Origin of the sequence: Maricaulis sp. (assembly GCF_048270095.1) — a bacterium.
Lineage (GTDB): Bacteria > Pseudomonadota > Alphaproteobacteria > Caulobacterales > Maricaulaceae > Maricaulis.
This window is the reverse complement of the sequence record NZ_JBLWTL010000004.1, coordinates 57,672-167,784: the sequence shown is the minus strand read 5'-3', so window position 1 is coordinate 167,784 and position 110,113 is coordinate 57,672. Positions and strand designations below refer to the sequence as shown.

At 62.8% G+C, this 110,113-nt stretch carries 115 protein-coding genes (1 of these 115 running past the window's edge); 65 read left to right on the top strand and 50 right to left on the bottom strand.

Annotated elements, in window-relative coordinates:
- The 3 genes from ACN0YJ_RS04530 to ACN0YJ_RS04520 form a co-directional block, all read right to left on the bottom strand.
- On the bottom strand, positions 1-312 hold the beginning of the coding sequence (locus tag ACN0YJ_RS04530) for a DUF1194 domain-containing protein (RefSeq protein WP_417489018.1). It extends 450 nt beyond the left edge of the window; only the first 312 of its 762 coding nucleotides appear in the window; the start codon lies at positions 310-312; its stop codon lies beyond the left edge, outside the window.
- An 8-nt stretch (positions 313-320) separates the two neighbouring features.
- Positions 321-1,106, bottom strand: a complete 786-nt coding sequence (locus tag ACN0YJ_RS04525) for a DUF1194 domain-containing protein (protein ID WP_417495467.1) — start codon at positions 1,104-1,106, stop codon at positions 321-323.
- A 348-nt stretch (positions 1,107-1,454) separates the two neighbouring features.
- Entirely contained in the window at positions 1,455-4,478 is a 3,024-nt protein-coding gene (locus tag ACN0YJ_RS04520) for a TonB-dependent receptor (RefSeq protein WP_417478064.1), read from the bottom strand.
- Between the two features lie 201 nt (positions 4,479-4,679).
- Here ACN0YJ_RS04520 and ACN0YJ_RS04515 point away from each other — a divergent pair, with 201 nt between their 5' ends.
- Both ACN0YJ_RS04515 and ACN0YJ_RS04510 read left to right on the top strand, forming a co-directional pair.
- A complete protein-coding gene (locus ACN0YJ_RS04515; RefSeq protein ID WP_417495466.1) occupies positions 4,680-5,816 on the top strand; it encodes a sensor histidine kinase in 1,137 nt (378 codons plus the stop codon).
- Positions 5,813-6,583 (top strand): LytR/AlgR family response regulator transcription factor, encoded by a 771-nt coding sequence (locus ACN0YJ_RS04510; RefSeq protein ID WP_417478062.1) that lies wholly within the window; start codon positions 5,813-5,815, stop codon positions 6,581-6,583. The genes ACN0YJ_RS04515 and ACN0YJ_RS04510 overlap by 4 nt, the downstream gene beginning before the upstream one ends.
- A gap of 133 nt (positions 6,584-6,716) precedes the next feature.
- Here ACN0YJ_RS04510 and ACN0YJ_RS04505 read toward each other — a convergent pair whose 3' ends face one another.
- Positions 6,717-7,061, bottom strand: coding sequence for a hypothetical protein (locus ACN0YJ_RS04505; RefSeq protein WP_417478061.1), 345 nt, complete (start codon positions 7,059-7,061; stop codon positions 6,717-6,719).
- Between the two features lie 225 nt (positions 7,062-7,286).
- On the opposite strand from ACN0YJ_RS04505, the gene ykgO reads away from it, so the two are divergent.
- The 4 genes from ykgO (at position 7,287) to ACN0YJ_RS04485 (ending at position 10,457) form a co-directional block, all read left to right on the top strand.
- Complete coding sequence (gene ykgO / locus ACN0YJ_RS04500) at positions 7,287-7,412, top strand: type B 50S ribosomal protein L36 (RefSeq protein ID WP_091768343.1); 126 nt, start codon at positions 7,287-7,289, stop codon at positions 7,410-7,412.
- A gap of 13 nt (positions 7,413-7,425) precedes the next feature.
- Complete coding sequence (locus ACN0YJ_RS04495; RefSeq protein WP_417495465.1) at positions 7,426-8,031, top strand: HAD family hydrolase; 606 nt, start codon at positions 7,426-7,428, stop codon at positions 8,029-8,031.
- Between the two features lie 155 nt (positions 8,032-8,186).
- A complete protein-coding gene (locus tag ACN0YJ_RS04490; RefSeq protein ID WP_417495464.1) occupies positions 8,187-9,374 on the top strand; it encodes an acyl-CoA dehydrogenase family protein in 1,188 nt (395 codons plus the stop codon).
- Positions 9,375-9,377: 3 nt separating this feature from the next.
- Positions 9,378-10,457, top strand: a complete 1,080-nt coding sequence (locus ACN0YJ_RS04485; protein ID WP_417495463.1) for an acyl-CoA dehydrogenase family protein — start codon at positions 9,378-9,380, stop codon at positions 10,455-10,457.
- A 32-nt stretch (positions 10,458-10,489) separates the two neighbouring features.
- Here ACN0YJ_RS04485 and ACN0YJ_RS04480 read toward each other — a convergent pair whose 3' ends face one another.
- Both ACN0YJ_RS04480 and ACN0YJ_RS04475 read right to left on the bottom strand, forming a co-directional pair.
- Positions 10,490-11,593 carry a Fic family protein gene (locus ACN0YJ_RS04480; protein ID WP_417495462.1) on the bottom strand — a complete coding sequence of 368 codons (1,104 nt, stop codon included), beginning with the start codon at positions 11,591-11,593 and terminating at the stop codon, positions 10,490-10,492.
- A 174-nt stretch (positions 11,594-11,767) separates the two neighbouring features.
- Entirely contained in the window at positions 11,768-12,025 is a 258-nt protein-coding gene (locus ACN0YJ_RS04475; protein ID WP_417478344.1) for a GlsB/YeaQ/YmgE family stress response membrane protein, read from the bottom strand.
- Positions 12,026-12,325: 300 nt separating this feature from the next.
- Here ACN0YJ_RS04475 and ACN0YJ_RS04470 point away from each other — a divergent pair, with 300 nt between their 5' ends.
- The 7 genes from ACN0YJ_RS04470 (at position 12,326) to ACN0YJ_RS04440 (ending at position 16,901) form a co-directional block, all read left to right on the top strand.
- Complete coding sequence (locus ACN0YJ_RS04470; RefSeq protein WP_417495461.1) at positions 12,326-13,276, top strand: aldo/keto reductase; 951 nt, start codon at positions 12,326-12,328, stop codon at positions 13,274-13,276.
- Between the two features lie 117 nt (positions 13,277-13,393).
- Positions 13,394-13,792 (top strand): MAPEG family protein, encoded by a 399-nt coding sequence (locus tag ACN0YJ_RS04465; protein WP_417489028.1) that lies wholly within the window; start codon positions 13,394-13,396, stop codon positions 13,790-13,792.
- Between the two features lie 82 nt (positions 13,793-13,874).
- Positions 13,875-14,471 carry a hypothetical protein gene (locus tag ACN0YJ_RS04460; protein ID WP_417489029.1) on the top strand — a complete coding sequence of 199 codons (597 nt, stop codon included), beginning with the start codon at positions 13,875-13,877 and terminating at the stop codon, positions 14,469-14,471.
- 2 nt (positions 14,472-14,473) lie between these two features.
- Entirely contained in the window at positions 14,474-15,421 is a 948-nt protein-coding gene (locus ACN0YJ_RS04455) for an alpha/beta fold hydrolase (RefSeq protein ID WP_417495460.1), read from the top strand.
- 89 nt (positions 15,422-15,510) lie between these two features.
- Complete coding sequence (locus ACN0YJ_RS04450) at positions 15,511-15,795, top strand: DUF2312 domain-containing protein (RefSeq protein WP_339741918.1); 285 nt, start codon at positions 15,511-15,513, stop codon at positions 15,793-15,795.
- Positions 15,796-15,824: 29 nt separating this feature from the next.
- Positions 15,825-16,331 (top strand): hypothetical protein, encoded by a 507-nt coding sequence (locus tag ACN0YJ_RS04445; RefSeq protein WP_417489031.1) that lies wholly within the window; start codon positions 15,825-15,827, stop codon positions 16,329-16,331.
- A 99-nt stretch (positions 16,332-16,430) separates the two neighbouring features.
- Positions 16,431-16,901 carry a hypothetical protein gene (locus tag ACN0YJ_RS04440; protein ID WP_417495459.1) on the top strand — a complete coding sequence of 157 codons (471 nt, stop codon included), beginning with the start codon at positions 16,431-16,433 and terminating at the stop codon, positions 16,899-16,901.
- Between the two features lie 220 nt (positions 16,902-17,121).
- Here ACN0YJ_RS04440 and ACN0YJ_RS04435 read toward each other — a convergent pair whose 3' ends face one another.
- Positions 17,122-18,573, bottom strand: coding sequence for a sigma-54-dependent transcriptional regulator (locus ACN0YJ_RS04435; RefSeq protein WP_417478351.1), 1,452 nt, complete (start codon positions 18,571-18,573; stop codon positions 17,122-17,124).
- A gap of 180 nt (positions 18,574-18,753) precedes the next feature.
- On the opposite strand from ACN0YJ_RS04435, the gene ACN0YJ_RS04430 reads away from it, so the two are divergent.
- The gene (locus ACN0YJ_RS04430; RefSeq protein WP_417495458.1) at positions 18,754-19,590 is read left to right on the top strand and encodes a CPBP family intramembrane glutamic endopeptidase; all 837 of its coding nucleotides are present in this window, start codon (positions 18,754-18,756) and stop codon (positions 19,588-19,590) included.
- Between the two features lie 37 nt (positions 19,591-19,627).
- Complete coding sequence (locus tag ACN0YJ_RS04425) at positions 19,628-20,575, top strand: alpha/beta fold hydrolase (RefSeq protein ID WP_417495457.1); 948 nt, start codon at positions 19,628-19,630, stop codon at positions 20,573-20,575.
- A gap of 3 nt (positions 20,576-20,578) precedes the next feature.
- Here ACN0YJ_RS04425 and ACN0YJ_RS04420 read toward each other — a convergent pair whose 3' ends face one another.
- Positions 20,579-20,827 carry a hypothetical protein gene (locus ACN0YJ_RS04420; protein ID WP_417495456.1) on the bottom strand — a complete coding sequence of 83 codons (249 nt, stop codon included), beginning with the start codon at positions 20,825-20,827 and terminating at the stop codon, positions 20,579-20,581.
- 216 nt (positions 20,828-21,043) lie between these two features.
- Between ACN0YJ_RS04420 and ACN0YJ_RS04415 the strand changes: the two genes are divergently transcribed.
- The 8 genes from ACN0YJ_RS04415 to ACN0YJ_RS04380 all read left to right on the top strand — a co-directional run bounded on the left by ACN0YJ_RS04415 (position 21,044) and on the right by ACN0YJ_RS04380 (position 26,503).
- Positions 21,044-21,349 (top strand): aa3-type cytochrome c oxidase subunit IV, encoded by a 306-nt coding sequence (locus ACN0YJ_RS04415; protein WP_417478355.1) that lies wholly within the window; start codon positions 21,044-21,046, stop codon positions 21,347-21,349.
- A gap of 97 nt (positions 21,350-21,446) precedes the next feature.
- Positions 21,447-22,574 (top strand): Re/Si-specific NAD(P)(+) transhydrogenase subunit alpha, encoded by a 1,128-nt coding sequence (locus ACN0YJ_RS04410; protein ID WP_417489034.1) that lies wholly within the window; start codon positions 21,447-21,449, stop codon positions 22,572-22,574.
- Positions 22,575-22,582: 8 nt separating this feature from the next.
- Positions 22,583-23,347 carry a hypothetical protein gene (locus ACN0YJ_RS04405; RefSeq protein ID WP_417478357.1) on the top strand — a complete coding sequence of 255 codons (765 nt, stop codon included), beginning with the start codon at positions 22,583-22,585 and terminating at the stop codon, positions 23,345-23,347.
- A gap of 27 nt (positions 23,348-23,374) precedes the next feature.
- Positions 23,375-23,698, top strand: coding sequence for an NAD(P) transhydrogenase subunit alpha (locus tag ACN0YJ_RS04400; protein ID WP_417478358.1), 324 nt, complete (start codon positions 23,375-23,377; stop codon positions 23,696-23,698).
- Positions 23,695-24,267 carry a hypothetical protein gene (locus ACN0YJ_RS04395; RefSeq protein ID WP_417495455.1) on the top strand — a complete coding sequence of 191 codons (573 nt, stop codon included), beginning with the start codon at positions 23,695-23,697 and terminating at the stop codon, positions 24,265-24,267. Before ACN0YJ_RS04400 ends, ACN0YJ_RS04395 begins: the two co-directional genes overlap by 4 nt.
- A gap of 25 nt (positions 24,268-24,292) precedes the next feature.
- Positions 24,293-25,699 carry an NAD(P)(+) transhydrogenase (Re/Si-specific) subunit beta gene (locus ACN0YJ_RS04390; RefSeq protein ID WP_417489036.1) on the top strand — a complete coding sequence of 469 codons (1,407 nt, stop codon included), beginning with the start codon at positions 24,293-24,295 and terminating at the stop codon, positions 25,697-25,699.
- Between the two features lie 39 nt (positions 25,700-25,738).
- Positions 25,739-26,173: a DUF3995 domain-containing protein gene (locus tag ACN0YJ_RS04385; RefSeq protein WP_417478361.1), complete on the top strand. Its 435-nt coding sequence runs from the start codon at positions 25,739-25,741 to the stop codon at positions 26,171-26,173.
- 42 nt (positions 26,174-26,215) lie between these two features.
- On the top strand, positions 26,216-26,503 hold the full coding sequence (locus tag ACN0YJ_RS04380; protein WP_417478362.1) for a hypothetical protein: 288 nt from the start codon (positions 26,216-26,218) through the stop codon (positions 26,501-26,503).
- Here ACN0YJ_RS04380 and ACN0YJ_RS04375 read toward each other — a convergent pair.
- Complete coding sequence (locus ACN0YJ_RS04375; RefSeq protein WP_417495454.1) at positions 26,500-27,786, bottom strand: serine hydrolase domain-containing protein; 1,287 nt, start codon at positions 27,784-27,786, stop codon at positions 26,500-26,502. The genes ACN0YJ_RS04380 and ACN0YJ_RS04375 overlap by 4 nt on opposite strands.
- Before the next feature lie 250 nt (positions 27,787-28,036).
- Between ACN0YJ_RS04375 and ACN0YJ_RS04370 the strand changes: the two genes are divergently transcribed.
- Positions 28,037-28,657, top strand: coding sequence for a methyltransferase domain-containing protein (locus ACN0YJ_RS04370; protein ID WP_417495453.1), 621 nt, complete (start codon positions 28,037-28,039; stop codon positions 28,655-28,657).
- A 14-nt stretch (positions 28,658-28,671) separates the two neighbouring features.
- On the opposite strand, the gene ACN0YJ_RS04365 is transcribed toward ACN0YJ_RS04370, so the two are convergent.
- On the bottom strand, positions 28,672-29,406 hold the full coding sequence (locus tag ACN0YJ_RS04365) for a 2OG-Fe(II) oxygenase (protein WP_417495452.1): 735 nt from the start codon (positions 29,404-29,406) through the stop codon (positions 28,672-28,674).
- 83 nt (positions 29,407-29,489) lie between these two features.
- Positions 29,490-29,810, bottom strand: a complete 321-nt coding sequence (locus tag ACN0YJ_RS04360; protein WP_417478366.1) for a TraR/DksA family transcriptional regulator — start codon at positions 29,808-29,810, stop codon at positions 29,490-29,492.
- A gap of 187 nt (positions 29,811-29,997) precedes the next feature.
- On the opposite strand from ACN0YJ_RS04360, the gene ACN0YJ_RS04355 reads away from it, so the two are divergent.
- Positions 29,998-30,957, top strand: coding sequence for an ABC transporter ATP-binding protein (locus ACN0YJ_RS04355; protein ID WP_417495451.1), 960 nt, complete (start codon positions 29,998-30,000; stop codon positions 30,955-30,957).
- Positions 30,957-32,348 carry an ABC transporter permease gene (locus tag ACN0YJ_RS04350; protein ID WP_417495450.1) on the top strand — a complete coding sequence of 464 codons (1,392 nt, stop codon included), beginning with the start codon at positions 30,957-30,959 and terminating at the stop codon, positions 32,346-32,348. Before ACN0YJ_RS04355 ends, ACN0YJ_RS04350 begins: the two co-directional genes overlap by 1 nt.
- Before the next feature lie 90 nt (positions 32,349-32,438).
- On the opposite strand, the gene rpsU is transcribed toward ACN0YJ_RS04350, so the two are convergent.
- Entirely contained in the window at positions 32,439-32,675 is a 237-nt protein-coding gene (rpsU, locus tag ACN0YJ_RS04345) for a 30S ribosomal protein S21 (protein WP_091768260.1), read from the bottom strand.
- A gap of 152 nt (positions 32,676-32,827) precedes the next feature.
- On the opposite strand from rpsU, the gene ACN0YJ_RS04340 reads away from it, so the two are divergent.
- Positions 32,828-33,505: a COQ9 family protein gene (locus ACN0YJ_RS04340; protein ID WP_417478369.1), complete on the top strand. Its 678-nt coding sequence runs from the start codon at positions 32,828-32,830 to the stop codon at positions 33,503-33,505.
- 15 nt (positions 33,506-33,520) lie between these two features.
- On the opposite strand, the gene ACN0YJ_RS04335 is transcribed toward ACN0YJ_RS04340, so the two are convergent.
- From ACN0YJ_RS04335 to purE, 3 genes are read right to left on the bottom strand one after another with little or no spacing between them, the layout of a single operon-like run.
- A complete protein-coding gene (locus ACN0YJ_RS04335; protein WP_417495449.1) occupies positions 33,521-34,309 on the bottom strand; it encodes a metallophosphoesterase in 789 nt (262 codons plus the stop codon).
- Positions 34,310-34,365: 56 nt separating this feature from the next.
- A complete protein-coding gene (locus tag ACN0YJ_RS04330; RefSeq protein ID WP_417495448.1) occupies positions 34,366-35,451 on the bottom strand; it encodes a 5-(carboxyamino)imidazole ribonucleotide synthase in 1,086 nt (361 codons plus the stop codon).
- Positions 35,452-35,458: 7 nt separating this feature from the next.
- Positions 35,459-35,971: a 5-(carboxyamino)imidazole ribonucleotide mutase gene (gene purE, locus ACN0YJ_RS04325; RefSeq protein WP_417489044.1), complete on the bottom strand. Its 513-nt coding sequence runs from the start codon at positions 35,969-35,971 to the stop codon at positions 35,459-35,461.
- A gap of 131 nt (positions 35,972-36,102) precedes the next feature.
- Between purE and ACN0YJ_RS04320 the strand changes: the two genes are divergently transcribed.
- Entirely contained in the window at positions 36,103-36,876 is a 774-nt protein-coding gene (locus tag ACN0YJ_RS04320) for a GGDEF domain-containing protein (RefSeq protein ID WP_417495447.1), read from the top strand.
- A gap of 34 nt (positions 36,877-36,910) precedes the next feature.
- Here ACN0YJ_RS04320 and ACN0YJ_RS04315 read toward each other — a convergent pair whose 3' ends face one another.
- Together ACN0YJ_RS04315 and ACN0YJ_RS04310 are read right to left on the bottom strand one after the other, a co-directional pair.
- On the bottom strand, positions 36,911-37,123 hold the full coding sequence (locus ACN0YJ_RS04315; protein WP_417478374.1) for a YdcH family protein: 213 nt from the start codon (positions 37,121-37,123) through the stop codon (positions 36,911-36,913).
- Between the two features lie 157 nt (positions 37,124-37,280).
- Positions 37,281-37,868, bottom strand: a complete 588-nt coding sequence (locus tag ACN0YJ_RS04310) for a UbiX family flavin prenyltransferase (RefSeq protein ID WP_417478375.1) — start codon at positions 37,866-37,868, stop codon at positions 37,281-37,283.
- A gap of 87 nt (positions 37,869-37,955) precedes the next feature.
- Here ACN0YJ_RS04310 and ACN0YJ_RS04305 point away from each other — a divergent pair, with 87 nt between their 5' ends.
- The 3 genes from ACN0YJ_RS04305 to ACN0YJ_RS04295 all read left to right on the top strand — a co-directional run bounded on the left by ACN0YJ_RS04305 (position 37,956) and on the right by ACN0YJ_RS04295 (position 40,021).
- Entirely contained in the window at positions 37,956-38,144 is a 189-nt protein-coding gene (locus tag ACN0YJ_RS04305; protein WP_417478376.1) for a YdcH family protein, read from the top strand.
- A 104-nt stretch (positions 38,145-38,248) separates the two neighbouring features.
- The gene (locus ACN0YJ_RS04300) at positions 38,249-39,103 is read left to right on the top strand and encodes a tetratricopeptide repeat protein (RefSeq protein WP_417489046.1); all 855 of its coding nucleotides are present in this window, start codon (positions 38,249-38,251) and stop codon (positions 39,101-39,103) included.
- Positions 39,104-39,211: 108 nt separating this feature from the next.
- Positions 39,212-40,021, top strand: coding sequence for an SDR family NAD(P)-dependent oxidoreductase (locus ACN0YJ_RS04295; protein WP_091768233.1), 810 nt, complete (start codon positions 39,212-39,214; stop codon positions 40,019-40,021).
- Positions 40,022-40,086: 65 nt separating this feature from the next.
- Here the strand turns inward: ACN0YJ_RS04295 and ACN0YJ_RS04290 are convergent, their stop codons facing one another.
- Positions 40,087-40,773 carry a DUF1013 domain-containing protein gene (locus ACN0YJ_RS04290; RefSeq protein ID WP_417478378.1) on the bottom strand — a complete coding sequence of 229 codons (687 nt, stop codon included), beginning with the start codon at positions 40,771-40,773 and terminating at the stop codon, positions 40,087-40,089.
- Positions 40,774-40,924: 151 nt separating this feature from the next.
- A complete protein-coding gene (locus ACN0YJ_RS04285) occupies positions 40,925-41,911 on the bottom strand; it encodes an NAD(P)H-quinone oxidoreductase (protein ID WP_417495446.1) in 987 nt (328 codons plus the stop codon).
- Between the two features lie 71 nt (positions 41,912-41,982).
- On the opposite strand from ACN0YJ_RS04285, the gene ACN0YJ_RS04280 reads away from it, so the two are divergent.
- Together ACN0YJ_RS04280 and ACN0YJ_RS04275 are read left to right on the top strand one after the other, a co-directional pair.
- Positions 41,983-42,180 (top strand): DUF1192 domain-containing protein, encoded by a 198-nt coding sequence (locus ACN0YJ_RS04280; protein WP_143024058.1) that lies wholly within the window; start codon positions 41,983-41,985, stop codon positions 42,178-42,180.
- 79 nt (positions 42,181-42,259) lie between these two features.
- Positions 42,260-42,787, top strand: coding sequence for a DUF1465 family protein (locus tag ACN0YJ_RS04275; RefSeq protein ID WP_417478413.1), 528 nt, complete (start codon positions 42,260-42,262; stop codon positions 42,785-42,787).
- 131 nt (positions 42,788-42,918) lie between these two features.
- Here ACN0YJ_RS04275 and rpmE read toward each other — a convergent pair whose 3' ends face one another.
- Positions 42,919-43,137 (bottom strand): 50S ribosomal protein L31, encoded by a 219-nt coding sequence (rpmE, locus tag ACN0YJ_RS04270; protein WP_091768221.1) that lies wholly within the window; start codon positions 43,135-43,137, stop codon positions 42,919-42,921.
- A 213-nt stretch (positions 43,138-43,350) separates the two neighbouring features.
- Here rpmE and ACN0YJ_RS04265 point away from each other — a divergent pair, with 213 nt between their 5' ends.
- Both ACN0YJ_RS04265 and ACN0YJ_RS04260 read left to right on the top strand, forming a co-directional pair.
- The gene (locus ACN0YJ_RS04265) at positions 43,351-43,602 is read left to right on the top strand and encodes a type II toxin-antitoxin system CcdA family antitoxin (RefSeq protein ID WP_417478380.1); all 252 of its coding nucleotides are present in this window, start codon (positions 43,351-43,353) and stop codon (positions 43,600-43,602) included.
- On the top strand, positions 43,603-43,908 hold the full coding sequence (locus tag ACN0YJ_RS04260; protein WP_417495445.1) for a CcdB family protein: 306 nt from the start codon (positions 43,603-43,605) through the stop codon (positions 43,906-43,908).
- 6 nt (positions 43,909-43,914) lie between these two features.
- Here ACN0YJ_RS04260 and ACN0YJ_RS04255 read toward each other — a convergent pair whose 3' ends face one another.
- The 6 genes from ACN0YJ_RS04255 to thiE all read right to left on the bottom strand — a co-directional run bounded on the left by ACN0YJ_RS04255 (position 43,915) and on the right by thiE (position 49,346).
- Complete coding sequence (locus tag ACN0YJ_RS04255) at positions 43,915-44,904, bottom strand: peptidoglycan-binding protein (protein WP_417495444.1); 990 nt, start codon at positions 44,902-44,904, stop codon at positions 43,915-43,917.
- A 3-nt stretch (positions 44,905-44,907) separates the two neighbouring features.
- The gene (locus ACN0YJ_RS04250) at positions 44,908-45,900 is read right to left on the bottom strand and encodes a hypothetical protein (RefSeq protein ID WP_417478383.1); all 993 of its coding nucleotides are present in this window, start codon (positions 45,898-45,900) and stop codon (positions 44,908-44,910) included.
- Positions 45,901-46,010: 110 nt separating this feature from the next.
- The gene (locus ACN0YJ_RS04245) at positions 46,011-46,808 is read right to left on the bottom strand and encodes an inositol monophosphatase family protein (protein ID WP_091768209.1); all 798 of its coding nucleotides are present in this window, start codon (positions 46,806-46,808) and stop codon (positions 46,011-46,013) included.
- Positions 46,809-46,813: 5 nt separating this feature from the next.
- On the bottom strand, positions 46,814-47,380 hold the full coding sequence (efp, locus tag ACN0YJ_RS04240; protein ID WP_417478384.1) for an elongation factor P: 567 nt from the start codon (positions 47,378-47,380) through the stop codon (positions 46,814-46,816).
- A 102-nt stretch (positions 47,381-47,482) separates the two neighbouring features.
- Complete coding sequence (locus ACN0YJ_RS04235; RefSeq protein WP_417478385.1) at positions 47,483-48,643, bottom strand: tetratricopeptide repeat protein; 1,161 nt, start codon at positions 48,641-48,643, stop codon at positions 47,483-47,485.
- 82 nt (positions 48,644-48,725) lie between these two features.
- Positions 48,726-49,346 carry a thiamine phosphate synthase gene (gene thiE, locus ACN0YJ_RS04230; protein WP_417495443.1) on the bottom strand — a complete coding sequence of 207 codons (621 nt, stop codon included), beginning with the start codon at positions 49,344-49,346 and terminating at the stop codon, positions 48,726-48,728.
- A gap of 660 nt (positions 49,347-50,006) precedes the next feature.
- Between thiE and ACN0YJ_RS04225 the strand changes: the two genes are divergently transcribed.
- Positions 50,007-50,465: a peptidase S1 gene (locus ACN0YJ_RS04225; RefSeq protein WP_417478387.1), complete on the top strand. Its 459-nt coding sequence runs from the start codon at positions 50,007-50,009 to the stop codon at positions 50,463-50,465.
- 79 nt (positions 50,466-50,544) lie between these two features.
- Here ACN0YJ_RS04225 and ACN0YJ_RS04220 read toward each other — a convergent pair whose 3' ends face one another.
- From ACN0YJ_RS04220 to gap, 3 genes are all read right to left on the bottom strand, one after another.
- The gene (locus ACN0YJ_RS04220; RefSeq protein ID WP_417495469.1) at positions 50,545-51,582 is read right to left on the bottom strand and encodes a class I fructose-bisphosphate aldolase; all 1,038 of its coding nucleotides are present in this window, start codon (positions 51,580-51,582) and stop codon (positions 50,545-50,547) included.
- Positions 51,583-51,703: 121 nt separating this feature from the next.
- Positions 51,704-52,915 (bottom strand): phosphoglycerate kinase, encoded by a 1,212-nt coding sequence (locus ACN0YJ_RS04215; RefSeq protein WP_417478388.1) that lies wholly within the window; start codon positions 52,913-52,915, stop codon positions 51,704-51,706.
- Positions 52,916-52,938: 23 nt separating this feature from the next.
- A complete protein-coding gene (gap, locus tag ACN0YJ_RS04210) occupies positions 52,939-53,949 on the bottom strand; it encodes a type I glyceraldehyde-3-phosphate dehydrogenase (protein WP_417495442.1) in 1,011 nt (336 codons plus the stop codon).
- Between the two features lie 278 nt (positions 53,950-54,227).
- Here gap and ACN0YJ_RS04205 point away from each other — a divergent pair, with 278 nt between their 5' ends.
- The 3 genes from ACN0YJ_RS04205 to ACN0YJ_RS04195 all read left to right on the top strand — a co-directional run bounded on the left by ACN0YJ_RS04205 (position 54,228) and on the right by ACN0YJ_RS04195 (position 56,191).
- Entirely contained in the window at positions 54,228-55,433 is a 1,206-nt protein-coding gene (locus tag ACN0YJ_RS04205) for an NAD-dependent epimerase/dehydratase family protein (RefSeq protein WP_417478390.1), read from the top strand.
- A 246-nt stretch (positions 55,434-55,679) separates the two neighbouring features.
- Complete coding sequence (locus ACN0YJ_RS04200; RefSeq protein WP_417495441.1) at positions 55,680-55,988, top strand: GIY-YIG nuclease family protein; 309 nt, start codon at positions 55,680-55,682, stop codon at positions 55,986-55,988.
- Between the two features lie 41 nt (positions 55,989-56,029).
- Positions 56,030-56,191 carry a hypothetical protein gene (locus ACN0YJ_RS04195; protein WP_417495440.1) on the top strand — a complete coding sequence of 54 codons (162 nt, stop codon included), beginning with the start codon at positions 56,030-56,032 and terminating at the stop codon, positions 56,189-56,191.
- On the opposite strand, the gene ACN0YJ_RS04190 is transcribed toward ACN0YJ_RS04195, so the two are convergent.
- Both ACN0YJ_RS04190 and argE read right to left on the bottom strand, forming a co-directional pair.
- The gene (locus ACN0YJ_RS04190) at positions 56,188-56,436 is read right to left on the bottom strand and encodes a hypothetical protein (RefSeq protein WP_417495439.1); all 249 of its coding nucleotides are present in this window, start codon (positions 56,434-56,436) and stop codon (positions 56,188-56,190) included. The two genes, ACN0YJ_RS04195 and ACN0YJ_RS04190, sit on opposite strands and share 4 nt — an antisense overlap.
- Positions 56,437-57,609, bottom strand: a complete 1,173-nt coding sequence (gene argE, locus ACN0YJ_RS04185; RefSeq protein WP_417495438.1) for an acetylornithine deacetylase — start codon at positions 57,607-57,609, stop codon at positions 56,437-56,439.
- 120 nt (positions 57,610-57,729) lie between these two features.
- Between argE and ACN0YJ_RS04180 the strand changes: the two genes are divergently transcribed.
- The 3 genes from ACN0YJ_RS04180 to ACN0YJ_RS04170 all read left to right on the top strand — a co-directional run bounded on the left by ACN0YJ_RS04180 (position 57,730) and on the right by ACN0YJ_RS04170 (position 62,526).
- The gene (locus tag ACN0YJ_RS04180; protein ID WP_417495437.1) at positions 57,730-59,220 is read left to right on the top strand and encodes a pilus assembly protein TadG-related protein; all 1,491 of its coding nucleotides are present in this window, start codon (positions 57,730-57,732) and stop codon (positions 59,218-59,220) included.
- Between the two features lie 84 nt (positions 59,221-59,304).
- Positions 59,305-60,870, top strand: a complete 1,566-nt coding sequence (locus ACN0YJ_RS04175) for a pilus assembly protein TadG-related protein (protein ID WP_417478394.1) — start codon at positions 59,305-59,307, stop codon at positions 60,868-60,870.
- 84 nt (positions 60,871-60,954) lie between these two features.
- Positions 60,955-62,526 (top strand): pilus assembly protein TadG-related protein, encoded by a 1,572-nt coding sequence (locus ACN0YJ_RS04170; RefSeq protein ID WP_417495436.1) that lies wholly within the window; start codon positions 60,955-60,957, stop codon positions 62,524-62,526.
- A gap of 80 nt (positions 62,527-62,606) precedes the next feature.
- Here ACN0YJ_RS04170 and ACN0YJ_RS04165 read toward each other — a convergent pair whose 3' ends face one another.
- The 3 genes from ACN0YJ_RS04165 to ACN0YJ_RS04155 form a co-directional block, all read right to left on the bottom strand.
- Positions 62,607-63,266, bottom strand: a complete 660-nt coding sequence (locus ACN0YJ_RS04165) for an FKBP-type peptidyl-prolyl cis-trans isomerase (protein ID WP_417478396.1) — start codon at positions 63,264-63,266, stop codon at positions 62,607-62,609.
- A gap of 57 nt (positions 63,267-63,323) precedes the next feature.
- Entirely contained in the window at positions 63,324-66,164 is a 2,841-nt protein-coding gene (locus tag ACN0YJ_RS04160) for a M16 family metallopeptidase (protein ID WP_417495435.1), read from the bottom strand.
- 88 nt (positions 66,165-66,252) lie between these two features.
- Positions 66,253-68,112 carry a dipeptide ABC transporter ATP-binding protein gene (locus ACN0YJ_RS04155; protein ID WP_417495434.1) on the bottom strand — a complete coding sequence of 620 codons (1,860 nt, stop codon included), beginning with the start codon at positions 68,110-68,112 and terminating at the stop codon, positions 66,253-66,255.
- A 322-nt stretch (positions 68,113-68,434) separates the two neighbouring features.
- On the opposite strand from ACN0YJ_RS04155, the gene ACN0YJ_RS04150 reads away from it, so the two are divergent.
- Positions 68,435-71,851 (top strand): PAS domain-containing protein, encoded by a 3,417-nt coding sequence (locus ACN0YJ_RS04150; protein ID WP_417495433.1) that lies wholly within the window; start codon positions 68,435-68,437, stop codon positions 71,849-71,851.
- Positions 71,852-71,853: 2 nt separating this feature from the next.
- Here ACN0YJ_RS04150 and ACN0YJ_RS04145 read toward each other — a convergent pair whose 3' ends face one another.
- Genes ACN0YJ_RS04145 through ACN0YJ_RS04135 form a run of 3 tightly spaced genes read right to left on the bottom strand, consistent with a single transcriptional unit; the run spans position 71,854 to position 75,238 of the window.
- The gene (locus ACN0YJ_RS04145) at positions 71,854-73,092 is read right to left on the bottom strand and encodes an ABC transporter permease (protein WP_417489779.1); all 1,239 of its coding nucleotides are present in this window, start codon (positions 73,090-73,092) and stop codon (positions 71,854-71,856) included.
- A complete protein-coding gene (locus tag ACN0YJ_RS04140) occupies positions 73,089-73,769 on the bottom strand; it encodes an ABC transporter ATP-binding protein (RefSeq protein WP_417489778.1) in 681 nt (226 codons plus the stop codon). Before ACN0YJ_RS04140 ends, ACN0YJ_RS04145 begins: the two co-directional genes overlap by 4 nt.
- Positions 73,766-75,238, bottom strand: coding sequence for an efflux RND transporter periplasmic adaptor subunit (locus tag ACN0YJ_RS04135; protein ID WP_417495432.1), 1,473 nt, complete (start codon positions 75,236-75,238; stop codon positions 73,766-73,768). The genes ACN0YJ_RS04140 and ACN0YJ_RS04135 overlap by 4 nt, the downstream gene beginning before the upstream one ends.
- A 160-nt stretch (positions 75,239-75,398) precedes the next feature.
- Here ACN0YJ_RS04135 and ACN0YJ_RS04130 point away from each other — a divergent pair, with 160 nt between their 5' ends.
- The 3 genes from ACN0YJ_RS04130 (at position 75,399) to feoB (ending at position 77,932) form a co-directional block, all read left to right on the top strand.
- Entirely contained in the window at positions 75,399-75,719 is a 321-nt protein-coding gene (locus ACN0YJ_RS04130; RefSeq protein ID WP_417489776.1) for a hypothetical protein, read from the top strand.
- Positions 75,720-75,824: 105 nt separating this feature from the next.
- Entirely contained in the window at positions 75,825-76,091 is a 267-nt protein-coding gene (locus ACN0YJ_RS04125) for a FeoA family protein (protein WP_417478404.1), read from the top strand.
- Positions 76,088-77,932: a ferrous iron transport protein B gene (gene feoB, locus ACN0YJ_RS04120; protein ID WP_417495431.1), complete on the top strand. Its 1,845-nt coding sequence runs from the start codon at positions 76,088-76,090 to the stop codon at positions 77,930-77,932. Before ACN0YJ_RS04125 ends, feoB begins: the two co-directional genes overlap by 4 nt.
- An 18-nt stretch (positions 77,933-77,950) precedes the next feature.
- Here the strand turns inward: feoB and ACN0YJ_RS04115 are convergent, their stop codons facing one another.
- Positions 77,951-79,699 carry a pyridoxal phosphate-dependent decarboxylase family protein gene (locus ACN0YJ_RS04115; RefSeq protein ID WP_417495430.1) on the bottom strand — a complete coding sequence of 583 codons (1,749 nt, stop codon included), beginning with the start codon at positions 79,697-79,699 and terminating at the stop codon, positions 77,951-77,953.
- Positions 79,700-79,854: 155 nt separating this feature from the next.
- Here ACN0YJ_RS04115 and ACN0YJ_RS04110 point away from each other — a divergent pair, with 155 nt between their 5' ends.
- Together ACN0YJ_RS04110 and ACN0YJ_RS04105 are read left to right on the top strand one after the other, a co-directional pair.
- On the top strand, positions 79,855-80,181 hold the full coding sequence (locus ACN0YJ_RS04110; RefSeq protein WP_417495429.1) for an ArsR/SmtB family transcription factor: 327 nt from the start codon (positions 79,855-79,857) through the stop codon (positions 80,179-80,181).
- Positions 80,178-80,600, top strand: a complete 423-nt coding sequence (locus tag ACN0YJ_RS04105) for an SRPBCC family protein (RefSeq protein ID WP_417495428.1) — start codon at positions 80,178-80,180, stop codon at positions 80,598-80,600. Before ACN0YJ_RS04110 ends, ACN0YJ_RS04105 begins: the two co-directional genes overlap by 4 nt.
- 12 nt (positions 80,601-80,612) lie before the next feature.
- Here the strand turns inward: ACN0YJ_RS04105 and ACN0YJ_RS04100 are convergent, their stop codons facing one another.
- The 3 genes from ACN0YJ_RS04100 to ACN0YJ_RS04090 form a co-directional block, all read right to left on the bottom strand.
- Positions 80,613-81,122, bottom strand: coding sequence for a DUF1697 domain-containing protein (locus tag ACN0YJ_RS04100; RefSeq protein WP_417495427.1), 510 nt, complete (start codon positions 81,120-81,122; stop codon positions 80,613-80,615).
- 52 nt (positions 81,123-81,174) lie between these two features.
- Positions 81,175-81,417, bottom strand: coding sequence for a ribbon-helix-helix domain-containing protein (locus tag ACN0YJ_RS04095; protein ID WP_417478408.1), 243 nt, complete (start codon positions 81,415-81,417; stop codon positions 81,175-81,177).
- A 124-nt stretch (positions 81,418-81,541) separates the two neighbouring features.
- The gene (locus ACN0YJ_RS04090; RefSeq protein ID WP_417495426.1) at positions 81,542-82,330 is read right to left on the bottom strand and encodes an SDR family NAD(P)-dependent oxidoreductase; all 789 of its coding nucleotides are present in this window, start codon (positions 82,328-82,330) and stop codon (positions 81,542-81,544) included.
- Between the two features lie 223 nt (positions 82,331-82,553).
- Between ACN0YJ_RS04090 and ACN0YJ_RS04085 the strand changes: the two genes are divergently transcribed.
- A complete protein-coding gene (locus ACN0YJ_RS04085) occupies positions 82,554-83,390 on the top strand; it encodes a DUF3883 domain-containing protein (RefSeq protein ID WP_417478410.1) in 837 nt (278 codons plus the stop codon).
- Positions 83,391-84,675: 1,285 nt separating this feature from the next.
- Positions 84,676-85,863 carry a DUF418 domain-containing protein gene (locus ACN0YJ_RS04080; protein ID WP_417495425.1) on the top strand — a complete coding sequence of 396 codons (1,188 nt, stop codon included), beginning with the start codon at positions 84,676-84,678 and terminating at the stop codon, positions 85,861-85,863.
- Positions 85,864-85,941: 78 nt separating this feature from the next.
- Here ACN0YJ_RS04080 and typA read toward each other — a convergent pair whose 3' ends face one another.
- The 3 genes from typA to ACN0YJ_RS04065 all read right to left on the bottom strand — a co-directional run bounded on the left by typA (position 85,942) and on the right by ACN0YJ_RS04065 (position 89,658).
- Complete coding sequence (typA, locus tag ACN0YJ_RS04075) at positions 85,942-87,771, bottom strand: translational GTPase TypA (RefSeq protein WP_417489079.1); 1,830 nt, start codon at positions 87,769-87,771, stop codon at positions 85,942-85,944.
- A gap of 119 nt (positions 87,772-87,890) precedes the next feature.
- A complete protein-coding gene (locus tag ACN0YJ_RS04070; RefSeq protein WP_417478492.1) occupies positions 87,891-89,027 on the bottom strand; it encodes a hypothetical protein in 1,137 nt (378 codons plus the stop codon).
- Between the two features lie 154 nt (positions 89,028-89,181).
- Positions 89,182-89,658 carry a MarR family winged helix-turn-helix transcriptional regulator gene (locus tag ACN0YJ_RS04065; RefSeq protein WP_417478493.1) on the bottom strand — a complete coding sequence of 159 codons (477 nt, stop codon included), beginning with the start codon at positions 89,656-89,658 and terminating at the stop codon, positions 89,182-89,184.
- A 112-nt stretch (positions 89,659-89,770) separates the two neighbouring features.
- On the opposite strand from ACN0YJ_RS04065, the gene hppD reads away from it, so the two are divergent.
- The 4 genes from hppD (at position 89,771) to ACN0YJ_RS04045 (ending at position 92,983) form a co-directional block, all read left to right on the top strand.
- On the top strand, positions 89,771-90,844 hold the full coding sequence (hppD, locus tag ACN0YJ_RS04060) for a 4-hydroxyphenylpyruvate dioxygenase (RefSeq protein ID WP_417478494.1): 1,074 nt from the start codon (positions 89,771-89,773) through the stop codon (positions 90,842-90,844).
- 113 nt (positions 90,845-90,957) lie between these two features.
- Positions 90,958-91,491: a VOC family protein gene (locus tag ACN0YJ_RS04055; RefSeq protein WP_417495424.1), complete on the top strand. Its 534-nt coding sequence runs from the start codon at positions 90,958-90,960 to the stop codon at positions 91,489-91,491.
- Between the two features lie 257 nt (positions 91,492-91,748).
- Entirely contained in the window at positions 91,749-92,207 is a 459-nt protein-coding gene (locus ACN0YJ_RS04050; protein WP_417495423.1) for a hypothetical protein, read from the top strand.
- On the top strand, positions 92,204-92,983 hold the full coding sequence (locus ACN0YJ_RS04045; RefSeq protein ID WP_417478497.1) for a hypothetical protein: 780 nt from the start codon (positions 92,204-92,206) through the stop codon (positions 92,981-92,983). Before ACN0YJ_RS04050 ends, ACN0YJ_RS04045 begins: the two co-directional genes overlap by 4 nt.
- Positions 92,984-93,005: 22 nt before the next feature.
- Here ACN0YJ_RS04045 and ACN0YJ_RS04040 read toward each other — a convergent pair whose 3' ends face one another.
- Genes ACN0YJ_RS04040 through ACN0YJ_RS04030 form a run of 3 tightly spaced genes read right to left on the bottom strand, consistent with a single transcriptional unit; the run spans position 93,006 to position 94,923 of the window.
- Positions 93,006-93,440, bottom strand: coding sequence for a hypothetical protein (locus ACN0YJ_RS04040; RefSeq protein ID WP_417495422.1), 435 nt, complete (start codon positions 93,438-93,440; stop codon positions 93,006-93,008).
- The gene (locus tag ACN0YJ_RS04035) at positions 93,440-94,138 is read right to left on the bottom strand and encodes an SOS response-associated peptidase (protein WP_417495421.1); all 699 of its coding nucleotides are present in this window, start codon (positions 94,136-94,138) and stop codon (positions 93,440-93,442) included. The genes ACN0YJ_RS04040 and ACN0YJ_RS04035 overlap by 1 nt, the downstream gene beginning before the upstream one ends.
- Positions 94,139-94,191: 53 nt before the next feature.
- Positions 94,192-94,923, bottom strand: a complete 732-nt coding sequence (locus ACN0YJ_RS04030) for a hypothetical protein (RefSeq protein WP_417495420.1) — start codon at positions 94,921-94,923, stop codon at positions 94,192-94,194.
- A 188-nt stretch (positions 94,924-95,111) separates the two neighbouring features.
- Here ACN0YJ_RS04030 and ACN0YJ_RS04025 point away from each other — a divergent pair, with 188 nt between their 5' ends.
- The 6 genes from ACN0YJ_RS04025 to ACN0YJ_RS04000 all read left to right on the top strand — a co-directional run bounded on the left by ACN0YJ_RS04025 (position 95,112) and on the right by ACN0YJ_RS04000 (position 102,007).
- Positions 95,112-95,894: an ImuA family protein gene (locus ACN0YJ_RS04025; RefSeq protein ID WP_417495419.1), complete on the top strand. Its 783-nt coding sequence runs from the start codon at positions 95,112-95,114 to the stop codon at positions 95,892-95,894.
- Positions 95,818-97,389 carry a DUF6504 family protein gene (locus ACN0YJ_RS04020; protein ID WP_417495418.1) on the top strand — a complete coding sequence of 524 codons (1,572 nt, stop codon included), beginning with the start codon at positions 95,818-95,820 and terminating at the stop codon, positions 97,387-97,389. Before ACN0YJ_RS04025 ends, ACN0YJ_RS04020 begins: the two co-directional genes overlap by 77 nt.
- 5 nt (positions 97,390-97,394) lie before the next feature.
- Positions 97,395-97,793 carry an endonuclease domain-containing protein gene (locus ACN0YJ_RS04015; RefSeq protein WP_417495417.1) on the top strand — a complete coding sequence of 133 codons (399 nt, stop codon included), beginning with the start codon at positions 97,395-97,397 and terminating at the stop codon, positions 97,791-97,793.
- Entirely contained in the window at positions 97,790-101,017 is a 3,228-nt protein-coding gene (locus ACN0YJ_RS04010; RefSeq protein WP_417495416.1) for an error-prone DNA polymerase, read from the top strand. Before ACN0YJ_RS04015 ends, ACN0YJ_RS04010 begins: the two co-directional genes overlap by 4 nt.
- Positions 101,018-101,169: 152 nt before the next feature.
- Positions 101,170-101,577 (top strand): hypothetical protein, encoded by a 408-nt coding sequence (locus ACN0YJ_RS04005; protein WP_417495415.1) that lies wholly within the window; start codon positions 101,170-101,172, stop codon positions 101,575-101,577.
- Positions 101,578-101,629: 52 nt separating this feature from the next.
- A complete protein-coding gene (locus ACN0YJ_RS04000) occupies positions 101,630-102,007 on the top strand; it encodes a BlaI/MecI/CopY family transcriptional regulator (RefSeq protein WP_417489071.1) in 378 nt (125 codons plus the stop codon).
- Positions 102,008-102,013: 6 nt separating this feature from the next.
- Here the strand turns inward: ACN0YJ_RS04000 and ACN0YJ_RS03995 are convergent, their stop codons facing one another.
- From ACN0YJ_RS03995 to ACN0YJ_RS03985, 3 genes are all read right to left on the bottom strand, one after another.
- Positions 102,014-102,955 (bottom strand): alpha/beta fold hydrolase, encoded by a 942-nt coding sequence (locus tag ACN0YJ_RS03995; RefSeq protein ID WP_417495414.1) that lies wholly within the window; start codon positions 102,953-102,955, stop codon positions 102,014-102,016.
- A gap of 118 nt (positions 102,956-103,073) precedes the next feature.
- Positions 103,074-105,380 (bottom strand): TonB-dependent receptor, encoded by a 2,307-nt coding sequence (locus tag ACN0YJ_RS03990; RefSeq protein WP_417478510.1) that lies wholly within the window; start codon positions 105,378-105,380, stop codon positions 103,074-103,076.
- A complete protein-coding gene (locus ACN0YJ_RS03985; protein WP_417495413.1) occupies positions 105,377-106,228 on the bottom strand; it encodes an alpha/beta fold hydrolase in 852 nt (283 codons plus the stop codon). The genes ACN0YJ_RS03990 and ACN0YJ_RS03985 overlap by 4 nt, the downstream gene beginning before the upstream one ends.
- A gap of 144 nt (positions 106,229-106,372) precedes the next feature.
- Between ACN0YJ_RS03985 and ACN0YJ_RS03980 the strand changes: the two genes are divergently transcribed.
- The 5 genes from ACN0YJ_RS03980 to ACN0YJ_RS03960 are packed head-to-tail and all read left to right on the top strand — an operon-like array spanning position 106,373 to position 110,049.
- Positions 106,373-106,981, top strand: a complete 609-nt coding sequence (locus ACN0YJ_RS03980) for a TetR/AcrR family transcriptional regulator (RefSeq protein ID WP_417489067.1) — start codon at positions 106,373-106,375, stop codon at positions 106,979-106,981.
- Positions 106,978-107,793, top strand: a complete 816-nt coding sequence (locus ACN0YJ_RS03975; protein ID WP_417489066.1) for an enoyl-CoA hydratase/isomerase family protein — start codon at positions 106,978-106,980, stop codon at positions 107,791-107,793. Before ACN0YJ_RS03980 ends, ACN0YJ_RS03975 begins: the two co-directional genes overlap by 4 nt.
- Positions 107,790-109,292: a class I adenylate-forming enzyme family protein gene (locus ACN0YJ_RS03970; RefSeq protein ID WP_417489065.1), complete on the top strand. Its 1,503-nt coding sequence runs from the start codon at positions 107,790-107,792 to the stop codon at positions 109,290-109,292. Before ACN0YJ_RS03975 ends, ACN0YJ_RS03970 begins: the two co-directional genes overlap by 4 nt.
- Positions 109,289-109,660 carry a MaoC/PaaZ C-terminal domain-containing protein gene (locus ACN0YJ_RS03965; protein ID WP_417489064.1) on the top strand — a complete coding sequence of 124 codons (372 nt, stop codon included), beginning with the start codon at positions 109,289-109,291 and terminating at the stop codon, positions 109,658-109,660. Before ACN0YJ_RS03970 ends, ACN0YJ_RS03965 begins: the two co-directional genes overlap by 4 nt.
- Positions 109,657-110,049, top strand: coding sequence for a phosphate acetyltransferase (locus tag ACN0YJ_RS03960; RefSeq protein WP_417495412.1), 393 nt, complete (start codon positions 109,657-109,659; stop codon positions 110,047-110,049). Before ACN0YJ_RS03965 ends, ACN0YJ_RS03960 begins: the two co-directional genes overlap by 4 nt.
- The last annotated feature ends 64 nt before the right edge of the window (positions 110,050-110,113 follow it).

Sequence of the window (110,113 nt, the reverse complement as noted above, 5' to 3'; positions counted from 1 at the left end):
CGTCCAGGGCGCAACGACACGCTGGAAATCACCATCGGCCCATTCCAGATACACGACCGCGATACGGCCATAGCCACCACCCTGGATCGCCGAAATCACTTCGGGATCAGCCAACGCCGCGACATGACCTTCGCGCTGGCGCCGCGCCTCGACCTCGTCGATCGAGGAGGAGACATCCACCGCGAGCACAAGTTCGAGATCAACATATTCGCGGCCATCGGCGGTGTATTCCACCGGCCGCGGCGGATAATCGGCCGGCGCTGCACGGCCACCGATCAGCAGCGGAGCAAGCACGAGGGTGGCCAACGCCATGATCGGCTTCACGGCGCGCGCCCCAATTCACCTTGCACCGCGTCCGGCAGGGCAAGCTCGGACCGCGACGGCATGGCGCCGGCGATCTCGAGCACAAGCTTGCGCAATATGGCGACACGAAACTCGTCCTCGGCCCGGGCCGGCAATACGAAAGCTCCCGGACCCGTAATGACATTTTCGCGGAAATAGCCTTCGAGATTGACCTCGACCGGTCTGACCCAGCGCCCCTCACGGGCCGAGATGACGGGCAGACCATTGACGACGATGCCGGACTGGTCAGCGAGGGCGTGGGCGCGATCCAGTGGCAGGCCCTGATTTTGCGGACCGTCTCCGGAAATATCGATGATCAGGCGCGGGGCCGTGTAATCATTTTCGTCGATGCGGCGGACGCCATCGGCGATTGCCGAGCCGATTGCGGTATAGTGGCCACGCTCGAACGGCGCCGCGGCCACCCGGGCCGCGAATCCCAGCGCATCATCCTCATTGGCGATTACGGTCCAGTCGGCGGCGGCGCGCTGAAAGCCGGCATCGGCCCACTCGACGTAGGTGACGGCGATCCGCCCCAGCGGGCCACCCTGGATCGAGCGGATCACATCTTCATGCGCCAGGGCCGCGACATAGCCCTCACGCTGGCGATGCGCCTCTTCTTCGTCGACGGAATAGGAAATATCGACCGCGAGCACGAGTTCGACATCAACATCGACGCGATCATCCTGCGCGGCGGCATTGCCCGCCAGCCCGCTTACACAAACGGCCGCGAGGGCGGCCGAAACGCAATTACCAAAATGGATCATGCGGGCGAAACTATGGGGGCGGCCGGGCAAGGGCAACTGACGATGTTGTAAGCCGGGGAAATTGGCCGGCGCGGACGCCGGCCAATCCAGTTCGGAGGTAGTAAAGTGAGCAGGAAGTTTCGCATCGACCTGGAGCTGCAGGCACCGAGTCCATGCGACCTCGTGTATTCCAACCCGGACACAGGATATCGGGCACACCGCCGCCTCGCGACGGCTTGGCGACCAACGGCCGGAAGACTGCGACCAGTCGCGTCAAAACCGTTCAATGCATGAAAAAAAGGGGCGAACCAAACAGGCTCGCCCCTCTCATTTACTCAACTTGCAACCGGGATCCGGTTGAAGCTGCTACTAGAATGCCCAGTCGAAACCGATCCGGACCGAGCGTGGCGCCTGATAGGATGTGACAGCCTGGTAGTTCGGGTTCGCTGCGCCCGAGCTGAGATCACCGCTTTCGTTGAAATCAACACCGGCATGGCTGTCGAACAGATTGAAAACATCTGCCCGCAGAACCAGATCACCAAACTGCGAGTTTGGCACCGTGTAACGCGCCGACATGTCGAAGCGGGTTTCCCATTCAGCCTCGAACTCGGAACCACGACGCGAAGGTGTGCCTTGGCAATACCAAGACGATGCACCGTATGCCGCTGCAGATGCATCAGTCGGGTGAACACCGCGGCACCCGTATTGGCGTGGCGAGGTGATAGCCATGTTTGCACCCAACAACACATCCTGGGTCAGTTGATAGGAACCCCAGACCTTGAAGGCGTGGCGACGGTGGTTCGGCAGGAAGCCATAGGCATTATCCGCCAGACCCGGGTGATCATAAAGGATCGTCGTACCCGCATCCGTCTGACCATTATCAGACAGGACAGTGCCTTCATAATTGCCGATCGAAGTCGACCAGACATAGGAACCACGAAGCCCCCAGACACCGTCGAAAGCGCGATCGAAGGTCAGCTCCAGTGCCGCATATTCACGCTCGGCAACGGGAAGGTTCAGCTGATCGGCCGTCAGGTGGATCAGGCTGATATCAGTATCGCCAGGAAGCGGTTCACGCGTCCAGACATCGATAGCCTCGCCTGGATTCATGATCACGTACTGGTGATCACCCGTCCAGTTCGCCGCACAACCGACGATCCCGTTATCGGCACAGTAAGCGACGATGGCATCATCAATGGCGACGTCCTCGGAGACGTCATTCAGCACACGCCACGTCGCGCGTAGACCCAGGGTCCAGTCATCATTGAGCTGGTGTTCAAAGCCGAGCGCGAACTCGTCTTCGCTGGTGGCGGTGAGCTGCTGCGAAGTCTTCGAGATCGCCTGCTCCTGACTACCGTCCCCGAAAATCGAGCAGCCGAGATCGCCTGCCGCCTGGAGAACCCCGGCCGGACAGGCAGAGCCGCCGCCGATCGCCGTGATGTCGGAGTTCAGCGCGGTGATCGCGGCACCGGGAACAATCGAAGCGTTGGCGATATCAGCCGAAGCCAACTCGAAATACTCACGGACGTAGAGGTCGGCTCCACGATAGTTCATGTTCAGTGCTGGCGGAATGAAATAGCGGCCGAAGCTACCGAAAAAGCGCGTCCCGCCATCGCCAAACACGTCATAATTGAAGCCGAGACGAGGGCCCCAATTGTTTTCGAGGTCGATCGGCGTCTCACCAATGAGATTGTGCGTGACGAAGTGATCATTGCGCAGACCAATCTGCAGGTTCAGCTGATCTGTAACGTCCCAGGAATCCTGGATATAGAAGGATTCATTCTCACCCTCGACAAGACCACCAAACCGGCCGGTTTCGCTACGGGCCACTTCAGCGCCTGCTGGCAGGCCATAGATCGCCGACGTCGCTGCGCTCACCGTGAACAGGCGCCAGTAGACGCCGCCCGTGCGATTGCTGAGGTGATTCAGGGTCAGAGCCTCATTATCATAGCCGATACGCAGATGGTGCTCGCCCATGAAATCGAAGAAGAAGTCGCCATCGATCCGGTAGAACTCACGACGGGTATCGTTGAAATCATTGCTGAACGTGGTCTGTGGACCAACCCGTGTGGCCGTGCCGGAACGCACATCAATGATGTAAGGCAGGCTCGGATCGAGCGCAGTTGTGGTGCCCGAATCCTCACTGACGCCATACGCGGCGGAAATCGTGAAGTTATCCGTGATATTGCCGGTGTATTTCGCGACGTAACTGACGCCGCCATTCTCGAAGGTCGTCCCACCGATCACGCCACCGATCGTGTCCACACCGTCGAACGCAAGCGCCGTCCGGGAGGTCGTGCGCGTTGTGTCGAAATAGGTGAACTCAAGGTGATGATCGTCGGTAACATAACCATCGAGCTTGAATCCGAAGAACGGATCGTCCCGCTCGTCGATGTCAACCGATCCGCCCGAGATGGAAGCGTTCGAGTTGTAATAGTCATTGTGCTGGTAGAGGCCATAGGCGAACAGACGGTCAGGAATAAGTGCGCCGCCCGCTTCGACCGTGACATCCCAGGTCGTGTTGTCGTCAAGCGCATTGCGCGAGAGATAGGTGTCCGGGCTCTGGGCACGCAGGGACTGTGGCGTCCAATTGCCGTGAATCGCGAACATGAACTCATTGGTGCCCGACTTGGTGACACCGTTGATCACGCCGCCAGTCGCACGACCGAACTCGGCCGGATAGCCACCATTCTTGACCTCAACCGTCTGATAGAAGTCAAAAGGCACGGTTGCGCCACCGACATAGGTGTCGAAGTTCGTGATGTTCAGACCGTTGATATAGAACGCATTTTCAGCAGACGAACCGCCGCCGATGGCCGGTACATTCGATGCACCGCCGACCGCACCAAACGCGCTGTCGCCCTGAACGACCGTCGGGGCCAGCTGGACCAGCGCCTCGATCGAGCGTCCGATTGGCAGGGTGGCCATCATCTCCCCGACATCCATATTCAGGCCGGACGTGGTCTGCTGGAATTGCAGCTGCTGCACCGCAGAACCGGTCACAGTGATGACATCACTGGAGCCGGCCGGCATGGCCTGGAAGCTGTAATTGGACTGGCCGCCGACCGTGATGCGGATCGTATCGGCCATGTCGGCGAAACCCGGGGCCGTGATCGTCACGGAATAGTCGCCCTGAGGCAGCAGGGTCGCGCGGAAGACACCGTTGGAGCCGGTGGTCAATTCGCGCGTGAAACCCTGGGACTGCGACACCAGCGTAACATTGGCGCCGGCAACCGGCTCGCCGCCTGGCGTTGCCACGGTGCCCGAGATGGCGCCCGTCGTGTAATCCTGCGCGCTGGCGACCGGCGTCAGCATGGGCACTGCGACAACCCCCGTCGCGAGCGCCATTGCGTAGGCGGTCGAGCCCAGCAAGGCATGTTTGATACGTTTCATGATATTCCCCTTGGATTATGCCCTGCATCACTCGATGCGCGGCCATGAAGAAGGGGGTTTCTAGAGGCCGTCCCGGAGCCGTCACCGGGCGCTGCGACGGACGCATGATGTGCATCGACCAATGTTTGCGATTTTCGACGAAGCCGCTGTTTGGCGCATGAAAACCCACTCGCCCCGGGCGTTTTTCTGTAAGCTCACGGCATGAAGATAACGCTCGATACCTTGACCGCCCCGCTACAACGCCTCGATCCCGTGCTGCAAATCCGGTTGTGGGCAGTGGCGTTGATTCTGGCGCTCACCCTCACCGACACGCTCGGCGCCCTCAGCATGCCTCGCGCCGATGGGTTGGGCGACAAGCCACACATACTGGCGCACTTCAGCGTCTATACATTGAGCAGCCTGGCGGTTTGCCAACTGATCCTCACGCCATTCCTTCACACAGGCACACCGGTAGTCTGGCGATGGCTCGCGGTGATATTCGGTGTCCTCGCCAATCCGGCAGTGGAGGTGACGTCCTACGGGATTTTCATGGTGCCGGACATCCTGTCGTCGACGACCCGCTTCTGGAACACCTATCTCTTCAGCATGCTGGCGACCGCCGGTCCACGGGTCATTCTGTGGCTCGCCCTGATGCTGGTGCTTTTGCACCAAATTCGACGCCGCCAGGAGGAGGCCCGGGTCCGGGGTCTGGAGATTTCCTTTACCCGGGCGCGCCTCGCGCGACTGGAGACCCAGATCAACCCACATTTTCTGTTCAATGCCTTGAACACCATCTCCGCGCTCGTCACGCTGGAGCGCAAATCTGATGCCGTCGACGCGGTCGCCTCGCTGGGTGAACTATTACGGCGCAGTCTGAAGCACAGCGCCAGTCCGCTGGCCTCGATTGCCGACGAGATTGAATCAACCGAGCTCTATCTGCAGATTGAAGCCTTGCGCTTCCCGGACCGCCTGACCGTCGTCTGGAACATCCCGGACCGCTACCTCAACGTGGCGATCCCGCGCTTCACGCTCCAGCCTCTGCTGGAGAATGTCGTCAAGCATAGCGTCGCCAGATCCGTCACCCTGGTGACCGCAACGGTCGAGGTCGCCGACGCACCCGGCTCGAAATGCTGCATCAGCGTCCGCAATGATGGCTATGTGCCAGCCGGACCGGAAGCCTGCGACGAAATGGCCAGCGACGGGATCGGCATCGCCAACCTCAAGCAACGCACGGAAATCCTGTTCTCCGGGGCCGGAGAGTTGACGTGCGGCCCGCTCGGCGAAAACCAGTTTGAGTGCCAGCTCACCATCCCCGTCAGCCGGGCCGAACCCTCAGACTCTTCGGAGGATCACGCATGATAAAAGTACTGATCGTGGATGACGAACCGCTCGCGGTCGCCAATCTTGAGCATTTGCTGGCCTCGTTGGAAGGCATCACCGTGGTCGCGACAGCCAAGAATGGCCTGGCCGCACTGCACGCCTTTGATGCAAGGAAGCCCGACCTGGTACTCGTTGATATCGACATGCCGGGTATGGACGGCCTCAGCCTGGCGCGGGAATTGAGTACTCGCGGTGCGCCGCAGGTGATCTTCGTGACCGCCTTTGATCAGTTTGCGTCGCAGGCCTTCGATGTTGCGGCAACCGATTTTGTCCTCAAACCCATTCATCCGGAGCGTTTGTGCGAAGCTCTGGAGCGTGTGCGTCAGCGGCTTTTGGTGGCACCGATTCTCAACGCGGTCCGAACTGCCGCCCGCGAACTCGACCAGGCGTCACCGCCCAACGGGACAGCCGGCGCACCGGACAGGTTCTACTGGGCCAAGACAGGTAATCGATCACAGCGCATCGCGATGGCCGACGTCACGAGAATCGAAGCCTGCAAGGACTATGTCTTCATCCATACACGGCACGAGAAGGTGATGGTCCGAGCGACGATGGCGAGTCTGGAGAAGGAATTCTCAGGCACATCAATCCGGCGCGTGCACCGGTCCCATATGGTCAACCTGCAGGATATCAGCGAAGTCGTCAGCGACGGTAATTCGTGCACCGTCAATCTTGCCAACGGTGCCGAGATTCCGGTGGGCCGGCACTATCGCGCGCAGCTCGGCGCGATGCAGGAGCACAATTAGGGCGGCATCCAGGGCCTGCCCTGCAGAATACCCATCCTGCCGGCGGAACAAGATCAGGCCGGCAAAGCCATCAGATCGTATCCGGGCCTGACGCCCGGATACGATCTGGCAGTCTCAGTTCAGTCTGCCCCGATTACTGGGGTTCGTCGGTCGCTGGCTCGTCGGCTGGCGGTGTGACCGCATCTTCAACGGCCTCGGCCGCGTCCTGGATGGCATCGCCGGTTGCGTCGGCTGCATCCTGGAGCGCTTCGCCAGTTGCGTCGGCGGCGTCCTGCAGGTGATCGCCAACGGTCTCTTCTTCGACAATGCCCATGTCTTCGCCGGCCTGTTGAGCGGCGTCGCCCATAGCATCAGCGGCGTCTTCCATTTGCTCGGCTGCCGAATCCATATTGTCTTCGGCGCTCTCGCCCGTACCATCGGAACAGGAAGCGAGCAGTAGTGCTGCGGCCGAAGCCGCGATCATCAGTTCAAAACGCATGTCAGTCTCCTTGTGACCGCGCACACATAGCAGATTTTTCGGGCGGGGAATGCTGTTTTCTTAACCATATGTAATAAATTTCGCACCCGCCGCATCGCACCCGCCGCAATTGCCGACTATCCTGCCGTCCGACGCCTCGAACCGCACGTCCCCGTTGACACTGCACCGGCCCTCGGCTACTTCGCGCCCTCCTTATTCAATGCGTGTCAACACGAAGGCCTTGCCATGAAAGTCCGCAGCTCTCTAAAGTCGCTGAAAAATCGTCACCGTGATTGCAAGGTCGTGAAACGTGGCGGTCGTGTCTATGTGATCAACAAGACCGATCCTCGCTTCAAAGCCCGTGCCGGCTAGGCTTTCACAGTCGATGGCTCACAAGGCTGTCCTGTGGGATCTGGGCAAAGTCCTGCTGGACTGGTCGCCTGCCTATCTCTATCGCAAGATTTTCAGAAATGAAGACGCGGTCCAGGACTTCCTGGGCCGTGTTTGCGCGATGGACTGGCACCAGGCGCATGATCGCGGCGTGCCAATGGCCGAGAATCGCCGCGCCCTGATCGCGCAATATCCCGAGCATGAAGCGGCCATCACCGCCTGGGAAACCCGCTTCCCCGAAATGCTCAAGGGCTCCGTCCCCGGCACCGCCGAAGCGATCGAAGCCCTCGCCGCACGCGGCGTGCCGCAATACGCCCTCACCAATCTACCCGCCGAATGGGTTGAGCCCGTCAACCGGCTCTATCCGGCCATGCGCCATATGCGCGATACCATCGTCTCGGCGCATGAGGGCGTGATCAAGCCGGACCGGCGCATTTACGAGATCACCGCCGCGCGTTTGCGCCACGACCCGGCCGACGTGGTCTTCTTCGACGACCGCGAGGCCAATGTCATTGCGGCGCGCGAATTCGGCTTTGATTCCGAGCTGTTCACCGGCGAGACCAAGCTACGCGAAGACCTGGCGGCGCGCGGCCTGCTCTAGCGCCCGGCCGGTGCGGCAATTTTCCGGACCGCGAGAGTCAGCATCCCCCTATCCATCCCGCCCCGCTTGGCCTTAAATACATACCGGAAACACGAAAGCACCGGAGACCGGCATCAGACCGGCCCCGCCCATTGGTCGATATCGAGGAGCACAGCATGGATCTCAACTTCACGCCCGAGGAAGACGCCTTCCGCGCGGAAGTCCGCAGTTTTCTCAAAGATAATCTTTCGACAGAAATCGCGACCAAGGTTCGTAATGGCGAAGAGCTTGGCAAGGCCGACATCGAAAGTTGGCACGCGACCTTGCAGAGCCGCAACTGGCTCGCCGCGACCTGGCCGGTCGAATATGGCGGCCCGGGCTGGAACGCCGTGCAGCGCCATATCTTCGACGAGGAATGCTGCATGGCGAATGCGCCGCGCATCGTCCCCTTCGGTCTGGGCATGCTTGGCCCCGTCCTGATCAAATTCGGTACCGAGAAACAGAAAGCCGACATCCTGCCGCGCATCCTCGATGGAACGGATTGGTGGTGTCAGGGCTATTCCGAACCCGGTGCCGGCTCCGATCTCGCCAGTCTGAAGACCCGCGCCATCCGCGAAGGCGATGACTACATCATCAATGGCCAGAAGACCTGGACCACGCTGGGCCAGTATGCCGACAAGATCTTCTGCCTCGTGCGCACCTCCACCGAGGGCAAGCGCCAGGAAGGGATTTCCTTCGTGCTGGTCGACATCAAGACCCCTGGCATTGAAGTGCGCCCGATCAAGCTGATCGAGGGCGGCTATGAAGTGAATGAGGTCTTCTTCTCCGATGTCCGCGTGCCGGTCTCCAACCTGGTTGGCGTCGAGAATGAAGGCTGGACCATCGCCAAATTCCTCCTCACCCATGAGCGTACCGGCATTGCCGGCGTCGGCGCCTCGACCCAGGCGCTACACGAGCTCAAGGCGCTGGCCCGCAAGCTGAAGCGCCACGGCAAGCCGCTGATCGAGGACCCGCTCTTCGCGGCGCGCATTGCCGAGGCCGAGATCGATCTGGAAGCCCTGCGCATGACCAATCTGCGCGTTCTGGTCGATGCCTCTGGCGGTGCCGCCTCCAACACCATCGCGTCCATGCTGAAGATCAAGGGTACGGTCATCCGGCAAAATCTCGACGATCTCGCCCGCCGCGCCCTCGGTCCGGCAGCAGCCCCCTTCCCGCTGGATGCGCTGGCCGGCAATCTCGCCGTCGCCCCGCCGGAAGCAGCCGCCAGTGCCGCCAGCTATTTCAATAATCGCAAGCTTTCGATTTTCGGTGGGTCCAATGAGATTCAGCGCAATATCATCGCCAAAGATCTGTTCGGAGTCTGAGCCATGAATTTCAACCAAACCGACGACCGGCGCATGATCTCCGACAGCCTGCGCCGCTATCTGGCCGACCAGTATCCGGTCGAGCACCGCATCAAAATCGCCTATGACGCCCCCTTCCACGACCCCAAGAAGTGGGGCGAGCTGGCCGAGCTCGGCATTCTCGGCGCGCTTGTCTCCGAGGAACAGGGCGGTTTCGGCGGCGAAGGCTTCGACATCACCGTAGTGTTTGAGGAATTCGGCCGCACACTCTGTCCGGAGCCCATGCTCGGCAATCTGATGGGCCTGCGCCTCTATGCGGCTTTTGGCCAATCCGAGAAAGTCGACGGCATCATCGCCGGCACCGCCCGAACGGCGCTCGCCGTGTTCGAAGCAGACGCCTTCGCCGATACCAGCGAGATCGCAACCGCGGCCAGCAAGTCCGGCGACAACTGGACGCTGAGCGGCCGCAAGAGCCTGGTCTATGGCGGCCATGCGGCCGACACGCTACTCGTCGCGGCCCGCACCGCGGACGGCAAGGTCGGCCTGTTCGAGATCGACGCCTCGGCCGCCGACATCCACGCCTATGCCATGATTGATGGCGGCGGCGCGGCCGAAGTCGGGCTCGACAATACGGCCGCCAAATGCCTGTCGGAAGACGCCGGCGAGGCCATCGAAGCCGCCCTTGATGCCGGCCGCCTGGCGCTGTGCGCCGAGGCTGTCGGTGCCATGGATGTGCTGCAGAACATGACCAAGGACTATCTCATGCAGCGCCAGCAATTCGGTCGCCCGATCGCGACCTTCCAGGCCCTGCAACACCGCCTCGTCGACCTCTCGATCGAGATCGAACAGGCCCGCTCCATCACCATCCACGCCGCCGGCAATCTCGACACGGCCGAGCGTGCCCTGGCCGTGGCAAAGGCGAAAAACCTGGCGGGCCGCGCCGGCAAGCTGGTCGCCGAGGAAGCCGTGCAGATGCATGGCGGTATCGGCATGACCTGGGAATATGCCGGCTCCCACTACGCCAAACGCCTGACCATGATCGACGCCCAGCTGGGCGACAAGGAAGATCAATTGCGCCGGGTGATGGAGCTGATGTCGGCTTAGGGGATTGGGGCGCGTGCCGGTGGCGCGCGCCCTCACTCCGCCAATCCATACCCTGTACTGCGCCCGCCACCCGCCAGCTTCACCAGGACGCCGCGCGCGACCAGATCCTGGATATCGCGCAAGGCCGTATCCGCTGAGGTTTTGGTGAGCGCCGCCCATTTCGAGCTTGTCATCTTGCCTTCGAAGCCATCGAGCAGGCGATTGATCGCCTTGCTCTGACGCTCATTGAGCGGTTGGCCGGCGAGCTTTTCCCAGACCCGGGCCCGGGTCAGCACATGAGCCAAGGTGGTCTCGGCGCCGTCGAAGGCACGGTCGAGCACATCGAGGAACCAGATCAGCCAAACTGTGATGTCGAGATCGCCCTTCTGGGTGCGTTCGAGCATGGCGTAGTAATCACCGCGCTCCTGGCGGATCTGCGCCGAAAGGCTGTAGAAGCGCTGGGCGCTGTCCTCCGAGCGGGCCAACTGCATGTCGGCGAGGGCGCGGGCGATGCGTCCATTGCCGTCCTCGAAAGGGTGAAGGGTCACGAACCATAAATGCACGACCGCTGCCTTGAGCACCGGATCGAGCGCTGTCTTGCCATTGAACCAGGCCAGAAAAGCCCGCATCTCGCCCGGCAAACGGTCAGCGGCCGGGGCCTCGAAATGCACGGTCTCATGGCCGACCGCGCCGGAGACGACCTGCATCGGACCGGACGCCGCCTCGCGCCAGGCACCCGTGACGATCCGGCTCATACCGCTGCGGCCGGCCGGGAACAACGCCGCGTGCCAGGCGAAGAGGCGGTCGGCGGTCAGCTCGGTGCCGAAATTGCGGGTCGCATCGAGCATCATCTCGACGCCCCCATCGACATTGCGGTCCGACGGCACCAGCCCGGCGACATCCAGGCCCAGACGCCGTGCCACGGAAGAGCGCACCTGCGCCCGGTCGAGGCGCTCGCCCTCGATCTCGCTCGACTTCAACACGTCCTCTGTGAGCGTGACGAGCTGCGCCTCGCCGCGCAGCGCGAATCCCAGCGCCCCCATGCGGCCAAACAGCCGCCCCTGGCGGTGACGCACCGCCGCCAGCTTGTCGGCCAGCGCGGCCTCGCTCCAGGTGAAGCGAGGCCAATCGGCCAGATCATGGATATATTCCGTCATTCACCGCACCTCATGCGGCGAACATGCCGACTATTCACTGCATGAGCAAGCATATTCGCCGCATGATTTGCGGTGAATATGCTCTCTATTCACCGCGCGGCAAAGGAACGGGCACTTTCGGGACGCGTCCCACGGGGAAAGAGGTGTCTTTCCCCGGAGGTCGCGCAGCCGGTGTTAGGAGGCCCGGCGTATCAAGCTGAGCAGCAAGAGCACCACGACAGCGCCGACGGTGGCGCCGATGATCGCGCCGAGAATGCCCGGCATCAGCGTGACGCCAAACTGGCCGAACAGCCAGCCGCCGACGAAAGCGCCGACAATCCCGACGACGATATTGCCGAGCAGGCCGAAGCCATAGCCCTTGACGATCTGCCCTGCGAGCCAGCCGGCGACCCCGCCGATCAGCAGCCAGATCAGTAGTCCGGTCAATGTCATGTGTTCGCCTTTCCGCCTGCCCGGCCAATCATTCGCCGGGTCTGGTTTTCGAGTTCGGGTCACGACCCATGCGGCGCTGAAGTCTCGAAATCAACGCCTGTCGAGACCCAACGCATAGCGCGCATCGACCTGCAAGTACACGCAAATCCGTGAAATCATGAACCCTATCCGGACAATCGCGGCCCGTCTCCGCACCGGGTGCAGCCTTTGGCAGCGAGAGCGGTGTCATCGGTCGGGGCTTCCCGAGGGCGGCTGTCGGGGATAGATCTGGCTCCTCCCAACCCGCACAGGACACGCGCCATGACCCAGCTCCGCCCCCTCGGCTCCAGCGGCCTTTCCACGCCCGCCCTCGCCTTCGGCGGCAATGTGTTTGGCTGGACGCTGCAAACGCCAAAAGCTTTCGACGTGCTGGACCGGTTCGTTGAAACCGGCGGCACCATGATCGATACCGCCGATGTCTATTCGGCCTGGGTGCCCGGCCATGTTGGCGGCGAGTCGGAGACGGTGATCGGCGAGTGGCTCAACCGACGCGGCAAACGCGATGATGTCCTGATCGCGACCAAGGTCGGCATGTTGCCGATCGACGGCCCCAAACCGCTCGATCCGGAATTGATCGCGCGCCATGTCGAGGCCTCGCTCAACCGCCTCCAGACCGATTATATCGACCTCTATTACGCCCACCAGGATGACCCCGACACGCCGATGGACGAGGTGTTGCACGCGTTTTCCGAACTGGTCGACGCCGGCAAGGTCAAGGCGCTCGGAGCGTCGAATTTCTCCGCTGAACGGCTGCGGCAATCGCTGGAGATGAGTGCTGCGCGGGGCTGGGCCGCGTATTCCGTGCTGCAGCCGGAATTCAATCTGATCCGCCGCGACCGCTTTGCCGGCGCGCTGCGCGATTTGTGCATCGAGAAAAATATCGGCGTATTGAGCTATTTCGGCCTCGCCTCGGGCTTTCTGACCGGCAAATATCGCTCAAAGGCCGATCTCGGCAAGAGCTCGCGCGGCGATAGGATGACAGCCTATTTCACTGAAGCCCACATGGCCCTGCTCGGCGTGATGGATGATATCGCCACTCAGACCGGCGCCAGCCTGTCGCAGATTTCCCTGGCCTGGATCGCCGCCCAGCCCGGCATCACGGCGCCGATTGCCAGCGCCACCAGTGTGGAACAGCTCGACGAGCTGCTCGGCTCGCTGACGCTGGAGCTTTCACCGGACCAGCTCGCCCGCCTGGATGCCGCCCGTGTCTAGAGCCGCCGTTGAATTCCTGTAATTCATGATCGTGCTGGCACGTGTCCGCGACACCGGCTACATGCGAACAACTTGTTCCTTTCACGCCGTTTGCGGCCCCATTCAGTGAGACATTCCATGGCAGCCTATCCCTTCACCATGCTCGGCACGCTTGGTGCCGTTTTGATGACGATTATTTTCATGGCGCGCGTCGGCATGGCCCGTGGCAAGACCGGGATCAAGGCGCCGGCCATGTCCGGCTCCGAAGAGTTCGAGCGTGCCAATCGCGTTCACCTCAACACGGTTGAGCAAATGGTGCTCTTCCTGCCCGTGCTCTGGATTTTCGCCACTCTGGCCGGCGACCTCTATGCCGGCATTGGCGCCCTGGTCTGGCTGATCGGGCGTGTGCTGTACTCGCAAGGTTATATGGCCGATCCAGGCAAGCGCGAACTCGGCTTCATGATTGGCGGGGTCGCGCTCTTGCTGATGTTCCTCGGCTCGACCGGCTTGGTGGTCTGGGGCCTGTTCACCGGCTGATACGGGCCGACCCGACCGACCTTAAATCTTGGCAAGCTTGCGGCGGCGCCCTCTGGACGCCGCCGCAAGAGCCTCTATCCTTATGACCATGATGATCCTGCTTGCTTCCGCCCTGCTGACCTTCGCTGCCGCGCAGGATGTTACCCCGCTTCCGGCACCAGAAACGCTGCAGATCGCGCCGCAGGTCGAGTTCCAGACACCGCAGGAGCGGCTGACGGCAAGGCTTGATGCGCTGGCCACCGCCGATGAGGCTGCCGCACGGCCGTTGGTCGATGAAATTTTTGCCCTCTGGGCCCATTCAGGCAGCGACACGGTCTCGCTGCTGATGGATCGCGGCCATGTTGCCGAGGCCGCCGGCGATCATGACATCGCGGCGCGCATGTATGATCATGTCACCGCCCTGGCGCCCGATTTCGCCGAGGGCTGGCTCGCCGCCGGCCGGGTCGCGACGCAGCTGGAAGACTGGACCTATGCCTTCGAGACGCTGAACACCGCCCTGACACTCGAACCACGCCGGTTCGATGCCTATGTCACGCTCGGTCGTGTGCTCGAGAATGCCCAGGCCCTCAATGCCGCCCTCGACGCCTATGAAGAGGCGCTGGACATCCATCCCACCTATGCCCCGGCAGTCCAGGCGAAGGCCCGCATCGATGCGGCCCGGGCCGGACGCGCGCTGTAGCGGTGACGCCAGCGGGCCTCATCGCACTCATTGCCCTGGCCGGGCTCTTCCTCGGCGCACTGGGCGGCTGGCTGGTCTCGCACCGGATCGGCAAGGCGCACCCGCCCGAAGGCGAATTTCTCGAGATAGACGGCACGCGCCTGCATTACCGCCGCAGCGGCGATGCGATCCGTCCGGCCATTCTGGTCCTGCACGGCGCCGCCTCCAATCTGGAGGAACCCCGCATGGCGCTCGGCGAGGCCTTCGCCGGCGAGAACGTGATCTGGCTCGACCGCCCCGGTCTGGGCTGGAGCGAACGGCCACAATCGACGCGCTGGTCACCCGCCGATGAAGCGGCGCTGATCGTCAGCTTTCTGGACCGGCTCGATATTCGCGAGGCCGTCGTGATCGGTCATTCCTGGGGCGGTGCGATTGCGATGCGCCTCGCTATCGACCATCCCGGCCGCGTCACCGGTCTTGTGCTCGTCGCGCCGGCGCTTTCCGCCTGGATTGGCGAAGCGGCCTGGTTCAATTCCGCCAGCGGCTGGCCACTGATCGGGCCCTTGCTGACGCGCATCATCATTCCGCTGGCCGGGCATGGCCAGCTGGCGGCGGGAGCGCGTTCGGCCTTCCACCCCGAAGCTGTGCCGGAAGACTATGTCGCGGCTTCGCGCCTGCCCCTGATCCTGCGCCCGGGCAACTGGATCGCCAATGCGCGCGACATGACCCAGGTCAATCGGCATCTGGAATTGCAGGAAGAGCGCTACGAAAACATCACGGTGCCGAGCGTGTTTCTGGCCGGCAAGGCCGATACTGTGGTGTGGACGCATCGACATTCCGGCCAGGTCGCAGCGCGGATGGCCCATGCCGAGTTGCGCCTGATTTCCGGCGCCGGGCATAATCTCCACCACCACCATCCGCGCGCCGTGCTCGAGGCGATGATCGCCGTGCGCGAACGGGCACAGGACTGAGAATTCCGGTGGAAATCACTGGCCGACCGGCTTGAGGCAGACGCCTTGCCAGCCTAGTGTCGCGCTCCGCCGCAGCAAAGGTTACACAGATGGCTTTCACCGACACCGCACCGACAGGCCCGATTGACGATTCCGACGCCATGGGCGGGGTCGCGCGCGACCATCTGAAGTCTTTTGTCGCCCGCATTGAGCGCCTTGAAGAAGACAAGGCCAATGTCGCCGCCGACATCAAGGAAGTCTATGCCGAGGTCAAATCCATGGGCTTCGATCCCAAGGTCATGCGCAAGGTGATCTCCCTGCGCAAGATTGACCGCAATGAGCGCCAGGAAATGGAAGCGCTTCTTGAATTGTATCTCGGCGCCGTCGAGAGCTAGACTGCCCGCCTCCCCCAACGGAGGATCGCGTGCCCCGCAAGATCGACGAAAAGAAGACCCGCAAGGCCCTGCGCCGGCTGGAGCGCGCCAAGCGCGCCGCCGAGCAGGCCGGTACGCCGGATGCTTCGCTGTCGGAATGGGAGGGCGAGTTTCTCGGCTCACTGGAGGAGCGGCTGGAGACCTATGGCTCGGCCTTCAATGATCCCGGCAAGGGCGATACCGAAGAAGCGCTCTCGGCGCGGCAGGCCCTGAAACTGCGTGAGATCGAGAAAAAGGCCGCCGGCAAGGCGCGCAAACCCATGTCGCAGGGCAAGGGCTTCAAACGCAAAACGCCAGCCACCGGCCCGCGTTCGCGCGAGATCCATGAAGATTTCGATCCGTCTCCTCCGCCCCCAGCCAAGCCGGGGCCGGCTCGCGCGACCGGGCCCGTCCCGGTGCCTGCGCCCCCGGGCGACACCCCGGCCCCAGAGCCCGCGCCCCCCCGGGCCGGCGGTTTCAAGCCGCGCGTGATCGAGGGTGGCAAGACTCGCCTTTGAGGCAAGGTGTTAGCGCGGCGTTAAAGCTATTCCCATTCGCAAGGCGCGCCGGCCGCGCAAACGCGTATCATTGCCCTTCGATCAGAGGAGATCAGAGCAATGTTCGACACCCGGTTTGACCCGATGGATCAGATAAACCTCATGCAGGAGAATGTTCTGGACTGCCTTGGTTCGGCCGTCGAGAACACGCTCTCCTCGGTCCGGGGCGCGGCCGCCTTCCAGCGCGGCATTGATGAGCTTGACCGGCTGAGCGCCTTCAAGGCCGACAATATCTACGCCCCGCTTTCTGCCGACCCGTTGGCGCGGGAATATGTCGCCCATCTCGACGAGCAATTGCTCGATCTGATGGCCCGGATCGATGTCCTGCGCGCCCATGTCGAGCTGGGGCTGGAAGTCGGCAGCGACAATATCGAGGGCATGGCTGATTCGTTGTCGGCCCTGGTCCGGCAGTTGAAAATTTCCTTTGTCCGTGAAGCCGCCCTGATCCCCGTCTATGCCGCCTGGCAGGAGCGCGCCATGCTTCACGCCGTGCCCCACCGGGCGCTCCAGCTGGCCGGCGCCCACCTCTGACGTCCCACCCCTGACGCATCCCCCAGGCCCCGCGCTCTCCCCCCGGCGCGGTGGCCCGGATTTCGGGCCGGCTCCACAAGGAGACGGCCCGTTTTTTTTGGAGCATTGCCCTGGATTCTGGCTAGAAACGGGCTGACTCCTGACCAGGAGCCAGCCCGCTTCACAGCCCGCCGCACAACACGCGGCCGGCATCCCGTGGCTGGGAAGCTGGTTTTGAGATCTAGCCGGTGGCGCGAACGCCTTCGACATCGAGATCGTATTCGCGGACCTTGCGATACAGGGTCGAGCGACCGACACCGAGGCGGCGGGCAACTTCGCTCATCCGTCCGGCATAGGTCTCGATGGCGAATTCGATCAGGTCGCGCTCGATATCCTCGAGTGACCGCAGATTGCCGCCCTCATCCATGATCTCCACCGGAGCCGGCTCGCCAGCACCCGCGACCAGTTCGACCGCGGCCAGAGAGATCTCGCCCGCACCGGGTCGGCTCTGGATATCAGGAATAAGACCGGAGATTTGCGGGAAATCGGCCGGCGTCAGATAGTCACCATCGGCCAGGATGACGGCCCGAAAGACCGCGTTTTCCAGCTGACGGACATTACCCGGCCAGTCGAACTTGCTCAGCATGGCGTGTGTTTCCGGCGCCGCATCGACGATCGCCTTGCCCTCCTGGGCGTTGAAGCGGCCGATGAAATGGCGCACCAGGGCTGGCACGTCATCCTGGCGCGACCGCAAGGACGGCACTTCGATCGGGAAGACATTCAGGCGGTAGAACAGATCTTCGCGGAAGGCGCCGGCGGCGACACGCTCTGTGAGGTCGCGATTGGTTGCCGAAATGATGCGGGTATTGACCTTGACGGGGCGTTTGGATCCGACCGGATCAACCTCACCCTCCTGCAGGGCCCGCAGGAGTTTGACCTGCATGTCGAGCGGCAGCTCACCGACTTCATCCAGGAAAAGCGTGCCACCATCGGCCTCCTGGAATTTGCCCATATGCTTGCCGGTCGCGCCGGTGAAGGAACCCTTTTCGTGACCGAACAGGGTTGATTCCACCAGGTTTTCCGGGATCGCCCCGCAATTGACCGCCACAAAGGGACCACCGGCGCGCTTGGACGCGGCCATGATCGACTGGGCGACCAATTCCTTGCCGACACCGGATTCGCCGGTGACCAGGATCGGGATGTCCGATTGCGCGGCGCGTTCACCCAGCCGGACCACCTGCTGCATTGCTGCAGCATCGGCGATCATATCGGCAAAGCCCGACATATTGGCCGCCTTGCGGGTCAGGCGCTTGACCTCACCGCTGAGGTTCTGAACCTTGAATGCATTGCGGATCGACACCGCGATGCGTTCCGGACTGGCCGGTTTGACAAAGAAGTCCGAAGCGCCGGCCCGCATGGCCGCCACAACGGTTTCAATACCGCCACTGGCCGTCAGCACGATGACCGGGAGATCGGGCAATCGCTTCTTGACCGCCTCCAGCGTCTCCATGCCGTCCATCCCCGGCATGATCAGATCGAGCAGCATCACATCGACAGGCGATGAAGCCAAACGGTCCAGGGCCGCATCGCCGCTTTCTGCGGTCTCTACGCGGTAGCCCTGTTTTTCGATCACCGCCTGAAGAAGGCGGCGTTGCGTCGGATCGTCATCCACGATCAAAACTGATTTCACCATCACACCCACGCCTTTTCGGTCGCATTGTTTTCGCCGGGTCTTTTGACCTCGCTGCCGTTGCCGACAGGGCGTCTATGCGGACCGTTATGGGACACTCTTCTAAATTTCACGTTTAAGCGGCGGCAAGGACCGGTTAAGCATAAGCTCGCCGAGGGGGTATTCCCCCGCCTTCGAGAAGCAATGATGCGCGATCCAGCGACCCGACTTTCCAACAGCCCTGTGCGCTGGCCGTTTGCGCCGCAAGACCGGCTTTCTGAGTTGCAGGAGCATGAGCGCCTGCTGTTCATCCATTCCCTGCCCGGCATGCTGGTCTGGCCCGGCCTGCTATTCGGCCTCGCCATCGCATTCCAGATTCTCTCCCAGGGCGCCTGGGCCCTGATCGATGGCAAGACGCTGGGTCTGACGATGGAGACCGCACAATTTGCCGGTTCGGCCGTGGCCTATGCCGTCCTGGCGCTGCTGATGTGGCATCATTTCGGGATTTATGCCGCCCATCGCGCCGCCTTCTCGGTGATCCCGATGAGGCTGAATGACGTCCTCGCGGGATTGCTCGTCCTCGTCTTCATGCTGACCCTTGGCAGCCCGCTGACGCTCTGGTTCCACCAGATCGCGATGCTGGATCCGGGCCTGACCCTGGCCGGCGGGGCCGAGCTGGAAGACGTGTCCAATATCGATGATTTTGTCAGCAATGGCGCTGCGTTGTGGGCGATTATCCTTCTGACCCTGCTGGCTGCGCCGCTGGTCGAGGAAGTCCTGTTCCGCGGCTGGATGCTGCCCATGCTGATCGCCCGCGGCGTGCCCGGCCTGTTTGCCGTGCTGATTTCGGCGACCGCTTTCGGCCTCATCCATATCGGCCAGGGCCTGATGGTGATGACATCGACCGCCCTGCTCGGCATGGCGCTGGGTGTGGCGCGCCTGGCGACCGGCCGCGTAGCCGCTCCGGTGCTTGGACATATCGCCAATAATGCATGGGCGGTATTCGCCATACCCTTTCTGACCGGAATGCAGCCCGGCTGAGATTGACGCAACGCAGCATCGGCGCTAGCGCTGCATCATGACAAAGACCTCCCCCCGTCCGGCGCGCCCGCCTGCTCCACTTGTCCAGTATGAAGGCGTCAAGCCACCCGCACCGGCCTGGTTCGAGCGCGCGCTCGCCGTGCCGACCGAAACCGGCACCGTCCTCGTCGATGACGCGACCATTCACTGGAAGGCCTGGGGCGAGACCGGCCTGCCCGGCCTGATCCTCGTGCATGGCGGCGTGGCCCACAAGGACTGGTGGGATTCCATCGCGCCCTTCCTGGCCGACAGAAGACGCGTCGTCGCGCTCGATCTGTCCGGCATGGGCGATAGCGATCACCGCGACGGCTACAGCATGGACACCTATGCCCTGGAAGCCATCACTGCGGGCCGCGCCGGCGGCGCGTTCGAAGCCGGTGCGCCCTTCATGGTCGGGCATTCCTTCGGCGGATTTGTCGCGCTCGCAACGGCGGCAGAATTCGGCGCCGAGCTGGCCGGAATCGCCGTGCTGGACAGCCCTATCCGGCCCGAACGCGAGCAACGCAATTCCCCGCCGCCCAGTCGTGGCGGCAGCGTGTATGCCTCGTTCGAGACCGCGCTCCAGCGTTTCCGGCTGCTGCCCGAACAGGATTGCGCCAATGCCTTCCTGCTCGACCATATCGCGCGCCAGTCACTGAAACCGGCCAAACGGCCCGATGGCAGCGATGGCTGGACCTGGAAATTTGATCCGCACCTGTGGAGCAAGCTGACCTATGACCGCGGTTCGCCAGCCGAAATCGCTGCCAGCCTGAAATGCCGGATCGCGCTGTTCCGCGGTGCCGATTCAAGCCTGGTCTCGGATGAGGTCTGGGATTTCATGCGCGAGACTTTTGGCGCCGGGACTACAATGGTCTCGATACCGGACGCCAAACACCACCTGATCCTCGATCAGCCGATTGCCGTTGCCGCAGCCCTCGAAGTCCTGACCGGACCCGGCTGGGGCTGACACTCAGTCCTCATGCTGCCTGAGTTCACGGGCGATATCGTCTGGCAGGGCGGCCGGACGCACCATCATGGAGCGGCGCAGCGCACCAAAAATCGCGACCAGCAGGACGAGACCCAGCCAGACCGCAGCGATCAGGCGCACCATCGGCCACATCGGGTCAAACGCACCGAAATTGAGATATTCCACACCGGCCAGCCCTGCATAGACAAGCAAGGCGAGAAAGCCGGACCAGATCGCGAATGGCACACGCATCGAACATTCCCCCGTTCCGGCTCAACCCATACTGAAAGCGTTTCAGCGCCACAACCGGCGGCCCCGGGAAAAACCCCGGACCGTGGCGTCGCCGCAACATTTGTGCCGGACGCCGGCGTCCGGCTGCCTGACCTGCGGCAGTCGGGCATCTTGGCCTTGGCCCCGGTGCATGCTATCGGCAGAAGAATATCAGTGACTCAAACAGGGGCAGTCCTCATGGCAGCTGACTACACGCGCGGCGAAATGAATATCACCAGCCAGAAGAACACGTTTGACGGCTTCATCGCGGTCACCGTCTGGTCGTCGCTGGTGCTGATTGTCACCCTGCTCTATCTCACCCTGGTCTTCGCCGTCGGCGCTGACTGGATGAGTTCCTTGATCGGCGTGGCGATTGTTGGCGTCGTGCTCGGCCTGCTGACCTCTATGAAGACCAGCTGGTATGTCACCGTCGGCGGATTATTCGTTTTCGGCCTGATTTGTGGCGGCCTGTCCCAGCTGTTCAGCGCCTTCCTCGCCGGCTGATTTCAGACCCGAATGGCAGGAATCTTTCGGGCAGGTCTTCCCCTGACCCGCGAATTCGCGCATCGTAGCCGCCTGCAACATCAAGCGGCGGGACACTATGCGAATAGCCATTCTGAAAGAACGACATGCGGGCGAGACACGCGTCGCTGCAACACCCGACACGATCAAGAAATTCACCGCCGCCGGCCATGTCGTCGCGATTGAAAAGGGCGCCGGTCTCACCGCCTCGGTAACCGATGATGCCTATGCGGGCGCCGGTGCCGAAATGGGCACGCTGGCTGCGACCCTGAAGGGCGCCGACGCCCTGTTCTCCGTCCAGATGCCCGATGATGCGACACTGGCCAAACTGCCCAAGGGCATGCTGCTGGTCGCCCATCTCGACCCCTATGGCGCGCAGGCGCGGGCCAAGGCCCTGGCGAAGGCCGGGATTGATGCGCTGGCGATGGAATTCGTGCCGCGCATCAGCCGGGCCCAGGCGATGGATGCGCTCTCCAGCCAGTCCAATCTCGCCGGTTATCGTGCCATTATCGAAGCGGCCCACATCTATGGCCGCGCCTTCCCTATGATGATGACCGCAGCCGGCACAGTCGCCCCCGCCAAGGCTTTCATCATGGGTGCCGGCGTGGCCGGACTACAGGCGATTGCCACGGCACGCCGTCTCGGCGCTGTGGTGTCGGCCACCGATGTCCGCCCGGCCTCGAAGGAACAGGTCGCCTCGCTTGGCGCCAAATTCGTCGCCGTCGAGGATGAGGAATTCAAACAGGCCGAGACCGCCGGCGGCTATGCCAAGCAGATGTCGCCGGAATACCAGGCCAAGCAGGCCGAGCTTGTGGCTGGTCATATTGCCAAGCAGGACATCGTCGTCACCACGGCGCTGATCCCGGGCCGTCCGGCTCCCAAACTGATCACCAAGGCGATGGTGGAAGCGATGAAGCCCGGCTCCGTGATCATCGATCTGGCCGCGCCCAATGGTGGCAATTGCGAGCTGACCAAGGCCGACGAGATCGTCACCCACCAGGGCGTAATGATCGCCGGTTTCTCCAACCTGCCCGGCCGTCTCGCCGCCGACAGCTCGGCGCTCTACGCCAAGAACCTGGCCAATCTCCTGCCGCTTCTGGTCGGCGAGGATGGCAAGCGCGCGCCGCATTGGGATGACGAGATCATCCAGGGCATGGCCCTGACCCGCGATGGCGCGGTGGTGCATCCGAGCCTGGTGAAGGAATAGGATACCTGATGATGACGCCCCGGATTCTGCCTGTCACGGCTGCCTTGATTGCCACGCTCGCGTTCAGCGCAATGGCAAGCGCGCAACTCGTCCCCCGGGCCGAGAATGGCCGCGTCGAACTCCTCGCCTATCCGCCGCAAGGTCTGGAATCTCCGCGTGTCGTCAATCGCGGCGAGACCGTCTGGGTTGAACCCGTACGGCCGCGCTATGCGGTGCGGCTGCTCGAAGATGGCCAGCCCCGCGTCCGGCCCCAGCGTGGCGCGCTGGTACCCGCGGGAAGCCTGCTGTTTGGATTGAGGGTGACCGGTGGGTATGCCTATTGCCCACGGATTGATTACAACGCGCCGGTCACACGGGTGCAATGCTTTCGCGACTTCAATGATGACGGTGTGTTCGACGGCGGCTATCTGACGCGCCACAGTCGCACCAACACGCAATTTCTCGCCAATATCGTGCATGCACTGGATCGCGTTGTACCCATTCCATATGAAGCCGTTGAACCCTCTCAAGCGCTTGAAGCCACGTCACAGGTCGTCTTCGACCGAATGCGCAATGGCGAGCCCAGCTTCACGAAATACCTCGATGACGAGCGTCTGGAGACGCGGTTCACCTGCGAACCCTTGAGCGACCAGCCCGACCTCTGCAATTTGCTGGGCGTGACGCTCCGCATCGAGCCGGTCGGCGATGCCATTCGCATCACGCTGATCGACTCGCCCGAAATCCGCCAACTCAATGTCGTCATGACCAACACCGCCCTGCCAACGCGAAACTAGAGCCCTGAACCGGGGAGGAATAATTTTATGGAAGCCGTAGATCCCGTCATCTTTCGCCTCGCGATCTTTATTCTCGCGATCTTCATCGGCTATTACGTCGTCTGGTCGGTCACGCCCGCCCTGCACACGCCGTTGATGGCTGTCACCAATGCCATCTCCTCGGTGATCATTGTCGGCGCCCTGCTGGCCGCGACCGCGACCGGTGTGTCCGATGATGGCAGCGGCGGGGCCGGCTTCTCGCGCGGCCTCGGCACGCTCGCCATCATCCTCGCCAGCGTCAATATTTTCGGTGGCTTCATGGTCACCCAGCGCATGCTGGCGATGTACAAGAAGAAGGAGCGCAAGGCATGATGAGAGCCCTGTTACTCCTGTCCGTCCTTGCGGTCGGCATTTCGGGCGCCGAGGCGCAGAACCAGCCACAACCCCAAACGCGGACCAATTTGCCGACCTTGCGCAATCCGGCGATGCTGCAACGGCCAGACGCGGAGCAGGATGTCCAGGACGAGGACGACGCGTCGGACGCCCCCACCCTGACCCGGCGGACGCTCGACCTGTATCGTGAAGCCCAGGAAGCCGAGCAGCGCCGCGCCGCCGGTCCCCGGCCCCGTTTTTATGAGGTCGAGTGCCGCGCCGTGACCGAATTGAGCCTTGACGTCACGGATCTGCGGATCACCTGTGATCGCAATGATCCTTATGGGCAGGACTTTTACATTCTTTGGCTCGACGTGACGCCCTTCCCGGCCCACGACGGGGGCAATAACGAGGAACGCCGATGGCGCGCCGAACGCCTCGTCGAAGCGGTGACCATGACCCGCAATGATCCACGCGCGAACCTGACCTTGATGATTGGACCCCTGGAGTTGAACGGTGGCTCAACCGTCCGTGACATCAACGGCTACACGATCCGCTACTCCGACTAACCGCCCCAAACCGCAAGAGAGCGCCATGTCTGCAAATCTCGCCGCACTGCTTTACCTCCTCTCGGGCATTCTCTTCATCCTCGCCTTGCGTGGATTGTCGAGCCCGGAAACCGCCCGTCAGGGCAATTTCTTCGGCATGGCCGGTATGGCGATCGCCATCATCACCTCACTGCTTGCCGCGCGGCTCGACGGCGCCTCGATTGCCTTGATCATTGGCGGCGTGATGGTGGGCGGCGGCATTGGTGCCGTGATCGCGCGGCGCATCTCGATGACGTCCATGCCGCAGCTCGTCGCCGCCTTTCACTCGCTGGTCGGCATGGCCGCCGTGCTGGTGGCCGCTGCGGCCCTGTTTGCGCCGGAAGCCTTCGGCATCGCCGATCCGGTCAGCGGGCATTTGCACAAACTCTCCCTGTTCGAGCTGTCGATCGGCACCGCGATTGGTGCCATCACCTTCTCCGGCTCGGTGATCGCCTTTGCCAAACTCAATGGCAATATGTCCGGCGCGCCGATTCTTCTGCCCCTGCGTCACGCGATCAATATCGCGCTTGGCGTCTTCATCGCCGTCATGATCGCCTTTCTGATGGCCTCGGGCGGCGACGCCAAAATGGCCTTCTGGATGATCGCCCTGGCAGCCTTCGTGCTCGGCGTTACCCTGATCATCCCGATTGGCGGCGCCGACATGCCGGTCGTTGTCTCGATGCTCAATTCCTATTCCGGCTGGGCCGCCGCTGCTCTGGGCTTCACGCTGGAAAACACGGCACTTCTGGTCACCGGCGCCCTCGTGGGTTCGTCGGGTGCCATCCTGTCCTACATCATGTGCAAGGGCATGAATCGGTCCTTCATCTCGGTCATTCTCGGCGGTTTTGGCGATGATGGCAGCGCCGCGGCCGTCGCGGGCCCGCAAGGCAATGCCAAACAGGGGTCGGCGGAAGATGCCGCCTTCGTCCTGAAAAATGCCGGCAAGGTCATCATCGTGCCCGGCTATGGCATGGCGGTCGCCCAGGCCCAGCATGCGCTGAAGGAAATGGCCGACATCCTCAAGGAAGAAGGCGTCGAGGTTTCCTACGCGATCCATCCGGTGGCCGGCCGCATGCCGGGACATATGAATGTCCTGCTGGCTGAAGCCCAGGTGCCCTATGACGAGGTGTTTGAGCTGGAAGACATCAATTCGGCTTTCGCCAATGCCGATGTCGCCTTCGTGATCGGTGCCAATGACGTCACCAATCCCGCCGCCGAGGATGATCCGTCCTCGCCGATCTACGGCATGCCTGTGCTGCAGGTGTGGAAGGCCAAGACCGTCTTCTTCGTCAAACGCTCGCTGGCGTCCGGCTATGCCGGCGTCGAAAACCCGCTCTTCTTCCGCGACAACACCATGATGCTTCTGGGCGATGCCAAGAAAATGGCGGAAGAGATCAACAAGGCGATGGACTAGCATGACCGCGAACACTGCGCGGGTCGCCGGGGCACCGACATGATGCCCGTCCTGGGATGGTCGGTGTTTGCCGTCATGAGCGTGATTGCTGTCCTGCACGCCTATTGGGCCTTTGGCGGTCTATGGCCCGCGGCGACCGAAGCGGACCTGGTCAAGACCGTCATCGGCATCACGCGGTCGCAAACCATGCCACCGGCCCTGCACTCTCTGGCCGTGGCGGTATTGGTGTTTGCCGCGGCCGGCTTCGCCCTGGCCCGCGGGGTTTTCGGCTTCGACTCCGTGATCTTCGTGCGCATTCCACTCGGCACCGTCGCCGTCATCATGCTGGCACGCGGCATCTATGCCTATCTGCCCGGCCTGTTCAGCCGCGCGAGCGAGCCCTTCGCGAGCCTGAATGCGCTCTTCTTCTCGCCCGCTATCGTGCTGTTGGGCGTCGCCTTCGCTGTTCTGGCGCTCGGTCCGACGGCCCGCTAATGGCTTATCTTTCGTTCAGATCGGATGTGGGAGGCTCCCGCCATGTTTGCTGAACTCCTCCTTCTCCCGCTTGGCCCTGTTGCCGACGACTGCACCTGGAACGGCATCCCGCTTCATGGCGAAGTGCAGGTGGTCGAGGGCTTTCCCGATATCCGGGTCCAGATTGTCGAGAGTTTCCCCGATCTCAAGGTCAAGACGGTGACCAGCTTTCCCGATCATTGCGGCGAATGGGAGTTCGTCACCAGCTTTGCCGATTTCACGATCCAGTTCGTCGACAGCTTCCCGGACATCCGCATCAAATACGTGCAAAGCTTTCCCGGCCTGCCCTAGGCGCGGCGGCGCCCGCGCCTGATCATCACAATCAGCAGAATGACGGTCGCCAGGCCAATAACCAGCCAACCGATGACGACCCTTTCCAGCATGGAATCAAGCGCCGTCATGAAGCTGAACGAATCGAGCTGGCCGTTTTGCCAGAACACCCACTCACCGGCGAGCCGGGTCGCGAGCATCGCATCGCCGGTTTCCAGAATGACGATAGCGTCCCGCGTCGCCGGATTATACCGGACCGCTGAATTGATAGCCGGCTCATTGCTGCCATCATGGCCGGCAATGAAATCCCCGACTCCGTCGGGGGCATAAAGCACGGTCCCGAGACCCCAGATCTCGGCCCCCATCTGAAAGGCATGCGGCTGCCGCATCAATTCGATTGTGTCCGGCTGCAGAACCGGCGTCGATGACGCCTCATTGCCGGAATTGCTGGACAGGTGGAACAGGACGAAGGCGACCATATCCGCCGTCGACGCGTTCAGTGCCGTCGGGGCCAGCCCGGAAAACCGGTAGCGCACGGCAGGCTCACCCGCCGCATCATAGATCTCGGCCCGGTTCACGCCGCCATCCTCTGGATCCAGATAGCTGGAATCATGCATGGCCAGTGGCTGAAAGACGGCCCCCTGCATATAGGTCTCGAAAGACTCGCCGGTGACGTCCTCGACGATGAGTTGCAGCAGGCTGTAGCCGCCGCCGGAATACTCGAACTGCTCGCCCGGGGTCATGCCAACGCGCACCCGGCCATCGGCACCGGGTGATGCGTCGGAGGCCTGGCTGAGCGCGTCGGGCAGGCTCTGAACCGTCGTGCCCGGCCGGAAGCCGCCATATCCAAGCCCGTCCGTCAGGCCGGCTGTATGGCTCAGCAGCAGCCTGACTGTCACCTGCTCATTATCGAAACCGCTCTCGGGCAATTGCCAGCTTTGAAGATAGGTCGACACCGGCGCGTCAAGATCGATACGGCCGTCCTCGACAAGCGCCATAATCCCGACCGCAGACACCCATTTGCTCAGCGAGGCGGTCTGGAAACTGGTGTGCCGGTCAATGGGCTCGCCCGGGGATGTGTAATATTCGCCAACCAATTGCCCGTCTTCGACCAGGGCGAATGCGAAATTGCCGGGATGGACGCCCTCGACCTCGTCCACCACCGCTTGCACAAACGCCTCCGCATCCCCGACGGGCGCGATGGCGGTGCGGCCCCAGCCAGAGAACGCGGCGGCGAAGACAAGAACGGCCCAGGCAGCCAGAGCCGCTATAGCGGCAAGAGCAAGAAGACCATATCGAAGCATGAGAACCTCACTCTGCGCGACCGCGCACCAAGCCAGGCGCGCTTCGATTGGTAGACACGAACCGATTTTGCCGGTCAACCCGGGGTGGAGCGGGAATGGCGCCCTGCAAGTCCCGGTCGACTAAAGGCAGATGGCCGGGGCGCACTGTCAATGGCATCGCAATGCATGGTGATCGGCCAGTCATCGACCATTTCCCGAAAATCAAGATCAAATACGTGGAGCGTTTCCCCCGCCTGCCCTAGGCTGGGGTATGAGCTTCTATCACGAACACGTCCTGCCGCACGTCATCGGCTTCGCCTGCGGCCAGCCGCAGATCATGAAGAAACGTTCCCAGATCGTGCCCCTGGCGACAGGCCGCGTGCTGGAGGTCGGCTTCGGCGCCGGTCCCAACCTCTCCTTCTACGACCCGGCCAAAGTCTCCCACCTCTATGCGCTTGAGCCCTCGCAGGGCATGCGGCGCAAGGCCGCCGACGCGATTGCCGCCTGTCCGGTTTCGGTCGAACTGATCGATCTGCCCGGCGAGGAAGTCCCGCTTGAGGACGCGTCCGTCGACACCGTGGTTCTGACCTATACGCTGTGCACCATTCCCGATGCCGAGGCGGCACTGGCCCAGATGCGCCGCGTGCTCAAGCCCGGCGGCAAGCTCTTGTTCTCCGAGCATGGCGGCGCGCCCGATGCCGGGATCGCGAAATGGCAAAGACGCATTGAGCCGGTCTGGAAACCGCTGGCCGGCGGCTGCCACCTCACCCGCCATCCCGACACGATGATGCAGGCGGCCGGTTTCGGGATTGAAAAGCTGGAGGCAATGTATCTGCCCAAGAGCCCGAAATTCGCCTCGTTCAATTATGCCGGTATCGCCGTGAAGGCCTGATCCCGGCGACAGGCTTACATGTCGATACCCGGATCCTCGCCCGAGCGCAGCCAGCCGGTGATCGCCAGTCGCGGCGTGGTGACATAACTGGCGACCATCGAGACGGCATGCGGCTGCGGCACCTTGAACAGCGACAGCGTGTTCATGCGCGGCACGTAGGCGGCTTCGACATTGCCGTCCGGATCGTAGAATTGCAGTTGCCCGCCCCAATCACCCTGCCAGCCGGAGCTCAGACCGAGCACAAAAGCCGCGACGCGGTTCTTGCCGGCGACACCATCATCATGCCGGGTCAGAAAGTGGCCGCCGCGGTAACAGGTCAATTGCCCGTCGGCGAAACTGATTTCCGGCGCGTCGAGCACATCGCGCATCGCGCCCAGGAAAGTCTCGCCATTGAGGAAGGCAAACAGTCTGGCCAGCACCGGGGCCTCGCCCTCGAGAATGCCGGCATGGGCCTTGTCGTAGAGCGGATAGGTCTCGTAGAGATATTGAAAACCGGCCCGCGCCGCCATCGCCACCCGCTCGTCAAACTCGGCACGCTGGTCGGCCGGCAGAGCGCGCATCGCGGCGGCATCGAGATTGAGATGTTTCTCCGCCAGCCGCGTCACCAGCAGCCATTTGGAGACATCCGAGATCGCGGCTGTGAGCTGTCGCAGGGCTTTGGCCGTCAGCAGGCCGGAAATCCGCGCCCGGCCAGCATCGCGCAAACCGGTCCGGGCCGGCTCAAGGTCAAGCTTGTCGGACAATTGCATGGGCGGGTTCAACACGTCAGCGCCGGATCATAACACCCGGCGAGGCTAGGTTTCGCACATGGCCGCCGAGCCTGGCAACCGGATCAGGCGCAACCCGCGCACCGTGCCGCAGCCAGGTCAATCTCCAGCCGTTTCGGGTCAATCGCCTCGCCGCACTCGACACACCAGCCGTACTCATCTTCATCGACCCGTTTCAAGGCCGCCTCGATGCGTCGGATTTCCTGGATTCGGCGGACATCAGAGGCGCGGGCCATGGCCTGGACCTGCATCGAGTCCAGCCGCGAAAGCCGGCCAATGGATTGCTGGTCGAGCTCGACCGGTTCACGGTCTTCGGTCGATGCCTGCGACAGGGCCAGCAGCTCGGCCTTCAGGGCCAGGAGGCTCGCGCGGGGGTCTTGCGCCATAAGATCTCACTTGCCGTCATCATCGCCGGGCGGGCGATAGCGCAGAAGCGGCAATATAGCGCCTTATGGCAGGACAAGCGCGGTCTTGCGGCAGTCCTGTGGCAAACGGGGGGATAGCGACCTGCTCAATACCGGTAGCTTGGCACGACCGGTCTGCCTAGACTTGCCCCTCACTCTTGGGGGTCTCATGTCCGAAATTATTTTGTCGCTCGACGGCGTCTCGAAAACATTCAGCGGCAAGCCTGCCGTCCGCGATCTGAGCTTTTCCGTCAAGCGCGGCGAGATCACAGGCTTCCTCGGCCCGAACGGCGCCGGCAAGTCGACCAGCCTGCGTATGGCGCTCGGTATTCTCACCCCGGATGCCGGTAAGGTCAGCCTGTTTGGCGGCCGACCGCGCGCCAGCGCACTGGAGCGCGTCGGATTTTTGCCTGAAGAACGAGGTATTTACCGCAAGATGAAAGTGATCGACGTGATCATTTTCTTTGCCCGGCTGAAAGGCGTCACGCCGGTCGATGCCCGCCGCCGCGGCCTCGCCATGCTGGAAGAATTCGGCCTCGCCGATGTCGCCGACAGCAAGGTGAAGACCCTCTCCAAGGGCATGGCCCAGAAGATTCAGATCATCTCGACCCTGATCCATGATCCCGAATTCATCATTCTCGACGAACCCTTTTCCGGTCTCGACCCGGTCAACCAAAAGGCGCTGGAGCAAATCGTCCGCGCCCGCGCCGAAGCCGGCGCCACCATCCTTTTCTCAACCCATGTAATGGAACATGCCGAACGCCTGTGCGACCAGATCGTTCTTGTCGCAAAGGGCCGCAAAGTATTTAACGGCAATGTCGAGGCCGCCCTGGCCATGATCCCGCGCCGCGTTATTCTCGAGACCGTTTCAGAGCATGACCTGACACAGACTTTCGCGCCGCTCGGCGAGGTCGTGCAGGAAGCCGGTGCTGCCGATGGCGCCCGGCGCTGGGTGATTGATCTGGGCCCCGGCATCGATGCCCAGGACGTGCTCAAGGCCTGTGTCGACGGCAATATCCGCCTGCTGCGCTTCGAGCCGGCCCGCGCCCATCTACACGATGCCTTCGTCCATCTGGTTGAAACCAATAGCCAGTTCTCAAACGAAACGCTTGCCGGGGAGGCCGTCTGATGCGCGCTATCTATCTCATCGCCCGCCGCGAATATCTCTCCTATGTCGCCACCTGGGGCTTCTGGCTCTCACTCGCCTCCATGCCGATGTTCATGGCGCTGGGCTTTGGCTTGCCAATCCTGATCGAAAGCTCACAACCCACCCGCTATTACGCCCTGATCGACGAGTCGGGCGGCGCGCTTGAGGCCGCCATCGAGAGCCAGCGCTCGGCGGCGAGGGCAGCCCGGGCTGAAGCGACCCGCGAAGCCACCGCAGAGCTTCTGGGCGACAATCCTGCCATTGCAGCAGCGGTCGCCGACGCACCGGAACCGGCAGAGAAATATATCCGCGTCTATCCCGAGGCGACCGATCTCGAAACCCTGCGCCCCTATCTTCTGGGCGAACAGACCGTCGAGACCAGCGATGGGCCACATCCCCTGTTCGCCGCCATCTATCTGCGCCAGGGCGCGGGCGGGGCGATCGAGATCGAATACTGGAGTACCAATCTGACGGACGGCGAATTGCGGTCGGATATCCGCCGCACACTGCGCGAACACATGCAACTCAATCGCTTGCTCGAGAGTGGCGTTTCGCCCGACCTGGTCGCCGCAGCAGGCGAGTTGACCCCGACTGTTCGGGAACTCAATCCCGAGCGCAGCGCCGAGGCGGCTGAAGTGACTACGGCGGAACGCTTGCCGATCATCGTCTCCATCGCCGTCGCCTTCGGGCTGTGGATCGTGATCTTCTCCGTCGTCAACATGCTGCTCACCGCGATGATCGAGGAAAAGGGCAATAAAGTGCTCGAAATGATGCTCGCCTCATCGCGCCATCATGAAATCCTCACTGGCAAGCTGTTGGGCGTCGCCCTCGTCTCGACCACGCTATTGCTGGTCTGGGGTGGATTGGCGGCAACGGTCGGGCTGGGGCTGCAGCAAATGCCATTCGCAGCCGAGCTCCCCCTGGGCGAAATCATGGCCGCGGTGCTCGACCCGTCCCTGGTCTTCCCCGCCATTGGTTATTTCATCATCGGCTATTTGATGTATGGCGCGATCTTCCTGGCTATCGGCTCGCTGTGCGAGACGCTGCAGGATGCCCAGACCCTGATGAGCCCGATGATGCTGATCATGATGGTGCCGCTCTTCCTGGTGATGGTGGCGGCCGATGCACCCGATTCGCCGATCATAGTCATCGCCAGCTGGGTGCCGCTGTGGACCCCCTTCATCATGCTGGCACGCCTGCCGCAGGACCCGGCCCTGTTCGATGTCATCGGCACAACTGTGGTGATGATCGTCACCGCCGCTGCGGTGATCTGGGGTGCCGGCGTGATGTTCCGAATGGGCGCGCTCAACCAGGCCAATCAGGACACGGTGAAGGGCTGGTTCCGCCTCGGCGGCAAGCGCAAGCCGGGCTGAGGCCGCAGCGCACGGAAATCAGAACGAAAGAAAACGGCGCGTCCCTTGGGGGCGCGGCGTTTTCCGGAATTCTACAGGCTCTGGCGAACCCTAGCGACGAACGGTGCCACCACGGACGGCAACAAGGCCTTCGCGCTGTGCCCGCTTGCGGGCGAGCTTGCGCGCACGGCGAATGGCTTCAGCCTTCTGGCGAGCCTTCTTCTCCGACGGCTTCTCGTAATGATTCCGACGCTTCATTTCACGGAAGGTACCCTCCCGTTGCATTTTTTTCTTCAGCGCGCGGAGCGCTTGCTCCACATTATTATCGCGCACAACGATCTGAACGATGGCTCTCTCTCCATTTTGCTGGACGCGAGGGCCACCCCCACGTCGCTAGTTTGCCAGAGGCGCGGCTGATACCAGAGCCGCGAAGCTGAGTCTACTCTGTCAGCGCACTCGCACCAGGTGACGCCGCGAGCCCAGTCCGGTACATATGGCACATGATCGACACTGAAACCGCCCCGCGCACTCACACAGAGACCGTCCGCACTCAGTTGCTGGAAGCTGCACTGGCTCACGCCGCCTTCGATGGCTGGTCTTCCTCGACCTTCAAAAAGGCCTGTGATGAGGCAGGTTTGTCGACCGGCGATGCCCGCAATGCCTGCCCTGGTGGGGATCTCGAGCTGATCGGCTTCTGGTCACGCCAGCTGGATCGCCAGGCCGGGCGCACAATCGTCAAGGCCGAGCTGGCCAGGATGAAAATTCGCGAACGCGTGACGTTCGGCGTGTTGTGCCGGCTGGAGGCCATCGCACCGCACGAGGAAGCCGCCCGGCGAGCCCGGGCGCGGCTTCTATTGCCGGATGCAGCGGGTCAGGCCCCGCAATTATTATGGGCGACAGCCGACACGATCTGGCGCGCGATCGGCGACACTTCGACCGATGCCAATTTCTACTCCAAGCGGGCGATTCTCTCCGGCGTCTTCGGCACCACCCTGTCGAGCTGGCTCAATGAGGACAGCGCTGACAAGCCGCAGGCACGCGAATTCCTTGATCGCCGGATCCAGAATGTGATGGATTTCGAGAAGACCAAGGGCCAGGTCCTCAAATTGACGGCGGACTTGCCTGATATTGGCGGCCTGCTCGGCCGGATGCGCTACGGGCCCGGCCCGCGCAGCTAGCCCGCGTCAAAGCCGCTAGCGCGGCCGCAGGGAGGCGTAGTAGGTCTCGAGCGCCTCGACCGTCACCAATTTGCGTTCCGGCCAGCGCAGGGCCGTCAGTTGGCCGCCAAACACACATCCAGTGTCGATGCAGATCGTCCGGTTGACCCAGACGGCCTCATTGACCGCCATGTGGCCGTAAACGACATGCGCGTCGCCGGCGTAATCCTGCGCCCAGTCGAGCCGGACCGGCAGGCCGTATTCATCCTGCTCGCCCGTCGTCGCGCCGTACAGCGCGAAACCGCGCGCCTTGCCGCCGCTTTGATAGTGCATGTCTTCGACGAGCCCGGCATGGGCGACAATCAGCGCGCCATCATCGAGCACATGATGATGCGCGAGCTGGTCGAGAAATTCATGCACAGTCTCGCGAAACCCGTCCGGCTGGGTCTGGAACTGGGTGATCGTATCGCCCAGCCCATGTGAAACCTTGACGTCACGGCCGAGAAGCCAGCGCCGCAACTTGTCATCATGATTGCCGCTGACGCACAACGCCCGCCCGGCCTCGACCATCGACATCACCAGACGCAGCACGTCCGGCGAGCGGGGGCCGCGATCAACCAGATCGCCTAGGAAGACGGCACGGCGGCCCTGCGGGTGGGAGATCTCGTAGTCGCGCAAGCCTGCACGCCCCGAATGCTCAATCGAATAACCAAGCTTGCCGAGCAGGAGTTCCAGCTCACCGGCACAGCCATGCACATCGCCGACAATGTCGAACGGACCGCGATCATGGCGGCGATCAAAGTGAAGGGTATTTTGGGGCAGCATCTACGCACCAAGTAAGGTCAGCGGGGAGCGAGAGCAAGGTCCGGCGGGTGGCCAGGCTAGCCTGGCAGCGTCCCCAGCCGGTTCACATGGCCCATCTTGCGGCCCTTGCGGGCCTTGCGCTTGCCATAGAGATGCAGCCGCACGTGCGGGTCTGCCGCCATCGCTTCCCAGTCATCAACATCATGCCCGATCAGATTGGTCATCACCGCCGAGGAGTGCGGCGCCGGATCGCCGAGCGGCCAGCCTGCTACGGCACGAATATGCTGCTCAAACTGGTCGCAGCCGCAAGCGTCCATCGTCCAGTGGCCGGTATTGTGGACGCGCGGTGCGATCTCGTTGACCAGCAGCGTGCCGTCGCCCAGATCGAACAGCTCGACCGCAAACACGCCGACATGCGCCATGCCATCGCCCAGCGCCGTCGCGATCTCGAGCGCCCTTGCCTGCAGCGCCGCATCGACCCCCGGTGCCGGGGCGGTGCTCTGTTTCAATATGCCATCGCCATGCACATTTTCCGCCAGGGGCCAGGCCTTCACCACACCATCAACCGAGCGCGCCGCAACGACGGACAGTTCGCGCTCAAAGGCGGCCGCACCCTCGAGAATCGCGGGCTGTTCGCCGATGGCTTCCCAGGCCGCAGCCGCATCCTCAGGCGTGCGGATCCAGGCCTGGCCCTTGCCATCATAGCCAAAGCGGCGGGTTTTGAGCACGGCAGGCAGTCCGGTCACCGCCATCGCGGCCGGCAGGTCGGCCAGGCCATCGACGGCCGCAAAGGCTACGGTGGCGACGCCGGCTCCATTGATAAAGCGTTTTTCGGTGATGCGGTCCTGGGTCAGTTCCAGCGACCGCGCGCCGGGTTGAAGACGCGATGTGGCCGCCGCGACTGCGACGGCCGCGACAGGAATATTCTCGAATTCATAGGTGATGGCATCGCAGCGATCCGCGAAGGCTTCCACCGCACCGGCATCCGCCCAGGGCGCAGCCCAGGACCGCGCCGCAACCCGCGCGGCCGGGCAATCCGGCTCGGGATCGAAAATATGCATGTCGAAACCCAGCCGGGCCCCCGCAATCGCCAGCATGCGGCCAAGCTGGCCACCGCCGAGAATACCGATGACAGAGCCAGGCGCGAGCGGGCGTTTACTCATTGCGGGTTCAATCCTCGACCGATTCCGCGACGCTGTCCGTCTGCGCCTGTCGCCAGGTCGACAGCGCGGCCTCGATCTTCGGGTCGGAGAGCGAAAGAATGGAGGCGGCCAGCAGGCCGGCATTCTTGGCCCCGGCATCGCCGATAGCCAGCGTACCGACGGGAATGCCGCCCGGCATCTGGACGATGGAGAGCAAGCTGTCCTGGCCGTTCAGCGCCTTGGACTTGATCGGCACGCCAAGCACGGGAAGGCTTGTCATCGATGCGACCATGCCCGGCAGGTGTGCGGCCCCGCCGGCACCGGCAATGATCACCTTGATGCCCCGGCCACGCGCCGCTTTCGCAAACGCGACCATTCGGTCGGGCGTACGATGGGCCGAGACGACACGGGTTTCATAACCGACCCCCAACTCGTCCAGAATGTCGGCGGTTTTCCGCATGGTCGGCCAATCGGACCGCGACCCCATGATGATCGAGACGTCGACGGGATGAGCCGGAGAAATCGGCGAAAAATCGCTCATAATGCTTCCTGCGTGTGAAAAGGAAGCGCGGGACCATAGCTTTCAGCAGCCACAGGTCAAGATGGCCCGTCGCGCAAGCGGGTTTCTTTTCATTTTTGAGGGTTTCTTAACCACACTTGGCGAGCCTTGGCATGAAGAGAATCGCCCAGGACGCTCCCATGCGCATCGGACCCACAAATACGACGCGAAACGTCGCGCGTGCCGGCAAGACCGGCGCGGCCAAGAGCACCGGCTCGGCAAGTGCGGCCGAAGCTCCGCGCGATGCCGCCTCGATCATGGGTGTGCCGGAAGCTGAGCTGACCCCCAATGTCCAGCGTGCCCTGCTGTCACTGATGGGCGAGGTGGATCAGCTGCGCAAGGATACCGAACGCCTGCGTGGCCGGGTCCGCGAGCTGGAATCACTCGCCGACCATGATGTGCTGCTGCCCGTGCTCAACCGGCGCGCTTTCCTGCGCGAAGTCAGCCGGGCGCTCGCCTTGGCGGAACGGCATAATGCGCCATCGGCCCTGCTCTATCTCGATCTGAACGGGTTCAAGGACATCAATGACACCTACGGGCATGCCGCTGGCGATGCCGCGCTACATCATGTCGCAGCCCAGCTGACAGCCCATGTGCGCGAGACCGATGCCGTTGGCCGCCTCGGCGGCGATGAATTCGGCGTTGTTCTGACCCTGACCGGGCCGGCCGGCGCGGATACCAAAGCCCGTGAGCTCGTGGAGATCATCGAGACCATTCCCTTCGTGCATGGCGGCAAGGACTTGCATGTCGGTGTCGCCTGGGGCGCCCATCCGCTTGAGGCCGGTCACGATGCCGCCGAGGCGATGGCAGAGGCCGACGCGGTCATGTATGCCCGCAAGCAGGATCAGAAACGCCATCTCGAAGCGGCCGCACGCAAGAAGGCCTGAGACCGGTCCCGGGTCGCCGGGAATCAAGGCAGCGTCAGGCGATTATATCGGGTGTGAGCTGATCATTCAGCGCCGCGAGACTATCCTTGATCCGCAGCTTTTCCTTTTTCAGGCGCGCCAGTTTGAGCTGATCCACGACACCGTTTTCAGCCAGCGCGTCGACCTCGTTGTTCAACGCCATATGCTCATCACGCATCAATGAAATGCGTGAGCGCAATTCCTGCTGATCCAAGATTTCTCCGTCCATTTCAGTACGGTCTCATTTCTGGCCGAGACGGCCGTGCGGATCCTGCGGAGGCTGAAAGCGTCCCTCGGCACCCGTCGCGCCGATGCTGGCATGATACCGCTTTTTGTCTCGCAAAGAAATCACCAAGTCTGTGGACCGGCGACAAGCCTGCGGCCCGTCAGCGGCGCCCGCCTTCGAGATCCTCACCCCAGCGGCGCGTCGGCGTCCAGTCGAGATCGAACAGGTCCAGTGCCCGCCCGACCGATTGATCAATCAGATCATCAATGGTTTCCGGCTTCGCATAAAAAGCCGGCATGGGCGGACAGATTATGGCCCCCATCTCGGTCAGGCTTGTCATGGTCCGCAAATGGCCGAGATGCAAAGGTGTCTCGCGCAACATCAGGACCAGGCGCCGCCGCTCCTTGAGGACCACGTCAGCGGCACGCGTGAGCAAGCTCGACGTCACACCGGACGCGATCTCCGACATGGTGCGTACCGAACACGGGGCGATCAGCATGCCGCGGGTCAGGAAAGAACCCGAGGCGATGGGCGCGCCGACATCGGGCATTTTATAGACATGGTCAGCGCCGGCGCGAAAATCGGGAATCGACAGACCGGTTTCATAGCGCAGCGTCATTTCGGCGGCCTTCGAGGCGACCATGTGAGTCTCGACACCGAGTGCACGCAGGGCCTCCAGCGCGCGAATGCCATAAATGATCCCTGAGGCCCCGGAGACCCCGACAATCAGGCGGTCTGACTTCACCATCTTCTAACCCCGAAACGTTTCGTGAGTAGACATAGCGCCGGAACGTGTTTCAATCCATTCATCCACTTCACCAGAGGAGTTTAATCCATGCCAATCGCAGCCCGCATTCGTGAGCTCGACGCCCGTCACACGCGTCTGGACGCCCAAATCGACGAGGTTAGCCATCACCCGTCGGCGGATTCGCTTGAGGTCGCCCGGATGAAGAAGGAGAAGCTTCGACTCAAGGAACAAATAGAGGCCCTGCGAACGGGCGAGCTGAAAACGCTCGCCGGATAGTGAAATTCATGGGGGCGGCTTTCGGGCCGCCCCTTTTACGTTGTAGACTGAGTGCGTTTTGGACGAGGACGCAAGAGATTGCGGTCAATGAATCGGAGATCGAAATGCGTGTCCTAATCGTGACCGCTTGCGCCTTGTGGCTTGCCTGTCCGGCTTTCGCTGCAGCCCAGAAGCCTGCCGACACCTGCCTTGATGGCCGAGCGGCCATGGATGCCGGTGAAAGCGCCCAGGCTGCCAACTTGCTCCTGCAATGCCTGGCGACCAGCGAACAGGAACCGGAGGCCGAGGTTCAGACCTACGCCGCCCTTGGCGCTGCCTATCTCGCCGAGGAGGCCTTCGAGGACGCCCTGTCTGCCTATAATATGGCCTTCGCGATCGCCGATACCCAGCAGGCCGCGATCGCCAATCCGGGCCTGTGGCGCAATCGCGGCATTGCCCGGGCCGAGCTCGGGCAGCTCGATGCCGCCCTCTCCGACCTTCAACATGCGGCACTGGAAATGCCGGATGATGTGCTGACCTATCTGAATATGGGCTTCGTCTACCAGCAGATGGAGCGTCATGCCGACGCCGTGGTCTCCTATGACCGGATTGTCCAGCTCGAGCCGGAATGGATGGGTGCCTGGCTCAACAGGTCGAGCGCCCTGCTCGACGCAGGCATGACCTCGGCCGCGGTTGCCGATGCCCGCCAGGCCGTTGAGCTGGATCCCACCAATGGTTCGAGCCTGAACATGCTGTGCTGGACCCTGATCCAGGACGGGCGTGCCGACACCGCCCTGCCTCTGTGCGAGGAGGCTGTCGCGATCGAGCCGGATACCGGTGCGATCGTCCACTCCCATGCAACCGCCCTGGAAGCAGTCGGCCGTCTAGACGAGGCGCTGGCGCTCTACCGCCGCGCCCATCAACTCGATCCCGATGACCCGGAAATTGCCGCTGACTTCGAGCGCACCCGACATCCCTGAACACCGCTCCGCCCACGCTTGCCGCTGAATTGCCTAACGCATCAGCGTATGCGAGGGGAGACAATTGGAAGGCGCGCTATGCGCCGGATTTACAGGAAGGTTTTTCCCATGGCCTCTGGCGATCGCGTTGCAATCATTACCGGCGGTGCGAATGGCATCGGCAAGGCTTGTGCCCGCCGTCTGAGCGAGGATGGATGCCGTGTGGTTATCGCCGATATCGACACGGCAGCCGGAACGGCACTGGCCAGCGAACTGGGCGGCGAGCGTGGCCGGGCGCTGTTCGTACCCTGCGATGTGTCAGACCGCCTCTCGGTCAGCAATCTTCTGGCGGAAACGCGATCCGCCTTCGACCGGCTCGACATTCTGGTCAATAATGCGGGCATCGTCGCGCGCGGCGATATCCTCGAATTGTCGGAAGCCGATTTTGACCGCGTCATCGGTGTCAATCTGCGCGGCGCCTTCCTGGTCGCCCGGGCTTGCGCCAAACAGATGGTCGAGCAAATCGAGGACAGCAGCGAACGCGCCGACGATGCCCGGCGTCGCTATGCGATTATCAACATGTCCTCGGTCAACGGGATTATGGCGATCCCCGACCAGCTGGCCTATTGCACCAGCAAGGGCGCACTGAACCAGCTGACCAAGTCGATGGCGCTGGCCCTGGCCAAATACGGAATTCGCGTCAATGCAATCGGGCCCGGCAGCATCAATACCGATGTGCTCAAGGCGGTGAATGACGACAAGGCGGCGATGGACAAAATGCTGTCGCGCACGCCCATGCACCGGATCGGTGACCCGGACGAAATCGCCTCGGTCGCCTCATTCCTCGCCTCAAAGGATTCGAGCTATATCACCGGCACGACGATCTATGCCGATGGTGGCCGCCTGGCGCTCAACTACATCGTCCCGACTGACCAGTAGCGTATTCGGGACCGGTATGGGTGACGGGTGATTGACCTGCCACCGACATGCCGGTCCCGATGACGCTATTCTTCGTCTTCTTCGGTATTCTTCTTCGACGGGCTGCCGAACAGGGTTTCGAGATTGATCTCGCTATTGGCGCGCTCGTCGGCTTCGGGAACCAGCTGCTCTCTCGGCTTCAGCGTATCGGCCAGCAATTCCGGATTGTCTTCCTCGATTTTGCGGCGGCGCGACGAGGCCTTCTTGACCTGTTCGTCGAGATCAATCTGGCTGCACAGGCCGAGCGAGACCGGGTCGGTCGGCTTGATGCTGCTGGAATTCCAGTGCGTCCGGTCACGCACCGCAGCGATCGTCGTCTTGGTCGTGCCGACCAGTTTCGAGATCTGCGGGTCGGACAATTCCGGGTGATTGCGGACAAGCCAGGCAATCGCGTCAGGACGGTTCTGACGGCGCGATAGCGGCGTGTAACGCGGACCGCGGCGCTTGGCCGGCTGATGCAGGTCGGAGTATTTCGGCTGCACCGGTGTCATGCGGAATGTTGACTTGCCCTCGGCCTTGGCGATTTCCTCACGGGTCAATTGCCCGTTGGAGATCGGATCGGCACCACGCACACCAACAGCAACATCGCCATCGGCAATACCTTTGACTTCCAGTGGATGCAGGCCGCAGAAATCCGCGATCTGGTCAAAGGTCAGCGAGGTGTTGTCAACGAGCCAGACCGCCGTGGCTTTCGGCATCAGGATCTCGGTCATGTCTTGCTCCTTCGGAGAAATAAAAAAAGCCCGACGCGGTGCCGGGCTTGGGCTTCCGACGCTAGCGGTCTGAGTATCAGTCCAGCCAAGCGATTTGCCGCCTCTATATCGCAGCGCGCCCGGTCTGCAAAGCGGATATCGCTTCCTTGGATCAGGGCAACAGCAAAATCTTGCCGGAATGCGTTCCCGAATCGAGCCGCTCGTGGGCGGAACGGACATCGGCGAGGGCGAAGCGGGTATCGATTACCGGCCGCAGCGTCCCGGCTTCCAGCCACGGCCAGACGGTCTTGCGCAGTGCGGCGGCAAGCCTGGCTTTCTCCGCGACGGGCCGTGCCCGCAGTGTCGAGCCGGTGAGTGTCAGGCGTTTGAGCATGACCCGCATCATGTCCAGCTCGACCCGGCTGCCCTGGAGAAAGGCAATCGAAACCAGGCGGGCACCGGGACGGGCCAGATTGACGTTCTTCTGCACATAACTGCCGCCCACCATGTCGAGCACAAGATCAGCCCCGCCGGCCTTGGTCACGATCGCCTCGAAGTCCTCGGTGCGGTAATTGATCGCGCGATCGGCCCCGAGCTGACGGCACAAATCGCACTTTTCGTCAGTACCGGCGGTGGTGAAGACCCGGGCTCCCGCAGCCTTGGCCATCTGGATCGCCGTCGTCCCGATCCCGCTCGACCCGCCATGAATCAGGATTGTTTCACCTTGCAACAATGCGCCAATCTCGAACACATTCGCCCAGACGGTGAAAACCGTTTCGGGTAATCCCGCGGCCTCGACCAGATCAAGGCCGGCCGGGACGGGCAGAACCGAGCCGGCCGGGGCGACCACATGATCGCTATAGCCACCGCCAGCGACCAGGGCGCAGACCGGCTCGCCCAGGGCGAAACCCGACACCCCGTCACCCAAAGCCTCCACATGTCCGGAGACTTCCAGACCGAGGCCTTCAGGAGCGCCGGGCGGTGCGGGGTAGAAACCCATCCGTTCAATCTGGTCAGGCCGGTTAACGCCGCACGCGGCGGCCCGGATCAGAATATCACCGGGTCCGGCCTGCGGCATGGGCCGCGTTTCGATGCGCAAAACTTCAGGCCCGCCAGGCGGATTGGCCGTGACGATGCGATTTGTACGGGTGCCAGGCATGGGCGTTTTCCACTCTTCGGGTTATGCTGTGAAGCACGGATTGCGGTGTCAGGATTTTGATGGAGGTCAACATGTTCCATGACGATGAGACGGTCGCAAGTAGCCTCAAGCCCGAAGCCATCATCCCCGGTGCCGATTTGAGCGCACTCTCCCTCTCGGATCTCGCCGAGCGGCGGGTATTGCTGGAAACCGAAATCCAGCGAATCGACGCCATTACTGAGAAAAAGCGGGCCGGACTGAGCGCGGCAGACGCCGTCTTCAAGATTTGATCAACCAATTGGGTCACTCTGGCCCGAGCTTTGCTACGAATCGCCAGAAGCTGACGATAGACGGACAACTGGACGAATGATGACCGATAGCCAGACCCCTACCCTTTTCCCGGCCGGTTCCGCACCGGCAGCCCGGGCCATGGACTTCTGCAAATCCGAGATGTTCGGCAAGCTCTTCCGCGAGGGCATGGACCTGGTCGAAGAGACAGCGAGCTATCTCGACGGCGCTGGCCGCGATGATGCCAAATCCCTCAACCGGGCGGGTGCACTCTCCTATGCGACGGAGAGCATGAAGCTGACGACACGGCTGATGCAGGCCGCCTCCTGGCTCCTCGCGCAGCGCGCTGTCGCCGAGGGCGAGATGACGGCCGAAGACGCCACCGACGGCAAATACCGCCTCGGCAGCGACCGGCCGACCGAGCAATTATGGCCCGAAGGCGAGACCCCGCCCGCCATCCTGACCAATCTGGTCGAACGCTCACGCTCGCTGTATGCGCGTCTCAAGCGGATTGATGACAATCTCTACGCCGATGGCATGCCGGAAACTGAGAGCAATCCGGTCGCGGACCATATGGAAAGACTGCGCGGCGCCTTCAGCCAGGCCTGATCGCCAAACCGTTTCGCAAAAGGCCCTCCGAAACCATTCGGGGGGCCTTTTGCATTTCGGGGTGGCAGACAGAGAAAGGGCGCGATCCGGTGAGGATCGCGCCCGTTTCAATCAGGTCGTTACGAAAAGCCTCAAGCGAAGCCTTTGAACTTGTCCTTGAAGCGCGAGACACGGCCGGCGCGGTCAAGCAGGTGTGCATTGCCGCCGGTCCAGGCCGGGTGCGAGGTCGGATCGATATCGAGATTGATCGTGTCGCCTTCCTTGCCATAGGTGGACTTGGTCTGGAAGGTCGTCCCATTGGTCATCACGACATTGATGATGTGATACTCGGGATGGATATCTTGTTTCATCGGTCCGGCTTTCTTCTCTCGCTGTGCCACGCCAACTCGCGTGACGCACACAGCTGATATCTCTCAGGAGCGGGGCTGATACCTGAAGACGCGACGCGAGGCAAGCGAGCGAATGAGTCGGTCCGGTCAGCGTTTTGCCACCATCGGCCGGAATTCTGGACATGCGCATACTTTATACGTACGATCCTGCGCGAGCTGAAGGATGCGCATCCGATGAAATACGCCCCCCCCACCAATCGCCAACGGGTCAACCTGACTGTACGTGAGGACGTCATGTCAGAAGCCCAGGCTCTCGGAATCAACATTTCACGTGCCGCCGAAGTCGGGATCGAAGCGGCCCTGAAGGCCGAGCAATCCCGACGCTGGCTTGAAGAGAATGCCGAAGCCATCAGGGCTCATAATGAGCGGGTTGAACGCGAAGGCATGGCCCTCCCCACTCCGTGGTGGGCGGAGGAAGAAGCCTAGGTGGCCCGCTTCGACCTCTATCGGGTCAGCAGCCGTCGAATTCCGCTGATGGTGGATGTTCAGGCTGAAATTCTTGGCGATCTGGCCAGCCGTGTCGTCATCCCGCTACGTATCTTCGAGCAGGCCGACGAGTCGCCGCTCCCGAGACTGAAACCGGTCCTGATGATTGGCGACCAGAACTACCTGCTCCTGACAACCGATATGGGCGCACAACCGGTCCATTGGCTCGGCAAGCCAGTCGGAAATATCAAGGAGTATCGCGACGAGATCACTTCGGCGATGGACTTCCTGTTCCAGGGGTTCTGAGAGCCCCTAGCGCGAGGTCAGCTTCAATTCGATCCGGCGATTGGCCGCATTGTCCGCGGCCGTGCGGCCAGACACCAGCGGATGGAATTCCCCGAAGCCGGCCGCGACCAGACGTTCCGGCGGCACACCCAGCTGTTCCATCCATTGCACCACCGAAATCGCCCGCGCAGCCGACAAGTGCCAGTTGGACGGATAGGTGGTGCGGATCGGCACCGGGTCGGTATGGCCATCAATGCGGATCACCCATTCCAGATCGGCGGGGATTTCCGTGGTCAGCTGGATGATCGCATCGGCGATCGGACGCAGGCTCTCGCGGCCCTCATTCGACAGGGCGGCCGAGCCGGACGGGAAGAGCACATCGGTCTCGAATACGAAGCGGTCACCGACAATGCGCACGCCGGTACGATTGCCGAGAATGGCGCGCAGACGACCGAAGAAATCGGAGCGGTAGACGGCCAGTTCGGCGGCGCGCTCGGCGAGGGCGGCGTTGAGGCGTTCGCCCAGATTGATCACCTGGACTTCGGCCTCCTCGGCACGTTGTTCCGAAGCCTCCAGCGCGGCATTGAGGGTCGCGATCTGATCGCGCAGGACCTGCATCTGCTGGTTCAGCAGCGCCAGCGCCCGCATCGATTCCGACGACATTTCGCGTTCAGCCTCGAGCTCGGCGCTGAGCGACTCCGCCTGGCCATAGGCCATCGCCAGCGCCCCGTTCAGGGCATCGCGTTCATCGACCAGCCCGATGATGCGCACTTCCAGCTCGGCATTCTCATCGCGCGCCAGATCGAGCTCATTGGCAAGCTGGGAGAGCTGCGCATTGAGGTCAGCCAATTGCTGGTCACGCCCGGTCAGAGCGCGGCTGAGGGCAAATTGCCCGGCCACGAAGATCGACAGCAGAAACACGATGACCAGCAGCAGCGTCGCCAGCGCGTCGACGAAGCCGGGCCAGTGATCGCCATTATCAGCCTCCTGGAAACGCGAGAAACGCGGCGACGCCATGACCTATTCTCCCGCCCGGTCCCGGGCCTCGAGGGTTCGGATCAGGACGCGGATTTCATCGCGCAGGGCACGGGCCGCTTCCTGCTGACCTTCGCGGGCATCTTCGGCAAAGCGCTGCATGGTGGTGTCGAGCTGGCGCGTATGGCGTTCCAGCGTGTGCGAGAGCCGGTCGAGGGTTTCCGCCGTTTGCTCGAGCAGGGCGCCGACATAGGCCGACGAGGTCTCACCATCGCCACTGCTCGCCGGTCCGGCGGCCGAAAGGCGCGAAATGGAGGAAAGCCATTCCTCGATCTCATTGTAGAAACGGTTCTGGGCCCGGCTGGCCTGCAGGTCGAGAAAACCGATCACCAAAGAGCCGGCCAGGCCAAAGAGCGAGGACGCAAAGGCGGTGCCCATGCCCTCGATCGGATCCTGGATCGCCGCCATAAGCCGCATCACATCGGCTTCACCGCCGGTCGAGCTTTCGGTCACGGCACGTACGGCCTGGCCGACATCGGAGACCACCGCGAGCAGACCCCAGAATGTACCCAGCAGGCCGAGGAAAATCAGAAGACGGCCGAAATAGCGGGTAAAGGCGCCGGCTTCCGACATCCGCGCACCGACCGAGTCGAGCACCGTGCGGACCGAACCAGCCGAGAGGCGGACACGGCCATCGGTCTCGCCGATCATCGAGGCCATCGGGGCGATCAGGGCAGGCGGCGGCGGCAGGGTGATGCCGGCTTCGGCCGAGCGGAAGCGCTTGAGCCAATTGGCTGCAGGGCCAATCCCCAGCGCCTGGGCAAATGTGTAGAGAACGCCGATCACCAGCACGCCGAGGATGACGCCATTGATCGCCGGATTGGCCTGGAAGGCCTCGATCAGCTGTGCGTGCAGGAAAACCGCGAGGGCGAGGACAACGGCGGTGAACAGCGCCATCCAGACAATATAGCGCCAGGGCCCCGTGAAATGGACATCCGGCCGGACCGCGCTCATCCGCTCATCATGCTGTACAGGCATCACTTCCCCTCACATCGCTCGCGACGATACTCATCCCAAGGCATTGGGACGATTTGGTGGCGAGGTCAAAGCTGAAGCGGGAAAATCTTCACGCAAGACCGGGTCTGCGATCAGACTGCGGCGACTTTCAGCCGTTCGAGCAATTGTGCCAGCATGCTCTCATTGCCCGCCGCGATATTGCCGCTGGAGAGCACATCCTTGCCACCATCAATGTCGGCGATATAGCCCCCGGCTTCCCGCACCAGCAACAGGCCGGCAGCGATATCCCAGGGCTTCAGATCGCGCTCCCAGAAACCGTCGAAACGCCCCGCGGCCACCCATGCCAGATCGAGCGAGGCCGCACCCATGCGGCGGATGCCGGCGGTACGGGGCATGACCTGGTGCAATTCCTTGAGGAAGCGTGCATGGCCGGTCTTGCCGACGAACGGCATCCCGGTCGCGAACACGGCCTCATCAAGCTGATTGCGGCCGGCGACGCGCAGGCGGCGGTCGGCGAGCCAGGCCCCTCGGCCCTTTTCAGCATGGAACATTTCATCGGTCGCCGGATTATAGACAACGCCGGCCACCAGCTCGCCTTCACGCTCGAGCGCGATCGAGACGGCGAAATGCGGCATGCCGTGCAAGTAATTCGTGGTCCCGTCGAGCGGATCAACGATCCAGCGGTGCGAACGGTCAGAGCCTTCGACAATGCCGCGCTCTTCCATCAGGAAGCCATAGCCCGGACGCGCCGTCATCAGGCGGTCATAGATGATCTCTTCGGACTTGTGGTCGGCCATCGTCACGAAATCGGCCGGGCCCTTCTTGGAGTATTGCAGGTGTTCGACATCGCGAAAATCGCGGTTGAGCTTGCGCCCGGCGCGGCCGGCAACATCCACCATGACAGTCAGAAGAGGAGAGAGCGCACCCATGAGGACTACTCCGCCCGTTTCACGTAAGAACCGTCTTCCGTCGCGATCACGACGCGTTCGCCAGTCCCGACGAAAGGTGGGACGGCTGTGCGGATACCATTTTCCAGGATTGCGGGCTTGAAGGAATTGGCGGCCGTCTGCCCCTTCACCACCGGTTCGGTCTCGGTAATTTCGAGCGTCACGAATTGCGGCAGGGAAATGCTGATCGGACGTTCCTCATGGAATTCGACCACGACATTCATGCCGTCCTGAAGATAGGCCGTGCTTTCTTCGCCGACGAAATCCTTGCGCAATTCGATCTGCTCGTAGGATTCAGCGTCCATGAAGGTCAGCGTGTCGCCGCTGTCGAACAGGAAAGTCTGGTCGCGCTGCTCGAGACGGACGCGCTCGACCTTGTCGGCGGCGCGGAAGCGTTCATTGAGTTTGCGGCCGTCGAGCAGGTTTTTCAGCTCGACCTGGGCAAAGGCACCGCCCTTGCCCGGCTTGACGTGGTCGGTCTTCACCGCGACCCAGAGCGAATCCTGATGCTGCAGGACATTGCCGGGGCGAATTTCGTTGCCATTGATCTTCATGCCATCACCTATCGGAAAACCGTGTGTACTGCCCTTGGGCCGTAGAGTGGCGCTCTCCTATCAGCGGCGACAGGTATCGGCAAGCGGCGCGGCACCTGGGCGCTAGCGCAAAGCCTCGACCTGGGCCCTGATCCGCGCCTGCACATCCGGCGGCAAGGCCCGCTCCAGACCGGCCTGAAGGCGGTCACGGACAGGATCGCCGACCGGAGCACCGAGCGCGTCGACCGCGGCCATCAGTGTCCAGCCATAGGCGGTCTCAAGATCAGCCGTCACGCCATCACCGCGGGCCAGGGCGAAGGCATAGAGAAACTGGCTTTCGGCATCGCCGCCGCGAGCCCCCTGGGCGAACCAGACCGCTGCCGAGCCCGGATCGGGTTCGCCGCCGCGACCCTGATACAGCATCAGCCCGTATTGGCCGGCCGCCGGGGCGTAGCCACTCTCGGCGGAAATCCGCATCCAGCGCAGCGCGGCCGCATCATCCTGATCGCCGCCTTCGCCATTGGCCCACATCATCGCAGCCTGGAAGGCCGCTTCGGCATGGCGATTACTCGCCGCACGCTCGTACCAGCTCCGCGCGCCGGCGGAATCGGTGGCACCGCCCGCCCCGGAATCGAGCATTTGCGCCAGTTGATACATGGCTTCGGGCGAGCCCTGCTGGGCTGCCCGTTCGGCCCATTCGCGAGCAGGGATCGCGTCTTGCGGCACCGGGGAATTCTTCAACTCGATCGCCAGTCCCAGCATGGCATTGACATGACCGGCTCGCGCCGCGCGTTCAAACCAGCCGCGAGCGGATCCCAGTTCGAGCCCCGGATCGCCACGGCGCGCCAGCAGGGCGAGCTGATAGAGGGCAACGGGTGCGTCGTCCTCGGCGGCCCGGCGAAACCATTGCGCCGCGGCGGCATGGTCCGGTTCACCCGTCAGCCCGTCGCGGGCGATCATGCCGGCCAGCATCGCCGCCTCGCTATTGCCACCGGCGGCTGCGGCCTCGGCATATTGCCGGGCGAGAACCCAGTCCTGGCCGATATAGGCAATCTGGGCCCGGTAATAGGCCGCGTCCGCCGCATTGAGGCCTGTCGGGATTTCGGCCTCGGCCGCATCCATCCCGGCGATTGCCGCGTCCTGGATATCCTGCGGCAGCAGCATGAGCTCGGCGGGGAAGCCGCCTTGCGGCTCGGCCGCGTCGGGCGGTGTGTCCAGCTCAAACTGCGCCAGCGCAGGTGTGGCGAGGGCGAGGCTCAGGCAAAGGGCAGAGAATATTTTCATGCCGCCTATCAGCGATGCGATTGCGGCAAGGTCAAGACCGCGGATTGAAAACTGAGGCATTTGTAACCTGGAGACCGCCGCTTCAGCGGGCCGCGCACAGGGTGTGGAAGGCGGTCACCGCCGCGACCGGCCCGTCCGGGTGCTGCCAGACGCCGGCTGAAACAGCGATAAAATCAGCACCCGCCTCGATCAACGTCGCGGCATTATCCAACGTGATGCCGCCAATCGCGACACAAGGCAGCTCAAACACTTCAATCCACCACTGGATCAGATCAATGTCGGCCTGATGGCTGACATCCTTGGTGGTGGTCGGGAAGAAGGCGCCAAAGGCGACATAATCGGCGCCCGCCTCACCGGCCAGCATCGCCAGGTGGCGGCTGTCATGGCAGGTCACACCAATCGTGCCGTCCTTGCCGAGCAGCTCGCGCGCCGCCTTGACGCTGCCATCGCCCTGCCCCAGATGCACGCCGTCACAGCCCAGCTCGACGGCCAGTGCGGCATCATCATTGAGGATGGCCGCAACGCCATGGGCCTGCGCGAGTGCGATCAGTGGCGGCGCCAGCTGACGAATCTCGTCGGGCTGGTGATCCTTGAGGCGGATCTGCAACGCCGCGACCGCGCCGGTTTCCAGCACCTCGACCAGGGTTTCGGCGAATTGCGCATCAATGCGCGGCGGCGTGATCAGATAGAGCTGGGTTGTCATGGCGGCGTTTTGACCGATTTCAGGCCGGGTGGCTAGTGGGCCTGCATCGCCGCCTGCACGAAAATCTCCACGCCGGGTTCCGACTGGAGGTTTGAAGGGATCACCTCGTAGTGGGAGGTGTGTGGGACGCCGGCGAATGCCGGGTTTTGAGTAATTTAGGGGGCATCCGTGACGTCCCACACGTGGAGATTTACTCGGACGCCTCGCGGCCCCCGCCTCGAAACCGGAGTGGATCATGCGGTCGAGCTTTATGCCGCCTTCCGCTCCGGTGGCCACGCCGGGACTCGGGCTGTCACCCCTCTGTCCGGACGAGCTCCACACTCCCGATCGCCGCGAATGACTGAGCTCACGCCTCCCGTGCGACCGGAACAGCTGAAGTATGCGCCAGGCTCATGGGGGTGGGGATAACATCACCTATTTATCGTAATCCCTGCGCACGCCGGGACCTCGATATCATGGGCTCCGACCCTGTCACGTCGAGGTCCTGACGTTCGTCAGGATGACGTGGAATAGTTGTCTGGCGTGGGGGATAAAGGCCCGAGCCCGGCCCGGATACAGCGCTCGATACAGCGCGTTCATCTCGCCGTCATCAACGACAAGGCATGTTTGCCAACATCAACCGACGATCTTGTTTCGATCGTGTTTTACCAGGGGAATTACATGTCCATCAAAACCGTCCTTGCGGCCACACTTGCCGTTGCAGCGCTTACCGGTATCGCCTCCGCCCAGAATTATTCACTGCCGCCGACCTATGGTTCCGTGTCACTGAATCCCGGCTTCATGCCTGACCCCTACCAGGTCCAGGTCGTCGCTGGCGGCACGATTGACGCCTCCTCGCTCAGCTCTGCCTGCGTCGGGATGATCGCCAATGCGCCCGATTACCGCCTGCAGTACGGCAGCGGTGGCTCACAGCTCTTCATCGGTGTGACCTCCTCAGCCGACACGACCCTCGTCGTCAATGCGCCGGATGGCAGCTGGTATTGCAATGATGATTACAACGGTCTGAACCCGGTCGTCGGCGGCGAAATGCCGGATGGTGGCCAGTATGATATCTGGGTCGGCACCTATGGCAGCTCCACCGCGCCTGCCACCATCTTCATCACCGAATACGCCCAGTAGGTTTCACACCATCGCCGAAACGAGAACGGGGCCCGCCAAGCGGGCCCCGTTTTTGTTGGGATGACAAGGATGGCCGAGATCAGGCGCCAGCCTTCTCCATCGCCGCATCATATTCGCCCAGTGCGGCGAGGCTGTTCATTTTGGCGCGGTGGTTGAAGGCAGCCTGGGCGGCCTCCACATTGGCGGGCTTGCCGCCCCAGACCTTCAGCGGTGCGGCCTGCAGGGCGCGGCCATAGGAGAAGCTGACCGGCCAGGGCAGGTCATAGCTTTCCGTCATGGCATTGAGGTGGGCCGTGGCTTCCTCATCGGACTGACCGCCCGACAGGAAGGCGATACCCGGCACAGCCGCCGGCACGCAATTGGCCAGGCACTGCATCGTCATGTCGGCGACTTCCTCGATGCCGGCGCGGTCTTCGGCCTTGGTGCCGGAGATCACCATGTTCGGCTTCAGGATCGTGCCTTCCAGGATGACGCCCTGGTCGAACAGCTCGCGATACAGCGTCTTGAGCGCGAATTCGGTCACTTCATAGCAACGCTCGATCGAGTGATCGCCATCCATGATGACTTCCGGCTCGACGATCGGAACAATATTGGCTTCCTGGCACAGCGCCGCATAGCGGGCGAGTGCGTGCATATTGGTGTTGATGCAATACTGGCTCGGCATGGATTCATCGCCATTGCGGCCGATATTGATCACGGCGCGCCATTTGGCGAAGCGGGCACCGAGGCCGTAATAATCGGCCAGACGATCGCGCAGGCCATCGAGGCCTTCAGTGATCATCTCGCCATCGCTGCCGGCCAGGCCCTTGGCGCCGGCATCGACCTTGATGCCCGGGATCGCACCGGCATCCTGGATCAGCTTGACCAGCGGCGTGCCGTCCTTGGCTTTCTGGCGGATGGTCTCGTCATAGAGGATGACGCCGGAAATATACTCGCTCATTGCCGGCTCGGTACGCAGCAGCATTTCGCGCCAGTCACGGCGATTATCGGCGGTGTTTTCCAGGTCGATCGAAGCAAAGCGCTTGCCGATCGTGCCGGTGGATTCATCGGCTGCCAGCAGGCCCTTGCCGGGCGCCACCATGGCACAGGCGGTTTCGTTGAGTTGGTCGAGATCCATCATGTCATCCCCAGCTAGGTTCGATCTTCGTCATCATCATGTATTGCGCCCTATCTACACAGGGCGCGGCCAAATCCCAAGACAGGAAACGGCCCGAATTCGGGTTTGTCCGGCGCAGGCGTCAGGCGCTGACGCTATCGCGTTGCATCAACACGTCGACACCGGGCAGGACCTTGCCTTCCATCCACTCCAGGAAGGCACCGCCTGCCGTCGAAATGAAGGTGAAATCATCGGCGACGCCGGCCTGGTTGAGCGCTGCGACCGTATCGCCGCCGCCGCCAACCGCCACGAGCCCCTGTTCGCGCACGGCGCGGGCGACATGTTCGGCCACGGCCATCGTCGCGGCCTCGAAGGGCGGGGTTTCGAAGGCGCCAAGCGGGCCGTTCCAGATCAGGGTCCGGCAGGTATCAATCGCCCGGTTGAGTTCGACCACCGTACCGGGACCGCAATCGAGGATCATCTCGTCGGCACCGACATTGTGAACGGCGGTGAGCCGGGTGTCCGGATTCGCCTTGAACTCACGCGCCAGCACAACATCGCTCGGCAGGATGAGCTTGCAGCCGGCTTCTTCCGCGGCCACGAGGATCACCCGCGCCGTATCGGCCAGATCAGCCTCGCACAGGCTGGCGCCGACCTTGATGCCCTGGGCGTGCAGCAGCGTATTGGCCATGCCGCCGCCGACGAAGAGGATGTCGACCTTCTTCACCAGATTCTTGAGCAGATCGATCTTGGACGAGACTTTGGCACCGCCCACCAGCGCCATCACGGGCCGCTCGGGCTTTTCCAGCGCCGCGACGAGATGGTCGATCTCGCGCTGCATCGCCAGCCCGGCATAGGCCGGCAGCAAATGCGCCACGCCTTCGGTCGAGCCATGCGCGCGGTGAGCCGCAGAGAAGGCGTCATTGACATAGAGATCGCCGAGCCGGGCCAGCGCCGCTGCAAAAGCAGGGTCATTGGCTTCCTCGCCGGCCTCAAAACGGGTGTTTTGCAGCAGCAGAACATCGCCATCGCTCATATCGGCGACGGCGGAAGCAGCATCATCCCCGATCAGGTCATCGACAAAATCAACGGCCTCGCCGAGCAGGTCAGCGAGCGGCTGCGCCACAGGCTCCAGCGACAGACCGGTGACGCGGCAACCCTTGGGGCGACCGAAATGCGCCAGCAGGATTACTTTCGCGCCGGCTTCGCGCAGGAAATCAATGGTCGGCAGGGCCGATTGCAGACGGGTATCGTCGGTGACGATCCCATCCTTCATCGGCACGTTGAAATCGACGCGCACGAGCACGCGCTGGCCGGCCAATTCAGCGTCCTGGATACGGCGGATCGTCGTCATGACCTGTCCTCGCTCAAGCGTGATTAGATGAAACGGCCCATCGCCACGGCCGTGTCGACCATGCGGCAGGCGAAGCCCCACTCATTATCATACCAGGTCATGACCCGGACGAGACGCTCGTCGATGACATTGATCTTGTCGATCGCGACGATGGAGGAGCGGGGGTCGTGATTATAATCGATCGAGACCAGCGGGATGCTGTCATAACCGAGCACACCCTTCATCGGACCATCGGCGGCGGCGATGATGGCGGCGGAAAGTTCCTCCGCCGTGGTGGCACGCGATGGCACGAAGACCATGTCGATCAGCGAGACATTCGGGGTTGGCACGCGCACGGCAGCACCGTCGAGCTTGCCGACCAGTTCGGGGATGACCAGGCCAACGGCCTTGGCGGCACCCGTCGAGGTCGGGATCATCGACATCGCGGCCGCACGGGCGCGGTGGAGATCCTTGTGATTGCGGTCCAGGGTTGGCTGGTCACCGGTATAGGCGTGGATGGTGGTGACATGGCCGCGCTCGATACCGACGGCGTCATTGAGAACCTTGGCGACCGGCGCCAGGCCGTTCGTGGTGCAGGACGCATTCGAGACGATGATGTCGGCGGCTGTGAGCTGGTCGTGATTGACGCCATAGACGATGGTCTTGTCGGCATTCTTGGCCGGGGCCGAGCACAAGACGCGCTTGGCGCCGCTCTCGATATGGGCCATTGCGCTGGCCTTGTCGTTGAACTTGCCGGTGCACTCCATCACCAGATCAACGCCCATCGCCTTCCAGGGCAATTGCGACGGATCACGGTTCGAGACTTTCTGGATGCGGCCAAAGCCGGCATCGAGCCAGTCTTCACCGACTTCGATCTGGCCGGGATAACGGCCGTGGACGCTGTCATAGGTCAGCAGGTGGGCATTGGTTTCAGGCGTCGAGCTGTCATTGATCGCCACGACTTCAATCTCGCCCCAGCGCTTCTCCTCGAGAATCGCCCGCAGCGCGAGGCGTCCGATACGGCCAAACCCATTGATTGCAACCCGAAGCGCCATGACCCGTCTCCTCAACATCGGTAATCGCGACGGCGTGGCATGAGGCCGGTCGCGCTTGAATTGGCGCGGATTTACCCGCCTTTCAGGCCGCAGTCCACCGCAGGAATGCGGCAAAACAGCGACCTGGCGGATTTATCGCCCCTCCCCGACCGGGCTGGATGTGTGCCAGCACAGTGCTTGACCGGCCCGACCGCAGACCGGGGACTTGAAATGAAACTGTACGCCTGCGAGAAACAGAGTAGACAGTTATATAAACCTTTTGGGCGGGTGCCGGTATTATGAAAGTTATCGTTCTTGGTGGGGACGGCTTCTGCGGATGGCCGACAGCGCTTCACCTCTCCAATCTCGGCCATGACATTGTCATCGTCGACAATCTCTCGCGTCGGATGATCGATGTTGAACTGGAAGTGGAATCGCTGACGCCGATCCGGCCGATGAGCGAACGCCTCGCCGCCTGGAAAGAAGTCTCCGGCCGCGATATCCGCTTCGTGAACATGAATATCGGCAAGGATTTCCAGGAATTCATCGATCTGATCGATGAGGAAAAGCCTGACACCATCGTGCATTTCGCCGAACAACGCGCGGCGCCCTATTCGATGAAATCAGCCCGCCACAAGCGCTACACCGTCGACAATAATCTCAACGCCACCAATGACGTGCTCGCCGCGATCGTTGAAAGCGGCCGCGACATCCACCTCGTCCACCTCGGCACGATGGGCGTTTATGGTTACGGCACGGCGGGCATGAAAATCCCCGAGGGCTATCTCAAGGTGAAGGTCCAGACCGATGAAGGCCTGAAGGATCAGGAGATCCTCTATCCGGCCAATCCGGGCTCGATCTACCACATGACCAAGACCCAGGATCAGCTCTTCTTCCATTTCTACAACAAGAACGACAAGGTGAAGATCACCGATCTCCACCAGGGCATTGTCTGGGGCACCCAGACAGCCGAGACCAAGCGCGATGAGCGCCTGATCAACCGGTTCGATTATGACGGCGATTACGGCACTGTGCTCAACCGCTTCCTGATGCAGGCCGCCGTTGGCTATCCGCTGACCGTGCACGGCACGGGCGGCCAGACGCGCGCCTTCATCCATATCCAGGACACCGTGCATTGCGTCCAGATCGCGGTCGAGAACCCGCCCAAGGATGGCGACAAGGTGCGCATCTTCAACCAGATGACCGAAACTCACCGGGTCCGTGATCTGGCCGGCATGATCGCCGATCTGGCCCACGCCGAAGTGCAGCTGGTCCCCAATCCGCGCAATGAAGCGGACGAGAATGACCTGCATGTCGAGAACGACACCTTCCTGCAGATGGGCCTCAAGCCGATCACCCTGGCCGCTGGCCTGATGGAAGAAGTCACCGACATCGCCCGCAAATATGCCGGCCGCTGCGACAAGCGCAAAATCCCCTGCATCTCCTATTGGGGCAAGACCCGCGAACAGGCGGCACAGCCCGATCCGCTGAAAGTGGTGGGGTAACGATTGCTACGCATTGTGAATTGAAGAGGGCGCCTCCCGGGGCGCCCTTTTTTTGGCCTACGCTCACCGTCATCCCTACAATGATCGGGACCCGGCTCATCGAGTAAGAGGGTACCGGCTTGTCTCCGGTCCACTTTACGAACTGGGTCCTGACCTTCGTCAGGATGACGAAATTGTTGGCGTTGGTTTTGAATTTCCATGACGCGGATCACAGCGGCAGGAAGCGGGCGGCGGTAACGTCCGCCCATGGCCCGCCACCCCTGCGTTTACATGCTTGCAAGCCAGAGAAACGGCACTTTGTATATCGGTGCCACGGGCGATATTGCCATGCGAGTGATGCTCCACAGACAAGGCAAGGGCTCGGCTTTCACGCGAAAATACAGGGTCCACCGTTTGGTCTGGTATGAGTTCCATCAGGATTTTGGATACGCCATTGAGCGCGAGAAGCGTTTGAAAAACTGGCATCGTGCCTGGAAGATCAATCTGATCGAGGCGACCAATCCCGATTGGGAAGACTTTTTCGACACCATCCAGATGTGGGCGCCGATTGGTTGATGGGGCTCGCCCGCGGTCGAGTATCTGAGGCTCCGACCTTGATGGTGGAACCACACGTCGAACGGCTCCTTCCAACCTCACCCCAATTCACCGTCATCCCGATGACGATCGGGACCCAGTTCATCGAGCGAGGCTGTTCCAGGCCTGTCTCCGGCCAGGCCTACGAACTGGCCCCTCACTTTCGTCAGGATGACGAGGGTTAGCGCATTCGCAGCCAGTTGCGGACCACGCGTCGAACTTCCGGCTCGATCCAGAAGCCAGTTATCACGACCCCGAAGCCAACAAGGGCAGTGAACACTGCAAACCCGTAAAGCCAGGCCGGGTCGACGTTGGGGGCGAAGTAACGACCCAGGAATGCCGCCACGCCCAGATAGATGGAAATCGGGAAGACAGAGAGCAGAAGGAGGCACGCTCCGACAACGACATTCTCAACTGCGCGATGGAGCATCTACCCCTCCAGCACCCGCACCAGCCGCTCCATGAAGCCGCAACACTGATCGAGCTGATCAATCGCGACGAATTCATCGGGCTGGTGCGCCTGGGTGATCGAGCCGGGGCCGCAGACCACGACCGAGAGGCCTGCCGCCTGGAATTGTCCCGCCTCGGTGCCATAGCTGACCACGCGGGTGGAGTTGTCGCCGGTGAGCTGGCGCGCCAGGCGTTCGGCGGCGCCATCCTTCTCGCGGGCGAAGGCGGGGACATTGGAGCGTATCGTCACGGTGACGCTGGCTTCGGGGACCGATTGGCGCATCTTCGCTTCCACGGCGGCGGCGCGTGTCCGCAGGCCGGCCTCGATCGCGTGCGGATCATCCCAGGGGGCCGGACGGATCAGGCTGGAGAACTGGGCGTCGAGCGCCAGGATATTGAGCGCCGTGCCGCCCTTCATCTCGCCAATCGTCAGCGTGCCGAAAGGCGGGGTGTAGGGACTGTCATCGGGGGCGGCGGCTTCCATTTCGGCGGCGCAATCGACCAGATATTGCATCAGCGGCACAGCGTGGGTGACGGCGCAGGCACCGTCGCGCACGAGCGAGGAGTGCGCCTCGCGGCCTCGCAGTTTCACCGTCATCGAGAACAGGCCCTTATGGGCGGTGACGACTTTCATATCGGTCGGCTCGCCGACGATGACAGTGGATGGGTTGATCGGCCCGGCCATGATCTTCTCGATCATCGCCGGCGCGCCGATGCAGCCAATCTCCTCGTCAAAGGAGAGCGCGATATGGACGGGGCGTTTGAGCTTGGCGCTGGCAAACACCGGTGCCAGGGCCAGAATGCAGGCGGAGAAGCCCTTCATGTCGCAGGTGCCGCGACCATAGAGCTTGCCATCACCCTTGTCGGTCAGCGTCCAGGGATCGGACGTCCAGGGCTGGCCATCGACCGGCACGACATCGGTATGGCCCGACAAGACCACACCGCCATCGACCATCGGGCCGATAATCGCGTGCAGATTGGCCTTGGTCCCCTCGCTATTGGGGATGCGCTCGCAATGGGCACCCAGCGCCGTCAGGCGCTGCTCGACATGGTCGATCAGGGGAAGGTTGGAATTGCGCGAGGTGGTGTCGAAACCGATCAGATCGCGCAATTCGTCAATCGCGGTCTCAAGGAAGGGTGATGGCTGGGACATGGATGACCTCGAACAGTTGTAGCGTGGGTGTTAGCCGGTTTTTCACTTCAATTCCAAAACTCAGTGCCCATTCCCCCGTCGCACACGCAGTATCGCCGGGTTTTGTGGATTGTGGACCTGATGCCTTCGAGCCTGATCTCATTTGTACGGACCTGGGCGGCCGACCGGCGCGGCAATGTCGCGCTGATGTTCTCGGTTCTGTTGATGCCGCTCATGGTGCTGACCGGCGGCGCTGTCGATCTCAACCAGGCGCTCAATGCCCGCACGCGGCTGGCCCAGGCGCTCGACGCCGCGGCGCTCGCGGTCGGGGTGCAGACATCGCTCACCGAGGATGAGGCCGCTGAATTCGCGCTCGGCTTCGTGACCGCCAATTATCCGCCCACCGAGATCGGTGAGATTGGCGGGCTGACCGTGGCGCTGGATACCGAGAACGACATCGTCACGGTTGGCGCCGAGGCGCGCATTGCGACGTTCGTGCTGTCGCTCATCGGGATTGATGCCATCACCGTGCACTGGGAGAGCGAGGTCCAGCGCGCCCGCCGCCGGCTGGAACTGGCCATGGTGCTGGATAATACCGGTTCGATGGGGGGCTCCAAGATCGCCAATCTGCGCGAGGCGGCGCACTTGCTGACCGATATCCTGTTCGAGGGCGCCGATCCGGACCGGCTCAAGATCGGCCTCGTGCCCTTTGCCTCGACGGTGAATGTCGGCACCGGATATGAGCGCGCCTGGTGGCTTGACCCCAATGGCCTGTCGCCACTGCACGCGGAAAACTTCATCCCCGCCGCCAATCGCTGGGATGTGTTCGACACGATCACCAATCGCGACTGGACCGGCTGTGTCGAGGCGCGGGCCATTCCGCATGATATCGAGGATACGCCGCCGTCTGCCGCATCGCCGGAGACGCTTTTCCTGCCCTATTTCGCGCCCGATGAGTCGAGCTATGGATCATGGCCCAACAGCTATATGAGCGATCAGATGTCGGGCTATGACCACACGGCCCGCATGCGCAACTCACCGAAATATGCCGGCGCTTCGGTGTCCTCGGGTGACGGGCCCGGCTGGGGCTGTACAGCACGACCCATCACGCCGCTGACCGGCAATCAGAACACGATCAATTCCGGCATTGCCGCCATGGTCGCCAGCGGCACGACGAATATTCCCATCGGCGTCAGCTGGGGTGTGCGCGTCCTGTCACCGGGCGAACCCTTCACACAAGGCGTGGCCTGGGGCGAGGACGATACGATCAAGGCGATGGTGGTGCTGACCGATGGCGAGAACTACCTCAATGGTCGCGGCAACAGCAATTATTCGGACTATTCCGGCTATGGCTATATGCGTGATGGCCGCCTTGGGATCGTCTCCTCGAATGACACCACGATCCGCAATGCCCTCAATGCCCGAACCGAGGCGGTCTGCGACTATGCCCGGGAGCTGGGCATCCGCGTCTACACCATCACCTTTCAGGTCTCGTCGCGCTCGACGCGCAATATGATGCAGGCCTGTGCAACCCATCCAGGCCTGTATTTTGACTCGCCATCATCGGACGCCCTGCGCGACGCCTTCGAGATGATCGCGGGCGATCTGAGCAATTTGCGGCTTTCGCGATAACGCACTCAAAATAAACCTGGAATTCTAACTCAGTTTTAACTCGGGAGCGGTAGACACTTGGCGAATAGATGAAGGTGCCATTGCATGTGCCTGACCCGCTTTCCCAGACTTCTGTCCCGTTTTGCGAAGGATCGCCGCGGCAATATTGCGGTTATTTTCGCGCTGGCGCTGATGCCCGTCACCCTGCTGGCCGGGGGCTCTGTTGACCTCAGCACAGCTATGAATGCCCGCAGCCGCCTCGCCCAGGCGCTCGACGCGGCGGCGCTCGCGGTGGGCGTCAACGTCTCGGTTTCCGATGCCGACGCCCTGGCCATCGCCAATGGCTTCATCAATGCCAATTATCCCGAACGCGAAATGGGCAATATCACCGGCGTCACGGTGACACTTGATCCGGACACTGACAGCGTCACGGTGCGCGGAGCTGCAGAAGTCCGCACGACCATGCTCGCCCTGGCCGGAATACCGACCATCACTGTGCACTGGGAAAGCGTCGCCCAGCGCGCCCGCCAGCGCATCGAACTGGCCATGGTACTCGACAATACCGGCTCGATGAGCGGCTCGAAGATCACAGCCCTGCGGGGCGCGGCGCATCTGCTCTCGGAAATCCTGTTCGAAGGCGTCGGCGATACCGGCGACGTCAAGATCGGCGTCATCCCCTTCGCCGCGACGGTCAATGTCGGCACGGGCTTCGCGCGCGACTGGTGGCTGGACCCGGACGCGGCCTCACCAGTCCACGCCCAGTGGGCCGGCGGTGATCAGACAAACGTGGTCTGCACAGGCAATGGCAACCGTCGCCGGTGTACGACCACGATTCTCCACCCCAATCATTGGGATTTGTTCGATGATTTGCGCAGCACGCCCTGGGGTGGCTGTGTCGAGGCACGCCCCCTGCCGATGGATATCGACGACACCACGCCCAATCCCGGCCGGCCTGAAACCCTTTTTATCCCCTATTTCGCGCCCGACGAGCCGGATCTGTCAGGCTATTCCAACAATTATCTCAGTGACGGCCTGGCGAGCGGGGTCGTCGGCAGCGTTGTCAACCGATTGCGCAATCTGCTGAAATATGATGATGGCCGGCCGAGCTCGAACGGCCCGAACGCCGCCTGCACGGTGACGCCGATCACACCGCTCACCACGTCACGCTCACGGGTCGATTCCGCCATTTCGGCGATGGCCGCGAGCGGCAATACCAATATCGCCAACGGTATTGGCTGGGGCGTGCGTGTCCTGTCACCGCAAATGCCGTTCGCGGAAGGCGTTGGCTATGATGACCGCACCGTGCTCAAGGCGATGGTGATCCTGACAGACGGCGAGAATGTGCTGTCAGGCCAGAGCAATGACTTCATGTCCCGCTATGAGGCCTATGGCTATATCAGCGACAACCGGCTCGGCGTGCGCACCTCGAATGGCAATCTGCTCGGCACGGCGCTCAACGCCCGTACCGCCGCCGCCTGCGCCTACGCCAAGGCGCAGGGGATCCGCGTCTACACCATCACCTTCCAGGTCAGTTCAAGCACGACCCGCAACATGATGCAGGCCTGCGCCTCCAATGCCAGCCTGTATTTCGACTCGCCCTCATCCTCGGCGCTGCGCGATGCCTTCGAGATGATAGCCGGCGATCTCGCCAATCTGCGGCTGTCGCGATAGGTCACCTTTGGTTAACCACCTCATCTAACGGCCCTTTAACCCCGAACCTGTAGAGTTTTACCGAATAGATGATGGTAAGCGCACATGTTCCTCGCCCGTTTTTCGAGAATAATCGCAGAATTCGCGGGCAATCGGCGGGGCAATGTCGCAGTGATTTTCGCCCTGGCACTGATGCCCGTGACGCTGCTCGCCGGCGGTTCGGTTGATCTCAGCACGGCGATGAATGCCCGCAGCCGGCTGGCCCAGGCCCTGGATGCGGCCGCTCTGGCGGTTGGCACCAATGCCACGATCAGCGATGAGGAAGCCCTCGAGGTCGCGACCGGATTCATCAACGCCAATTATCCCGAGCGCGAACTGGGCAATATCACCAGCGTTACTGTCAGTCTCGACACTGAAACCGACACGGTGACCGTGCGCGGGGCGGCCGAGGTTCGCACGACCATGCTGGGTCTCGCAGGGATACAGACCATCACAGTGCATTGGGAAAGCGTCGCCCAGCGCGCCCGCCAGCGCATTGAACTGGCCATGGTGCTCGACAATACCGGCTCAATGGGGGGCTCCAAGATCCGCGGCCTGCGGGATGCGGCGCACCTGCTCTCGGAAATCCTGTTCGAGGGCGTTGATGACCCGGATGACGTCAAGATCGGCCTGGTGCCCTTTGCCGCTACGGTCAATGTCGGAACCAGCTTCGAACGGGCCTGGTGGCTCGACCCGAACGCGATCTCGCCGATTCACGCGCAATGGGCCGGTGGCGATTTTTCCGTGGAGACCTGTACCGGCCGCGGCCGCCGTCGCCAGTGCACCACAACGACGGTTCACCCCAATCACTGGGACTTGTTTGACAGCCTGCGCAATACAAGCTGGGGCGGCTGTGTTGAATCGCGTTCCCTGCCGATGGATATCGACGATACGGCACCCAATGCCGCCCGGCCCGAGACCTTGTTCGTGCCCTTTTTTGCCCCTGACGAGCCGGATAGCTGGTGGTCCCCCAATGACTATCTGGACGATGGAGACTTCATCAACCTGCCGGGTCTCGACGAAGTTTTCGACCGTCTGCGCAATTTGCTGAAATATGATGATGGCCGGCCGAGTGGTGGCAGCCCCAATTCGGCCTGTACGACGACGCCCATCACGGCGCTGACCAATTCGCGCTCCCGGATCGACAATGCGATCTCTGATATGGATGCGAACGGAACCACCAATATCGCCAATGGCGTCAGTTGGGGCGTGCGCGTCCTGTCGCCACAAATGCCCTATAGCGAGGGCACCGGCTATGATGATCGCGATGTGCTCAAGGCGTTGGTGATCCTCACCGATGGCGAGAATGTGCTTCGCGGCCAGAATTCCGATTTCATGTCCGAATACGAGACCTATGGCTATATCAATGACGACCGGCTGGGGATCCGCACATCCAGCAGTAGCCGGCTGAACGAAGCCCTCGACGAACGCACGGTGGCGGCCTGCAATTACGCCAAGGCCCAGGGCATTCGCGTCTACACCATCACCTTCCAGGTCAATTCCAGCTCGACCCGGAACATGATGCGGTCCTGCGCCTCCAGTGACAGCCTGTATTTCGACTCGCCATCAACCTCGGCGCTGCGCGATACGTTCGAGATGATCGCGGGCGATCTCGCCAATCTGCGCCTGGCACGCTAACGCCGCACCGGCGGGATCACTCCCGCCGATACGGCGCCATCGTCTGCATTCATGATCGTCTTGTCGCCGGCTGCCGACCTCTAGTTGGCGCCCGGCACGTCGATCAGCTCAAGCTGGAAGACCAGCGCTTCATTGGGGCCGATCGGCCCGCCCGGCGTGCCGCGTGGGCCATAGGCCAACTCCGGCGCGATGAAAAGATCCCAGGCTTCACCGACCCGCATCAGCGGCAGGGCTTCAACCCAGCCCGCGATCAGACGGTTGGACGGGAAGGTCGCCGGCTCGCCGCGTGCGAAGGAAGAATCGAACTCGCCGCCATAGGCAAACATGCCGCGATAATGCACCGTGACCATATCACCGGAGACCGGTGAAACACCGCTCTCGCTGGCTTCGCGAATGCGGAAGAGCAGACCCGACGGCAATTCGAACACGCAAGGCTCGGCCCGCACCGCATCGAGATAGGCCGTAGCGGCAGCGGCGTTCACAGCGCCATCCTGATTGCCGGCCTCGGGCGCTTCAACGACGAGCATGGCTGTGTCAGACGCGCCCTGGCAGGTCCGGGCCTCAGCCACGATCGCGGCTTCCGGCGACAGGGCGGCCGGCGCTTCCGCCGCAACCTGCCCCACGTCGCTGGTGCTGGCATCTGCTTCACTCTCTGGTGTTTCACTCACGGCAATATCTCCACTCGAACAGGCCGAAAGCGCCAGGGCGAGCGCGGCTGTGGTCAACAGGGCAAATTTCATTCTCATATCTCCATTTCGGGCCATCAGACCCGGTTGAGTGATGCCGGCGCGAACAGGTTAGTCTGTCTCGCGCGGCAAGATTGTCACCCGCCAGCTCGTATCCGGTTGCAGATACGCCGCCGCCATCTCGACCAGCTCCTCACGGGAAATTTCGGCGTAATCGTCCGCCAGCGCCCGAATCCGGTCCAGCCGCTCGGGTTTGGACCAGGATTGCGACAGCCAGTTCAGCCAGGCACCATTATTCTCGAACGCATCCTCGATCTGCTCCAGCAGGGGGCGGCGGGCGCGCAGGATTTCGTCCTCGGTGATCTCGCCAGCGGCCAGGGCGGCGGCCAGCTCGTCGATTGCGGCATAGGTCGCGTCGACATTCTCGAGGCGGACATCGACACCAACCCAGAGATAGCCATAGTCGGGATAGACATCCGATGTCGTCGAACTGTTGAAGGCGGAATAGGTGAAGCCTTCGGCCTCGCGCAGACGCTCGGTCAGCTTGAGGTCGAACACGGCGCGCAACAGGGCCAGGGCACGGCTGCGGCGCGGCTCGCTATCATCAAAGGTCGGCCAGTAGACATTCGCCATGGCCTGATAGTCCGGGCCGTTATGACGCAGGATGACCGGTTCGCTTGTGGCTTCCGGGAAGCGGATATCGCGCGCCTCGGCATAGTCGGGCCAGCTCGCAGCCCGCTCCGGCAGGGCGCCGAATGTGGCACCGACCGCGGTGATGACCGCCTCTTCGCTGATATCGCCGACAATCGTGATCTCGATCGGTGCGTTTTCCAGCGCCGGGTCGAGGAAGGCCTGGATTGCCGCCAGATCGACGCCGGCAACCTCTTCCTCATCGGGATAGCCATAGCGTTGATCGCCGCCCCGCAGCATGCGCGCGACGTCCGCCTGCAGGATGCCGGTCGGCGAGGAATAGAGATTGCGCCGGATTTCAGGAGCCTGGCCTCGATATTGGGCCAACCCTTCTTCGCGCCAGCCGGGATCGGTCATGAAGGCCGCGAACACATCCATCTGGACCTCGAAATCGGCCGGTGTCGTCGTGGCGCTGAAGGTGAAACTGTCATCGCCGACGCCGAAACTGATCCCGACCGAACGGCCAGCCAGCACGCGCGACAGATCATCGGCGCTATGGGCGCCCAGCCCCGAGGCGGTGAAAACAGAACTCGCCAGGATATCGACCGCCGGCACAGCGCGCGGCTCCAGTTCGCCGCGACCGAACTGCACCCGGACCCGCACGATCTGGTCTTCGAAACCGGTCTGTTTCAGCGTCACGGCAACGCCATTCTCGAATTGCAGCCGGACCAGGCCGAGATCCTCGACCTCGGTCCGTTCGGCCACCGTCCCGGCGGGACCGAAATCGGTATAGGCAAAACTCTGTGCGCCACTATCTGCCGGCGGGTCGACGGGCTGGGCGGCGCTGGCCTCCCAGACGGCACCAATCGTCGCGCTTGGATCCGTGATCATCTCGGACGTGGCGAGGAAAAGCAGAGGCGCCGCATCGGTCCATTGCGCCGTCCAGGCGGCATTGACCGCCTCGAGCGTGATGCGGTCCGCGCTGGCATCAAAACGGGCGAGACCAGAGGCCGGCGTCGTGAACACCTGGCCACCGCGCCAGCTGGACCAGATCGCATCGGACAATTGCGCACTGTCACGCGTGCCCGCCTGATCGGCTGAATTTTGCAGACTGGTTCGGAAATTCGCCAGCTGCTCGTCAAGCTCTGCCTGGGTGAAGCCGTATTCGGTCGCGCGCCGGAGTTCCTGCTCGATCACCGCAACCGCCTCGGCCCAGCGCTCCGGCGTTGCAACAGCCAGCACGCCAGCTTCATCGGCCATTTCATAGCTTGTGGAGTGGCTGGCGGCAGCCTGCAGCAGGGGCGAAACGCCCGAATTGACGATGGTCCGCAGACGCCGCGACAGGATGGCGTCGCCGAAACTGGCCAGATTATCGCGGAAACGGCTTTCCCCGGTATCGGCCTCGGATTGATGCGGCCGGATCGCATTGACGGTGAAGATTGTGAAGACTTCGGGATCGTTGAAATAGCCTACCGAGAAGGGCCGCGCCGCGAGCACATCGCCCAGTTCCGGGTCTGGCCGCACATCCTCGCGCGCCTGCCAGTCACCGAAAACCTCGTGGATTTTCGCTTCGATGTCATCGGGGTCGATCGAACCGACGACCACGACCATACCGCGCTGCGGCACATAAAAATTCTCGTAATAATCGACAAAGCGATCACGCTGCACCGTCTCCAGAATCTCGACCGTACCGATCGGGTCGCGTTCGGGGATCAGGGTGCCGGGCAACTGGAAATACTGCAGCGCCGTGCTCCAGCGCCGGATCGCCGTATTGCGAAACCTTTCCTCGGACAGGATGACACCGCGTTCGCGGTCAATCGCTTCGGCGTCGAAGACCAGCTCGCTGGCGGTCTCGCGCATGATGAAGAGCGCCGTGTCGATGGATTCCGCGTCGGCCTCTGGCAGGTCGAGCTGGTAGCCCACGGTGTCATAGCCCGTGAAGGCGTTGGTATCAGGCCCGAATTGCAAACCGTGGCGTTCGAGCAGCGGGATCATCTCGCCTTCGGCGAGATTGGTGGAGCCATTGAACGCCATGTGCTCGATGAAATGCGCCACGCCGCGCTGATCATCGGCCTCGCCGAGCGAGCCCATATTGAACACCATCCGCACAGAGACGACATTGGGCGGCGTCTCATTGGCCAGGATCGCGTAGCGCAGACCATTCTCCAGCCGGCCATAACGAACAGCGGGATCGGCCGCCAGATCGCTGGCGTCATGCGGCCAGACGGTCTCTGCGGCCGGCCCCGCAGGCTGGCAGGCGGCCAGCAGGGCGCCGGCAAGCAGTGGCAGGAAGACGAGCCTGGAGAGGGCCTTGAGCGACATGATATTCACCGTTTCATCGTTGAGTGCGGGAACACCATAACGTGCGGCGCGCCCCAGTCGATTTAAATGGGCGTAAGGCCATGCAAGGTCAGACGGCGACCTGTTCAACCGGATCATGCTCGGCGACCCAGTGGCCCGGTTCAACCTCGATCAATTGCGGCTGGTATTGCACTGCATCGGGATCATCGATCAGCTTCGACTGCATGAAGCGCAATTGCGCCCGCGTATCCATCGGCGAGGGAAGCTCGCCATCGAGCTTCAGCCGTTTGCGGGTTTTCTCGATCAAGGGATCGGGCACCGGCACGGCCGAAATCAGCGCCTGGGTATAGGGATGGCGGGCATCTTCATAGATCTGGTCGCGATCCGCCAGTTCGACGATCCGGCCCAGATAGAGCACCATCACCCGATGGGAGATTTCACGCACCACGGACAGGTCGTGCGAGATGAAGATCATCGACAGGCCGAGATCCTGCTGCAGCTTGATCAGCAATTCGACAATCTGGGCCTGGATCGACACGTCGAGCGCCGAGACGGCCTCATCGCAGATCACGAGTTTCGGATTGAGGATCATGGCGCGGGCAATACCCACGCGCTGGTTCTGGCCACCGGACAATTCGTGCGGGTAGCGATTGATCATATTCCGGTCGAGACCGACCCGGTCCATGATTTCGCGCACCGCATCCTGGCGCTGCTCGCGATTCATGTCCTTGCGAAAGGTCTGCATCGGCTCGGCGATCGAGGCGCCGATCGTCATGCGCGGATCGAGCGAGGCCATCGGATCCTGGAACACGATCTGCAAATCCTCGCGCGATTTGCGCATATCCTGCCGGCTGAGACCGAGCAGGTCGCGGCCAATCCAGGTGACCGCACCTTCCTGGGCCGGAACGAGGCGCAGCACAGCGCGCGCCAGGGTCGACTTGCCACAACCGGATTCGCCCACCACGCCAAGCGTTTCGCCGGCTTTCAGATCGAAGCTGACGCCGTCCACGGCACGCAGGGTCTTGTAGGTCGGGCGCAAGCCGCCGCTGACCTGGATCGGGAACTGGACCTTGATATCATCGACACTCATCAGCGGCTCGGCGCCGGCCTGGTCGGCAACAGGCTTGAGCTGGACATGACCGGGCCGGTCGGGCGCATCGATGCGCGGCATCGCGTCCAGCAGCATGCGCGTATAGTCATGCTTGGGCTTGGCGAAGATATCCTCGCAGACGCCGCCTTCGACATATTCGCCATAGCGCATCACTTCGACGCGGTCGGCCATGCGCGCCACCACGCCCATATCATGGGTCACGAAGGCGAGCGCCGCGCCGGTATCGCGCTTCAGCTCGTCCATGATGTCGAGCACTTCAGCCTGGACCGTGACGTCGAGCGCCGTGGTCGGCTCGTCGCAGATCAACAGATCAGGTTCGCACAGCATCGACATCGCGATCATCACGCGCTGGCGCATGCCGCCGGACAATTCGTGCGGATACTGGCTCAAGCGGCGGTGGGCTTCGGGAATGCGGACCCGGTCCAGCCATTCCAGTGCCCGCTGCTCGGCTTTCTTGCCGTGCATTTTGAGGTGAATGCCCAGCACTTCGCCCATCTGGTCGCCAATCCGCATATGCGGCGTCAGCGAGGTCAGCGGGTCCTGGAAGATCATCGTCATCTTGCGGCCGCGCACACGATTGAGCTTGTGCGGCGCCAGGCCGAGGATTTCCTGTCCGCGATAGCGGATCGACCCGGTGGCGCGGCCATTCGAGGCCAGCAGGCCCATCGCAGCCAGGAAGGTCTGGCTCTTGCCCGACCCGGACTCGCCCACCACAGCCAGGCATTCGCCGGCGGCAATCTCCAGCGAGATCCCCCTTACCGCATTGACTGCGCCATCGGGCGTATCGAACCGGACATCCAGGTTTTCCACCTGCAGGATCGGTGGCGCACCGGCCGGCTTCTCTCCGCTATGCAACACAATCACACTCCTCACACACGGAATTGGGGCCGCAAAGCATATCGCCGATATCGCGTAAGACCAGCACGCGCATCACCAAACGCTGCGGTCATATCAAATGAGAGCGCTTGCCAATCACACCGATCAACGTAAACCGGCCACAGCGCGATGCGCGCGGCGCGCCAGACGGGTCGCGCGACGGGTCTGGACGGGCCACTTGTGAGATCGCGGGTGCGGTTGCATTTGGCGTCGCCCGCGGACTGAGGCAAGCTCTGCGCCGGGCGGTGCCGGTCTGACTGCCGGCGCCGGAACAGAAACGGGACGTATGACTGAATCCAGGGACATGCTCCGAACACTGTATCGCAGTTCGCCGAACGCCGTGGTCGTGACCAATAACGCGCGTGAAGTCATCGACCTGAACCCGGCCGCCGAACGGCTGTTTGGCCATGTCCGGGCGGAGCTCGCCGGCACGTGCTCGCAAACCCTCTACGCCGATCCGCGCGATTTCGACCAACTTGGTGAGACGCATTTCAGCCGGGATGCGGCCGAGGCCAGCCGCTGCTATACTGCTCGCTACCGCGCGAAATCAGGCCGTATCTTCGATGGCGAAACCACCGCCAGCGCGATCATTGCCTCGACCGGTGAACGCGATGGTTTCATTTGCATTATCCGCGATGTGACCGCCGAGCTATCCCTGCAGGCCAGGCTCGAAGCCAGCGACCTCCAGTTGCGGGTCGCCCTGTCTTCAGCGAATGAGGGCACGTTTTCGCTCAATGTCGTCTCGGGGCTCGGGTCGACCCGCGGCTTCATCAATGAATTTCTCGGCATCAAATCGGCCGATGCGACCATCAGCCTGACCCGTTGGACCGAGGCCTTGCACACCGATGACCAGGCCGAATTCCTCGACGCTATCGACCGCTTGCGCAAACAACCGACCGCCGGACTCGACACCGTCCACCGCGCTCGCCGCGCCGACGGCGTCTGGCGCTGGCTTCAGGCCCGTGGCCGGGTCAGCGAGTTTGCCAGTGACGGCACACCCTTGCGCATTTCGGGCATTATCGCCGATGTGACCGAGCGCCGGGCGCTGGAAATCAAGCTCGCCGAACGCGAACAGCAATTGGAAAACGCGATTGCCGCGGGGTCTTGCGGCATCTGGGAAATCGATCCCACCACCCCCGGCATCCTCGCCATCGGACCGATCCGGGCCATGCTGGGGATCACCGACGGGCCTGAGCGGATCGCAATGGATCTGTGGCTCGGGCAGATCCACGATGACGACAAGGACAAGGTCGTGGAGGTTACCAATCGACTGCAACACGGTGAAACGCGATCCGTCGACGTCGAATACCGGCTTCGCGATTCACGGACAGGCGAATGGGTCTGGTTACGGGCCCGAGGTCAGCGGATCGAGCAGGACCCGGTACGCCCGCTGATGGCCGGGATACTGGTCGACATCACAGAACAAAAAGAGCTGGCCGAACGCCTCACCCGCAATGAGCTATTGGTGCGCGAGGCGATGGAATCGGTGAGAGACGGGGTCTGGAGCGCCGACCTGCAGCGCGAAACCGTCCGCATTTCAGGCTTCCTCGCCGATCTACTGAAAATCGGCGAGCCCAATGAAGAACTGCCGATCAAGGCCTGGTTGAATTCGCGCCTGTTCGCGGACAGCCATCGCGGTGCCGAACGCCTGGTGAATTTGAAGCGCGGGCCCACGGCCGGCGGGAAATCCGATGAGATCAACACGGTTGAATACCGGATGCAGGGCGATGACGGCGAGACCATCTGGGTGCGCAGCCGCGGCCGCGTGATCGAGTGGGATGAGAACGGCCGGCCACTGCGTGCGGCGGGCACGCATTCCGACATCACCGAGGAAAAACGTCTGCAGGCCGCGCTGGAGTATCGCGATCTCCAGTTTCGCGACGCCCTGGCCGCAACGAATGAAGGCGCCTGGCGGATCAATCTGAAGACCCGGATATCCGACGTCACGGCAGTCATCAGCGAAATGGTCGGCCTGCCGCCGTGCGACGCCCGCATTGCCCGCGACGAGATGGTATCGCGCATCCACCCCGACGACCGCCCCATCGCCGAGGCCGCGTTCGCGAAGCTCGATTCAGGCGAGGCGGACACGGTGGATTACACCGTCCGGTTTAACTCCCAGACGGCCGGCTGGATCCATATCCACAGCCGCGGCCGCATCAGCGAGCGCGATCCGCAGGGCAAGCCGCTGATCGCGACCGGCTTTCTCTCCGATGTCACCGAACGGCTGGAGACGAAGCAACGTCTGGAAGAGCGTGAACAGCAATTGACCGACGCGATCCAGGCGACAGCGCTCGGGATATTCCGCATTGACGTCGAGGCGGCAGAGCTCTGGTTGCGCGGGAATATCGCCGAGGAATTATTCAATAGCGGCGCCGAGGCGTGCATCTCCACGCAAGCCTGGCTCGACAAGGTTCATCCGGACGATCTCGAGACGGTCACCAGGGTTACGACCGCCATGTTCCGCGGCACCGACCCGGTTGGCGTGATCGACTACCGGATGCTCAACAGCGAAGGCCGCTGGATCTGGTATCAGGTGACCGGCCGGGTCGTGGAGGTCGACAGTCGCGGGCGCGTCCGCAATATCAGTGGCGTGATCTGGAATATCGATACCCAGAAACAGCTCAATGATACCTTGCTTGAGGAACGCGAGCGCTTTGAGGCGACCTATCGCGCCACACCGGCGATGATGCACACGATCGACGCCAGCGGCACGATCCGTGAGGTCAGTGACTACTGGCTATTCCATCTGGGCTATAGCCGTGACGAGGTTATCGGACACAAATCGACCGAATTTCTCGACGCAGAATCGGTTCAGCGCGCCGTAGAATCCTCACTGCCGGAGCTATTCCAGAGCGGCCGCAATACGGACATTCCCTATCGGTTTGTCCGCAAGGACGGCACCAAGCTGGATGTGCTGCTGTCATCCTTCCTGGAACGCGACCAGAGCGGAAATCCTCTGCACAGCTATGCCGTCATCACCGACGTCACGCCGCTGCGGGCCGCCTATGCCCAGCTGGAGCGCACCAATGCCGAGCTCGACCGTTTTGCGACGGTGGCCAGTCATGATCTCCAGGAGCCCCTGCGCAAGGTCGCGGCCTTCGCCGGGCTGGTGCGGCGGCGCTATACTGATCAGCTCGACGAGGACGGCAGCCGCAGCCTCGACTATCTCGTCGACGCCGCACAGCGCATGCAGCGCCTGATCGATGATTTGCTGAGCTATTCACGCATGTCGAGCCAATCGCTCAGACTTCAGCCGGTCGATCTGGGCGGCGTGATGGTCGATGTGGTCGATCAGCTCGATGCCGCGATTTCGGAATCCGGCGCACATATCGATATTGCCGGCCTGCCAACCATCCGGGCCGACCCGCTCCTGATGCGGCAGGTGCTGCAAAACCTGGTGAGCAATGCGATCAAATACCGCGGCACCGACGCACCGCACATTGAAATCAGGGCGCATTGCGACCCCGAGGCCTGGACCATATCGGTCAAGGATAATGGTATCGGCATCGACCCGAAATTCTTCGAGAAGATTTTCGCGCCTTTCCAGCGCCTGCACTCACGCGAAGCCTATAGCGGCACCGGTATCGGTCTCGCCATCGTGCGCCAGGCCGTCGAGCGGCATGATGGCCGGATCTGGGTGGAATCGGCGGAAGGCCAGGGCTCGAAATTCTGCTTTTCGATCCCCGTCCACAATTCGCCCGACGACACCCGCCTCGCCTGAGCCTATTCGAAGCGCAGCGCCTCGATCGGGTTGAGCCGGGCGGCGCGATGAGCTGGATAGAGACCGAAAAACACCCCGACAAAGGCCGAAGCCCCGATCGCCACCGCGACAATGCCCGGATTGACCGATATTTCGAGCTCACCGACATTGGCATAGGCAATCGTGCCACCGATGCCGACGAAAAGCCCGACCACGCCGCCCGTCACGCACAGCACGATGCTCTCGATCAGGAATTGATTGCGGATATCGCTGGCGCGCGCGCCGACCGCGAGGCGCAAGCCGATCTCACGCGTGCGCTCGGTCACCGAGACCAGCATGATATTCATGATCCCGATGCCGCCGACCAGCAGCACGATCGCCGCACCGACCGCGAGCAAGAGACCGAGCTGGCTCTCGGTTTCATTGCGGGCGCGAATGAATTCGGCCAGGCTGGAGACGTTGAAATCATCATCGGCACCAGGCTGGATATCGCGCCGCACACGCATCAGGTCCTGGATGTCGGCGATGACGCGGCCGGTGTCTTCGCCGGCACCGACCTCGACATATATCGTCTGCACCGGATCGCGCACGGTTGGCGAGGTCCCCGCCCCGAAGCGCTGGCGCACTGTGGAGAGCGGCAGGAAAATGATGTCGTCCTGGTCAGACCCGTAGGACGTCTGGCCCTTGGCGGCGACCGTGCCGATGATCGAGAATTGTTGACCACCAATACGCACCGACTGGCCGACCGGACTGGCGCCGTCGAAGAGCTCATTGATGATGGTTTGTCCGACCACGGCCAGACGGCGCGCCGATTGTTCTTCCTCAACGGAAAAGGCACGCCCTTCGTCAATGACCCATTCACGGACCTCGAAATAGGCCGGATTGACGCCGGATATCCGCGTCGACCAGTTGACGCCGCCGAACACCGCACTCAGCCCGCTCGCGCCGACCTCGCCCGACACGCCGCCAATACCGGCGATCTGGTCGCGAATGGCTTCCGCATCGGAATCGGTTACCGGCGTACCACTGCCCTCGGCACCGCGACGCCCGCCGAACATGGAGCTCCCGGGCCGGACAATCAGAAGATTGGCCCCGAAACTGGCAATCTGGGCCTCAACGGCCTGTTTGGTGCCTTCGCTGATCGAGACCAGCACGATCACCGAGGCGACACCGATGATGACACCCAGCATGGCGAGTGAACTGCGCAGGGCGTTGATCCGCAAGGCGGTCAGCGCGACGCGTATCGAGGCGAGCAAATTCATGTGCGGTCCTCCAGCACCTGGCCATCGCGAAACACGATCTGGCGGCGGGCGTGATCAGCGACTTCCTGCTCATGCGTCACCAGGATCACGGTGATGCCCTCGCGATTGAGCTGGTCAAAGATCGCCATGATGTCCTCGGACGTCTTGCTGTCGAGCGCACCGGTGGGCTCGTCGGCGAGCAGGATTTCAGGGTCATTGACCAGGGCCCGGGCAATGGCGACGCGCTGTTGCTGGCCGCCGGACAATTGCGACGGGTGGTGATCGGTGCGCTCGCCCAGGCCGAGCTGCTCCAGGCGCCGCAATGCACGCTCGCGGCGTTCGGCATGGGGCACGCCGCCATATACCAGCGGCAGGGCGACATTTTCCGCCGCCGAGGTCCGCGGCAGCAGGTTGAATTGCTGAAACACAAACCCGATCGTGCGGTTGCGGAACCGCGCCACGGCTTCCGGCCCCAGCGTGCCAAGATCCTCGCCAGCGACGCGCAGCAGGCCGGAGGTCGGTCGGTCGAGCGCGCCGAGCAGATTCATCAGGGTCGATTTGCCCGAACCGGAACTGCCCATGATGGCGACATATTCACCTGCTTCGATGGTCAGGGAGACGCCGTCGAGCGCGCGGATCGTCATATCGCCCATGGAATAGGTCTTCACCAGGTTCCGGCATTCGATCAGCGCCGTCATTCACGCACCTCCCGGGCACGCGTGACCGCCAGATCGCCCGCGGCGAGATCACCGGTCACGACTTCGGTATTCTGACTATCGGATATGCCAAGGCGGACGCGGCGTTCAGCCAGCATGCCATCGGCCTCCTGCACCCAGACGGTCGCAGTGCGGGTATTGGCCGCCTCGCGCGCCAGCGCCCGATAGCGCTGCATCTGTTCCGGCGTCAGCACGTCTTGCAGGCCGCGATCGATATCGGCCTGCATGGCTTCGCGATCGAAGCCTTCGCCGGCCTGGGCAGCAGCCTGGGCCCGGCCAAAGGCACTGCGGAATACGGTGCCGGCGCTCTCAGCCTGGTCGGAGGTGAGGTCGAGCTGTTCGGTCAGGCGCTCGGCCGGATTGCGGCGACCGCCACCCTCGCCGCCCCGGCGCGCACCGCCCTCTGAAGCCGCTTCGACAGGCCGGGTGCGCCCCTCGAGGGCGGGCGATGGCCGGAAGCGCAGCGCAGAATTGGCGACACGCAACACGCCGTCACGCTCGCCGGTGACGATGTCCATATTGGCGGTCATGCCCGGCAAAAGACGCTGACCGGGATTGGCCGCCGTGACCACCACCGTATAGGTGACGACATTGTTCAACGCCGTCGGGGACAGCCGGATCTGATCGACCAGACCGGTCAATTGCATGTCGGGATAGGCATCAACGGTGAAATTCACCGGCTGCCCCTCGGCAATCTGTCCGATATCGGCCTCATCGACCTGGGCATCGATCTGCACCTGGCCGAGATCCTGGGCGATGGTGAACAGGACCGGTGCCGAGAGGCTGGCGGCCACGGTCTGACCTTCATCAACGGCGCGGTCGACAACAATGCCATTGATCGGCGAGCGGATCGTGGTGCGCTCCAGATCGATGAGCGCGCCTTCCAGCGTCGCGTCACGCTGGCGCAGCACAGCTTCTGCATTGGCAATCTGGGCCCGGGCGACCGTGACATCGGCGAGCGCCGCATCCAGCGCGGCGCGGGCATTGTCGAGCGCTGCTGCGGAGGCATTGCCGCGCTCACTCAGGGTTTCCGTCCGGTCGAAAGTCAGTTGGGCATTATAGGTATTGGCCTGCACCCGCGTCAGCGTCGCACGCTGCAGCGCCAGGCTGGCCAGCGCAGTGGCGCGGGACGCTTCCGCCTCGCGCACCCGGGTTTCATAGGTTTGCGGGTCGAGCCGGGCGATGACCTGACCCTCCTCGACATTATCATTGAAGTCCACGAGGACTTCGGCCAGCTGTCCGGAAAGCTGCGAACCAACCTCGACGGTCACCAGCGCCCGCACGGCACCGGAGGCCGCAACGATACTGCGAACCTCGCCGGTCGTTGTCGCCGCAGTTTCAATCTCGACCGAGCCGGCACTACCATCCGCGCGCCCGAGGAAATACCAGCCCGCCAGGGCCAGTACCGCAACAGCCACAAGGGCCAAAATCCAACGTCTATTTTTCAACATGCCTGCCTCTGGGCCTGGGCGCGCGCACGCGCCACGCTGACTGGGGTCTGCTACCTCAACGTGGCAGCGCCCGGATTCCGTCTCATGAACAACATCTTGTTGCGGTGTAGCGTGATGCCCCCGCGAAGGCTATCTAGTTGGGACGATACCGAGAGGCCGGATGGTGGATATCCAGGAATTGCTTGAATTGCCGGACGTGGCCGGTCTGCTGGCGGTTGCGCCCGTGATCGGCATCGCAGCCTGGCTCTTGCTGACAGCTGTGCTGTGGCGCAATGGTTTCGATGACCTGTTCGAGCGTTTCGCGCGCCCGCGCTGGAGCCTGACACAGCGTGTTGCAACCGTGTTGATGATACCCGGCCGGGCCCTGCTCCTTGCCCTCGCTGCTGGCCTTGGCGCCGGCCTGACGACGCTGGGCCTGCTGATCAATATCGGCGTGATCCTGAATCTCCTGCGGGCCGGAAAGCTTCTCCTGGCCGGTTGAGGTGGCGAAGCGTGGCCCGCCTGTCCCGGTCAGTTTGTCGCGCCAGCTGCGGGGTGACATGGCCGGGCTGCAAGCATATGTGTAAACTGGCGAAATGATAACGACTTGCAAACGCAAGCTGCTGTGACAGGGCCAGACGTGACGCTCGATCAACTCGAAAAAGGCCGGATTTGCCATGTAACCGGATTCATTTCCGGCTGCGATGATCTGGTCGTCAAACTGCGCGAAATCGGTTTTGCTGAATCCGACGAAGTGGAATTGATGCATCGCGGGCCGCTGGGCGCTCAACCCTTGTGCTTCCGCCTCAACCGCACCCTGATTGCGCTGCGCAGCGATGAAGCGCGCGCCATCGAAGTGGATGCGTCGGCATGAGTCGCTTGCGTATCGCACTGGTCGGCGCCCCCAATTCCGGTAAATCCACCCTGTTCAACGGGCTGACGGGCGGCCGCGCCAAAGTCGCCAATTATTCCGGCGTCACGGTGGAGACCCGTACCGGCTGGCTGCAGACGCCGGGCGGGAGCGAGATCGATTTGATCGACTTGCCGGGCATTTACGGTCTCAAGGCGCGCTCCACGGATGAGCGCATCGCCATTGACCTGTTGTGCAATGGCCGCGATGGCGAAGCGGCGCCCGACGGCATGCTGGTGCTGATCGATGCCGCCCATTTGCGCACCCATCTACACACCGTCCTGCAAATGCGCGCCATTGGACGGCCGATGATCGTCGTGCTCAACATGATCGACCTGGCCGAACGCGACGGGCTCAAGATCGATGTCGAACGCCTGCAGACCGAGCTCGGCGTCCCCGTCGTCACCTCGCGGGCCACCCGCGCCACCGGGCGCGCCGATCTGCTTGCCTGTCTCGATCGGGAGACCGCCGACTGGCAGGCCCGCAGCGCCGCTGGCGACGGCACGGTCTGCACCACAGATACCGAGCTGAGTGCCCTGCAACGCGAAGCGCGCGGCATTGCCGACAAGGCAATCCTGTTCGAACCGGTGATGAACCGGCTGACGCGTCAGATCGACCAGTTCGTGCTGCACCCCGTCGCCGGACCGCTTATTCTCGCAGGCCTGCTCTTCTTCATGTTCCAGGCAGTCTATTCCTGGTCCGGCCCCTTCATGGACGCGCTCGAAGCGGGGGCTGCCGGGCTTGGCCAGCTGGCTGGCCATTGGCTGCCGGCCGGCTGGTTCCACGACCTGATCGTCGACGGCATCATCGCCGGCGTTGGCAGTGTCGTGGTCTTCCTGCCGCAGATCGTCATCCTCTTCCTTTTCATCCTCGCACTGGAGGCCTCGGGCTATATGGCCCGCGCCGCCGTTCTGATGGACGAGCTGATGCTGCGCGTCGGGCTCAATGGCCGCGCCTTCATCCCGCTCCTGTCGAGCTTTGCCTGCGCCATTCCCGGCATCATGTCGGCGCGCACGATCGATAATGAGCGCGACCGGCTGACCACGATCATGGTGGCGCCGCTGATGACCTGTTCGGCCCGCCTGCCGGTCTACACCCTGATCATCGGTGCCTTCATACCGCCCGATGCCGTAGGCCCGTTCAACCTGCAGGGTATTGTCATGTTCGGCCTCTATCTCACCGGCGTCGTCAGCGCCGTGACCGTGGCCTTCATCCTCAAGCGGACCGTCACCAAGGGATCCAACCAGGTCCTGATCATGGAATTGCCGACGTATAAATTGCCCAATCCGCGCGACTTCCTGCTCTCGCTCTGGGGCCATGTCTCGGCTTTCCTGCGCCGCGCCGGCACGATCATCCTGACGACCTCGATCATCCTGTGGTTCCTCGCCAGCTATCCCTCATCGGCCACAAGCCTTCGCGAGAGCTATGCCGGCATGATCGGCTCGGTGCTGGAGAAAATCCTCGCCCCGATCGGCTTCAATCTCGAGATTGCCATTGCCCTTGTGCCCGGCATGGCCGCACGCGAGGTTGCCGTCGGCGCGCTGGGTACGGTCTATGCCATCCAGGGCGGCGAAGAGAATGTCGACGGCCTCGCCGCGGCGCTGCAGGGTGCCTGGTCACTGCCGACGGCGCTCGCCTTCCTCGCCTGGTATGTCTTCGCCCCGCAATGTTTCGCCACGCTGGCAACGGCGCGGCGCGAGACCAATTCCTGGGCCTGGACCGGCTTCATGTTCGGCTATCTGATGGCGCTGGCTTATGTGGCCGCAGGGACCGTGTTCCACGTCGCGAGCTGGGCCGGGCTTTAAGGGGGCCCTTCGCCCCCCTCAACCCAGATGCGTCTGCAGCGTCTCGATGAAGGCGGGCAGCAGCGCCCGTTCGACGTCGGGATTGCTCCAGAACGGGTTCATGAAGACACAGCGCAGCAGGACCAGCTGATCGCTGTCATACTCCCCGTCCCAGGACGTCACATGCGCGCGCATCAGTGCATCATAGCTTTCCGCCGCCATCACGGTGCGCGACACCGAAAAGGCCGGATCACCCTGTAGCCGCGTGAAGACCTCGCCGGTGCGCTGATTGGATTGCGACAGGGTTTCGCCGGGCCGGGCCAGCGAGAAACAGAGAATATTGCTGTCGGCCGGCAGGAAGCGGGCAATCGGGATGGCCGCGGCAATCGCCGATTGAAACGCCATCCGCGTCTCGATCGTGCTGCGCAGCATGTCGCCGAAACGCTCCGGGCCGAAGCCGATTGACCGCCCGGTCAGCCAGGTCGCCGCGGCGCCGGACGCCGTGCGCGAGCCTTCCAGCGTGCAGGCCCATTTATCATTGGTCGCGGCGCGATCGATATAGGGCGCCTGGAAGGATGAGGCGACATAGCCGCGGACATCGCGGGTGAGAAAGGCGCCGCAGGCATAGGGCACATAGCCCAGCTTGTGCGGATCGAGCGTCACCGAGTCGGCGCGTGAAATTGCCCCCAGCGCCCTGGCCTGGCCCGGCTCGAGACAGGCCTCTGCCGCGCCGCCCAGCATCGAGCAGAAGAAGCCGCCATAGGCGGCATCGACATGGTGCCAGATATCAATGCCTTCAGCGCGCAGTGCATCGAGCCGGTCGCAAACCGCGTCAACCGGATCAATCTCGCCGGCCTCCGTCGTGCCCGCAACCGAGACAATGGCGAGGACCGGACGCCCCTCATCGCGCGCCCTGGCGATCAAGGCGTCGAGCCCATCGAGGTCGAACCGCCCCTGCGCATCGAGCGGCGCATTCCAGAAGGCCTCCTCGCCGAGACCGAACACATTGGCCGCCTTGCGCCAGGAGAAATGCTTGTTTCCCGGTGTGATCAGGACCGGGCCGCGCCAGGGGCGGCCGGTGGCACGCGTCAGGCGTTCGCCATAGTCGAACGGATTGCCCAGCACGCCGCTACAGGCCTGCAGCTCGGCTTCAATGGCACCACTACGGCTGCGCCGCGCCTCGAAGGCATCCCAGCCGATATGCGCCGCTTCAAACGCATCGAAGCGCTCGCCCCGGCTTTCATAGCCGTGCAGGGCGAGCGAGAGACAATGATCCATCCGGTAGCGCGCGCGCCACACAGCCTCGAAATTGGCCACCGTGCCGCCGCCGGTGAAATGGCCCTGGGCCAGCGCCGGGTCATAGCCGACCATCCCGGCCAGCATTGCGATGGCCTCGTCCTCGATCACCCCGCCAACCCGCGCCACATCGCGCGAGGTATTATTGGGATTGTGCAGCAGGGTGGCGAAATGCCCGAGCAGGGCCGGGAGCGAAACCTCCGACACCATGTGACCGACATAGCGCGGCGTAAAGGTCGGCACTTCCGCGCATAATTTCTCGCGCAGGATCCGCACCGCCTGACCCAGCCGTTCGCGCTCACGCAGGAATTCGGTCGACAGACGGCGCTCTGACGAGATCGCTTCGGGATCATCGGTAAACAGCGAGCGGCGCCAGTCAAACCAGTGATCGAGGATCGCCTGGAATTCACCGCGCACCCAGGCCGAATTCTCGGATTTGGGCCCAAGAAAATAGGCATCGCTGGCAAAACGGGCTTCGGAATTATCGGACATGTCACGCTCCAGGATTCTCGGCCCTATCAAGAGCGTCGCTTGATAAACATCAAGTCCTGTCTCTGCGTCATAGGGGCGCAGCGCGCCGGTCGTCACCCATCGCTTGACATAACACCAAAAGGTTTCATATAAACGGAACCGAAAGGTTTCATGTTATGCCCCTGCCGCTCGACCACAGCCAACCGGTCTTCCGTGCCCTCGCCGATCCAACGCGGCGCGCCATCATCATGCTGCTGGCCGAACAGGATTTGCGCGTCGGCGATATTGCTGCGCGTTTCGAGATGACACGTCCGGCCGTGGCCAAACATCTCGGCGTGCTCAAATCCGCCGATCTGATCCATGTCAGCCAGGCCGGCCGCGAACGCATCAATCAGCTCAATCCGGCGGCGCTCAAGGCGGCCTCCGACTGGCTCGCCTGGTTTGACCGTTTCTGGGATGACCGCCTGGCCGCCCTCAAATCTGCCGTGGAGAAAGACACATGACCGAGCTCAAAATCACCAAGACCATTTTCCTCAAGGCGCCCGCCGCCCATGTCTGGAAATTCCTCACCGAGGCTGACCGGCTGGCGGAATGGTTCCATCGCGGCGGCGGCGATCTTGTCGCCAAGGGCGAATACAGCCTGCTGACCAATACGCTCGGCAAGGAAGGCACCAAGATGTGCTGGGGCAAGGTGGTCGAATTCGATCCGCCGCGCCGCCTGGTCCACTCCTTCACCCACAACCATCTCAAGGGCGTTGAGACCGAGTGCAGCTGGACCCTGACCGAGGCAGAGGGCGGTACCGTCCTGACGCTCGAACATACCGGCTGGGAAAAGGTCGGCGATGGCGCCTTCGCCATGGCCGCCAATCACGACAAGGGCTGGGACGAGCACTTCTCCCGCCTGCGCACCGTGACGAATTAGCGCCGGACCCGGTCAGTCCAGCGCCGCCGCCATTTCCGCCAGTTTGGCCACGGTATTCATGTTGCGTGCTGTCCCTGAAGACGCGAGCGGAATGACCAGTTTCGACTGGCCCATCCCGCTCGGGTAGTGAACATAAATCTCCCGCTCGCCGGGCCGGACCTCCTCGTCCTTGCGGTTCCTGATGCCCTCAGGCGCACCGGGCGGCGTATCAAGAAAGATCGCGACCGTACGATTGGGCGCCGCTTGCGGGAAGGGATTGCCTGCCAGCACGGCGCGCATCTCCTCTGCGGTGCGCAGCATCACCCCGACCGGCTTGCCCGCCCAGGCCAGCAGCCGCGCCTCGAGACCAGCCTTCACCCGCGCTTCGTCATGATCGCTGGTGAAGACGACATTGCCCGAGGCAATCCAGGTCTTCACCTGGCCATAGCCAAGCGCCTCGCACATCGCGACCAGCTCACTCATTGGCAATTTGCCGGTTCCGCCAACATTGACGGCGCGCAGAAGGGCGATGAAGGCGGTCATGGCAGGGCTCCGGACAGATTGGTGCGAACGATCATCGCCGGGCAGACGCCGTTCAGCCGGCGGGGTCACGGCGCTGCGCCCGCGCCCGCAAATCTGCGAGATAGGCCGCATCGACCGGGCCATTTGGGGTAGATCGTGCGCCGTCTAGCAGCAGCCCCCGCACTCGTTGAAGCTCCATATCCTTGCGGATCAGCTCCCCGAGATATTCGCTCACACTCCCGCACCCACGTGCGGCAACCTGATCGGCGACGAAGGTTTGCAGCGGCCCCGGCAGGGAGATGTTGATGGTGCTCATGCCGCCAGATTGATGCGGATCCCGGAATTTGGCAAGAAATTGCACGCCGGCCCTGCTTCACCCATGAGGGACGTGTACCTGTGGTACGCGTCCCCGGGGAAAAGGGGAGCCTGTCCCTCCCCGATCAGGCAATCGCCCCGCCGCGCGTGGAGGCGATGCCGCCGTCGCAGACCACGGTGGTGCCGACGACATAATCACCGGCCCGCGAGGCGAGGAAGATCGCCGTGCCGGCCATGTCCTCGATCGTGCCGACGCGGCCCGATGGCACAGCCTGGGAGACCAGATCGGCATGATCGCGCGCGACCTTGTTCATTTCCGAGGCAAAGGCGCCGGGCGCAATTGCCGTCATGATGATATTGTCGCGCACCAGTTCCAGCGCCATGCGCTTGGTGAGATGGATAATGCCGGCCTTGCTGGCGGCGTAGGAATAAGTCTCGAGCATATTGACGGAAATCCCATCGACCGAACCGATATTGATCACCTTGGACGGCTGCTCCTTGCTGCCACCGGCCTTCAGCGCATCAAACAGCGCCTGGGTCAAAAAGAACGGCCCCTTCACATTGACGTCCATCACCTTGTCCCAGCCATTCTCGGGGAATTCGGCAAAGGGCGCGCCCCAGGCGGCGCCGGCATTATTGACCAAAATGTCGAGCTTGCTTTCCTGCTTGAGGAATTGCGCCGCCAGTTCGCGGCAACCCTCAACACTGGAGACATCGCCCGGGATGGCGATGCATTCACCATATTGCGACAGCTCCTTGGCCGCCTCGAGGCAGGGCCCCGCCTTGCGCGCCGAGATATAAACCTTGGCACCCGCGCGCAGGTACCCTTCAGCGATCATCGCACCAATACCGCGCGATCCACCAGTGATGAGCGCCACACGCCCCTTGAGAGAGAAGAGATTGTCCATGCTCATGATCGGTCTCGCTTTTTGGCGCGGCAGGAGGCGTCGCGGCGCGGATTGGAAGAACGGGTTTGTCGGAAATGGATTAGCGTGCGGGGCGCGGGGCGTCCAGTCGGGATATGGGTATGGGGTCAAAGGAGGAGCATTGGGTTCCGCGCCACCGCCACTGCACCAGGCAACTCGCTCGCGCGTCTTCAGGAATGACAAAATCCAACGACATAGCTAGCCTGGATCTATGTCGACTGGGCGATGGACCGATGCGGAGAATGACCTGATCGTCGCGGATTATTTCGCGATGCTCGCTGACGACCATGCCGGGCGCCCGATCAACAAGGCCGAACACAATCGCGCCCTGCAAGAACGTACGGGGCGTCCGCGCGGTTCAATCGAATACAAACACCAGAATATCAGTGCTGTCCTGCTCGGACTCGGCGAGGACTGGCTTCGCGGATACAAGCCCGCATTCAATTTCCAGAACTCTCTTGTTGATTCCGTTGCACGCTGGCTCACCATCAATTCTGCGTGGATGAACCGGCCGCCAACACACCGGCTGCAGCCTGGCACGTACGAGGCAGCCCAATTGTGGATCGGTCCGGCTCCGACGCTGAAAAATGAGCCGCCCCCAGAGGCGTTGGACCGGATGCTCGGCATGGCTCGCAAGTTCGACATCGCTGGCCGCGATGAACGCAATCGGAAGCTCGGCGAGGCCGGGGAAGAGCGTGTCCTCGAATATGAACGCGCAACCCTCGCCAGTTCAGGCCGCCAGGACCTGGCCAAGCGCATCCGGTGGGTGTCGAAAGAGGACGGAGATGGAGCCGGCTACGACATCAGCAGTTTCGAACCGAACGGAGCAGCAAGACTGATCGAGGTCAAAACAACCAATGGCGGGTGGGACCGAACGCCGTTTCATATCTCACGGAACGAACTGGCGGTCGCCGATGTGGAACGCGAGAGTTGGTGCCTGGTCAGATTGTGGAATTTCGCGCGTGAACCGAAAGCGTTCGAGTTGAGACCACCGCTGGATCGTCACGTCACGCTCGCACCCACATCCTTCCTGGCCAGCTTTCAATAATGGAGGACCTCGGAGGCGCGGCCTGGCTGTAAATTGCGGCGCGCCTATGGCTCGCATCACCCCAACATTCCAACCGGTGTCATCCCTGACGGATGCCCCGCGCATGCGGGGCGCAGATCAGGGACCCAGAACCACCATGGTAAAACCACCTGAAACCGGGCCAGCAGGCAGTCGCTCCCTCGGCGCGCAATAGCGCAGCTGTCGGGCGTCTGGGTCCCTGATCTGCGCCCGGATCGCTTCGCGCCCGGGCATCCGTCAGGGATGACACCGGTTTGGTCTTGCGACGATATAAGTGGCCGGGCGCGGGCTCCGATGGCCCACCGCATTGCCAAGCCAGCCACTAGCAACACTATAGGGAACGCATTTTGCGGGGTCTCGGCATGCTCTTGCCAGGGATTTCACACGGCGAAAACGGGCGGAACAAGCGGGGCCACTTCCCCGGCAGCCCACGGACGAAGAGCCAGAGCATCGAACCTGCCTCCCCGGCGCCCCAGCGCCAGATCACCCCATAGACCTCTTGCCAGCAAGGGGGCCATTCGGGGTCCAGCCTTGTCAAGGCCGCCTTCGGCGCCGCGTAGCGGGCATGCGCCTTGACAAGGCTGGACCCCGAATGGCGGGATCTCGGCATGTGGTTTTTGGTGGGGGCTCCGCGAGGGCTCGCGCGCCGGTTTGTCCGCCCCACGCTTCGCGCAGCAAATCAAGATGCCGATTGACCTGGAGGACGGGGCGCAGGCTTAGACAGAGCACCGGCGCTTTCCTCCCCGCAAAGTGGGGAGGTGGATCGTCGCGTCAGCGGCGAGACGGTGGGGCGACGCCGCAGGCGGCGGGCCGTGTGTGGTCCCGCAAGCCCTCGCCCGCCGGCTTATCCACGCGGTCAACGGCCGGGCTATAATCGGGGCGAAATTCCGCTCTTTGACATTGTCGGCCCCACCCCAATTTCCCGCCTTCACCCGGCGGTCGTCCGCCGCGACTGACCGGGCGTCATGTCCGACAATGGCAGGGTGACAGGTTGGCTGCCATCCACGCACCGCCCGCAATCGCCTGCGCCACAAGGCCAATCCGCCCCAGTGACAGGGTGGCAGACTGGCAGAGACATGAATTCTGTCACTGAAGGATAGAGGCATATCCAACGCTGCCAACAGCCTGGCTTCCTCCGCAGCTCACAGCCTCCAATGGCTCACCGCGTTGCCAAGCCAGGCCCCTTGCCACACAATCCCCAACGCTTTTCGGGGGATATCGACATGCCTTTGCCACGGATTTCATTCGCCATTCCGGCTTGTCCGCAATGACCCCGGCGCCCGCAACCGAGCGTCTGATCGGCATTGATGCGCTACGCGGTGTCGCCGTGCTGGGCATTTTGATGATGAATGTCCAGGCGTTTGCCATGGTGCCCGGCGCCTATGATTATCCGCTGGCGCATATGGACATGTCCGGTCTGAATGCCCGGGTCTGGGCGATCGGACATACATTCTTCTCGATGAAATTCATCACGATCTTCTCGGCCCTGTTTGGCGCCGGGATCATGTTGATGGTCGGGGAGAGCAGCGATACCCGCCTGCATTACCGGCGCATGTGGTGGCTGTTCGCCATCGGGATGCTGCATGCCTACCTGCTCTGGTATGGCGATATCCTCGTGCCCTATGCCCTGTTCGGCATGCTCGCGGTCAAGATGCGCTTCTGGTCGACCGGCAAGCTGATCATCTGGGGCCTCGCCCTCATCGCGCTGACCGGTGTGCTGGTGGTCGGCCTGTTTCACGCCGTGATGGCGATGAAGGGCTTCGACCCGACATTTCTGGGCGTATCGGACGAGATCGTCGCCGCCTCTGTGGCGACCAACCAGGCCGGTTATCTGGCGCAATTGCCCGATAATGCGCTGACAGCAGCGGGCGCCCAATTTGCCAGCCTTCTGGTCTTTGGCGGCCGGATCTTCGGTGTGATGCTGATCGGCATGGCGCTGTTCAAGAACGGATTTCTCTCAGCCAGTCTGAAATCGCCGGCCTATATCATGATCGGCGTGCCCAGCCTCTTCTTCGGGCTCGCCCTGTCAGCCTGGAGCTCGGAACACGCCCTGGCGACCAATTTCGCGCTGGAGACCGCCTGGCAGACCGGTTTGAGTAATTATGTCGGCAGTCTTCTGGCGGCGCTCGGCTATGCCGCCGGCATCATGCTGCTCTGCAAGTCCGGCTGGGTCGGCTGGCTGGTGCAGGTCCTGGCCGCCACTGGCCGCATGGCCTTCACCAATTATCTGACCCAGACCCTGATCATGACCTTCATCTTTGTCGGCGCGCCCGGTCTGGGCCTGTTCGGCACGGTGGAGCGGGTTGACCAGGCCAAGCTGGTCCTGCTGGTCTGGGCGCTGCAATTGATCTGGTCGCCGCTCTGGCTCAGCCGCTTCCGCTTCGGCCCCTTTGAATGGGCCTGGCGCTCGTTGAGCTATCGCCGGTTGCAGCCCCTGCTGCGCGATCGGAACTAAAGGCCAGCCACAACGAGAAACGGCATGGCGCCGGAAGAGCGCCATGCCGTTTGATCGTGTTCGCAGGTGAAGCAGGCGTTAGTCGCCGGCGGCCGTGCGGGCCCGCTTGCGCTCGTATTCCTTGAGGAAAATCTTGCGGATGCGGATGGATTGCGGCGTCACTTCGACCAGTTCGTCATCATCGATAAACTCGAGCGCAAACTCGAGCGTGACACGGATTGGCGGCGTCAGGACGATATTCTCGTCCGTCCCCGAAGCGCGCATATTGGTCAGCTTCTTGCCCTTGGTCGGATTGACGACCATGTCGTCATCGCGGGCATTCACACCAATGATCTGGCCTTCATAAATATCGGCCGCGTGACCGAGGAAAAGCTTGCCGCGATCCTGCAGGTTGAACAGCGAGAAGCCGGCCACCTTGCCATCGACCATCGAGACCATGGCACCGTTGTGACGCTGGCCGAAACGGCCCTCGGTGCGCGGGGCATAATGGTCAAACGTGTGGAAGAGCAGGCCCGTTCCCGACGTCAGGGTGAGGAATTCGGAACGGAAACCGATCAGGCCACGGGTCGGAATGACATAGTCCAGGCGAACCCGGCCATGCCCGTCCGGCACCATGTTCTTGAGGTCGGCACGGCGTTGGCCGAGCTTTTCCATCACGCCGCCCTGGTGGCTTTCCTCCAGGTCGATGGTCAGGGCCTCGTAAGGCTCGCAGGAGACGCCGTCGATTTCCTTGAGCACGACGCGCGGGCGGCCGACGGCGAGCTCGAAGCCCTCGCGGCGCATGGTCTCGATCAGGATGGAGAGGTGAAGCTCACCCCGGCCCATGACGTTGAACTTGTCGGCATCGGCCATCTGCTCGACGCGCAGGGCGACATTGTGGATCAGCTCGCGATCAAGGCGTTCCTTGATATTGCGGCTGGTCACGAACTTGCCTTCACGGCCGGCGAACGGGCTGTCATTGACCTGGAAGGTCATCGACAGGGTCGGTTCGTCAACCGAAAGCAGGGGCAGGCCTTCGACAGCCTCCGGATCGCATACCGTGTCGGAGATTTTCAGCTTGTCGATACCGGTGAAGGTAATGATGTCGCCAGCCTGGGCCGCGTCAATCTCGACGCGCTCGAGGCCGTGAAAGCCGTAGAGCTGAAGGATCTTGCCCTTCTGGGTCGTGCCGTCTGCCTTGGCGACCGTGACCGCCTGGTTCTTGCGGATCGTCCCGCGCGCGATCCGGCCAATGCCGATCACGCCGGTAAAGCTGGAATAATCAAGCGCCGAAACCTGCAGCTGGAGCGGACCATCACGGTCGACCGGTGGCTCGGGCGTGTATTCGGTGATCATCTTGAAGAGCGGCTCCATATCGGTGCCGATCTCGCCCGGATTGCTCGCAGCCCAGCCCTGCAGGGCCGAGGCGTAGACAACCGGGAAATCGAGTTGCTCTTCCGTGGCGCCAAGACGGTCGAACAGGTCAAACGTCTGGTCGAGCACCCAGTCAGGGCGGGCCGAGGGACGGTCCGCCTTGTTGATCACCACAATCGGCTTGAGGCCGCGCGCCAGGGCTTTCTTGGTGACGAAGCTGGTCTGGGGCATCGGGCCGTCAACGGCGTCGACGAGCAGAAGCACGCAATCGACCATGGAGAGGACGCGCTCCACTTCGCCGCCGAAATCGGCGTGTCCGGGGGTGTCGACGATATTGATCGACCAGTCGCCCCAGGTAACAGCCGTGTTCTTGGCCAGAATGGTAATGCCGCGTTCTTTCTCCAGATCGTTGGAGTCCATCATGCGTTCGGATGTATTGGCGCGTTCGCCCAGCGTGCCCGACTGCTTGAGCAGCTGGTCAACGAGGGTGGTCTTGCCGTGATCGACGTGCGCGACGATGGCAATATTGCGCAGCTTGTCGAGGGACGCGCTCATGAGTGTAATCCTGCTTGGTGAAAAGGCGCGCCCTAATACGCCGCCATGCCGGGCATGACCAGTGATTATTCCGTATTATTAATGCAGGGGCCGGTTCGGGCACCGTAGAGCGGCGTCTGTCACACCATTGGCGGTGTCTTTTCGCGGCCCAGAAACGCGCCGGCTGCGATGATGGTGAGCATGGCGGCCAGCACCAGCAAAGCCAGAATTTGCGCGGGCGCGCGCGAGGTTTGCCGGAGCGGGGCCAGGTCAACCACCGATACGAAATACCAGGACGGACCCTCGATGCGGCTGAAGGCAATCATCCAGCCGCCATCGGGGACGACGAAGACGCCGAACGGACGCGGGTCGAGGCGAAGCATTGCCATGATGTCTTCCGGTGGCAACACAGTGCGGGCCGGCTCGCCGCGGGCAGGCGCCGCCGGTGGCGGCCCTCGCGAAATGATGTTCCCGGCATGGTCAAACAACATGTTCACGCCATTGCTTGGCGGCATTTCAAGCGCCGTGGCAAGGGTCTCGGTCATTGAAATCGAGCTGCCGAACGCACCGAGCAATTCATCGCCATCCCGCACCGGCTGACGACAGGCGCTCGCGGCCCGGTCGCCACCATCGGCATAGACAAAGCGGGACAGCGCCGTACAGCGCATCTCGCTATTGGGATTGCTGCGCAAATCGAACAGGGCGGCATCTTCATCGCCGCGCAAATCAAAATCGGCCGGCGCCTCCTCGCGATAGAAGACCAGCCTGTCCTCACGCTCGGGCGCGAACATCACCATGCGGCGATCCGGCGTGAAATAATACAGGTTGGAGAAACGGCCCAGATAGGCCTCGCCCACGGCGCGTACGGTTTGAAAACCGGCCAGATAGCGGCGCTTCTCGGTGTCGGTCATCATTGTGCCATCGGCCAGGAAGGCGCCGATACCGAAGACATAGTCGCCCGTCGAGAGCGTCGTCCCGTCATACAAGCCAGGAGCACTGCGGCGCGTCCCGTCAGCCCTGACCGGAAACAGCCGGTCGAATTCTGCATCCACCGGTACGTCCTGCAAGATCGCCAGGCGGCGACGGAAAGTGTCCTCGGCTGCGCGGGTCAGGCGGCGGGCATCCTCGAACATCTGCTGCTCGCGACCGGCACGAACCCGGATATAGGCATTGAGATGCTCGGCCTGGGCGACTTCGAGGCGCTGGTCGAGAATTCGGCATCCGGCCAGGCCGGTCAGGCCAGCCAGCACGACCGCGACGCATATTTGCCCGATCAAGATTGCCAATTTCCTGGACGCCAAAGTCATTCTCCGCTCACGAGACAAACGCTCGTGAAGCCGATTCAATGTCCAAGGTCAATGTATCAGATATGCACGCGTGACGCGTTCCGGCACCGCAACAGGACCGGTCCGCAGCGCGCTCGTCGCAAAATCATGGGCCCGTCGGGTCGGACATGGTCGCGACAAGGCGGCCCAGCAGGGCTTCAAACCGCTGTTGTTCCTCATCGCTCAACGCCGCGTGGATCTCCCGCGACACCGCTTCGACCCGCGGCATGAGCGACTGATACAGGGTCTCGCCCGGGCCCGTGAGAAACAGATGACTGACACGGCCATCTCCCTTCGAACCTTCGCGCCGGACCAGGCCCGCGGCAAGCAATGCCTTGGTCGCGCGGCTGACGATACCCTTGTCCATCGGCGTGATGGTGACGACTTCGGCCGCGGTACGGCCCGGCTGTTCGGCAATGGCCGCCATGACCCGCCATTGCGACAGGTTGAGCTGGCCATATTGCTTCACGATTCCCGCCGTGTGGCGTGAAATCCGGTCAGCCAGCACGGTCAGCTGATAGGGCCAATAACCGCCCAGCTCGATAACGCGCCGGGTGGCAGCGGGGGTGATGGAAGGCTTCATGCGGGCAAATTAGTTGTTTTCACAACTTGACGCAAGTGCGACCGGAATGATACCCCACCGGCAAGATGAGCATGGTTTCCATGCCGAACCACCACTTTTGCGGAGATGATTCATGGCCGATCTGTTCGAAAATCCCATGGGGCTTTGCGGCTTCGAATTCGTCGAGTTCACGGCACCCGAAAAAGGGATACTGGAACCGGTCTTCAGCTCGATGGGCTTCACCCACATTGCCAATCACCGCACCAAGGATGTCACGCTCTGGCGTCAGGGTGGGATCAATATGATCATCAATTACGAGCCCAATTCGCCCGCCGCCTATTATGCGGCCGAGCATGGCCCTTCGGCCTGCGGCATGGGTTTTCGCGTGCGCAATGCCGGCGACGCCTACAAGCTGGCCATCTCCAAGGGTGCCGAGCCGATCGACATGAAGACCGGCTTCAGCGAACTGAAACTGGCCGCGATCAAGGGCATTGGCGGCGCCTCGGTCTACCTGATCGACCGGTTCGAGGACGGCAAATCCATCTATGATGTCGATTTCGAGTATATCGAGGGCGTCGATCGTCACCCGGCCGGCTGCGGCTTCAATGTGATCGATCATCTGACCCATAATGTTTACAAGGGCCGGATGGACTACTGGGCGAATTACTACGAAACGCTCTTCAATTTCCGCGAGATCCGCTATTTCGACATCAAGGGCGAATATACCGGCCTGGTCTCGCGCGCCCTGACCGCGCCGGACGGGTTGATCCGCATCCCGCTCAATGAAGAAAAGGGCGAGAAAGTCGGCCAGATCGAGGAATATCTGCGCGAATACAAGGGCGAAGGCATCCAGCACATCGCCTTCTCCTGCGATAATCTGATCGAATGCTGGGACCGTCTCAAAAAGGCCGGCGTCAAATTCATGCCAGCCCCGCCCTCAACCTATTATGACATGCTCGACGACCGCCTGCCCGGCCATGGCGAACCCGCCGACGAATTGCGCCAGCGCGGCATCCTGCTCGACGGCACCACCGAGGGCGGCGAGCCGCGTCTGCTGCTGCAGATCTTCTCGGAAAAGGCGATCGGACCGGTCTTCTTCGAATTCATCCAGCGCAAGCAGGATGAGGGTTTCGGCGAAGGCAATTTCGAAGCCCTGTTCAAATCCATCGAAGCCGACCAGCTGGCCCGCGGCGCGATCAGCGCCTAGGAGCATTTTCAGCAAAAGTGGGAACCGGTTTTGCGGTTTGAAAATGCGACCACGCCAAGATTTGGAGTCTTCCCATTGGCTCGAAATTCAATGAACGGCTCCAGGAGGTTCTCATGACCGTCAATCTCAAGCGCATCCACCACGTCGCCTATCGCTGCAAGGACGCACGCGAGACGATGGAATTCTACCAGCGCGTCCTGAATATGGATTTCGTGCTGGCCATCGCCGAGGACCAGGTGCCCTCGACCAAGGCGCCGGACCCCTATATGCACATCTTCATGGATGCCGGCATGGGCAATGTCCTGGCCTTTTTCGAACTGCCCAATTCGCCGGAAATGGGCCGCGACGAGCAGACCCCGCAATGGGTCCAGCATATCGCGTTTGAAGTTGACAACATGGACGCACTGGAAACCGCCAAGGCTCATATCGAGGCTGAAGGCCTCGACGTGCTTGGCCCGGTCAATCACGGCATTTTCAAATCGATCTATTTCTTCGATCCCAATGGTCACCGTCTCGAACTCGTCGCCAATACCGCCACGCCCGAGCAGATGAAACAGCTCCACGAAGTCGCCCCGGCGATGATCGAAGAGTGGAGCCGCACCAAGCGCGCGCCCAAGCACGCCGCCTGGCTTCACGAACAGGACTGAGCCAGCGCGTTGCGCTCTATCCCCCGCCCCGGCTGCAAGGCCGGGGCATTTTTTTGCCTGCTCCGTTCTGGGGCGACGCGCTGTCCCGATCTAGTGGCGTGGCTGGAATGCGAGGGAAATGAACCGGAAACGCCCCCTCCCTGACAACGCGCTTGCGGGTGGTCGATGGTGGCAAACCCCCGCGCGCCAATCCCCTGTCCCAACTCATCATTGATTGTGTTAAATCTTCTGACGGGGAAGCCGGGGGACATGACTTCATGACCGATTTTGAACAGGCCTTGCTGTTTTCAGAATATCTGAACACGGCCAATCTTGTGTTCAGCAATTACATGGCCGTGACATTTGCCATGCTGACGGCGAGCTATTTCCTCGCCCACCGGATGGGGGGCTGGGTCGCGGCGCTGTTCCTCATTCTCTATACGGTCGGGGCCATGCTCTCGGGTTCCGGCGTATTGTTCGCCTTCACCGATTTCTTCAATCTCGGCGTCCATATCCATGAGCAGGCCAGCCAGAATCCCGGCGCGCTGGGCTGGCTGGGACCCGCGGGCCCCGGGGGCGCAGCGATGGCGTCGATGCCGATGATGGTCGGGATCATGTTGCTGGTCTCCTATGTCGGCTCCATCGGATTCTTCTTCGTGGTGCGGCACAATCGCATCCTTGCCGAGGGCAAGCCGGACGCGCGCGACGATCCGGCGGCTGACGAGGCGGCCGAATGATCCTCTCGCGCCTTATCCACCACCTGAAGACCCAGAACTGGACCGCCGTCGCCATCGAATTCGTCATTGTCATCGCCGGTGTCGTGATCGGCTTTCAGGTCACGGCCTGGAATAGCGAGCGGGAAGCCCATGCCCGCGCCGAAATCCTGACCGCCCGGCTGATCGAGGACCTGCAGGCCGAACAATGGCGGGTGGAAGGCAATGCATATTACTACGCCCAGGTCTCCGACAATGCGCAACGCGCCATCGATGCACTTGAAGGGCGCCGGTCGGTCGATGACGAGACCCTGGTCATCGAGGCGTTCCGGGCCACCCAGATATTCAGCTTCCCGATCATCCGCACGACCTATACCGAGCTTGTCGCGACCGGGACCATCGATCTTGTCGCCGATGATGCGCTGATGATTGCGGCAGTTGAATACTATGAAAGCGGAGCCGACGACCTGAGTTTTCAGGATCGTGACCGGACATACCGTTTCACTTTTTTCCAGCTCGCTGACCGGTCCCTCGTGGATGCACTCGCCAGCAACTGCGCCGAGCCGCGCACGATGGGCATTGGCGATTACGCCGCGCTACCGGAAATACTCGACTTCCCTTGTGACATCGACGGCCAGGACGGGGCAATCACAGCGCTGGCCGGGCGCCTGCGGGACAATCCCGCCATCTTGCCGCTGCTCCGCCAACGCGCCACCGAAACCTTGATCGAGAGCCAGTCACAAATCTACTGGCGAACCCTGTTCGGGCAAATCCTTCCGCCCCTTGCGGTGCCCGAATGATCCTCCGCCCCCGCGCCCCCGCTCAAAGCGCCCGGAGGGCCTGGGCCGCGCCGGCATTGAGCTGCCAGTCGAGATCACTCACCACATCGGGGATCGGCCCGTAGGCCGCCAGGAAGGCCGCGCGCGCCGCCTCGTTTTGCTCGAAGTCTGCCCGCGTTCTGGCAGCCGCCGGATCGAGGCCTTCCGCGATGGCCCAGCGCGCCATCTCGCCGCCGGCATCAAAGAGCTCGCGAAACTGCATGTCCAGCAAGGCCAGGCAGAGCGCCGGATTATCCGGCCGGGCATCGCCATATTCGTCCCGGACCGTGATGCGCAGGGCCGTCTGCCCGGGTGCCGAGATGACGAGGGTGACCGCGTCAGGCCCGGTCGGATCAGGGTTCGCCGGGGCCGGTGTGATCGTCAGTGCATGCCCGGCGATGAAGGCCTTGAGGCGCGTGATCGCGGCGGCGTCCGGCATCAGATCAACCCGCCGCGCTGCACCCCATCCCCCGGCTCGGTCAGCCATTCGCCATCAGTGCGGACATTGCCGACTGCCTTGTTGGCGGCGTGAATCCACAGCGTCTCGGAGGGTGCGCCCTTGAGGATGAGCTCAAGATCGGCGGTGTGAGGTTCGAGCCAGGGCTGGCATTGCTCGGGCCGCAGCATCACCGGCATGCGATTGTGGACGCGCTTCATGGCCTCATTGGCCGGGATGGTCAGGATGGTGAAACTGTCGATTACCGCGCCCTCGATCTCGGCCCGGTCCCACAGGCCGGCCATGCCGAACCAGTCGGTATCCTTGAGGCCGATGAACCAGGGCTGTTTGGCGCCCTTCTCCCCGGTCCATTCATAAAACCCGACCGCCGGCACGATGCAGTGACGCCGCCGGAATGAATGCCGGAAACTGGGCAGATCGGCCGCCGTCTCGGCCTTGGCGTTGAAGGTCGAGTATTTCATCTCGCTCAAGGGCTTGTGCCAGAAATGCGGCACCAGCCCCCAGCGCGCCATCGCCAGCTCATTGCCGAGCTCTTCATCCGTGCGCTGGCGGATGATCGGGGCGATCTGGGTCGGGGCAACATTCCAGCGCGGCTCGAGATTGGTCGCCGCCTGCTGGAGCTTGAATGTCTCCTGCAGGATCCACCATTGCAGCTTGCCGATCGCATAACGTCCACACATGGGGGGAGGTTAGCGCGAGTTGGGAGCGATTGCAGCCCGGACGGCCCATGGCATCAGTGAGCTGGCCGGACCGAAAGGGCGTAGTCGACATAGAATGTGAGTTCCATCGGCCCGGCCCTTTGCCAGTGAACCCCGCCTTCGAGACCGTCGACTTCAATCGTGAAACCCTCACCGAATGCGGCCGCCGTGCGGTGGGCATCTGCAGCAATGGCGCCGATCAGCTCATCGCGATACCGCACCGGGCCGCCGATGACCGTCAATTCCCAGTCATTCGTGTTGAGGACTTCGGTGCGTCCCACGACCCGAGTGCTGTCGATGAAGGCATTGATACGGGCTGTCGCCGCATCCACCGTATCGGTCGGTGAAATCGCGGTTGTGGCCATAATCACCACCTCGCTCGTATCCGCGCGATTGCGGCCAGCACTGATCGCGATCGTCTCGATCATCGTCTCGTCGAAATCAATAATTGACTGATCACCGAGATCATTGCGGCTCACCAGCAAGCCGATATTGATCCCGGGGTTTTGCCGGCCAGCCCTGACGAGATTGCGCAGAGTGTCGCGCAACTCCCGCTGGCGCAGCGCGTCGTCGCGGGTATCGCCGACGACGCGAACCCGCACCGAGATCGCGTCGGCGCGCCGGTCCAACCGGACGTAAGGAACGAAATCATCTTCATAGTCCTGGATACGCGATCCGGTGACCACGACCACGTCCCCTGCTTGGAGGGCATGGCCGGGCGCGGCGATGGCGAAGGCCATAAATATCGTTGACAGAAACACGCGCATTTTCTCACTCCCCCACTTCAGGCTGAAACACGCTAGTGGATCGCACGGCCCTTGTCAGTCCCTCTTGGGGATGGCGGGACACGCACCGGCTGGACGCCGGACCCTGTCCCGTGTCTCGCCGATTCTCCCCCTTGACTCTTGGCCACCCCGAAAGGAACATAAGTGGAACATTCAACAGAGGCCATGACATGCCAACTGCGCCGCGCGTCCGAACAGGGCGGCCGCAGCTCGAGGAGCTGCGACGCCAGATCCAGGCGATTGAAACGCCGATAACCGGGCCCGTATTGACGGGTCAGGACGCACTGGTGCTTGCGCCGGGCCTGCATGAAGTCTGCCCGGCGAGCTATCTCGACACACCCGCCGCGCTGGCTTTCCAGATCGGCATGCTGGGTGGCGGGCTGTCTGAGCAGGACCAGCTTCGCCCGGTGATCTGGGTGCGCTGCGCGGGCCACCGTGCCCATGATTTCGGCCGGCCCTATCCGCTCGCTCTGGCCCGTTGGGGGCTGGCGCCGGAGCGGGTGCTGCTGGTCGAGGCGCGCGATGCGAGCGACGTGTTGTGGGCGATGGAGGAGGGGCTGAATGCCGGCGCGCTGGTGATCGGCGAGATCGGCGCCTCGGCCCGCTATGACCTCACCGCCTCGCGCCGCCTGCACCGGGCGGCCCGAGCCGGAGGCGCGCGCGTGCTCGTGCTGCGCGGGCATCAACACATCCAGCCCAGCGCGGCTTTGACCCGCTGGAGACTATCCGCCCTGCCGTCACCGGACCGGCCATGGCGCGGGGCGACAGGATTGCCGGGATTGGGAGCACCGCGTTTTCGCGCCGTGCTCGAACGGGTCCGGGGCGGCCCGCCGAAAAGCTTTGAGATCGAGTGGAAAAATGCGGCGATCCAAGACCTTGAGGCTGCCCAGATGGCCCGTCGAGCGGCGCCGCCTGCGCCCGAACGCGAGACCGTCAGGCGCCTCGCCGGCTGATGATCCGGAACCTCCCTTCGCTCTGGTTCACACCACGACCGGCGGTGAGCGGCTCTATGCGCTCAATAATGAGGCGGCGCGGCTGGGTCTGCGGCGCGGCCAGGCGCTGGCCGATGCCAAGGCGCTGGAGCCGGGCCTGCGCATCGCCCCGTTTGCGCCCGATGCCGACCGGCGTCTGCTCGGCGCCTTTGCCCGCTGGTGCGGCCGCTGGTCACCCTGGACCGCGCCCGATCCCGGCGAGCCGGGGGAGGATGGCGTGATGATCGATATCTCCGGCTGCGCGCATCTGTTCGGCGGCGAAGACCAGCTGGTCACGGCCGCACTGTCTGCGGTGCGCGATCAGGGCCTCACCGCCCATGGAGCCATCGCCCCGACCATCGGCCTCGCCTGGGGTCTGGCACGCTTTCCGGCCCGGCGGGCGCCAAGCGGCTGGCTGATCGCCCAGGACACATCTGAAACCCTGCACGCTTTGCCGGTCGAGGCCCTGCGCATTGGCGACACCGCCGCGCGGCTGCGCCGTTTCGGGCTCAAACGGGTGGGCGATATCGCCGGCCTGCCGCGCGCCAATCTGGCGCGGCGTTTCGGGCCGGATCTGGTGCGCCGTCTCGACCAGGCCCGCGGCCTCGAAGACGAGAGCCTCAATCCGCTCCAGCCGAAAACCCCGTTTCGCGCCCGGATGCGCTTTGCCGACGCCCTGCTCCTGCTGGACGGCATCAAACAGGCCGTACGCGACACCGCCGAGGCATTATGCGCCCATCTCGAGGCCGAGGGCCGCGGCCTGCGCCGGGTCGAGCTCAATCTCTTCCGCGTCGACGGCAAGACACATCTCCTGATCATCGGCACCGCTGCCCCGGCGCGCGATGCGGCGCATATCGCCCGCCTGTTCAACGAGAAACTCGACCGCGCCGAGATCGATATCGGCTTCGGCATTGATGTCATCGAGCTCAATGCCACCGCCACCGCCCCCCTGTCCGGACGGCAGTCCGGACTGATCGGTGACGATCAACTGGATAGCGAGGATTTCGCCCGTCTGACCGACCGGCTCAGCGTTCGCCTGGGCGAGGCCCGCGTCAAACGCGCCGCCCGCCGCGACAGCCATATCCCCGAACGCGCGGCCGGCTGGAGCGCCGACGCCAACCCGTCTGGTTCAGTTCTGATGGTCCGCGAGGCCAGCGGCCAGCCAGCCTTCCGCCTGACGCCGGAACGCCCCCTGCTCATTCTCGCCCGACCGGAACCGGCCGAGGCGGTGGCGGAGATTCCCGACGGCCCGCCGCGCAGCTTCGTCTGGCGTCGCACCCGCCACCAGGTCCACCAGGCCGAGGGGCCAGAGCGCCTCGCGCCGGAATGGTGGCGTCCTGAAAGCCGCGCCAGCCCCAGAACCCGTGATTATTTCAGGATCGAAACGATCGAGGGCCGCCGCTTCTGGCTCTATCGCGACGGGCTCTACGGCCCGGAAACCCGCAACCCCCAATGGTTTGTCCACGGAGCATCATGATGGAAATGACTCAAACCCACCTCACCACCACCGAGCTCGCCCGCCGCCGGCGCAAGGCCATGCCGCTGGCCAGCAGAATTCTCTGGCAGCGCCTGCGCGCCGGCCGGATTGCCGGGCATAAATTCCGGCGCCAACATCCGATCAGCGGCTATATCGTCGATTTCGCCTGCCTGAAACACAAGCTGGTGATCGAGATCGAAACCAGCCCTCGCCCGACCGGCGACGCGCTGCAGCGTGACCGCCGGCGCATGCTCGATCTGATGCATGAGGACTGGACCGTATTGCGCCTGGCCGAATCCGATATTTTCAACCGGCTGGACCAGGTAATCGCCACCATCACGCGCCACCTTGGGCCCGGGCCGGATCGGCAAGTCGCATCCCTGCGAGGCGAGCAGCACGCGTGACCGCATTCGCCGAACTGGTTGCCGCCAGTAATTTCACCTTCCTGACCGGCGCCTCGCACGGCGATGAAATGGTCGCCCAGGCGAAGGCGCTCGGCCTGGCGGCGATCGGGCTGGCCGACCGCAATTCCTTCGCCGGTGCGGTGCGGGGTCATCTCGCCGCAAAAGAGGCCGGGATCAAATTCCTCGTCGGGGTGAGACTGGTGACGACATGCGGCTTCGAACTGGTCGCCTATCCCAAACACCGCCACGCCTATGGCGCGCTGGCACGCATGCTGACGGACGCCAATTTTCGCTCGAAAAAGGGCCAGTGCGAGCTGTGGCTGGAACAGATTGTCGAGGCCTCAAAGGATCAGGTTTTCATCCTGCTGCCGCCCGATCCGCTGTGCGAGGAATGGCACGCCAAGGCCGGTGATTTCTGCGCCCGCTCGCAAGCCCGCCATGCTCTCGCCCTGACCCGCTGTTTCGACGGCCGAGATGGCGAGCGCCTGCATGCGCTGGATCGCTGCGCCACCGAGCTTGGTCTGGACTGCATCGCCAGCAATGACGCCCTCTATCACGTGCCCGAGCGCAAACCGCTGGCTGATGTGCTCGCCTGTATCCGCGAGCATGTGAGGATCAAGCAGGCCGGCTATCTCGTCGCCGCCAATGCCGAACGCCATCTCAAACCGCCGGAAGAAATGGCGCGCCTGTTTCGCGGCTATGAGCACGCCATCATCAATACCATCACGCTCGCCGACAGCATTAATTTCAGCCTCGAGGAACTGGTTTATCAATATCCCAGCGAGGTGGTCGGCGACCACGAAACCCCGGCCCAGACCTTGCGCCGCCTGACGGCAGAGGGTCTGGAGCGGCGCTGGCCCGATGGTGCGCCGGAGAAGATCCGCGCCGCCATTGCCCATGAACTGACCCTGATCGAAAGCCTCGATTTCCCGGCCTATTTCCTCACCGTCCACGACATTGTCCGCTTCGCCCGCAGCCAGGGCATCCTCTGCCAGGGGCGTGGTTCGGCGGCCAATTCAGCCGTGTGCTTTGCCATCGGCATTACCGAGGTCGACCCGACCCTGATCGACTTGCTGTTCGAGCGCTTCGTCTCGGCAGAACGCGGCGAGCCGCCCGATATCGATGTCGATTTCGAGCACGAGCGGCGCGAGGAAGTGATCCAGTATGTCTATGAGAAATACGGCCGTCGCCGCGCCGCCATGACCGCGACGGTGAATTGCTACCGGCCGCGCGGCGCCATTCGCGAGGTCGGCAAGGTGTTTGGCCTGTCAGGCGATGTCATCTCGGCCTTGTCCAAAACGCTATGGGGCTGGTCGACCGATGATCTCACCGATAACCGCATCCGCACCGAGCTCGGCCTCGACCCCGACACGCCCGATATCGCGATGACGCTGCATTATGCCCGTGAGCTGATGGGTTTCCCGCGCCATCTCTCCCAGCATCCCGGCGGTTTCGTGATGATGCAGGGCCGGCTCGACGAGATCGTGCCGCTGCACAATGCCGCCATGCCCGATCGCACCGTGCTCGAATGGGACAAGGAGGATATCGACGCGCTCGGCCTGATGAAGGTCGATGTGCTCGGTCTGGGCATGCTCACTTGCGTCGCCCGCGCCTTCGACCTGATCGAGCGCCATTATGGCCGCGGCCTGACCATGGCCTCCATCCCGCAGGACGATGCAGCCGTCTATGACATGATCTGCAAGGCCGACACCGTGGGCGTCTTCCAGATCGAAAGCCGGGCCCAGATGACGATGTTGCCGCGCCTGCGGCCGCGCACATTTTACGATCTGGTGATCGAGGTCGCCATTGTCCGCCCCGGTCCCATCCAGGGCGATATGGTGCATCCCTATCTGCGCCGCCGCTCGGGGTTGGAGACGGTAGAATACCCGTCAAAGGCGCTCGAGGAGGTCTTGGGCAAGACGCTCGGCGTGCCCTTGTTCCAGGAACAGGCGATGCGGATCGCCATCGTCGCCGCCGGTTTCAGCCCGGCCGAATCCGACCAGCTGCGCCGCTCCATGGCGGCTTTCAGGCGTTCCGGGTCGATCCATGAAATGGGGACAAAACTGATGAAGGGCATGATTGCAAAGGGCTATGAGCCCGACTTCGCGGAACGCTGTTTCAAACAGCTGGAAGGCTTTGGTGAATACGGTTTCCCGGAAAGCCATGCCGCCAGTTTCGCACTGATCGTCTATGTCTCCTGCTGGCTCAAGCATTACTACCCGGATGTCTTCGCCGCCGCGATCCTCAATTCCCAGCCGATGGGGTTTTACGCCCCGGCGCAACTGGTCCGCGATGCGCGCCAGCACGGTGTCGAGGTCCGCCCGCCCGATATCAATCATTCCGACTGGGACTGCACGCTGGAGTCGGCCAGATCGGGCCCTCACTTTGCCCTGCGCCTTGGCCTGCGCCAGATCAAGGGCCTGCGCGAGCCCGCCGCCGCGCGCCTGATCGCGGCGCGAAACGAGGGCGGCGCCTTCACCAGCGTGCCCGATCTGGCGCGTCGTTCGCGGCTTGACCGCGGCACCATGGACCGGCTCGCCAATGCCGATGCTTTCGGATCGGTGGCGCTCGACCGCCGCCAGGCCGGCTGGACCGCCCTCGCCCAGGCCGGCAAGCCTCTGCCCTTGTTCGAGCATGCCGATGAATACGGCCATGAGGCTGCAACCGCCCTGCCATCAATGAGCGCCGGCGAGGAAGTGGCCCAGGATTACGCCACCCTGCGGCTATCGCTGAAAGCACATCCGATGAGCTTCTTCCGGCCTGAGCTGGAGGAAAGCGGCCATGTGACCGCCGAACACCTGACCGAAATGCGCGATGGCCGCTGGGTCAGCCTGGCTGGCCTGGTGCTGGTGCGCCAGCGCCCCGGATCGGCCAGCGGCGTCATCTTCGCGACGCTGGAAGACGAGACAGGCGTCGCCAATATCATCATCTGGCCGAAATGCTTCGAGCGTCACCGCAAGATCGTGATGCGCTCCAAGCTGATGGGAATTACCGGACGGCTACAGAAGGAAGGCGATGTCATCCACATCATCGCCAGCCGCATCACCGATCAATCCTGGCGCCTCGCCGCCCTCGCCGATGGCGAAGAGTTCGCCGAGGCGCTGGCCCACGCCGACGAAATCGCCCGCCCGCAAGATGACCCCCGCCTGATCGGCATTTACCGCCGCGTCATGCAGGGTGAACGGCTGGAGGATGTGCTGCCGAAGAGCCGCGACTTTCATTGAAATGGGCCAGGCCTCCGGGCGGCATCTCCGCGCGCTTGCATTGAGGCGCGTGTTTCCTGAATACTCGGGCCATGTCCCGATCGCCTCACAAGACGGCCACCAACCGACACGCTTCAGGTGCCGCCCTGAAACAAGCTGTATGGGCCGGGTTTTTGTATTTTGCCTCCATTTTCGCACTTGGTTTCATGTTTGGCGGCTTGCGCACGCTCGCCCTCGAGGCCTTCCCGGCCCTGACGCGGCTGGGGGCTGTGCTGGTTGAAGTCCCCATCATCCTCACCCTTGCCTGGATGGTTTGCGGCGTCCTGATCGCACGCGTGTCGCTCACCGGCAGCGAGCGCTCCGCGATCATGATGGGCGCATTCGCATTGACCCTGTTGCTGACGGCCGAGGCAGGGCTTTCAGTGGGATTAAACGGGTTGAGCCTGCAAGAGCATTTGGCCCTCTACGGCCAGCCCAGCCATTTCATCGGACTGGCGGGGCAGTGTCTCTTTGCGGCATTTCCCTGGGCCCGGGTCAGGTTTTTCGGCGCCCCGGCGCGGGCTTTGCAAACAAAACCCTGACACGCCAGACCTGTTGCGAAGCGGGTCATCTGATTGCAGAGTGGGAGCCGTTATGAGCCAGTCGCAAAACCTCAGCGAAGACGAAGCCCACGCCATGCGTCTGTTATGGGATCGTGGCGGCGCCTCGGTGAGCGAACTGGCCCGGGCGAGCCGGCAGCCGGCCAGTGCGACGCTGTCCATCCTGCAGCGCCTGCGCCGCAAGGGCGCGGTCGAACGCCAGCAGAGCGGCCGCGATATCCGTTATCTCCCGCGCCTCAACCGCCAGACCGCCGCGACACATACGCTCGGCCGGCTCTTGTCAGAACCGGCAGGTGATGACCGCACCGGCCTCGGTGTGGTGGTGTTGCGGCAAAGCGATATCGACCCGCAGGACTGGGCCGATCTGCAGGCGGAAATCGCGGCCAGGGCGGCCGGGAAATCCACCCGCTAATTCAGTTTATTGCGCCAGGAAGGCCCGGACATCGGCCACCGTGCGCGCCGGATCTTCCTCGTGCAGGATATGGCCGAGATCGTCATGGATGATCAGCTCGGCTTGCGGCAGGTCGGCAGCGATGCGGGCCGCCTGTTCCACCGGGATCATCACATCACGTCCGCCCCAGAGCACCAGGGCCGGCGCCTGGACCTGCGCCAGATCGGCGGTCGGGTCCGGCAGGGTGAAGACTTCCAGCCGCTCGACCAGGGCCTGGCCAACGCCCGGCGTCTGCATCAGGGCGTGAACGCGGGCCGGCAGTGCCGGGTCCATACGGCTGACATCGCCATAGAGGCCGGCCGAGGCCGCGGCGACCATCGCTTCGGGCGCGCTGGTGAGATAGAAGCTCACCCCCATCGGCACGGCGACGGGCTGGTCGGTGACGCCATTGATTGAATAGGCACCGGGCGCGACCAGAACGAGGCGGTCGACCAGGTCGGGGCGCTCGGCGGCGAGGCGCCAGGACACCAGACCGCCAAGGGAATTGCCCGCCAGGGTGACGTGATCGAGGCCGAGCTCATCGAGCAGGGCGCCGAGGAATTCAACGGTCTGCGGCACGGAATAGCGTTGCAGCGGATCGGGGCCGGTCAGGCCGTGGCCGGGCAGATCCATGCGGATGACGCGGTGATCCGCGCTGAGGTCTTCGGCCCAGCCATCCCAGCTTTCCAGCGAATAGGAAAACCCGTGCACCATGACGATGACCGGGGCATCGGCCGGTCCCTCGCTGCGCACGCGTGCCATCACGCCATCGATATCGACCAGGCGGTCAGCGTCGGTCCAATACGGCGAGTCGAGCCGGGCGGCCTGATCCAGCGCCGGGTCGGCCGCGGGGCGGGTGAGCATCCAGGCCAGGGCCCCGATCACGATCAGGGCGGCGAGGACGATAAATGCGATCACGGTGCGGGACATGGGATTTCCTCGGTTTCACATAAAAACGGCCGACGATCCCTGATGCTCAGGAAGCGCCGGCCGGTCAAGTCGGTCGAGAGCGGGCGCGGGAGGTTCGCGTCCGCTCTCATGCTTCAAACTAGAAGCGGTAAGCCAGCGTTGCCGTGACGGTACGTGGATTGCCGTAATAGCCGACCAGCGTGCCCGAAGTACCAAGCTCGGGTGCGAAGGTCGCGTTGTTGACGAAGTCATAGCCGGAAACCCGGTATTCGTCGTTTGTCAGATTGCGGCCATGCACGCCCATCTGCCAGGCACCGTCTTCGCTATCCCAGACGATCGACGCATTCCACAGCGTGTAGGCTGACTGGTCGAGGGCCGGGAAGGGAATTTCGAACTGGCTCGAATCGCCGCGGTGTGACGCGGTGATCTGGGAGTTGAGATCGCCGCCATAGAAGGAGGTCAGATAGCTCAGCGTCGCGCTGAAGGTGGAATCCGGCGTGTTCTGGATCTGGACCTGGTTGGAGATATCGACACCGAAGGCATTGATGAATTCCTCGTAATTGCCGTCGAGGATACCCAGCGCCCAGGAGAAGTTCAGGGCATCACCGGTGGTGAAGACGTCACGACCAAGGTCGAGCGTACCTTCATATTCGATACCGGTAATCGTTGCGGCACCGGCATTGGTGGTCACACCGGTGAAGGTGTCGTTGATGCCATCAGCATCGGTATCGATGCCGACCGAGCCAGGAACCTGGATGTCGGTATAATCCATGTGGAAGAGCGCAACAGCATGGCTGTAGCGTTCGCCCTGGTATTTCCAGCCCAGCTCGAAGCTGTCGACCGATTCCGGATCGAAGGCCATGAATTCAAAAACTTCGTCGGCTGTAACCGTGCCGCTGAGATCGAAATCCGGCGTGCCGGTGGTCTGCGCCCGCGGATCGAAGCCGCCGCCTTTGAAGCCCTGGCTATAGGTGAAGTAGAAGTTGTTCGCCGCACTTGGCTGCCAGGAGATCGACGCCGTCGGGCTGAAATCATCCCAGGAATTGGTGCCGAGGAAGTCGGACGTGGTCGCGATTGCGAAGCCGGCGCCGCCAAAATACTCCGAGAAGCCGCCCAGATAGGTCCGGCGCAGGACGCGGGATGTCCGCTCGTCTTCGGTATAACGGCCACCCAGCGTGAGGCTGACCGTGTCGGTCAGGTCATAGGTGAAGTTGGCGAAGACCGACCAGGTGCTGGTATCCACATCACCAAAGGTCTGGGCATTGAGGCCGGCCAGAACCGTGTCGAGCAGAACGTCGAACACCGTCGTCGCGTTGGCTTCAAGCGAGTAATAGCCCATCACACCGGCGAGACGATCCCCTTCATAAAGGAGCTGGAACTCCTCGGAGGTCTGCTCATTGGTGTAGATCGCCGGAACGTCGAGATCGCCTTCAGGCAGATTGTCGAAATCGATCGGCGTGGTGGATTCATCTTCACGGCGGGACAGGATGTTCCGCACGGTCCAGTTATCATTGAGACGCCACTCGGCCGTCAGGGCCAGGCCATCGCTCTGGACGTTCTGCGCGACGACATCGAGGCCGGCGCGGGTGTCAAAGACATTGTCCATCACGCCATAGAAAGCAGGATAGCCCGGAGCACTCGGGATCAGACGGTGTCCGCCGCGCGGGCTGGAGGTGTCTTCCACCGAGTCATAGGCCAGACGGAAGAAGAGATCGCCGGTCGGCTCCCATTCAGCGCTGACACGATAGCCGAGCACGTCCTTGTCGTAATTCTCTTCACCGGTGGTGAGATTGGTCCCGAACCCGTCGCGCTGGAGATTGGCCACAGCGGCACCGACGCGGAACGTATCGCCCATTGGCACGCTGCCGGAGACGATCTGGTCGAGCTGGCCGAAAGAGCCGACATTCAGGCGTGCCGACAGGGCAGGCGCGTCCGGGTCAAGGCGGCGAGTGACGTATTTGATCGCGCCACCAATGGTGTTGCGGCCGTAGAGCGTGCCCTGGGGTCCGCGCAGAACCTCGATCCGTTCGACATCATAGATATCGAGCACGGCGGCCTGTGGGCGGTTGAGATAGACGTCATCGACATAGATGCCGACACCGGCTTCAAAGCCGGCAACCGGATCCTGCTGGCCGACGCCGCGGATGAAAGCGGACAGGGTCGAATTGGTGCCGCGCGACGCTTCAAGCGTGACGTTCGGCGTCGTTTCGGCAATCGCCAGGATGTCGACAGCGCCCATCGCCTCGAGCTGGTCGCCGGTATAGGCGGTGACCGCCAGCGGCACGTCCTGCAGCGATTCCTCGCGGCGGCGGGCCGTCACGGTGATGACGTCAGAGGTGGCGGTGTCGCCGGCTTGTTGGGCCTGAACGGGTGCCGCGATGAGCATGGTCGATGCGATCGTGCTGAGCAGGAGCGCTGCCCGCGTCATTTTCTGGGTCTTTTTCATGATGGTTTTCCCTCGGTATTATGGTGGGTGACCGCCGCCGCATGCACGCGGTTGGCGAATTGTGTGACCGCGCTGGCGAACTCTTGCGGTTCTTCCAGGTGCGGAGCATGTCCCGAGTTCGCAAACGTGACCGATTGCGCTTCGGGTAATGATTCGACGAGATACCGGCTCGTCTCCGGGCCGTAGGCTTCACTTCGCGCGCCGGAGATGACGAGCGTCGGCAAGTTCATGATAGGCAAGGATTCACGCAGATCCTGGCTGGCCATTGAGAGCCAGAGATCTGCCATGGCGTCGCCATCGCGCCGGCTGAGACGGGCGACGATATCGGCAATCATGGCGGGCTCGCGGGCCGCCCGGCCGCGGGCAAACATGTTGGGTGCAAAGGCGGCCGCATAGGCCGGCCAGTCATGGCGCATGGCCTCGACAGCGCGCCCGCTCCCGGCACTGTCCATTCCGGTCGCCATTCCCAGCGCCCAGCCCTCGGTATTGATGATGCGCGGGCTCATATCCTCAATGATCAGACCCGCGAAACGGGTATGACCCATGCGGGCGATCAACCGCCACAACACGGTCGCGCCCATTGACCAGCCCAGCGCTGTGATCGCGTTCAGCTCCAGGGTGTCGATCAGGGTCTGCAAGTCGTTGGCGAGCAGGTCGATATCAAGCGGGCCTTCGCCGGCTGGCGTAGCGCCATGGGCACGCAGGTCCGGAATAACGACCCGGAATCCGGCAGCAAGCTGATCGGCAACGGACTCGAAGAAATCGCCCGACGCGGCCCAGCCATGAACCAGCAACAGGACTGGCCCGGCACCAAGATCACGATAGCGCATCACGGATCCGTCGCTCATGCGACAGGATCGCAGCGCCGTCTCCGCGCCCTGGGCGCCATCTGATCTGATGTTGAGCACTGTGCCGATCTCTCCCGGATGCATCACACGCCGTGGCTTTCATGCCATATTGCGTTACCGGCAATTTTGTGAAAACTGAATCATATGTCAACTTCACTTTCTTCGACCTCCCCGAAAAGTCCGAAAACCGCGCGCGGCCAGCGGACACGAAATCGTCTGCTTGATGCGGCGGAGGAATCCTTCGGCGAGAACGGATTTCACTCGAGCTCGATCGGCGATATCACCCGCCGCGCCGCGGTCGCCCTGGGCACGTTTTACGTCTATTTCGATTCAAAAGACGAGATATTCCGGGCACTTGTCGCCCATATGGGAGAGATGACCCGGAGCTGGATCGCGGAGCGCGTGAAGGGGGCAACCGACCGGCTCGATGCCGAGCACAAGGGGCTGGTTGCCTATATCGAATTCGCGCGTGCCCACCCCAATCTCTACCGCATCATCGAAGAGGCACAATTCGTCGCCCCTGATGCATACAAGGCACACTATGACAGTTTCGCCGACCGCTACCGGCGCAATCTGGAAGACGCGGCCGAGCGCGGCGAGATCAGTGATGGCAATCAGGAAACCCGCGCCTGGGCCCTGATCGGGATGAGTGTGTTTCTCGGCTTGCGCTTCGGCATTTGGGAGCCGGAACGCAGTGCCGACGAGATCGCCCGCGAAGCTTCCGACCTGATCTCCAGGGGGCTCGCGCCGTGACCCTGGTCCCTGCCTCATCCGAGATTCTGGTGAGCCGCGCCGACGATGTTGTACGGCTCACCCTCAACCGGCCCGGCCGCGGCAACAGCCTGACACCGGGCCTGCTCGACACATTGAGCCAGGCCCTGGACGACACGGCGGGCACAGCACGGGCCGTGGTTTTGTCCGGGACCGGCCCCTGCTTCTCCAGCGGCGGCGATGTTGCGGCGATCCGCGGACACGATACCAGCGCTGAAGACCTGCACGCCTATAGCGATGCCCTCGTCGGCGGGCTCAACCGTGTCCTGCTGCAATTGCGCGCCCTGCCCTGTCCCGTGATCGCCGCGGTCAATGGGCCGGTGACCGGCGGATCGCTCGGATTGATGCTGGCGGCCGATCTGTCGCTGATGGCTCGGACGGCTTTCATCCAGCCGTATTACGCGAAGATGGGCTTTGCACCCGACGGCGGCTGGACGGCCCTGCTGCCCGATCGAATTGGCCGGGCCCGCACCGCGCACTGGCTGGCGCTCGACCAGCGTGTGAGCGCGGACCAGGCGCTGGAAATGGGTCTGATTGACCAGCTCGCCGAGCCCGAAAACTTCGAGCAGGCCCTGACAGACATGCTGACCCGGCTGGAACCGCATGATGCCAGCGTGATTGTGACGAGCCGCCGCCTGCTTGATGCCCAGGCGGGCCCCGACGGGCTGGCCGACCGGCTCGATGCCGAACGCCGGGCGTTTCTGATACAGGTTGCGCGCCCGGAGACGCGCGCCCGGATGGACCATTTTCTCCGCGTCTCACCGAAATCCGCCGCAGTGGAGGTTCACCCGTGAATTCGCTGCTCGACATCACCGCCCGCCGCGCCGCTATCGAACCGGAGGCCATCGCCTTCCACGTCGTCGAGACCGGCGAACAGATCGATTACCGCACGCTCGAGCGGCGCAGCGCCTGCGCCGCCAGCCTGCTGCAGGCGTGTGGAATCTCGTCCGGTGACCGGGTGGCGATTCTGTGCCGCAACCGTGTCGAGTTTTTCGAAATCCTCTTCGCCTGCGCCAAGCTGGGGGCTATTCTGGTGCCACTGAACTGGCGCATGCCGGCGAGCGAACTCATCCAGCTGCTCGGGGATTGCACGCCGGCCCTGATGATCACCGGCGCGGAAGATCGCGACGCGGCGCTTGCTGCGTCAGAGCCGATGGCGATGCCGGTTCTCGATCTTGACCATGACTATACCCGCTTGCGCGAGGCCGCCCGCCCGCACCCGGGCCGTAGCAGCTGGCCGAGCCAGGAATGCTGGTATCTGATCTATACATCCGGCACGACCGGCACGCCGAAGGGCGTGATCCAGACCTTTGGCATGGCGCTGGTCAATTCGATCAATATCGGCCAGGCGATCGGTCTGCGCGGCACGGATTCCACGCTCAATTTCCTGCCGCTCTTCCATACCGCAGGCATTAATCTGCACACCCTGCCCGTGCTGTTTGGCGGTGGTACAGTTCATATCCTGCCCGGCTTTGAGGCCGGGCCGATGCTCGAACTGATCAATGCGGGTGCGCTGGACGTCTTCATCGGCGTCCCGGCGGTCTATCGCGAGCTGACCCTGCACCCCGATTTCGCCCGGACAGATCTGACCCGGCTGCGCCACTGGTCCTGTGGCGGCGCGCCCCTGCCGGACATACTGGTCGAGACCTTCGCCGCGCGCGGCGCCATCGTCTGCAATGGCTTCGGCATGACCGAGACCGGCCCGACCGCCTTTCTCGTCGATGAGGCGCATGCGCTCGAAAAAATCGGTTCGGTCGGCAAGACCCAGATCCTCGTCGATGCCCGCATTGCCGGCCCTGATGGCGAAGTTCTGGCGGCCGGCGAAACCGGCGAAATCCAGTTCCACGGCCCGGGGCTGACGCCGGGCTATTGGCAACGCCCGCAGGAGACCGCCGAGCTCTTCACCGCCGATGGCTGGCTCAAGAGCGGCGATCTCGGGCGCTTCGACGCGGATGGCTATTGCTTCGTCGCCGGGCGCATCAAGGAGATGTATATTTCCGGCGGCGAAAATGTGTATCCGGCTGAAGTCGAGAATGCGCTTGCCGATCACCCGGCCGTCCAGGAAGCTTCAGTGGCTGGCGTGCCCGACGAAAAATGGGGTGAGGTCGGCTGCGCCCATATCATCCTGCGCCAGGGGGAGGGCCAGGATGCCGAAGCCCTGACCGGCTGGTGCCGCGAGCGCCTCGCTGCCTACAAGGTGCCACGCCATTTTCTGTTCGCAGACGAATTCCCGCGTACCGCCGCCGGCAAGGTCCAGAAGCATCTATTGCCGCAGCCGGGACATAGCGAATGAACCGGACCGCCTCACTCGAGCGCAGTTTTTCGCAAGCCGATTTCGATGCCTTCGCGCACGTCTCCGGCGATGACAATCCGATCCATGTCGATCCGGAATTCTCCGCCCGCACCCGCTTTGGCCAGACCGTCGCCCATGGCGCGCTCCTCTGCGCCGTACTGCGCGGCCTCGTCGAGGAGCTGGTGCCCGGCGGCCGGCAGATCCGGCAGGCGACCCGGTATTGTGCCCCTTCACCGGTCGATCAACCGCTCCGCTTCGATGCGGAAATGATCGCCGAAAGCGGCTCGGCGGCAAAGATCCGCCTCCAGGTAATGCGCTTGACGGACGGGGTCATCACCTGCAGCGGCGAAACCGAGGTCGAGGCATGACTGACACCGCAAGACAGCCCCTGGTGACCGGCCAGTCAGCGCAAGTCACCCGCACATTCAGCCCGGCCGATATTGTGGCGCTGCACGCCGTTGCCGGCACCCCCCTGAGTGGGGATGCCGTGCCGGAAGCCCTGATCAATGGTCTGTTCTCATCCCTGCTCGGCGTCGACCTGCCCGGCCAGGGCACAAATTATCTCAAGCAGGAAACAGAATTCCTGCTGACCGCGCCGATCGGCGAAGCGCTGACCGCGCGCGTGGAAATCACCCGCCTGCGCCCGGAGAAACACCTGGTCGACCTTGCCACCACATGTCACTCATCCTGTGGTGTGCTGATCGCACGTGGCCGCGCCCTGGTGCTGGCAAGCGATGTCGCCGGAGCGTTTGCCTGAGGGTTTGCCTGAGCCACAACCTGCGATCTGCATTTACCTTTCCGGTTTCATGTGGAAACTGCCG

Coding starts and splice junctions, on each gene's coding strand:
- ACN0YJ_RS04025 (WP_417495419.1), top strand. CDS start 95,112: ATGCCAACTGCGCCGCGCGTCCGAACAGGGCGGCCGCAGCTCGAGGAG.
- ACN0YJ_RS04150 (WP_417495433.1), top strand. CDS start 68,435: ATGCTCCGAACACTGTATCGCAGTTCGCCGAACGCCGTGGTCGTGACC.
- ACN0YJ_RS04195 (WP_417495440.1), top strand. CDS start 56,030: ATGGTGGAACCACACGTCGAACGGCTCCTTCCAACCTCACCCCAATTC.
- ACN0YJ_RS03990 (WP_417478510.1), bottom strand. CDS start 105,380: ATGAAAAAGACCCAGAAAATGACGCGGGCAGCGCTCCTGCTCAGCACG.
- ACN0YJ_RS04330 (WP_417495448.1), bottom strand. CDS start 35,451: ATGAGTAAACGCCCGCTCGCGCCTGGCTCTGTCATCGGTATTCTCGGC.
- ACN0YJ_RS04390 (WP_417489036.1), top strand. CDS start 24,293: ATGTCTGCAAATCTCGCCGCACTGCTTTACCTCCTCTCGGGCATTCTC.
- ACN0YJ_RS03985 (WP_417495413.1), bottom strand. CDS start 106,228: ATGAGCGACGGATCCGTGATGCGCTATCGTGATCTTGGTGCCGGGCCA.
- ACN0YJ_RS04495 (WP_417495465.1), top strand. CDS start 7,426: ATGGCTCACAAGGCTGTCCTGTGGGATCTGGGCAAAGTCCTGCTGGAC.
- ACN0YJ_RS04305 (WP_417478376.1), top strand. CDS start 37,956: ATGCCAATCGCAGCCCGCATTCGTGAGCTCGACGCCCGTCACACGCGT.
- ACN0YJ_RS04465 (WP_417489028.1), top strand. CDS start 13,394: ATGGCAGCCTATCCCTTCACCATGCTCGGCACGCTTGGTGCCGTTTTG.
- ACN0YJ_RS04265 (WP_417478380.1), top strand. CDS start 43,351: ATGAAATACGCCCCCCCCACCAATCGCCAACGGGTCAACCTGACTGTA.
- ACN0YJ_RS04180 (WP_417495437.1), top strand. CDS start 57,730: ATGCCTTCGAGCCTGATCTCATTTGTACGGACCTGGGCGGCCGACCGG.
- ACN0YJ_RS04480 (WP_417495462.1), bottom strand. CDS start 11,593: ATGACGGAATATATCCATGATCTGGCCGATTGGCCTCGCTTCACCTGG.
- ACN0YJ_RS04000 (WP_417489071.1), top strand. CDS start 101,630: ATGAGCCAGTCGCAAAACCTCAGCGAAGACGAAGCCCACGCCATGCGT.
- ACN0YJ_RS04220 (WP_417495469.1), bottom strand. CDS start 51,582: ATGGATCTCGACCAACTCAACGAAACCGCCTGTGCCATGGTGGCGCCC.
- ACN0YJ_RS04285 (WP_417495446.1), bottom strand. CDS start 41,911: ATGCCTGGCACCCGTACAAATCGCATCGTCACGGCCAATCCGCCTGGC.
- ACN0YJ_RS03965 (WP_417489064.1), top strand. CDS start 109,289: ATGAACCGGACCGCCTCACTCGAGCGCAGTTTTTCGCAAGCCGATTTC.
- ACN0YJ_RS04245 (WP_091768209.1), bottom strand. CDS start 46,808: ATGGGTGCGCTCTCTCCTCTTCTGACTGTCATGGTGGATGTTGCCGGC.
- ACN0YJ_RS04395 (WP_417495455.1), top strand. CDS start 23,695: ATGATGAGAGCCCTGTTACTCCTGTCCGTCCTTGCGGTCGGCATTTCG.
- ACN0YJ_RS04355 (WP_417495451.1), top strand. CDS start 29,998: ATGTCCGAAATTATTTTGTCGCTCGACGGCGTCTCGAAAACATTCAGC.
- ACN0YJ_RS03960 (WP_417495412.1), top strand. CDS start 109,657: ATGACTGACACCGCAAGACAGCCCCTGGTGACCGGCCAGTCAGCGCAA.
- ACN0YJ_RS04435 (WP_417478351.1), bottom strand. CDS start 18,573: ATGGTGAAATCAGTTTTGATCGTGGATGACGATCCGACGCAACGCCGC.
- ACN0YJ_RS04510 (WP_417478062.1), top strand. CDS start 5,813: ATGATAAAAGTACTGATCGTGGATGACGAACCGCTCGCGGTCGCCAAT.
- rpmE (WP_091768221.1), bottom strand. CDS start 43,137: ATGAAACAAGATATCCATCCCGAGTATCACATCATCAATGTCGTGATG.
- typA (WP_417489079.1), bottom strand. CDS start 87,771: ATGAGCGCGTCCCTCGACAAGCTGCGCAATATTGCCATCGTCGCGCAC.
- ACN0YJ_RS04290 (WP_417478378.1), bottom strand. CDS start 40,773: ATGACCGAGATCCTGATGCCGAAAGCCACGGCGGTCTGGCTCGTTGAC.
- feoB (WP_417495431.1), top strand. CDS start 76,088: ATGAGTCGCTTGCGTATCGCACTGGTCGGCGCCCCCAATTCCGGTAAA.
- ACN0YJ_RS04035 (WP_417495421.1), bottom strand. CDS start 94,138: ATGTGTGGACGTTATGCGATCGGCAAGCTGCAATGGTGGATCCTGCAG.
- ACN0YJ_RS04090 (WP_417495426.1), bottom strand. CDS start 82,330: ATGAGCATGGACAATCTCTTCTCTCTCAAGGGGCGTGTGGCGCTCATC.
- ACN0YJ_RS04140 (WP_417489778.1), bottom strand. CDS start 73,769: ATGACGGCGCTGATCGAATGCCGGAACCTGGTGAAGACCTATTCCATG.
- argE (WP_417495438.1), bottom strand. CDS start 57,609: ATGTCCCAGCCATCACCCTTCCTTGAGACCGCGATTGACGAATTGCGC.
- hppD (WP_417478494.1), top strand. CDS start 89,771: ATGGCCGATCTGTTCGAAAATCCCATGGGGCTTTGCGGCTTCGAATTC.
- ACN0YJ_RS04130 (WP_417489776.1), top strand. CDS start 75,399: ATGGTGGATATCCAGGAATTGCTTGAATTGCCGGACGTGGCCGGTCTG.
- ACN0YJ_RS04175 (WP_417478394.1), top strand. CDS start 59,305: ATGTGCCTGACCCGCTTTCCCAGACTTCTGTCCCGTTTTGCGAAGGAT.
- ACN0YJ_RS04415 (WP_417478355.1), top strand. CDS start 21,044: ATGGCAGCTGACTACACGCGCGGCGAAATGAATATCACCAGCCAGAAG.
- ACN0YJ_RS04165 (WP_417478396.1), bottom strand. CDS start 63,266: ATGAAATTTGCCCTGTTGACCACAGCCGCGCTCGCCCTGGCGCTTTCG.
- ykgO (WP_091768343.1), top strand. CDS start 7,287: ATGAAAGTCCGCAGCTCTCTAAAGTCGCTGAAAAATCGTCACCGTGAT.
- ACN0YJ_RS04055 (WP_417495424.1), top strand. CDS start 90,958: ATGACCGTCAATCTCAAGCGCATCCACCACGTCGCCTATCGCTGCAAG.
- ACN0YJ_RS04295 (WP_091768233.1), top strand. CDS start 39,212: ATGGCCTCTGGCGATCGCGTTGCAATCATTACCGGCGGTGCGAATGGC.
- ACN0YJ_RS03980 (WP_417489067.1), top strand. CDS start 106,373: ATGTCAACTTCACTTTCTTCGACCTCCCCGAAAAGTCCGAAAACCGCG.
- ACN0YJ_RS04380 (WP_417478362.1), top strand. CDS start 26,216: ATGTTTGCTGAACTCCTCCTTCTCCCGCTTGGCCCTGTTGCCGACGAC.
- ACN0YJ_RS04095 (WP_417478408.1), bottom strand. CDS start 81,417: ATGAGCACCATCAACATCTCCCTGCCGGGGCCGCTGCAAACCTTCGTC.
- ACN0YJ_RS04385 (WP_417478361.1), top strand. CDS start 25,739: ATGATGCCCGTCCTGGGATGGTCGGTGTTTGCCGTCATGAGCGTGATT.
- ACN0YJ_RS04370 (WP_417495453.1), top strand. CDS start 28,037: ATGAGCTTCTATCACGAACACGTCCTGCCGCACGTCATCGGCTTCGCC.
- ACN0YJ_RS04235 (WP_417478385.1), bottom strand. CDS start 48,643: ATGAAAATATTCTCTGCCCTTTGCCTGAGCCTCGCCCTCGCCACACCT.
- ACN0YJ_RS04430 (WP_417495458.1), top strand. CDS start 18,754: ATGATGCGCGATCCAGCGACCCGACTTTCCAACAGCCCTGTGCGCTGG.
- ACN0YJ_RS04250 (WP_417478383.1), bottom strand. CDS start 45,900: ATGCCTGTACAGCATGATGAGCGGATGAGCGCGGTCCGGCCGGATGTC.
- ACN0YJ_RS04425 (WP_417495457.1), top strand. CDS start 19,628: ATGACAAAGACCTCCCCCCGTCCGGCGCGCCCGCCTGCTCCACTTGTC.
- ACN0YJ_RS04315 (WP_417478374.1), bottom strand. CDS start 37,123: ATGGACGGAGAAATCTTGGATCAGCAGGAATTGCGCTCACGCATTTCA.
- ACN0YJ_RS04475 (WP_417478344.1), bottom strand. CDS start 12,025: ATGACATTGACCGGACTACTGATCTGGCTGCTGATCGGCGGGGTCGCC.
- ACN0YJ_RS04215 (WP_417478388.1), bottom strand. CDS start 52,915: ATGACGACGATCCGCCGTATCCAGGACGCTGAATTGGCCGGCCAGCGC.
- ACN0YJ_RS04115 (WP_417495430.1), bottom strand. CDS start 79,699: ATGTCCGATAATTCCGAAGCCCGTTTTGCCAGCGATGCCTATTTTCTT.
- efp (WP_417478384.1), bottom strand. CDS start 47,380: ATGAAGATCAATGGCAACGAAATTCGCCCCGGCAATGTCCTGCAGCAT.
- ACN0YJ_RS04505 (WP_417478061.1), bottom strand. CDS start 7,061: ATGCGTTTTGAACTGATGATCGCGGCTTCGGCCGCAGCACTACTGCTC.
- ACN0YJ_RS04405 (WP_417478357.1), top strand. CDS start 22,583: ATGATGACGCCCCGGATTCTGCCTGTCACGGCTGCCTTGATTGCCACG.
- thiE (WP_417495443.1), bottom strand. CDS start 49,346: ATGACAACCCAGCTCTATCTGATCACGCCGCCGCGCATTGATGCGCAA.
- ACN0YJ_RS04205 (WP_417478390.1), top strand. CDS start 54,228: ATGAAAGTTATCGTTCTTGGTGGGGACGGCTTCTGCGGATGGCCGACA.
- ACN0YJ_RS04485 (WP_417495463.1), top strand. CDS start 9,378: ATGAATTTCAACCAAACCGACGACCGGCGCATGATCTCCGACAGCCTG.
- ACN0YJ_RS04450 (WP_339741918.1), top strand. CDS start 15,511: ATGGCTTTCACCGACACCGCACCGACAGGCCCGATTGACGATTCCGAC.
- ACN0YJ_RS04440 (WP_417495459.1), top strand. CDS start 16,431: ATGTTCGACACCCGGTTTGACCCGATGGATCAGATAAACCTCATGCAG.
- ACN0YJ_RS04275 (WP_417478413.1), top strand. CDS start 42,260: ATGACCGATAGCCAGACCCCTACCCTTTTCCCGGCCGGTTCCGCACCG.
- ACN0YJ_RS04190 (WP_417495439.1), bottom strand. CDS start 56,436: ATGCTCCATCGCGCAGTTGAGAATGTCGTTGTCGGAGCGTGCCTCCTT.
- ACN0YJ_RS03995 (WP_417495414.1), bottom strand. CDS start 102,955: ATGTCCCGCACCGTGATCGCATTTATCGTCCTCGCCGCCCTGATCGTG.
- ACN0YJ_RS04350 (WP_417495450.1), top strand. CDS start 30,957: ATGCGCGCTATCTATCTCATCGCCCGCCGCGAATATCTCTCCTATGTC.
- ACN0YJ_RS04030 (WP_417495420.1), bottom strand. CDS start 94,923: ATGCGCGTGTTTCTGTCAACGATATTTATGGCCTTCGCCATCGCCGCG.
- ACN0YJ_RS04340 (WP_417478369.1), top strand. CDS start 32,828: ATGATCGACACTGAAACCGCCCCGCGCACTCACACAGAGACCGTCCGC.
- ACN0YJ_RS04255 (WP_417495444.1), bottom strand. CDS start 44,904: ATGGCGTCGCCGCGTTTCTCGCGTTTCCAGGAGGCTGATAATGGCGAT.
- ACN0YJ_RS04310 (WP_417478375.1), bottom strand. CDS start 37,868: ATGGTGAAGTCAGACCGCCTGATTGTCGGGGTCTCCGGGGCCTCAGGG.
- ACN0YJ_RS04160 (WP_417495435.1), bottom strand. CDS start 66,164: ATGTCGCTCAAGGCCCTCTCCAGGCTCGTCTTCCTGCCACTGCTTGCC.
- ACN0YJ_RS04470 (WP_417495461.1), top strand. CDS start 12,326: ATGACCCAGCTCCGCCCCCTCGGCTCCAGCGGCCTTTCCACGCCCGCC.
- ACN0YJ_RS04065 (WP_417478493.1), bottom strand. CDS start 89,658: ATGAAGCCTTCCATCACCCCCGCTGCCACCCGGCGCGTTATCGAGCTG.
- ACN0YJ_RS04320 (WP_417495447.1), top strand. CDS start 36,103: ATGAAGAGAATCGCCCAGGACGCTCCCATGCGCATCGGACCCACAAAT.
- ACN0YJ_RS04050 (WP_417495423.1), top strand. CDS start 91,749: ATGACCGATTTTGAACAGGCCTTGCTGTTTTCAGAATATCTGAACACG.
- ACN0YJ_RS04460 (WP_417489029.1), top strand. CDS start 13,875: ATGACCATGATGATCCTGCTTGCTTCCGCCCTGCTGACCTTCGCTGCC.
- purE (WP_417489044.1), bottom strand. CDS start 35,971: ATGAGCGATTTTTCGCCGATTTCTCCGGCTCATCCCGTCGACGTCTCG.
- ACN0YJ_RS04515 (WP_417495466.1), top strand. CDS start 4,680: ATGAAGATAACGCTCGATACCTTGACCGCCCCGCTACAACGCCTCGAT.
- ACN0YJ_RS04105 (WP_417495428.1), top strand. CDS start 80,178: ATGACCGAGCTCAAAATCACCAAGACCATTTTCCTCAAGGCGCCCGCC.
- ACN0YJ_RS04225 (WP_417478387.1), top strand. CDS start 50,007: ATGTCCATCAAAACCGTCCTTGCGGCCACACTTGCCGTTGCAGCGCTT.
- ACN0YJ_RS04080 (WP_417495425.1), top strand. CDS start 84,676: ATGACCCCGGCGCCCGCAACCGAGCGTCTGATCGGCATTGATGCGCTA.
- ACN0YJ_RS04490 (WP_417495464.1), top strand. CDS start 8,187: ATGGATCTCAACTTCACGCCCGAGGAAGACGCCTTCCGCGCGGAAGTC.
- ACN0YJ_RS04400 (WP_417478358.1), top strand. CDS start 23,375: ATGGAAGCCGTAGATCCCGTCATCTTTCGCCTCGCGATCTTTATTCTC.
- ACN0YJ_RS04335 (WP_417495449.1), bottom strand. CDS start 34,309: ATGCTGCCCCAAAATACCCTTCACTTTGATCGCCGCCATGATCGCGGT.
- gap (WP_417495442.1), bottom strand. CDS start 53,949: ATGGCGCTTCGGGTTGCAATCAATGGGTTTGGCCGTATCGGACGCCTC.
- ACN0YJ_RS04280 (WP_143024058.1), top strand. CDS start 41,983: ATGTTCCATGACGATGAGACGGTCGCAAGTAGCCTCAAGCCCGAAGCC.
- ACN0YJ_RS04410 (WP_417489034.1), top strand. CDS start 21,447: ATGCGAATAGCCATTCTGAAAGAACGACATGCGGGCGAGACACGCGTC.
- ACN0YJ_RS04360 (WP_417478366.1), bottom strand. CDS start 29,810: ATGGCGCAAGACCCCCGCGCGAGCCTCCTGGCCCTGAAGGCCGAGCTG.
- ACN0YJ_RS04015 (WP_417495417.1), top strand. CDS start 97,395: ATGACTCAAACCCACCTCACCACCACCGAGCTCGCCCGCCGCCGGCGC.
- ACN0YJ_RS04135 (WP_417495432.1), bottom strand. CDS start 75,238: ATGTTGAAAAATAGACGTTGGATTTTGGCCCTTGTGGCTGTTGCGGTA.
- ACN0YJ_RS04170 (WP_417495436.1), top strand. CDS start 60,955: ATGTTCCTCGCCCGTTTTTCGAGAATAATCGCAGAATTCGCGGGCAAT.
- ACN0YJ_RS04110 (WP_417495429.1), top strand. CDS start 79,855: ATGCCCCTGCCGCTCGACCACAGCCAACCGGTCTTCCGTGCCCTCGCC.
- ACN0YJ_RS04145 (WP_417489779.1), bottom strand. CDS start 73,092: ATGAATTTGCTCGCCTCGATACGCGTCGCGCTGACCGCCTTGCGGATC.
- ACN0YJ_RS04085 (WP_417478410.1), top strand. CDS start 82,554: ATGTCGACTGGGCGATGGACCGATGCGGAGAATGACCTGATCGTCGCG.
- ACN0YJ_RS04420 (WP_417495456.1), bottom strand. CDS start 20,827: ATGCGTGTGCCATTCGCGATCTGGTCCGGCTTTCTCGCCTTGCTTGTC.
- ACN0YJ_RS04100 (WP_417495427.1), bottom strand. CDS start 81,122: ATGACCGCCTTCATCGCCCTTCTGCGCGCCGTCAATGTTGGCGGAACC.
- ACN0YJ_RS04520 (WP_417478064.1), bottom strand. CDS start 4,478: ATGAAACGTATCAAACATGCCTTGCTGGGCTCGACCGCCTACGCAATG.
- ACN0YJ_RS04300 (WP_417489046.1), top strand. CDS start 38,249: ATGCGTGTCCTAATCGTGACCGCTTGCGCCTTGTGGCTTGCCTGTCCG.
- ACN0YJ_RS04365 (WP_417495452.1), bottom strand. CDS start 29,406: ATGCAATTGTCCGACAAGCTTGACCTTGAGCCGGCCCGGACCGGTTTG.
- ACN0YJ_RS04525 (WP_417495467.1), bottom strand. CDS start 1,106: ATGATCCATTTTGGTAATTGCGTTTCGGCCGCCCTCGCGGCCGTTTGT.
- ACN0YJ_RS04040 (WP_417495422.1), bottom strand. CDS start 93,440: ATGCCGGACGCCGCCGCGATCACGCGCCTCAAGGCCTTCATCGCCGGG.
- ACN0YJ_RS04200 (WP_417495441.1), top strand. CDS start 55,680: ATGGCCCGCCACCCCTGCGTTTACATGCTTGCAAGCCAGAGAAACGGC.
- ACN0YJ_RS04045 (WP_417478497.1), top strand. CDS start 92,204: ATGATCCTCTCGCGCCTTATCCACCACCTGAAGACCCAGAACTGGACC.
- ACN0YJ_RS04375 (WP_417495454.1), bottom strand. CDS start 27,786: ATGCTTCGATATGGTCTTCTTGCTCTTGCCGCTATAGCGGCTCTGGCT.